Annotated in this window: 108 protein-coding genes and 1 tRNA gene (1 of these 109 cut by a window edge); 79 read left to right on the forward strand and 30 right to left on the reverse strand. The window is 41.1% G+C overall.

Annotation, left to right across the window (positions count from 1 at the left end; all coding sequences use genetic code 11):
- The first annotated feature begins 296 nt into the window (after positions 1-296).
- The 3 genes from miaA (at position 297) to spoVK (ending at position 2,712) form a co-directional block, all read left to right on the forward strand.
- Positions 297-1,253, forward strand: coding sequence for a tRNA (adenosine(37)-N6)-dimethylallyltransferase MiaA (miaA, locus tag ACZ43M_RS10480; protein ID WP_464507343.1), 957 nt, complete (start codon positions 297-299; stop codon positions 1,251-1,253).
- A gap of 27 nt (positions 1,254-1,280) precedes the next feature.
- A complete protein-coding gene (hfq, locus tag ACZ43M_RS10485; protein ID WP_464507344.1) occupies positions 1,281-1,511 on the forward strand; it encodes an RNA chaperone Hfq in 231 nt (76 codons plus the stop codon).
- A gap of 250 nt (positions 1,512-1,761) precedes the next feature.
- The gene (spoVK, locus tag ACZ43M_RS10490; RefSeq protein WP_464507345.1) at positions 1,762-2,712 is read left to right on the forward strand and encodes a stage V sporulation protein K; all 951 of its coding nucleotides are present in this window, start codon (positions 1,762-1,764) and stop codon (positions 2,710-2,712) included.
- 32 nt (positions 2,713-2,744) lie between these two features.
- Here spoVK and ACZ43M_RS10495 read toward each other — a convergent pair whose 3' ends face one another.
- The gene (locus tag ACZ43M_RS10495) at positions 2,745-3,350 is read right to left on the reverse strand and encodes a trimeric intracellular cation channel family protein (RefSeq protein WP_464507346.1); all 606 of its coding nucleotides are present in this window, start codon (positions 3,348-3,350) and stop codon (positions 2,745-2,747) included.
- 159 nt (positions 3,351-3,509) lie between these two features.
- Here ACZ43M_RS10495 and hflX point away from each other — a divergent pair, with 159 nt between their 5' ends.
- The 4 genes from hflX to glnA all read left to right on the forward strand — a co-directional run bounded on the left by hflX (position 3,510) and on the right by glnA (position 7,958).
- Complete coding sequence (gene hflX / locus ACZ43M_RS10500; RefSeq protein WP_464507347.1) at positions 3,510-4,769, forward strand: GTPase HflX; 1,260 nt, start codon at positions 3,510-3,512, stop codon at positions 4,767-4,769.
- A gap of 13 nt (positions 4,770-4,782) precedes the next feature.
- Positions 4,783-6,054 (forward strand): methionine gamma-lyase family protein, encoded by a 1,272-nt coding sequence (locus tag ACZ43M_RS10505; RefSeq protein WP_464507348.1) that lies wholly within the window; start codon positions 4,783-4,785, stop codon positions 6,052-6,054.
- A gap of 145 nt (positions 6,055-6,199) precedes the next feature.
- Positions 6,200-6,601: a MerR family transcriptional regulator gene (locus ACZ43M_RS10510; protein WP_464507349.1), complete on the forward strand. Its 402-nt coding sequence runs from the start codon at positions 6,200-6,202 to the stop codon at positions 6,599-6,601.
- Between the two features lie 22 nt (positions 6,602-6,623).
- Entirely contained in the window at positions 6,624-7,958 is a 1,335-nt protein-coding gene (glnA, locus tag ACZ43M_RS10515) for a type I glutamate--ammonia ligase (RefSeq protein ID WP_464507350.1), read from the forward strand.
- A 415-nt stretch (positions 7,959-8,373) separates the two neighbouring features.
- On the opposite strand, the gene lexA is transcribed toward glnA, so the two are convergent.
- Complete coding sequence (lexA, locus tag ACZ43M_RS10520) at positions 8,374-8,997, reverse strand: transcriptional repressor LexA (protein WP_464507351.1); 624 nt, start codon at positions 8,995-8,997, stop codon at positions 8,374-8,376.
- 155 nt (positions 8,998-9,152) lie between these two features.
- Between lexA and yneA the strand changes: the two genes are divergently transcribed.
- The 8 genes from yneA (at position 9,153) to ACZ43M_RS10560 (ending at position 17,293) form a co-directional block, all read left to right on the forward strand.
- Complete coding sequence (yneA, locus tag ACZ43M_RS10525; RefSeq protein WP_464507352.1) at positions 9,153-9,476, forward strand: cell division suppressor protein YneA; 324 nt, start codon at positions 9,153-9,155, stop codon at positions 9,474-9,476.
- Positions 9,477-9,478: 2 nt separating this feature from the next.
- Entirely contained in the window at positions 9,479-10,126 is a 648-nt protein-coding gene (locus ACZ43M_RS10530; protein ID WP_464507353.1) for a YneB family resolvase-like protein, read from the forward strand.
- Positions 10,127-10,230: 104 nt separating this feature from the next.
- Entirely contained in the window at positions 10,231-10,461 is a 231-nt protein-coding gene (locus ACZ43M_RS10535; protein WP_464507354.1) for a DUF896 domain-containing protein, read from the forward strand.
- Positions 10,462-10,641: 180 nt separating this feature from the next.
- Positions 10,642-12,648, forward strand: a complete 2,007-nt coding sequence (gene tkt, locus ACZ43M_RS10540) for a transketolase (RefSeq protein WP_464507355.1) — start codon at positions 10,642-10,644, stop codon at positions 12,646-12,648.
- A 219-nt stretch (positions 12,649-12,867) separates the two neighbouring features.
- Positions 12,868-13,308, forward strand: a complete 441-nt coding sequence (gene sirA / locus ACZ43M_RS10545) for a sporulation inhibitor of replication protein SirA (RefSeq protein WP_464507356.1) — start codon at positions 12,868-12,870, stop codon at positions 13,306-13,308.
- A 77-nt stretch (positions 13,309-13,385) separates the two neighbouring features.
- Positions 13,386-13,598, forward strand: coding sequence for a YneF family protein (locus ACZ43M_RS10550; RefSeq protein ID WP_464507357.1), 213 nt, complete (start codon positions 13,386-13,388; stop codon positions 13,596-13,598).
- Positions 13,599-13,758: 160 nt separating this feature from the next.
- Positions 13,759-15,510, forward strand: coding sequence for an ABC transporter transmembrane domain-containing protein (locus ACZ43M_RS10555; protein ID WP_464507358.1), 1,752 nt, complete (start codon positions 13,759-13,761; stop codon positions 15,508-15,510).
- A 1-nt stretch (position 15,511) separates the two neighbouring features.
- Positions 15,512-17,293: an ABC transporter ATP-binding protein gene (locus tag ACZ43M_RS10560; RefSeq protein ID WP_464507359.1), complete on the forward strand. Its 1,782-nt coding sequence runs from the start codon at positions 15,512-15,514 to the stop codon at positions 17,291-17,293.
- A 39-nt stretch (positions 17,294-17,332) separates the two neighbouring features.
- Here the strand turns inward: ACZ43M_RS10560 and ACZ43M_RS10565 are convergent, their stop codons facing one another.
- On the reverse strand, positions 17,333-17,500 hold the full coding sequence (locus ACZ43M_RS10565) for a Spo0E family sporulation regulatory protein-aspartic acid phosphatase (RefSeq protein WP_464507360.1): 168 nt from the start codon (positions 17,498-17,500) through the stop codon (positions 17,333-17,335).
- 276 nt (positions 17,501-17,776) lie between these two features.
- Here ACZ43M_RS10565 and ACZ43M_RS10570 point away from each other — a divergent pair, with 276 nt between their 5' ends.
- Positions 17,777-18,484, forward strand: coding sequence for a cytochrome c biogenesis CcdA family protein (locus ACZ43M_RS10570; RefSeq protein ID WP_464507361.1), 708 nt, complete (start codon positions 17,777-17,779; stop codon positions 18,482-18,484).
- 165 nt (positions 18,485-18,649) lie between these two features.
- Positions 18,650-19,114 carry a CcdC family protein gene (locus ACZ43M_RS10575; RefSeq protein ID WP_464507362.1) on the forward strand — a complete coding sequence of 155 codons (465 nt, stop codon included), beginning with the start codon at positions 18,650-18,652 and terminating at the stop codon, positions 19,112-19,114.
- Positions 19,115-19,334: 220 nt separating this feature from the next.
- On the opposite strand, the gene ACZ43M_RS10580 is transcribed toward ACZ43M_RS10575, so the two are convergent.
- Entirely contained in the window at positions 19,335-19,766 is a 432-nt protein-coding gene (locus ACZ43M_RS10580) for a DUF2621 domain-containing protein (RefSeq protein WP_464507363.1), read from the reverse strand.
- A 138-nt stretch (positions 19,767-19,904) separates the two neighbouring features.
- A tRNA-Sec gene (locus ACZ43M_RS10585) sits at positions 19,905-20,001 on the reverse strand.
- A gap of 298 nt (positions 20,002-20,299) precedes the next feature.
- On the opposite strand from ACZ43M_RS10585, the gene ACZ43M_RS10590 reads away from it, so the two are divergent.
- Complete coding sequence (locus ACZ43M_RS10590; RefSeq protein ID WP_464507364.1) at positions 20,300-20,776, forward strand: CarD family transcriptional regulator; 477 nt, start codon at positions 20,300-20,302, stop codon at positions 20,774-20,776.
- Between the two features lie 350 nt (positions 20,777-21,126).
- Positions 21,127-21,327, forward strand: a complete 201-nt coding sequence (locus ACZ43M_RS10595; RefSeq protein ID WP_464507365.1) for a cold-shock protein — start codon at positions 21,127-21,129, stop codon at positions 21,325-21,327.
- A gap of 168 nt (positions 21,328-21,495) precedes the next feature.
- Here the strand turns inward: ACZ43M_RS10595 and katG are convergent, their stop codons facing one another.
- The gene (gene katG / locus ACZ43M_RS10600; RefSeq protein ID WP_464507366.1) at positions 21,496-23,712 is read right to left on the reverse strand and encodes a catalase/peroxidase HPI; all 2,217 of its coding nucleotides are present in this window, start codon (positions 23,710-23,712) and stop codon (positions 21,496-21,498) included.
- Between the two features lie 1,146 nt (positions 23,713-24,858).
- Here katG and ACZ43M_RS10605 point away from each other — a divergent pair.
- The 8 genes from ACZ43M_RS10605 to ACZ43M_RS10640 all read left to right on the forward strand — a co-directional run bounded on the left by ACZ43M_RS10605 (position 24,859) and on the right by ACZ43M_RS10640 (position 37,438).
- Complete coding sequence (locus ACZ43M_RS10605) at positions 24,859-25,626, forward strand: SDR family oxidoreductase (RefSeq protein WP_464507367.1); 768 nt, start codon at positions 24,859-24,861, stop codon at positions 25,624-25,626.
- A gap of 181 nt (positions 25,627-25,807) precedes the next feature.
- The gene (locus ACZ43M_RS10610) at positions 25,808-26,932 is read left to right on the forward strand and encodes an NADH:flavin oxidoreductase (protein WP_464507368.1); all 1,125 of its coding nucleotides are present in this window, start codon (positions 25,808-25,810) and stop codon (positions 26,930-26,932) included.
- Positions 26,933-27,249: 317 nt separating this feature from the next.
- Positions 27,250-27,417 (forward strand): hypothetical protein, encoded by a 168-nt coding sequence (locus ACZ43M_RS10615; RefSeq protein WP_464507369.1) that lies wholly within the window; start codon positions 27,250-27,252, stop codon positions 27,415-27,417.
- A 539-nt stretch (positions 27,418-27,956) separates the two neighbouring features.
- Positions 27,957-29,402, forward strand: a complete 1,446-nt coding sequence (locus ACZ43M_RS10620; protein WP_464507370.1) for a DEAD/DEAH box helicase — start codon at positions 27,957-27,959, stop codon at positions 29,400-29,402.
- Positions 29,403-29,672: 270 nt separating this feature from the next.
- Positions 29,673-30,746, forward strand: a complete 1,074-nt coding sequence (locus ACZ43M_RS10625; protein ID WP_464507371.1) for a Wadjet anti-phage system protein JetD domain-containing protein — start codon at positions 29,673-29,675, stop codon at positions 30,744-30,746.
- Positions 30,737-32,251 (forward strand): hypothetical protein, encoded by a 1,515-nt coding sequence (locus ACZ43M_RS10630; protein ID WP_464507372.1) that lies wholly within the window; start codon positions 30,737-30,739, stop codon positions 32,249-32,251. Before ACZ43M_RS10625 ends, ACZ43M_RS10630 begins: the two co-directional genes overlap by 10 nt.
- Positions 32,248-32,994: a DUF6063 family protein gene (locus ACZ43M_RS10635; protein ID WP_464507373.1), complete on the forward strand. Its 747-nt coding sequence runs from the start codon at positions 32,248-32,250 to the stop codon at positions 32,992-32,994. Before ACZ43M_RS10630 ends, ACZ43M_RS10635 begins: the two co-directional genes overlap by 4 nt.
- On the forward strand, positions 32,972-37,438 hold the full coding sequence (locus ACZ43M_RS10640) for a coiled-coil domain-containing protein (protein WP_464507374.1): 4,467 nt from the start codon (positions 32,972-32,974) through the stop codon (positions 37,436-37,438). Before ACZ43M_RS10635 ends, ACZ43M_RS10640 begins: the two co-directional genes overlap by 23 nt.
- Positions 37,439-37,726: 288 nt before the next feature.
- Here the strand turns inward: ACZ43M_RS10640 and ACZ43M_RS10645 are convergent, their stop codons facing one another.
- Both ACZ43M_RS10645 and ACZ43M_RS10650 read right to left on the reverse strand, forming a co-directional pair.
- Complete coding sequence (locus ACZ43M_RS10645) at positions 37,727-38,389, reverse strand: DNA-binding response regulator (RefSeq protein ID WP_464507375.1); 663 nt, start codon at positions 38,387-38,389, stop codon at positions 37,727-37,729.
- A 470-nt stretch (positions 38,390-38,859) separates the two neighbouring features.
- Positions 38,860-39,813: a helix-turn-helix transcriptional regulator gene (locus ACZ43M_RS10650; RefSeq protein ID WP_464507376.1), complete on the reverse strand. Its 954-nt coding sequence runs from the start codon at positions 39,811-39,813 to the stop codon at positions 38,860-38,862.
- A gap of 117 nt (positions 39,814-39,930) precedes the next feature.
- On the opposite strand from ACZ43M_RS10650, the gene ACZ43M_RS10655 reads away from it, so the two are divergent.
- From ACZ43M_RS10655 to ACZ43M_RS10680, 6 genes are all read left to right on the forward strand, one after another.
- Positions 39,931-40,410, forward strand: coding sequence for a GyrI-like domain-containing protein (locus tag ACZ43M_RS10655; protein ID WP_464507377.1), 480 nt, complete (start codon positions 39,931-39,933; stop codon positions 40,408-40,410).
- A gap of 12 nt (positions 40,411-40,422) precedes the next feature.
- Entirely contained in the window at positions 40,423-40,887 is a 465-nt protein-coding gene (locus ACZ43M_RS10660) for a phage tail protein (protein WP_464507378.1), read from the forward strand.
- A 274-nt stretch (positions 40,888-41,161) separates the two neighbouring features.
- On the forward strand, positions 41,162-42,598 hold the full coding sequence (locus ACZ43M_RS10665; protein ID WP_464503290.1) for an IS6 family transposase: 1,437 nt from the start codon (positions 41,162-41,164) through the stop codon (positions 42,596-42,598).
- 876 nt (positions 42,599-43,474) lie between these two features.
- Positions 43,475-44,578 carry an AI-2E family transporter gene (locus ACZ43M_RS10670; protein ID WP_464507379.1) on the forward strand — a complete coding sequence of 368 codons (1,104 nt, stop codon included), beginning with the start codon at positions 43,475-43,477 and terminating at the stop codon, positions 44,576-44,578.
- A 215-nt stretch (positions 44,579-44,793) separates the two neighbouring features.
- Positions 44,794-45,795 carry an aldo/keto reductase gene (locus tag ACZ43M_RS10675; RefSeq protein ID WP_464507380.1) on the forward strand — a complete coding sequence of 334 codons (1,002 nt, stop codon included), beginning with the start codon at positions 44,794-44,796 and terminating at the stop codon, positions 45,793-45,795.
- Positions 45,796-45,914: 119 nt separating this feature from the next.
- A complete protein-coding gene (locus ACZ43M_RS10680; RefSeq protein WP_464507381.1) occupies positions 45,915-46,829 on the forward strand; it encodes a VOC family protein in 915 nt (304 codons plus the stop codon).
- Between the two features lie 70 nt (positions 46,830-46,899).
- On the opposite strand, the gene ACZ43M_RS10685 is transcribed toward ACZ43M_RS10680, so the two are convergent.
- Positions 46,900-47,202, reverse strand: coding sequence for a hypothetical protein (locus ACZ43M_RS10685; RefSeq protein ID WP_464507382.1), 303 nt, complete (start codon positions 47,200-47,202; stop codon positions 46,900-46,902).
- A gap of 325 nt (positions 47,203-47,527) precedes the next feature.
- Between ACZ43M_RS10685 and ACZ43M_RS10690 the strand changes: the two genes are divergently transcribed.
- The 5 genes from ACZ43M_RS10690 (at position 47,528) to ACZ43M_RS10710 (ending at position 53,818) form a co-directional block, all read left to right on the forward strand.
- On the forward strand, positions 47,528-47,812 hold the full coding sequence (locus ACZ43M_RS10690; RefSeq protein WP_464507383.1) for a heterocycloanthracin/sonorensin family bacteriocin: 285 nt from the start codon (positions 47,528-47,530) through the stop codon (positions 47,810-47,812).
- A gap of 107 nt (positions 47,813-47,919) precedes the next feature.
- Positions 47,920-48,222 (forward strand): heterocycloanthracin/sonorensin family bacteriocin, encoded by a 303-nt coding sequence (locus ACZ43M_RS10695; RefSeq protein WP_464507384.1) that lies wholly within the window; start codon positions 47,920-47,922, stop codon positions 48,220-48,222.
- Positions 48,223-48,379: 157 nt separating this feature from the next.
- Entirely contained in the window at positions 48,380-50,299 is a 1,920-nt protein-coding gene (locus tag ACZ43M_RS10700; RefSeq protein ID WP_464507385.1) for a putative thiazole-containing bacteriocin maturation protein, read from the forward strand.
- Entirely contained in the window at positions 50,296-52,236 is a 1,941-nt protein-coding gene (locus ACZ43M_RS10705) for a TOMM precursor leader peptide-binding protein (protein WP_464507387.1), read from the forward strand. Before ACZ43M_RS10700 ends, ACZ43M_RS10705 begins: the two co-directional genes overlap by 4 nt.
- A gap of 13 nt (positions 52,237-52,249) precedes the next feature.
- On the forward strand, positions 52,250-53,818 hold the full coding sequence (locus tag ACZ43M_RS10710; protein ID WP_464507388.1) for a SagB family peptide dehydrogenase: 1,569 nt from the start codon (positions 52,250-52,252) through the stop codon (positions 53,816-53,818).
- Positions 53,819-53,917: 99 nt separating this feature from the next.
- On the opposite strand, the gene ACZ43M_RS10715 is transcribed toward ACZ43M_RS10710, so the two are convergent.
- Positions 53,918-54,205, reverse strand: a complete 288-nt coding sequence (locus ACZ43M_RS10715) for a DUF4257 domain-containing protein (protein ID WP_464507389.1) — start codon at positions 54,203-54,205, stop codon at positions 53,918-53,920.
- Between the two features lie 287 nt (positions 54,206-54,492).
- Here ACZ43M_RS10715 and ACZ43M_RS10720 point away from each other — a divergent pair, with 287 nt between their 5' ends.
- Both ACZ43M_RS10720 and ACZ43M_RS10725 read left to right on the forward strand, forming a co-directional pair.
- Positions 54,493-55,260 carry a L,D-transpeptidase family protein gene (locus ACZ43M_RS10720; protein ID WP_464507390.1) on the forward strand — a complete coding sequence of 256 codons (768 nt, stop codon included), beginning with the start codon at positions 54,493-54,495 and terminating at the stop codon, positions 55,258-55,260.
- A 264-nt stretch (positions 55,261-55,524) separates the two neighbouring features.
- Positions 55,525-57,168: a M1 family metallopeptidase gene (locus ACZ43M_RS10725; RefSeq protein WP_464507391.1), complete on the forward strand. Its 1,644-nt coding sequence runs from the start codon at positions 55,525-55,527 to the stop codon at positions 57,166-57,168.
- An 87-nt stretch (positions 57,169-57,255) separates the two neighbouring features.
- Here ACZ43M_RS10725 and ACZ43M_RS10730 read toward each other — a convergent pair whose 3' ends face one another.
- On the reverse strand, positions 57,256-57,951 hold the full coding sequence (locus ACZ43M_RS10730) for a hypothetical protein (protein WP_464507392.1): 696 nt from the start codon (positions 57,949-57,951) through the stop codon (positions 57,256-57,258).
- Between the two features lie 205 nt (positions 57,952-58,156).
- Here ACZ43M_RS10730 and ACZ43M_RS10735 point away from each other — a divergent pair, with 205 nt between their 5' ends.
- The 6 genes from ACZ43M_RS10735 (at position 58,157) to ACZ43M_RS10760 (ending at position 63,253) form a co-directional block, all read left to right on the forward strand.
- Complete coding sequence (locus ACZ43M_RS10735) at positions 58,157-58,954, forward strand: DUF2935 domain-containing protein (protein ID WP_464507393.1); 798 nt, start codon at positions 58,157-58,159, stop codon at positions 58,952-58,954.
- A 156-nt stretch (positions 58,955-59,110) separates the two neighbouring features.
- A complete protein-coding gene (locus ACZ43M_RS10740) occupies positions 59,111-59,827 on the forward strand; it encodes a metallophosphoesterase family protein (RefSeq protein ID WP_464507395.1) in 717 nt (238 codons plus the stop codon).
- Between the two features lie 16 nt (positions 59,828-59,843).
- Positions 59,844-60,806 (forward strand): NAD(P)H-dependent flavin oxidoreductase, encoded by a 963-nt coding sequence (locus tag ACZ43M_RS10745; protein WP_464507396.1) that lies wholly within the window; start codon positions 59,844-59,846, stop codon positions 60,804-60,806.
- A gap of 118 nt (positions 60,807-60,924) precedes the next feature.
- Positions 60,925-61,281: a hypothetical protein gene (locus ACZ43M_RS10750; RefSeq protein ID WP_464507397.1), complete on the forward strand. Its 357-nt coding sequence runs from the start codon at positions 60,925-60,927 to the stop codon at positions 61,279-61,281.
- 67 nt (positions 61,282-61,348) lie between these two features.
- On the forward strand, positions 61,349-62,233 hold the full coding sequence (locus tag ACZ43M_RS10755) for an ROK family protein (RefSeq protein ID WP_464507398.1): 885 nt from the start codon (positions 61,349-61,351) through the stop codon (positions 62,231-62,233).
- 771 nt (positions 62,234-63,004) lie between these two features.
- Positions 63,005-63,253, forward strand: a complete 249-nt coding sequence (locus tag ACZ43M_RS10760; protein ID WP_464507399.1) for a hypothetical protein — start codon at positions 63,005-63,007, stop codon at positions 63,251-63,253.
- A gap of 83 nt (positions 63,254-63,336) precedes the next feature.
- Here the strand turns inward: ACZ43M_RS10760 and ACZ43M_RS10765 are convergent, their stop codons facing one another.
- On the reverse strand, positions 63,337-64,602 hold the full coding sequence (locus ACZ43M_RS10765) for an erythromycin esterase family protein (RefSeq protein WP_464507400.1): 1,266 nt from the start codon (positions 64,600-64,602) through the stop codon (positions 63,337-63,339).
- Between the two features lie 124 nt (positions 64,603-64,726).
- On the opposite strand from ACZ43M_RS10765, the gene ACZ43M_RS10770 reads away from it, so the two are divergent.
- Genes ACZ43M_RS10770 through ACZ43M_RS10785 form a run of 4 tightly spaced genes read left to right on the forward strand, consistent with a single transcriptional unit; the run spans position 64,727 to position 68,437 of the window.
- On the forward strand, positions 64,727-64,981 hold the full coding sequence (locus ACZ43M_RS10770; RefSeq protein WP_464507401.1) for a transcriptional regulator SplA domain-containing protein: 255 nt from the start codon (positions 64,727-64,729) through the stop codon (positions 64,979-64,981).
- On the forward strand, positions 64,974-66,002 hold the full coding sequence (splB, locus tag ACZ43M_RS10775; protein WP_464507402.1) for a spore photoproduct lyase: 1,029 nt from the start codon (positions 64,974-64,976) through the stop codon (positions 66,000-66,002). Before ACZ43M_RS10770 ends, splB begins: the two co-directional genes overlap by 8 nt.
- A gap of 12 nt (positions 66,003-66,014) precedes the next feature.
- Positions 66,015-66,968 (forward strand): UV DNA damage repair endonuclease UvsE, encoded by a 954-nt coding sequence (gene uvsE, locus ACZ43M_RS10780; RefSeq protein WP_464508004.1) that lies wholly within the window; start codon positions 66,015-66,017, stop codon positions 66,966-66,968.
- Positions 66,969-67,006: 38 nt separating this feature from the next.
- Entirely contained in the window at positions 67,007-68,437 is a 1,431-nt protein-coding gene (locus ACZ43M_RS10785; RefSeq protein ID WP_464507403.1) for a 6-phospho-beta-glucosidase, read from the forward strand.
- Between the two features lie 43 nt (positions 68,438-68,480).
- On the opposite strand, the gene ACZ43M_RS10790 is transcribed toward ACZ43M_RS10785, so the two are convergent.
- From ACZ43M_RS10790 to ACZ43M_RS10810, 5 genes are all read right to left on the reverse strand, one after another.
- Positions 68,481-68,780, reverse strand: a complete 300-nt coding sequence (locus ACZ43M_RS10790; RefSeq protein WP_464507404.1) for a hypothetical protein — start codon at positions 68,778-68,780, stop codon at positions 68,481-68,483.
- Between the two features lie 25 nt (positions 68,781-68,805).
- Positions 68,806-70,065, reverse strand: a complete 1,260-nt coding sequence (locus ACZ43M_RS10795) for a cation:proton antiporter (protein WP_464507405.1) — start codon at positions 70,063-70,065, stop codon at positions 68,806-68,808.
- Positions 70,066-70,071: 6 nt separating this feature from the next.
- On the reverse strand, positions 70,072-70,572 hold the full coding sequence (locus ACZ43M_RS10800) for a cation:proton antiporter regulatory subunit (RefSeq protein WP_464507406.1): 501 nt from the start codon (positions 70,570-70,572) through the stop codon (positions 70,072-70,074).
- 28 nt (positions 70,573-70,600) lie between these two features.
- On the reverse strand, positions 70,601-71,158 hold the full coding sequence (locus tag ACZ43M_RS10805) for a tyrosine-type recombinase/integrase (protein WP_464507407.1): 558 nt from the start codon (positions 71,156-71,158) through the stop codon (positions 70,601-70,603).
- Positions 71,159-71,291: 133 nt separating this feature from the next.
- Positions 71,292-72,137 carry a chemotaxis protein gene (locus tag ACZ43M_RS10810; protein WP_464507408.1) on the reverse strand — a complete coding sequence of 282 codons (846 nt, stop codon included), beginning with the start codon at positions 72,135-72,137 and terminating at the stop codon, positions 71,292-71,294.
- Positions 72,138-72,401: 264 nt separating this feature from the next.
- On the opposite strand from ACZ43M_RS10810, the gene ACZ43M_RS10815 reads away from it, so the two are divergent.
- Entirely contained in the window at positions 72,402-73,031 is a 630-nt protein-coding gene (locus tag ACZ43M_RS10815) for a TerC family protein (protein WP_464507409.1), read from the forward strand.
- Between the two features lie 112 nt (positions 73,032-73,143).
- On the opposite strand, the gene ACZ43M_RS10820 is transcribed toward ACZ43M_RS10815, so the two are convergent.
- Entirely contained in the window at positions 73,144-73,656 is a 513-nt protein-coding gene (locus ACZ43M_RS10820; protein WP_464507410.1) for a DUF3231 family protein, read from the reverse strand.
- Between the two features lie 171 nt (positions 73,657-73,827).
- Here ACZ43M_RS10820 and ACZ43M_RS10825 point away from each other — a divergent pair, with 171 nt between their 5' ends.
- The 5 genes from ACZ43M_RS10825 (at position 73,828) to ACZ43M_RS10845 (ending at position 79,380) form a co-directional block, all read left to right on the forward strand.
- Positions 73,828-74,544: a (Fe-S)-binding protein gene (locus ACZ43M_RS10825; protein ID WP_464507411.1), complete on the forward strand. Its 717-nt coding sequence runs from the start codon at positions 73,828-73,830 to the stop codon at positions 74,542-74,544.
- A 38-nt stretch (positions 74,545-74,582) separates the two neighbouring features.
- Positions 74,583-76,007 carry a LutB/LldF family L-lactate oxidation iron-sulfur protein gene (locus ACZ43M_RS10830; protein WP_464507412.1) on the forward strand — a complete coding sequence of 475 codons (1,425 nt, stop codon included), beginning with the start codon at positions 74,583-74,585 and terminating at the stop codon, positions 76,005-76,007.
- Position 76,008: 1 nt separating this feature from the next.
- On the forward strand, positions 76,009-76,728 hold the full coding sequence (locus tag ACZ43M_RS10835; protein ID WP_464507413.1) for a LutC/YkgG family protein: 720 nt from the start codon (positions 76,009-76,011) through the stop codon (positions 76,726-76,728).
- Between the two features lie 309 nt (positions 76,729-77,037).
- On the forward strand, positions 77,038-78,246 hold the full coding sequence (locus ACZ43M_RS10840) for an MFS transporter (protein ID WP_464507414.1): 1,209 nt from the start codon (positions 77,038-77,040) through the stop codon (positions 78,244-78,246).
- 657 nt (positions 78,247-78,903) lie between these two features.
- Positions 78,904-79,380, forward strand: a complete 477-nt coding sequence (locus ACZ43M_RS10845; RefSeq protein ID WP_464507415.1) for a hypothetical protein — start codon at positions 78,904-78,906, stop codon at positions 79,378-79,380.
- A 649-nt stretch (positions 79,381-80,029) separates the two neighbouring features.
- Here ACZ43M_RS10845 and ACZ43M_RS10850 read toward each other — a convergent pair.
- The gene (locus ACZ43M_RS10850; RefSeq protein WP_464507416.1) at positions 80,030-80,305 is read right to left on the reverse strand and encodes a YqhV family protein; all 276 of its coding nucleotides are present in this window, start codon (positions 80,303-80,305) and stop codon (positions 80,030-80,032) included.
- Positions 80,306-80,501: 196 nt separating this feature from the next.
- Between ACZ43M_RS10850 and ACZ43M_RS10855 the strand changes: the two genes are divergently transcribed.
- The 4 genes from ACZ43M_RS10855 to ACZ43M_RS10870 are packed head-to-tail and all read left to right on the forward strand — an operon-like array spanning position 80,502 to position 84,547.
- Positions 80,502-82,064, forward strand: a complete 1,563-nt coding sequence (locus ACZ43M_RS10855; protein WP_464507417.1) for a spore germination protein — start codon at positions 80,502-80,504, stop codon at positions 82,062-82,064.
- Positions 82,061-83,215 (forward strand): Ger(x)C family spore germination protein, encoded by a 1,155-nt coding sequence (locus tag ACZ43M_RS10860; protein ID WP_464507418.1) that lies wholly within the window; start codon positions 82,061-82,063, stop codon positions 83,213-83,215. The genes ACZ43M_RS10855 and ACZ43M_RS10860 overlap by 4 nt, the downstream gene beginning before the upstream one ends.
- A gap of 4 nt (positions 83,216-83,219) precedes the next feature.
- Positions 83,220-83,444 (forward strand): hypothetical protein, encoded by a 225-nt coding sequence (locus tag ACZ43M_RS10865; protein ID WP_464507419.1) that lies wholly within the window; start codon positions 83,220-83,222, stop codon positions 83,442-83,444.
- Entirely contained in the window at positions 83,441-84,547 is a 1,107-nt protein-coding gene (locus ACZ43M_RS10870; protein ID WP_464507420.1) for a GerAB/ArcD/ProY family transporter, read from the forward strand. Before ACZ43M_RS10865 ends, ACZ43M_RS10870 begins: the two co-directional genes overlap by 4 nt.
- 63 nt (positions 84,548-84,610) lie before the next feature.
- Here ACZ43M_RS10870 and ACZ43M_RS10875 read toward each other — a convergent pair whose 3' ends face one another.
- The 3 genes from ACZ43M_RS10875 to ACZ43M_RS10885 form a co-directional block, all read right to left on the reverse strand.
- Positions 84,611-85,375 (reverse strand): sulfite exporter TauE/SafE family protein, encoded by a 765-nt coding sequence (locus ACZ43M_RS10875; protein ID WP_464507421.1) that lies wholly within the window; start codon positions 85,373-85,375, stop codon positions 84,611-84,613.
- 116 nt (positions 85,376-85,491) lie between these two features.
- A complete protein-coding gene (locus tag ACZ43M_RS10880; protein ID WP_464507422.1) occupies positions 85,492-85,776 on the reverse strand; it encodes a hypothetical protein in 285 nt (94 codons plus the stop codon).
- Positions 85,777-85,790: 14 nt separating this feature from the next.
- Entirely contained in the window at positions 85,791-87,041 is a 1,251-nt protein-coding gene (locus ACZ43M_RS10885) for an MFS transporter (protein WP_464507423.1), read from the reverse strand.
- Positions 87,042-87,203: 162 nt separating this feature from the next.
- Between ACZ43M_RS10885 and ACZ43M_RS10890 the strand changes: the two genes are divergently transcribed.
- Genes ACZ43M_RS10890 through cysC (ACZ43M_RS10910) form a run of 5 tightly spaced genes read left to right on the forward strand, consistent with a single transcriptional unit; the run spans position 87,204 to position 90,984 of the window.
- Entirely contained in the window at positions 87,204-87,971 is a 768-nt protein-coding gene (locus ACZ43M_RS10890; protein ID WP_464507424.1) for a phosphosulfolactate synthase, read from the forward strand.
- Positions 87,956-88,513 (forward strand): histidine phosphatase family protein, encoded by a 558-nt coding sequence (locus ACZ43M_RS10895; protein ID WP_464507425.1) that lies wholly within the window; start codon positions 87,956-87,958, stop codon positions 88,511-88,513. The genes ACZ43M_RS10890 and ACZ43M_RS10895 overlap by 16 nt, the downstream gene beginning before the upstream one ends.
- A complete protein-coding gene (locus ACZ43M_RS10900) occupies positions 88,491-89,201 on the forward strand; it encodes a phosphoadenylyl-sulfate reductase (RefSeq protein WP_464507426.1) in 711 nt (236 codons plus the stop codon). Before ACZ43M_RS10895 ends, ACZ43M_RS10900 begins: the two co-directional genes overlap by 23 nt.
- A 27-nt stretch (positions 89,202-89,228) precedes the next feature.
- The gene (gene sat, locus ACZ43M_RS10905; RefSeq protein WP_464507427.1) at positions 89,229-90,398 is read left to right on the forward strand and encodes a sulfate adenylyltransferase; all 1,170 of its coding nucleotides are present in this window, start codon (positions 89,229-89,231) and stop codon (positions 90,396-90,398) included.
- Positions 90,385-90,984: an adenylyl-sulfate kinase gene (cysC, locus tag ACZ43M_RS10910; RefSeq protein ID WP_464507428.1), complete on the forward strand. Its 600-nt coding sequence runs from the start codon at positions 90,385-90,387 to the stop codon at positions 90,982-90,984. Before sat (ACZ43M_RS10905) ends, cysC (ACZ43M_RS10910) begins: the two co-directional genes overlap by 14 nt.
- Before the next feature lie 12 nt (positions 90,985-90,996).
- Here cysC (ACZ43M_RS10910) and ACZ43M_RS10915 read toward each other — a convergent pair whose 3' ends face one another.
- Positions 90,997-91,551: a YitT family protein gene (locus tag ACZ43M_RS10915; RefSeq protein WP_464507429.1), complete on the reverse strand. Its 555-nt coding sequence runs from the start codon at positions 91,549-91,551 to the stop codon at positions 90,997-90,999.
- Between the two features lie 424 nt (positions 91,552-91,975).
- Between ACZ43M_RS10915 and ACZ43M_RS10920 the strand changes: the two genes are divergently transcribed.
- Both ACZ43M_RS10920 and htpG read left to right on the forward strand, forming a co-directional pair.
- Positions 91,976-93,445, forward strand: coding sequence for a PAS domain S-box protein (locus ACZ43M_RS10920; protein ID WP_464507430.1), 1,470 nt, complete (start codon positions 91,976-91,978; stop codon positions 93,443-93,445).
- 170 nt (positions 93,446-93,615) lie between these two features.
- Positions 93,616-95,496, forward strand: coding sequence for a molecular chaperone HtpG (htpG, locus tag ACZ43M_RS10925; RefSeq protein ID WP_464507431.1), 1,881 nt, complete (start codon positions 93,616-93,618; stop codon positions 95,494-95,496).
- 143 nt (positions 95,497-95,639) lie between these two features.
- On the opposite strand, the gene ACZ43M_RS10930 is transcribed toward htpG, so the two are convergent.
- Complete coding sequence (locus tag ACZ43M_RS10930; protein WP_464507432.1) at positions 95,640-96,497, reverse strand: MBL fold metallo-hydrolase; 858 nt, start codon at positions 96,495-96,497, stop codon at positions 95,640-95,642.
- A gap of 155 nt (positions 96,498-96,652) precedes the next feature.
- Here ACZ43M_RS10930 and ACZ43M_RS10935 point away from each other — a divergent pair, with 155 nt between their 5' ends.
- Positions 96,653-98,260 carry an ABC1 kinase family protein gene (locus tag ACZ43M_RS10935; RefSeq protein WP_464507433.1) on the forward strand — a complete coding sequence of 536 codons (1,608 nt, stop codon included), beginning with the start codon at positions 96,653-96,655 and terminating at the stop codon, positions 98,258-98,260.
- Between the two features lie 20 nt (positions 98,261-98,280).
- On the opposite strand, the gene ACZ43M_RS10940 is transcribed toward ACZ43M_RS10935, so the two are convergent.
- The gene (locus tag ACZ43M_RS10940) at positions 98,281-99,150 is read right to left on the reverse strand and encodes a cation diffusion facilitator family transporter (RefSeq protein ID WP_464507434.1); all 870 of its coding nucleotides are present in this window, start codon (positions 99,148-99,150) and stop codon (positions 98,281-98,283) included.
- A gap of 278 nt (positions 99,151-99,428) precedes the next feature.
- On the opposite strand from ACZ43M_RS10940, the gene ACZ43M_RS10945 reads away from it, so the two are divergent.
- From ACZ43M_RS10945 to ACZ43M_RS10980, 8 genes are all read left to right on the forward strand, one after another.
- The gene (locus ACZ43M_RS10945) at positions 99,429-99,551 is read left to right on the forward strand and encodes a YezD family protein (protein ID WP_464508005.1); all 123 of its coding nucleotides are present in this window, start codon (positions 99,429-99,431) and stop codon (positions 99,549-99,551) included.
- An 83-nt stretch (positions 99,552-99,634) separates the two neighbouring features.
- Positions 99,635-100,357 carry a phosphoadenylyl-sulfate reductase gene (locus ACZ43M_RS10950; RefSeq protein ID WP_464507435.1) on the forward strand — a complete coding sequence of 241 codons (723 nt, stop codon included), beginning with the start codon at positions 99,635-99,637 and terminating at the stop codon, positions 100,355-100,357.
- 12 nt (positions 100,358-100,369) lie between these two features.
- Positions 100,370-101,446, forward strand: a complete 1,077-nt coding sequence (locus ACZ43M_RS10955; protein WP_464507436.1) for an anion permease — start codon at positions 100,370-100,372, stop codon at positions 101,444-101,446.
- A 1-nt stretch (position 101,447) separates the two neighbouring features.
- Positions 101,448-102,596 carry a sulfate adenylyltransferase gene (sat, locus tag ACZ43M_RS10960; RefSeq protein WP_464507437.1) on the forward strand — a complete coding sequence of 383 codons (1,149 nt, stop codon included), beginning with the start codon at positions 101,448-101,450 and terminating at the stop codon, positions 102,594-102,596.
- Between the two features lie 11 nt (positions 102,597-102,607).
- Positions 102,608-103,207 carry an adenylyl-sulfate kinase gene (gene cysC / locus ACZ43M_RS10965; RefSeq protein ID WP_464507438.1) on the forward strand — a complete coding sequence of 200 codons (600 nt, stop codon included), beginning with the start codon at positions 102,608-102,610 and terminating at the stop codon, positions 103,205-103,207.
- Positions 103,208-103,237: 30 nt separating this feature from the next.
- Positions 103,238-103,963, forward strand: a complete 726-nt coding sequence (locus ACZ43M_RS10970) for a sirohydrochlorin chelatase (RefSeq protein ID WP_464507439.1) — start codon at positions 103,238-103,240, stop codon at positions 103,961-103,963.
- 142 nt (positions 103,964-104,105) lie between these two features.
- Positions 104,106-104,948: an aldo/keto reductase gene (locus ACZ43M_RS10975; protein WP_464507440.1), complete on the forward strand. Its 843-nt coding sequence runs from the start codon at positions 104,106-104,108 to the stop codon at positions 104,946-104,948.
- A 151-nt stretch (positions 104,949-105,099) separates the two neighbouring features.
- On the forward strand, positions 105,100-105,984 hold the full coding sequence (locus ACZ43M_RS10980) for a YitT family protein (protein WP_464507441.1): 885 nt from the start codon (positions 105,100-105,102) through the stop codon (positions 105,982-105,984).
- Positions 105,985-106,031: 47 nt separating this feature from the next.
- Here the strand turns inward: ACZ43M_RS10980 and ACZ43M_RS10985 are convergent, their stop codons facing one another.
- Together ACZ43M_RS10985 and ACZ43M_RS10990 are read right to left on the reverse strand one after the other, a co-directional pair.
- Positions 106,032-106,487, reverse strand: a complete 456-nt coding sequence (locus ACZ43M_RS10985; protein ID WP_464507442.1) for a CBS domain-containing protein — start codon at positions 106,485-106,487, stop codon at positions 106,032-106,034.
- A 132-nt stretch (positions 106,488-106,619) separates the two neighbouring features.
- Entirely contained in the window at positions 106,620-108,956 is a 2,337-nt protein-coding gene (locus ACZ43M_RS10990) for a cytochrome P450 (protein ID WP_464507443.1), read from the reverse strand.
- 392 nt (positions 108,957-109,348) lie between these two features.
- On the opposite strand from ACZ43M_RS10990, the gene aspA reads away from it, so the two are divergent.
- Positions 109,349-110,776, forward strand: coding sequence for an aspartate ammonia-lyase (gene aspA, locus ACZ43M_RS10995; RefSeq protein WP_464507444.1), 1,428 nt, complete (start codon positions 109,349-109,351; stop codon positions 110,774-110,776).
- A 38-nt stretch (positions 110,777-110,814) separates the two neighbouring features.
- Here aspA and ACZ43M_RS11000 read toward each other — a convergent pair whose 3' ends face one another.
- The 3 genes from ACZ43M_RS11000 to ACZ43M_RS11010 all read right to left on the reverse strand — a co-directional run bounded on the left by ACZ43M_RS11000 (position 110,815) and on the right by ACZ43M_RS11010 (position 113,603).
- Complete coding sequence (locus tag ACZ43M_RS11000) at positions 110,815-111,720, reverse strand: 4Fe-4S binding protein (RefSeq protein ID WP_464507445.1); 906 nt, start codon at positions 111,718-111,720, stop codon at positions 110,815-110,817.
- A 152-nt stretch (positions 111,721-111,872) separates the two neighbouring features.
- Positions 111,873-113,045 (reverse strand): polysaccharide deacetylase family protein, encoded by a 1,173-nt coding sequence (locus ACZ43M_RS11005; RefSeq protein ID WP_464507446.1) that lies wholly within the window; start codon positions 113,043-113,045, stop codon positions 111,873-111,875.
- Positions 113,046-113,261: 216 nt separating this feature from the next.
- Complete coding sequence (locus tag ACZ43M_RS11010; RefSeq protein WP_464507447.1) at positions 113,262-113,603, reverse strand: hypothetical protein; 342 nt, start codon at positions 113,601-113,603, stop codon at positions 113,262-113,264.
- A 255-nt stretch (positions 113,604-113,858) separates the two neighbouring features.
- On the opposite strand from ACZ43M_RS11010, the gene ACZ43M_RS11015 reads away from it, so the two are divergent.
- Complete coding sequence (locus ACZ43M_RS11015) at positions 113,859-114,848, forward strand: VanW family protein (protein ID WP_464507448.1); 990 nt, start codon at positions 113,859-113,861, stop codon at positions 114,846-114,848.
- 491 nt (positions 114,849-115,339) lie between these two features.
- Positions 115,340-115,343 carry the beginning of an amino acid permease gene (locus ACZ43M_RS11020; protein WP_464507449.1) on the forward strand. 1,439 nt of this gene lie beyond the right edge of the window, so 4 of the gene's 1,443 nt are visible here — the first part of the coding sequence; the start codon lies at positions 115,340-115,342; its stop codon lies beyond the right edge, outside the window.

The following is a 115,343-nucleotide window of genomic DNA, read 5'->3' on the forward strand; positions in this document are numbered from 1 at the left end:
CCTAGTTTCATTAATTTCGTCAATCTACAACAAATTACGAGTTGTATTTACAAAATAATCTACGTATAAGCCTAACATGATTACGGGGGTAGAAAGCGCTTTGTAAATGAACCGTTAATGATTTGTAATGTAGGGAGAATAAACTTCTTATATTTGAAATATATTTAATGCGCATATAAAAGATATTTTTTGACTATACTTATTTGATGTTCAACTGCTTTTTATTTTTGTGTTACGATAAAGATGTGAAGGGTAAGATTTTTCACAGGAAAAAGCGACAAGGCAGTGTGAAAAGATTGGATGCAAAACAAAAATTACTAGTAATCATCGGACCAACCGCAGTCGGGAAAACGAAACTGAGCATTGAAATGGCCAAAATATTCAACGGTGAAATCATCAGCGGAGATTCGATGCAGATTTATCGGGAAATGGATATTGGAACGGCGAAAATCACGAAGGATGAAATGGATGGGATTCCCCATTATTTAATTGATATCAAGGAACCAGATGAAAATTTTTCCGTGGCTGAATTTCAGTTGCTGGTTCGTGATAAAATAACGGAGATTGCCCAAAAAGGAAAACTTCCCATCATTGTGGGCGGGACTGGACTTTATATTCAATCTGTCATTTATGATTATCAATTTTCCGATGTACCTGGTGACGAAGCGCTTCGAAATAAATTGGAACAACGGCTGAAGGAAATTGGCAATGAAGCATTGTACAAAGAACTCCAGGAAATTGATCCGGACAGTGCCGAACAAATCCATCCCAATAATAGCCGCAGAGTCATACGTGCCCTTGAAATCTATTACCTTACGGGAAGAACCCGTCAGGAGTACCAAAATACACAGCAGCCAGACCTCTTGTACGATACAGCCCTAATTGGATTGACCATGGACCGGGAGCTATTGTACGAGCGAATCAATGCACGGGTTGATATAATGGTAAGAGAGGGCCTTTTAGATGAGGTAAAAAGCTTACATAATCGTGGGCTGCGCGAGTGCCAATCAATTCAGGCTATCGGATATAAGGAGATCTATCAATATCTGGATGGTGATATTCCGTTTGAACAGGCGATTGAGACCTTGAAGCAAAATTCCCGGCGCTATGCAAAGAGACAATTAACTTGGTTTCGCAACAAAATGGATGTAAAATGGTTTGATGTAACAGATGTGAATAATATTTCACAAAAAATAAAGGAAATTTCACAATATGTTGAAGGAAAGCTTGGAGTAAAATCGAATACATATTAGTAGAGATAAAAGAGGAGGATATTTACCATGAAAACGTCGATTAACATTCAGGATCAATTTTTAAACCAGTGCCGGAAAGATAACACCCACGTAACGGTATTCCTACTGAACGGATTCCAATTAAGAGGCCAAATTAAAGGCTTTGATAATTTTACCGTTTTATTTGAATCAGAGGGGAAACAGCAATTAGTTTATAAGCATGCCATTTCCACTTTTGCGCCGTTAAAATACGTCCAGCTTGACCTGGAAAATCAATAAATCGACAAACACGAGCCCATCCATATAGGGCTCTTTTTTATTTGCTAAGCTTCGCATACATAAATTCAACTATACCACATCAACTTTTCTAACGGACTTGCCAATCGGCAAGTTTTCATTTTATCCGGAAATCTTTTTTAATGAAATTCCGAGGCCGTGAATACATATAAAATGAAGCCTTATGCTTTTCTTGAAAAGGTTGTCATATTCCCAAAAATCGACCCGGCTGCAAAAATGAGAGGTGAAAGCTTTGGATCAACATAATCGCATGAAAAGCAACGGTCAAATTAGGGTTGTTCTCAACTCCCAGAAGAGAAAGAACGTAACAAAAGAGTTACCGGACTTCCAGGTTGCTCCAAAGGTTATTCCCCCTGAGCATTCGGCTTTAAAGGAAATTGAAGACGAGCTCGGGGCTTTGGTTGGTATGGAGGAAATGAAACGAAATATTAAAGAAATATATGCTTGGATTTATGTGAATAAAAAACGTGAGGAAATGGGATTAAAGGCAAAAAAGCAGGCACTCCACATGATGTTTAAAGGAAATCCTGGAACCGGAAAAACCACGGTAGCTAGGCTGATCGGTAAGCTGTTCCATAAAATGAACGTCCTTTCCAAAGGCCACCTTATTGAAGCGGAACGTGCAGACCTCGTCGGTGAATATATCGGCCATACCGCACAGAAAACGAGGGATTTAATTAAGAAGGCACAGGGCGGTATCTTGTTCATAGATGAAGCCTATTCACTAGGCCGCGGCGGGGAAAAGGATTTTGGCAAGGAGGCCATCGACACGCTTGTCAAACACATGGAGGATAAGCAGCATGAGTTTATTTTAATCCTTGCAGGTTATTCTCGTGAAATGGAATATTTTTTATCACTAAATCCTGGATTGCATTCCCGATTTCCGTTGGTGATTGATTTTCCTGATTACGACATTCATCAATTAATGGAAATAGGCGCAAGAATGTTGAAAGAGCGGGAGTATAGTTGGAGCCATGAGGCCGAAAAGAAAATCAGGGACCATTTAATTTGGGTGAAGTCGGTACTAAGCCCGAACAGTTTCTCCAATGGTCGTTATGTACGGAACATTATCGAAAAATCAATTCGTGCCCAAGCGATGCGGCTGCTCATGCTTAACAATTATGACAGGCATGATTTAATGACGATTCGCAGTAATGACTTAGTGTTTGAAGAAGATAATTAAAAAATCGGCGGGTCGCTATAGACCGCCGATTTTTAGTGTGTTCCCAGTCCTCGTGAAGGGAGTTTCCAATGAAATGTATAGGACAGGACACGGAGCAGAGTTATAAGGATGAATAAAGTATAGAGCTGCCAAGAATGGGTAGCAATTTTTAGTCCAATAATGACCCCGGCTAAGATAGCCCAAACCCCATATATTTCCGAACGCAGCACAATTGGCTTCCTACCTGCCAATAAATCACGAATAATTCCGCCTCCGCTTCCGGTTAACACAGCCGCCACGATCACAGCACTTAGCGGATGATTCATGTTTGCTGCATACATGGCTCCTTGAATCGCAAATGCAGACAACCCAATGGCGTCAGTGAAGTTTCCCCATTTTTGCCAGTGCTTTAACAGATTCCCAGGAAATAAGAAAACCGCTGTTATAGCAAGTAGTGCGATTTGAAAAAATAATCCTTGTTCCCAAATAGCTGAAACCGGGACGCCTATCAACAAATTCCGAAATGCCCCGCCGCCAAATGCGGTGACAATCCCCAATATATAAACCCCTAAAATATCATATTCCTCTTCCATGGCAACAATGGCACCGCTGACTGCGAAGGCAATTGTGCCAATCATGCTAAGTACTTCCCATGTCATTTTGCTTTCTGTTTCTCCCCGATGTTTATTTTTCTAATACAACATAAAATTTTATCACTGTACAGGGAAAATACAATAAATATTTAATGGGAAAATTAGAGTATCGGAAAGTTTTTTGTTAAGATGAGAAATAGAATATTCCGAAGGGAAGGATGACTTTTGGAACAAAAGGAAACAAAGGAAAAAGTAGTGCTGGTCGGCTGTCAAACCGATGATGATGATTTGCGGTTTCAATACTCGATGGAAGAGCTCGAATCGCTGACGGAAACGGCCCAGGGAGAAGTGCTGGCTTCGCTGGTTCAGAAACGTGACCGACTGCACCCGGCAACCTATATCGGCAAAGGGAAGGTCGAGGAATTACAAGCGCTAGTCGAGGAACTAGAAGCAGACTTAGTTATCTTTAATGATGAACTGTCTCCGAGTCAAAAACGAAATCTTTCTTCTGAAATAGATGCAGCGATCATTGATCGCACGCAGCTCATTTTGGATATATTTGCCCAACGTGCCCGATCGAAAGAAGGGAAGCTGCAGGTTGAACTTGCTCAGCTGCAATACATATTGCCCCGCCTTGCCGGTCAGGGAACAGCCTTATCAAGACTGGGTGCTGGTATTGGAACAAGGGGACCAGGTGAAACGAAGCTGGAATCCGACCGCCGTCATATCCGCCGACGAATTGATGATATTAAAAGCCAGCTTTCTGTGATCGTGCAGCACCGTGACCGTTACCGTGAACGTCGGAAGAAAAACAAGACGTTCCAAGTGGCAATTGTCGGCTATACGAACGCTGGGAAATCGACCTTGTTCAATCGATTATCCGAGGCGGATTCATATGAAGAAAACCAATTGTTTGCCACGCTTGATCCGATGACCCGGAAATTGATACTGCCGAGCGGCTTTTTGGCGCTTATTACCGATACAGTTGGTTTTATTCAAGATTTGCCTACAGCGTTAATCGCTGCGTTTAGGTCAACGCTTGAAGAGGTAAAGGAAGCAGATTTGCTTCTCCACATTGTCGATATGTCCAATCCGGATTATTTTCAACATGAAAAAACGGTTAATAAACTTCTTGAGGACCTGGATGTGAAAGATATCCCGCAACTAACCGTTTATAATAAACGGGACATCAAGCACCAGGATTTTGTGCCAACTGCGGATACACCAACGGTCTTCATCAGCGCGTTTGACGAAGGGGACAGACTGGCGTTAAAGTTGAAAATTGAACAAGTTGTGATGGGAAGGATGAAGTCGTATGAAGTCCTGGTTCCGTCCACGGAAGGAAAACTGCTTTCCCAGTTAAAAAATGGCACGATTTTAAGAGAACTGGTTTTTGATGAGGAAACTCAGAGCTATAGCTGCAAAGGCTATTCGCTGGAGGACCATCAAATCACCGGACAATTACAGAAATATAATGTGAGATAGGAGAACACCAAAGATGTTTCAACAGCTAAAAAATGGGGAAAAACTTCAGCCGATTATCAGAGAAGTAGAAGGGCAAATAACTGAAGTTCATAAACAAATTGATGAAAAAATTGAAACTAACCAATTTCGAGTGCTGCAAAGCTATCAAAAGCACCGGGTCAGCGATTCGCATTTTATTCCGTCAACAGGCTACGGGTACGATGATATCGGGAGAGATACGCTGGAAGCGGTGTATGCGGACGTTTTCGGCGGTGAGGCAGGCCTTGTCCGCCCGCAAATTATTTCCGGTACTCATGCTATTTCCATCGCTTTATTCGGTGTGCTCCGCCCTGGGGATGAACTGCTTTACATCACCGGCAAACCGTATGATACGCTGGAAGAAATCGTTGGCATTCGCGGCAATGGAGTTGGTTCCTTAAAGGAATTTGGAATTTCCTATGATAGTGTGTCGTTGACGAGCGATGGCGGGATTGACTGGGATGCTGTCGCAAAGAAAATCAAGCCAAACACAAAGATGATCGGGATTCAGCGCTCTAAAGGTTACGCGGTCCGACCTTCCTTTACAGTTGCCCAAATTGGCGAAATGATCAGCTTTGTTAAAGAAATCAAGCCCGATGTTGTTGTGTTTGTTGATAACTGCTATGGAGAATTTGTCGAAGAACTGGAGCCGTGCCATGTCGGTGCCGATTTAATGGCTGGTTCGCTAATTAAAAATCCAGGGGGCGGCCTCGTCAAAACCGGCGGGTACATCGTTGGTAAGAAAAACTGGGTTGAGGCCTGCTCCTACCGGATGACCTCTCCAGGAATTGGCGCAGAGGCGGGTGCCTCTTTGTACAGCCTTCAGGAAATGTACCAAGGTTTTTTCTTAGCACCGCATGTAGTGGGTCAAGCGTTAAAGGGGGCTGTTTTTACCGCCGCCATGCTTGAGAAAATTGGGATGAACTCATCACCAAAATGGGATGCCAAGCGGACAGATTTAATTCAATCAGTCCAATTTGATGACCGCGATAAAATGGTGGCTTTTTGCCAAGCTATTCAATTTGCCTCACCGATTAACTCTTATGTTACGCCTCACCCCAGTTACATGCCGGGTTATGAGGATGATGTTATCATGGCCGCAGGAACCTTTATTCAAGGTGCAAGTATTGAACTGACTGCTGATGGCCCAATTCGGCCGCCGTATGTGGCATATGTTCAGGGCGGCTTAACGTATGCCCATGTCAAAATGGCGGTCTGTCTCGCAGTAGACCATTTAGCAGAAAAAGGACTAATTCAATTAAATTAGGCAAAAACTACCGAAGAGCAGTGTAAAAGGCTGTTCTTTTTTCTTGTTTGAAAAACCATGTTAGATTTTCTAACATGTGATTGACATATTATCTAACGCGAAATATAATAACATTATAGATTAGCAAGAGGGAGGGAGAAATTAGGTGAGCGGAAAAGAAATTCGCCGTTCCATGCCACTGTTTCCAATCGGAACTGTCATGCAGTTAACTGAATTAACGGCCAGACAAATCCGTTATTATGAAGAACACCAATTGATTTCTCCAGCAAGAACCGAAGGAAACAGACGCCTATTTAGTCTTAATGATATTGATAGGCTATTGGAAATTAAGGACTTAATTGATCAAGGGATCAATATGGCTGGCATTAAACAGTTATTCTTGGTCAAAGAACAGATTGATACACAACAAAGTCAGCAAGAAGAAAAAGTGAAGCGGGAGTTAACCAACGAAGAGCTTAGAAAACTCCTTCGCAACGAGTTGATGCACTCCGGTAGAATGAACCGGCCATCATTGCGTCAAGGCGACCTATCACGCTTTTTCCATTAAATAATATTGGGGGAATAGTAAAATGGCAAAGTTTACACGTGAAGACATTCAAAGAATGGCAAAAGAAGAAAATGTAAAATTTATCCGTTTGCAGTTTACGGACATCCTTGGAACAATCAAAAACGTTGAAATTCCTGTAAGCCAATTAGAAAAAGCTTTGGATAACAAAATGATGTTTGATGGTTCCTCGATCGAAGGGTTCGTACGTATTGAAGAGTCAGATATGTACCTGTATCCTGATTTAAACACATGGGTTGTGTTCCCTTGGACAGCAGAAAAAGGAAAGGTTGCCCGTTTAATCTGTGATATTTATAATCCGGATGGAGCTCCATTTGCCGGAGATCCACGCAACAACTTAAAGCGTGTTCTGGAGGAAATGAAAGAGCTTGGCTTTACAGATTTCAACCTAGGGCCTGAGCCGGAATTCTTCTTATTTAAGTTAGATCAAAATGGCGAGCCAACACTTGAGTTGAATGACCAAGGCGGATACTTTGACTTGGCACCGACAGACCTTGGGGAAAACTGCCGCCGCGACATCGTGCTTGAACTGGAAGAGATGGGCTTTGAGATTGAAGCATCCCACCATGAGGTTGCGCCAGGACAGCACGAAATTGACTTTAAATACGCAGATGCTTTAACAGCATGTGATCAAATTCAAACATTTAAGCTAGTTGTAAAAACAATCGCTCGCAAGCACGGCTTGCACGCAACGTTCATGCCAAAGCCATTATTTGGTGTTAACGGTTCAGGAATGCACTGCAACCTTTCATTATTTAAAGATGGGGAAAATGCATTCTTTGACCCAACTGGGGACTTGCAAATGAGCGAAATTTCACGTCATTTTATTGCTGGAGTTCTAAAACACGCTCCTAACTTTACAGCTGTAACCAATCCGACTGTAAACTCATACAAACGTTTGGTTCCTGGTTATGAAGCACCATGTTATGTGGCGTGGTCAGCACAAAACCGTTCACCGCTAATCCGTATCCCTGCTTCTCGCGGATTAAGCACACGTATCGAAGTAAGAAGCGTTGACCCAGCAGCCAACCCATACTTGGCAATGGCTGTCCTACTGAAAGCAGGGCTTGACGGAATTAAAAATAAGTTAACGCCTCCAGCGCCAGTAGACCGCAACATCTATATCATGAGCAAAGAAGAAAGATTGGAAGAAGGTATTATTGATCTTCCTGCAACATTGGCACAAGCGCTTGACCAATTAAAAGCTGACGAAGTTATCGTTTCCGGCCTGGGAGAGCACATTTTCGAACACTTCTTGGAAGCGAAAGAGATCGAATGGGATATGTTTAGAACGGTAGTGCATCCTTGGGAACGCGAACAGTATATGAGCATCTATTAATTAATAAGATGAGACTGAATTAAGTCTGATCCGTCCTCTAATGGAGGACTGGATCAGACTTTTTTTGTATTATGGGGTTGCAAAAGCGGTGCCCCACGCACAATAAAGACTTCATAGGACCCGTAAATAAGGAGAGCCTCTTACTGTTCAGCTTTCATAAGCCAAATTGAAGATGCATTAGGATAAAGTGTCGACAATAGGGGGGAGATTGGCAACATAACAGCTAGCAAAAAAAGATAAAGTGTCGTCAATAAGGGGGATTGGCAACAAAACTACAAGCTATCAAATAAAGCTCTTATTCCCCGTAAGTTTGGAAAATGACATAAAATTGCCAGCACGAAATGAAATAAAAAAGCCCAATCCCCCTAAGGGAATTGGACCTCAATTACAAACCATATATATCTAACTCTACAAATTAATGAATCTGTCGATATACTCCAACCACTTTACCCAAAATAGAAACATTCTTTAAGATAATCGGTTCCATCGTCGAGTTCTCAGGCTGCAAACGAATATAATCTTTTTCCTTAAAGAATCGCTTACAAGTAGCCTCATCTTCTTCCGTCATCGCCACCACGATATCACCGTTATTTGCGGACGGCTGCTGTTTAACAATCACATAGTCCCCGTCTAGAATGCCCGCTTCGATCATACTTTCACCCATAATCTCCAGCATGAACACTTGTTCACCAGAGGGGACGAGCCTTTCAGGAAGTGGGAAGTATTCCTCCACATTTTCAATGGCGGTAATTGGTATACCAGCGGTAACCTTTCCGACAACCGGCACATTCACCACCATGTTTCGTGGAATGTGTGATGCTTCATCTGCATCCAGAATTTCAATCGCCCGTGGCTTAGTCGGATCCCGTCTAATTAAGCCTTTGCTTTCCAATCGTGCCAGATGACCGTGAACAGTAGAGCTTGAGGCTAGTCCAACAGCTTCGCCAATTTCCCGAACGGATGGTGGATATCCTTTGGTTTTTACTTCGCCCTTAATAAAATCGAGGATATCCTGCTGCCGCTTTGATATTTTCACCATGATAAAATGCACCTCGCCTGGTTAATGTTGTCTTTATTATAACATGTTCGCCTATTATATACAAACATAAGTTCGAATTAGTGTTGACAACAAACAAACGTTCGGATTATAATCAAATTAAATAAACGAACATACATTCCTAAGAGGTGTAAAAAATGAAAAAATTATGGAACCAATACTCTTATGCTATTATTTTACTAATTTTAAGCTGCTCTATTGCAGTCGTGATATCCTTCCAGGACCATACAAGTATCGAAGAGGAATACATAAAGGTAACAGTGACAAAAGGGGATTCTCTTTGGAGTTTAGCTGACCAATACTCTGCCGTTCATTCGTTATCCAACAAGGAATTTGTGAATTGGGTAAAAAAACATAATCAAAATATGGATGGAAGAATTTATCCGGGTGAACAAATTGTCATTCCTGTCAGCAAGGATGATCCGTCATTAACTCAATTTGCAAGTGCGCCGGGTGAGTAATGATGAAAGCTATCATTTACTGCCGGGTCAGTACAAATAAGGAAACACAGGAAACCTCATTAAAACGTCAGGAAGAAGAACTTACTCAGCTTGCCGCACGTCATCAATTTGAAATTGACTCGATAATAATAGAACAATCAAGCGGTTATGATTACGAGCGGGATGGAATCTTAGAACTATTGGACCGAATCAAAGACGAACAAGTGCATGCGGTTTTAATCCAGGATGAAACCCGGCTTGGTAGAGGTAATGCCAAAATTGCCATTCTGCACTGTATCTTAAAAGAAGGCATTAAGCTATACAGCATTTCTCATAATGGAGAATTACAGCTTTCAGAATCGGATTCGATGGTGTTGAAGATAGTCAGCATGGTAGAGGAATACCAGCGGAAACTTCATAATGTCAAAATCAAACGCGGCATGAAGCGGGCGATCAAGCAAGGATATAAGCCTGAAAAAAATTTAAAAAATCTCGGCGAACACTCAGGTAGAGAAAAAATTGAGGTGCCAATACAAGAAATCTACAAATTAAGAAAAAATGGGTTAACATTTGCAGAAATTGCTGCTACGTTACGAGGATTTGGTTATAGTATTTCTAAAGCGACTGTCCATAGACGGTATCAGGAATACATAGATACGATAGAAGAATAGGTATTGCGAGGAGCAGCACACAAGACCTTTTGCCTTGCCATATGGTCCTTTTTCTAGTAAAATCAGTTGCTATGTAGGCAGATCGTTTGAAAGGAATGTGCGCAATGCTATCAAAAGAAAAAATGGCCAGAATCAATGAATTGGCCAAAAAAGCAAAAGCGACTGGATTAACAGAAACAGAGGCAAAAGAACAAAGTAGTTTAAGAAGCGAGTATTTAGCTGTGTTTCGTTCACAAATGCTCGACACTTTAACAAATACTAAAATCATTGACCCATTAGGAAATGATGTTACTCCAAAAAAAATTAAAGATAGAAAAAAACATAAACTTCACTAACCATCAGGAATACAGCTAATTGTATTCCTTTTTCTACATATATAATGGCTCACTGTGTCAAAATAAGTAAAAAAGTGCATTTTAAATCTAATTCAGAGGTAAATTGTTGAATAAATGGCCATTGAAATATAATATTAATGGTGTGTTTATTATCCTAGAGATCAAGAAAGGATGTAATTGATGTTTAATTCTATTGATGAATTATCAGTAACAACGATTCGTACGCTTTCAATCGATGCAATCGAGAAGGCAAATTCAGGACATCCAGGCATGCCGATGGGGGCAGCCCCAATGACCTATACATTATGGACAAGGTACATGAACCATAATCCGAAAAATCCACATTGGTTTAACCGTGACCGCTTCGTTCTATCTGCAGGACATGGGTCGGCACTTTTATACAGCATGCTCCATTTATCCGGCTATAATCTATCAATGGATGACCTAAAACAATTCCGCCAATGGGGAAGTAAGACGCCAGGACATCCAGAGTATGGACATACAGAAGGGGTAGAAGCTACTACCGGACCACTTGGTCAAGGGATTGCAATGGCTGTTGGTATGGCAATGGCAGAGCGTCATCTTGCAAGCGTCTATAATAAGGATAATTATGAACTTGTCAATCATTTTACATACAGTATTTGTGGCGACGGTGACTTGATGGAGGGTGTTTCTGCCGAGGCAGCATCTCTTGCCGGACACTTGAAATTAGGTAGATTAGTGGTTCTTTATGATTCCAACGATATTTCACTTGATGGTGATTTGAATAAGTCATTCTCGGAAAGTGTAAAAAATCGCTTTGAATCTTATGGGTGGCAATATCTTCGTGTCGAAGATGGCAACAATTTTGAGGAAATTGCAAAGGCACTTGAAGAATCCAGAAGCGACCTTGAAAGACCAACCATGATTGAAGTAAGAACAACAATCGGGTATGGTTCACCAAACCGTGCCGGAACATCTGGCGTTCACGGGGCACCGCTTGGAGCGGATGAACTAAAGCTTACGAAAGAAGCTTATAAATGGACATTTGAAGAAGATTTCCATGTACCAGACGAAGTATATGAAAACTTCAAGAATCTGATCGTTGAAAATGGGGCGAAGAAGGAAAAGGAATGGAATGACCTGTTTGCCCAGTATAAAAATGAATATCCTGAATTGGCCGAACAGCTCCAGTTAGCTTTAAGTAATGAGCTTCCAGAAGGCTGGGATAAGGACGTTCCTGTTTACAGCGAAGGAAAGGGGCTAGCTACCCGTGCTTCTTCTGGTGAAGCGTTAAACGGAATTGCGAAAAATCTGCCGTTCTTTGTCGGGGGCTCTGCTGACCTTGCTGGTTCCAATAAAACGATGATTAAAGGCACTAAGGATTATATGCCTGGAAGCTATGAAGGGCGCAACTTCTGGTTTGGTGTTCGTGAGTTTGCGATGGGCGCTGCGATGAATGGTATGGCTCTGCACGGTGGGTTAAAAGTATTTGGCGGTACATTCTTTGTATTCTCTGATTACTTGCGTCCAGCCATCCGTCTTGCTGCCTTAATGGGCTTACCTGTAACCTACGTCTTTACACATGACAGTATTGCTGTTGGAGAAGATGGCCCAACACACGAGCCGATTGAACAACTTGCCGCACTACGGGCAATGCCAGGTCTTTCGCTTATTCGTCCGGCTGATGGCAATGAAACAGCTGCAGCCTGGAAGCTGGCAGTTGAGTCGACCAATAAACCGACTGCACTCGTGTTAACTCGTCAGGATTTGCCGACATTAAAAGGTACTGAAGAAAATGCCTATGATGGTGTATCAAAAGGTGCATATGTTGTTTCCCCTGCTGATAAAGAAACACCTGACGCTCTGCTTTTAGCTGCCGGTTCTGAGGTAAGCCTAGCGGTCGAAGCGCAAAAAACTCTTGCTGGAGATGGAATTCACGTATCTGTTATCAGCATGCCGTCTTGGGATCGCTTTGAACAACAGTCTCAGGAATACAAAGATTCAGTTCTTCCGAAAAGCGTGAAGAAACGCCTTGGCATTGAAGTTGGCGCATCCTTCGGCTGGCATAAATACACTGGGGATGAAGGCGATGTTTTGGCCATTGATAAATTTGGCGCATCTGCACCTGGTGAAAAGATTATGGAAGAATACGGCTTCAGTGTAAATAACGTCGTTGCCCGCGTAAAGGCACTATTACAAAAATAATTATTACAGTGAGAGAATGGACTACGGTCCGTTCTCTCTTTTTTTTACAAAAATATGAACAATGAAAAAATATGCAGGAAATCGTATAAACTCTGTCGAATTACTTAGGGATATAGCAAATCGACAAAATTAGTGAAAGTTTTTGCCGCGGTAAGACAAATGTTTCCGGTCTCTTTTTTTATAATGGATAAAAGGGATGTCTGTGAAGGAGAGGTCTAAGTGAGAAAATATCAGCTTTATTTAATAGAAGATGAATTTGCTACCCATTACTTCGGACGAGAGCGCGTGTTTTTTCAACTCTTCAAGGAATATCAACAAGCAAAAGGGGAACTTGAATTTATTATAGAGCGGCAAATTGCCTTTATTACAAAGAAGTTAGAAGTATTAAAGATCCATCAGCTGATTCAAAAGCAGCTTGGAAAGACAAAGGGATTTAAAGCTGACCATGGTGCATATACAATCCAATTAAGTGGGAAATTAAGTATAGCAAAATTAGAAGTGTATCAGGATTTAATCACAGTCGAGGCAGAAGGAAGCTATGAAGCGGAAACGGCTTTTTTCGAGGTTTTGAGAAAATCCGAAGCATCCTTTCTAGCCATCGACTTGGAACATGAACGTTTCGGCTGGTTAAAGCCAATTAAAGAAAGAAAATTTGTTTAAATAAAACGAGATATTGTCTTATCCCGTTTTATTTAGTAAACTGTAGTATGGTAGACAACATGAAGGAGGAAATTTGAATGTGGGGTTATATTCTAGTTGGTATACTGGCACTTGCAGCTGGTATAGCGCTAGGATTTTTCATCGCTCGTAGATATATGATGAGCTACTTAAAGAAAAATCCGCCAATTAATGAGCAAATGCTGAAAACAATGATGATGCAGATGGGTCAAAAGCCATCGCAGAAGAAAATTAACCAAATGATGAACGCGATGAATAAGCAATCAAAATAAGTTGGTACAAGCACTCATGTCCAAATGGGTGCTTTTTTCTGTCTATAGCTGTCTTAATCTTTATTATTTTAGAAATATTTGATAAAATAAATACCTCGGTAAGCGAAATAATAGAGAGAGAAATGGTTTTAGGAAGTCTAATGATGTCGGGGGAAAGAGTATGAAAGTATTTTTACATTTGGGTTGGTTTTTTAAACAGGAGAAAAAAGCGTATATATCAGGCGTTTTTCTATTATTATTGGTCGCCTTGCTACAGGTGCTGCCGCCAAAGATCATCGGAATTATTGCCGACCATATTAATGATGGAACGATGACAAAGGGCCTATTGTTACAATGGGTCTTAGTGCTGATAGGTATTGGGGTCGGCATGTATGGCCTTCGATATTATTGGAGAATTATGATTTTTGGCTCAGCCGTGAAATTAAGTAAAATACTACGAAACCGGCTTTATCATCATTTTACCAATATGTCTCCGTCGTTTTATCAAAAAAACCGGATAGGCGACCTTATGGCCCATGCCACGAATGATTTGGCTGCCATCCAACAAACGGCAGGGGCCGGAGTGCTTACCCTTGTTGATTCATTATCAACCGGAGGCTTTGTCATCATTGCGATGGCCTTTACGATTAGTTGGAAACTGACGTTAATCTGTCTGATCCCCATGCCATTTATGGCAATGTTGACCAGTTGGTTTGGGACGATGCTGCATAAAAGCTTTTACAAGGCACAGGAGGCGTTCTCCTCCTTAAATGATAAAACCCAGGAGAGCATCATGGGGATTAAGGTAATAAAAACCTTTGGCCAGGAGCAGGAGGACATTGAGGACTTTCGCAAGCAGTCGCAGGATGTGGTCCATAAAAATATTATTGTGGCCAAAATCGATTCACTCTATGACCCTACCATATCTATTATTGTAGGAATCTCATATTTCTTGGCGATTGTGTTTGGGGCAAAGTATGTTCTTGCAGGTGAACTGACAATCGGTGAATTAATTGCGTTTACCACCTATTTGGGCTTGCTAATTTGGCCAATGCTGGCATTTGGCTGGCTGTTCAATATCGTCGAGCGCGGCCGGGCTTCTTATGACCGTGTGGCCGCCTTGCTGCGAGAAAAGGTTGAAATCAGAGACCGTGAAGATGCGCTCGATTTAGTCCCTAACGGTGATTTGGACTATAAAATTGCAGACTTCACGTACCCTGGGGAAACACGGCCGATTCTACAGGATGTTTATTTTTCACTTAAACGCGGTGAAACCTTGGGAATTGTCGGTAAGACAGGAGCAGGAAAAACAACACTATTGAAACTGTTGATTCGCGAGTTTGAAGGTGAACACGGGGAGATCAGCTTCGGTGGAAACAAACTTCAAAATTACAAGCTTGAAAAATTGCGCGAGGCCATCGGCTACGTGCCGCAGGACCATTTTCTATTTTCAGCTACCGTTGCAGAGAACATCGCTTTTACGAATCCGTTTGCAACACATGAGGAGATTGAACATGCTGCTAAATTGGCCAATATTCATGAAGACATCCTTCAATTTACAGATGGCTATCAAACCGTCGTGGGCGAGCGCGGGGTTTCCTTATCAGGCGGTCAAAAACAACGAATTTCTATTGCCCGTGCACTATTGATGAATCCCGAAGTTTTGATTCTTGATGATTCCCTTTCAGCAGTTGATGCGAAAACCGAGGAAGCGATTCTTTCTTCATTAAGGAAAAATCGGGAAGGGAAAACCACCATCATTACCTCGCACCGGCTCAGTGCGATTCAGCATGCCAATCTAATCATCGTTCTTGAGGGAGGCCGCATTATCGAAAGAGGCACCCATGAAGAATTGATGAATGGTGAGGGATGGTATAAGGAAATGTATTTGCGCCAGCAGCTAGAAGAGTTGGTTGAGCTGGGGGGACAATAAAATGGATGAAAAAATAGAGCTATCAGGACGCGAACAAAGAAAGGTATTATTCCGTTTGCTTTCCTATACAAAACCACATAAAAAAATGATTGGATGGGCCTTTTTGCTGTTGGTATTAACGACAGTAGGGGATATTGTCCTGCCGTTACTAGTAAAAATCTTTCTCGACGATTATTTAACACCAGGCAACCTTGAATTCAAGCCGCTGCTAATACTTGGTAGTACCTACATGGGAATCCAAATTGTCAAAGGCATCCTGTTGTTTTTTCAATTGGTGAAATTCCAGGAAATTGCCTTATATATCATCCAGCAGCTACGGATTGACGTTTTTTCAAAAGTACAGGCGCTTGGCTTGAAATATTTTGATAAAACGCCAGCAGGCAGTATCGTTTCGAGGGTGACGAATGATACCGAAGCGATTAAAGATATGTTCGTAACGGTCATTTCAACGTTTATTCAGAGTGGATTCCTGCTGTCGGGCATTTTTATTGCCATGTTTATACTAAACGTGAAACTGGCGTTGTTCTGCGTAATTATTATACCAATTTTGATTTTTGTAATGGCATTATATCGAAAATTAAGCGCGCGCTATTATTTGGATATGAGGGAAAGACTGAGCCAGTTGAATGCCAAGTTAAGCGAATCACTACAGGGGATGGCCATTATCCAGGTATTCCGTCAAGAAAAGCGCCTGCGACAAGAATTTGGCAGTATCAATGACAAACACTATCAGGCAGGAATGAAGAATATTAAAATTGATGGACTGCTGTTAAGACCCGCCATCGATTTGATTTACATTTTTGCTCTGATTATTGTATTGAGCTATTTTGGCATTACGTCGTTTGAGACTTCTGTGAAAATTGGTGTCATCTATGCGTTTATCAACTATTTGGACCGCTTCTTTGAACCGGTTAACCAAATGATGATGCGGCTTTCGCTATTCCAGCAGGCCATTGTTGCCGGGTCTAGGGTATTTAGGCTGCTTGACGAAGAGGAACTGTCACCTAGCCAACAGGAACAACAAACCCAGACGATCCAACAAGGGAAAATTGAATTTAATAATGTAAGTTTTTCTTATGATGGTAAGCGCGATGTGTTAAAAAATATCTCGTTCACAGCTAATCCGGGTGAAACGGTCGCACTGGTTGGCCATACCGGCAGCGGTAAAAGTTCTATTATTAATCTGATGATGCGGTTCTACGAATTTGAACGAGGTGAAATCCTGATTGACGGGGAATCAATCCGCAACTATTCAAAGCATGACCTAAGGGACAAATTAGGGCTTGTTTTACAAGACCCATTCCTGTTCTTTGGAACTGTCAAGGATAATATCAGATTGCACGATAATTCGATGAGTGATGAACAAATCGAAGAAGCGGCAAAATTCGTGCAGGGGAATACGTTTATCGATAAGCTAGAAGATGGCTATAACCATCGAGTAGTGGAGCGGGGTTCTACTTTTTCAAGCGGTCAGCGGCAATTGATTGCCTTTGCAAGGACGATCGCCGCCAATCCAAAGGTTTTGGTGCTTGATGAAGCGACGGCCAATATTGATACAGAAACCGAAGAAGCGATTCAGACCGCACTTGCCAAGATGAGAAAAGGGCGGACAACCATCGCGATTGCCCACCGGCTGTCGACGATTCAGGATGCGGATTTAATTCTGGTGCTGCACCAAGGGGAAATTGTCGAGCGCGGGACGCATCAGGAACTGTTGGCACATGGCGGACTCTACCATAAAATGTACCTGCTGCAAAACGGGTTGATAGAAGCGATTAATTAATAGAAAAAGCCTGGGTACTTACCCAGGCTTTTTCCTATATCACGAGGAAACTTTTGTTAAAAAGATTCGATTATATTCATTTAGTAGGTGATCCAGTTCTTGGCTGTAACGAATAACGACGGTGGAGGTCAAGCCGTTGGCACTTGCTGCTTTAATCAATTCAGCACGCTTTTTTTCAATAAGAGTAACTAAATCCTGTTTGATCACGGCCGCTGTCCTTTCTGGAAAACTCCTAAACTTTGGAAAAAATAAGAGAATTAAAGACTACTAAATTTGCACTGTTTTACTAGTATACCCTAACTTGTAAATTATTTCAAAGGTATATGTCAATAAATACCCATTTTAAGAATTTTTTTATAATTAGAAAATTCCACACATTTTTGGAAAAATGAACAGCGACACAAAATGTTCATGTTAATCATTATCAATTAGGGAAAAGATTTGTTAGAATGAAAGGGTATCAACTACTGTGGGAGTGTTAATATGTCTGATGTAAATATATTTATGGCGTTTGGAGCAGGTTTTTTAAGCTTTATTTCGCCTTGCTGCTTGCCGTTATATCCCGCCTTTTTATCATACATAACCGGAATGTCAGTCGGGGAGCTAAAAGGTGAAAATGCGATGCTTCAAAGACGCAGCATGCTGCATACTTTATTTTTCCTGATCGGTTTTTCCGTCATCTTTATCGCTATTGGCTTTGGAACGACCTTTGTCGGCAGCTTTTTCAGAGAATACAAAGATTTAATCCGTCAGCTTGGGGCCATTTTTATTGTGTTCTTCGGCTTAATGATTGTCGGCATCTTGAAACCTGAATTTTTAATGAAGGATCGAAAAATTGAATTTAAAAATCGCCCGTCAGGCTATATTGGCTCAAGTTTAATCGGGATGGCCTTTGCGGCCGGCTGGACACCGTGTACCGGGCCGATTCTTGGCTTCGTTATTTCACTGGTAGCAACCAATCCAGGTTCAGGTGTTATGTACATGATTGCCTATTCACTAGGATTTGCGATTCCGTTCTTCATCTTATCGTTCTTTGTCGGCCGGATGAATTGGATTAAGAAACACAGTGTCAAAATCATGAAAATTGGCGGCTACATTATGATTATTATGGGTATCGTGTTATTCTTTGACTGGATGACTAAGATCATTCAGATTTTATCACCGTTATTTGGCGGATTTCAAGGCTTCTAAAAACCATATTGGAATAATCCATATGGTTTTTCCTTTTTTTTGTCTTTGTTACACGTGGTTTTCAATATTGGCAGCAGAAATACAGTGAAAAATAATAACTATTTTTAATGTTTTGAGCTATAATGTTTAGTGAAATTATTTATATAAAAGGAAGAAGGACTTCAATTGAATTACGTGGTGATTTCTTCAATTGGCGCTGTATTTATGGGTTTTTTCGCTTTGTTCGTGCGAATGAAGGCTGCTAAGAAACCAACAAATGTGAAAAAAATAATTATGCCGCCGGTGTTCATGTCGACTGGAGCATTCATGTATCTGGTACCGCAATTCAGATTGACGCCGTTGGAAATTGTTGAGGCCGTCGTGGTGGGCATGTTATTTTCCATTTTATTAATTAAAACCTCAAAATTCGAGATCCGAGATCATGATATTTATTTAAAAAGGTCCAAAGCGTTTGTTTTTATCTTAGTTGGATTATTAGTTTTCCGGCTTGCATTGAAGTCAATCTTGAGTGCAAGTATTGATATTGGCCAACTGAGCGGGATGTTCTTCTTACTGGCTTTCAGCATGATTGTGCCATGGCGTGTGGCTATGTACCGTTCCTATAAAAAGCTTCAACGGGAACTTCAATAAAAACTGACTCTTTCAAGGGTCAGTTTTTTTGTATGAATTTTCGCGAGCGCGGATATATCAAGAATATCGCGGATATAATTATTTTTTCGCGGATATATGCACAACAATCGCAGATATATTGAAGAATAGCGCGGATATATTAAATAATGTAAGAAAAAAGTAGTTAATATTCCCCGAAAAGTCCCCAAAAAGAAAAAAACCGTCTTGATCATGACGGTTTTTAGAATAAATGCTCATACGGTGCAACATCAATACTGTTTTCAAACAACTTTTTTCGTAAAAATTTATGATCTCGTTTCGGTGTTGCCTGGATATACCCGCGAATCACCAAATCCTCGGTGATTCTTGGAACTTTTTCCTTAATTGCTAGTTCGCCAATCTTACCGGCAATCTTGTGACGGGCTACATCGCGGAATAAATCAGGAACAGGGCTCACCAAGTCCTCTAACAGAGCCTTTTCATCCGGCCCCCATAAATGGCGCGATTCGTTAACGTAATATTCTTCCCAATCCATAACGGATTTGCCATCTTCTTTTGGCATCTTTTTCAAAAACTTACGGAACATAAAAAAGCCGCCAATCGCCATCATAACCACTAAAAAAACAACCCAAAACAGGATGAACCATAAAAACCAGCCATGAAGCTCAGACATACCAATTCACCTACAAAAACGTTTATTCAGTTTATTATAGTCTGTTTTTTGGCCAACTGACAAGTAATCACGATAGTAGAAGGGGAAGGAATCAAAAAAAACGCACAATCACTGTGCGTTTTGAAGTATGTATTCTTTTGGCGGGACCGCCTGGGAATCGAACCCAGCAGACCTGGCACGCAGGTCTCGTGCAGTTTTGAAGACTGAGGAGGACACCAGTACCCCACTCGGCCCCGTAAATAGGATTAACACTTGTAACACTATATTACTATGGATAATAGTAATAATCAATAAATCGACTTTAATTGTCATTTTTTCGACATGATTTCTGCTAAACCACATTAGAGGCAAAAAAAGAATATATTCGGGAAAAACAACCTATCTAGCAGGATTTCCCAACTGCAAAAAAACTATGATTTTTCACGAAAAATATCTTGACTCTAATAAATAAACTGTGGTAAAATAAAAAAATTTGATAAAAATCAAGTTATATGATATACTTAAAAAGGTTCAAAATTCGGAGGTGTTGTAGTTTGTTTCAAATTGGTGATTTCATTATTTATCCAATGCAGGGAGCAGGGGTTATTGAGGCTATAGAAGAAAAGGAAGTCTTAGGTAAGAAACAACAGTATTATGTTATAAACCTGGCAAGCAGCAAAATGCAAGTCATGATTCCTATCGGAATGGAAAAGAAATCGGGGATTCGCTTAGCTGCTGATAAACCTACGCTTCGAAAAGTATTGAATATTTTCTATAATGGGCAAACCGATACTAGTCTTTCCATGAAAGAAAGATACAAAATTAACTTCGAGAAATTTAGAACAGGTAATATTATAGACGGAGCGGAAGTAGTGCGGGATTTAATGCGCATTAATAAAAATAAGCCTCTTAACCAAAATGAAAAGCATCTGCTAGAGAATGCACGGAAGATTTTTATTAGTGAATTAAGTTTTATTAATGGTATTACTGTAAATCAGGCAAATGATTTGTTAAGCCAACAAGTCGTTTAAGTCCATATTATGGTCAGCGGTTATTGTCCAAAGTTCTGACCAGCTTTTCCTTTTTTTAAAATGATTCAACATCATTTTTTTTTATGTCTCCACATCTTAAAAAATTGTTTAAGCCTCGTTTTTATCATTCTGATTTAATAAGGTGTTTTTTATAGAAACTGCGGATATGAATAAGTTCCCTAAAAAAATAGTAGTGTTTCCTTGTAATTTGTTTCAAATAATGTTATCTTTATAAAGAATTATTTTTGTTCAGTGTTAAGATTAGTAAAAGATTAACTTTCGTCTTAATGATCACTGAGATCAAGGATAGTATTACAATGTGTGTAAGTACACACTAGGAGGCAACAAACATGGAAAATGGTAAAGTAAAATGGTTTAATGCAGAAAAAGGTTTCGGATTCATCGAGCGTGAAGGTGGAGAAGACGTATTCGTTCACTTCTCAGCTATCCAAGGCGAAGGTTTCAAAACTCTTGAAGAAGGTCAATCTGTGACTTTTGACGTTGAGCAAGGTCAACGTGGAGCACAAGCTGCTAACGTTCGTAAAGCTTAATAACAGATAATATAAGACATACTCTTGCATAAGAGTATGTCTTTTTTATTTTCCCCATATATTTAATAAAATAAAAAACCCCACTCAGTTATGAGCAGGGAAAATAAAACGGTAAATCAAATGGTATAGAAAGTATAACATAGAAAACTAAAAACACCTAACCTATACTTACTTCCCTGTTAATTGGGCTTTCTTCTGTTCAACTGCCTTAAGGTCAAAGCGGTCGGCATTCATTACCTTAACCCAGGCAGCGATAAAGTCACGGACAAACTTCTCTTTGTTATCATCCTGAGCATATACTTCTGCAATGGAACGGAGGACGGAGTTTGAACCAAATACGAGGTCTACTCGAGTCGCTGTACGCACTACTTCACCAGTTTGGCGGTCGCGTCCTTCATAGACAACTCCATCTACAGGCTTCCAAGCCACTCCCATATCAAGCAAGTTCACAAAGAAGTCGTTTCTGAGTTTACCTACAGAATCGGTGAATACGCCGTGTGCAGTGCCGCCATAGTTTGTACCCAGAACACGCATACCGCCAATAAGAACGGTCATTTCCGGTGCTGTAAGGTTTAATAGTTGTGCTTTATCAATTAGCAGCTCTTCCGGACTTACACTGAACTGCTGCTTTTGATAATTTCGGAAACCATCAGCGACAGGCTCCAGCACTTCAAAGCTTTCTGCATCTGTTTGTTCTTGGGTTGCATCACCGCGTCCAGGAGCAAACGGAACCTTTACATCAAAGCCTGCATCTTGGGCTGCTTTTTCAATTGCAGCACTACCGCCTAGTACAATCAAATCGGCCAAGCTGACTTCTTTTTCGAAATCCTTCTGAATCCCTTCCAGTACTTGAAGAACTTGTGCCAGTTGTTCAGGTTGATTCACTTCCCAATCCTTTTGTGGTGCAAGACGGATTCGGGCACCATTGGCACCGCCGCGATGGTCTGATCCGCGATAGGTACTGGCAGAAGCCCATGCAGTGGTTACTAGCTTGCTAACTGTTAATCCTGAGTCTAAGATTTTCGCTTTAAGCTCGGCAATATCAGCATCTGTTAAATCATAATTTCCAGCTGGTACAGGATCCTGCCAGATGAAATCTTCTTCCGGAACTTCCGGACCGAGATATCTTGCTTTAGGACCCATATCACGGTGTAACAGCTTGAACCAGGCGCGGGCAAATACATCGGCAAACTCTTCTGGATTCTCATAAAAACGACGAGCAATTTTCTCGTATATTGGATCATGACGCAAGGCCATGTCAGCAGTGGTCATCATCGTTGGCACTTTAATCGATGGATCTTCCACATCTGGGGCAAGATGCTCCTCAGCAGGGTCGACAATAAGCCACTGCCATGCTCCTGCAGGACTCTTTGTCAGCCACCATTCATAACCAAACAATAGCTCAAAATAGCCATTATCCCACTGTGTTGGGTTAGCGGTCCATGCACCTTCAATACCGCTACTGATTGTGTCACGGCCTTTACCGGAGCCGTATGAGTTTATCCAGCCTAAGCCTTGTGCTTCAATAGGAGCAGCTTCTGGCTCTCTGCCAACGTGAGAAGCATCACCTGCACCGTGTGCCTTACCAAAAGTATGGCCGCCGGCAATGAGCGCAACCGTTTCTTCGTCGTTCATTCCCATTCGTGCAAAGGTTTCACGAATGTCGCGACCCGAGGCTATCGGATCCGGCTTACCGTTTGGACCTTCAGGATTAACATAGATAAGTCCCATTTGAACAGCAGCGAGAGGATTTTCAAGGTTACGATCGCCAGTATAACGATTATCACCGAGCCATTCTGTTTCATTACCCCAATAGATGTCTTCTTCTGGATGCCAAATGTCTGCACGTCCTGCTCCAAAACCGATTGTCGGGCCACCCATATCTTCTATGGCAACATTACCTGCTAGTACAAGCAAGTCGGCCCACGAAATCTTGTTACCATACTTTTGCTTAATTGGCCAAAGAAGTCGTCGGGCTTTATCCAAGCTTGCATTGTCAGGCCAGCTGTTAAGTGGAGCAAAGCGCTGGTTGCCCGTTCCGCCGCCGCCACGGCCATCGCCGGAACGATATGTACCGGCAGCGTGCCATGACATCCGGATAAAGAAAGGACCATAATGGCCATAGTCAGCAGGCCACCAATCTTGACTGGTTGTCATGAGTTCACGAAGATCCTGCTTAAGTGCAGCGTAGTCTAACTTTTTAAATTCCTCTGTATAATCAAAGTCTTCTCCCATTGGGTTCGATTTTTTGTCATGTTGACGAAGAATATTCAAATTTAACGCGTTGGGCCACCAGTCCCGATTTGTTGTACCACTAGATTTGACACTAGTTGCACCGCCGTGAAACGGGCATCCCTCGATGTTGCCATTGTGTTTAGCATCCATATTTTTTCATCTCTCCTTTTATGTAAATTTATAAATATATATAATTATGTATCTAGTTTTAAAAACTATGACACATTAATTATAATAATTATTAAATGCTATTTATAATAATTATTATATAGTCATTATAATAAATTATTAACTATAAAAAGTCTAGAATAATGAGAATAAAAATTTTTACAAGGTACAAGAAGAAATATCATGTTGTTGAAATGGAGTATTAAAGTTTCATAGGTGTGTAGTGAGTAATGTCTTAGAAGAATGATTGGCAGAGATAATGGAAATGGATAAAAAGGTTTTAGGGAATTTCCCTATATTACCATTATAAAGAAACAGCTTGTTATAAGGCAAGTTATATGGATTTGTATTGCTGGAAAAAGAGCTGGAACTTAATCCCGTAATGCAGATGATGCATAGGAAGAAGCACCGCCTTTTTTTTGTTTCCTTTTGAAATTTTTCGTTGGACATGAATATTCTATAGTACGATTCATGTAAATTTTTTCGAAAGGATGATTCTGTTGGCAAAAAAAGCAAACAACAACAAAAAGAAGAGCAATACTGCATCTAAGAGTGGAAATAACAAAAATAATAATTCAAAAACAAATCAAAAGAATAAGAAAAAATGAATGAAAAGTGCGTCGATTCATCAGATCCCTTAGAGCATTAAAAAAGGAGGTTTCCTTTATTTAATGCTGTGAAAGGGGCTTTTTTTGTAGAAGGGACGGCTTTTTACAACTAAAAGAAGTGATATTAAAAGCGATGAAGATTGCTTGTGCCAATAACAAATGAAGACTGAACTATGTTGTCGGGATTCTTAGAAATTGGGAAAATGAATCTTTACTGACGGTGGAGGATATTGATTTGTATGATGAGTATCAAAAGTCTGTAGGTAAAACTCGGCCCTCAACACAATCGTTATCCGGCGGAAGAGCGATACCAGCTGGATTTATACTTGACCTTACGGCAGGTGAAGAATCGGAGCGGAGCAAAAACGAGCTTTAGGTACAATGCGATGTATTGAAAAGGGGTTAATGTTCACGAAATCTAAATGATTATCATTTGCCAGCAGCCTATGTACAGCGAAAAAAGTCATATAATGGAGTTAATAGTTACTCGATTTTTCATGGAAATGGAGTTGGCAAAAGCATGAAGCATGTTGTCATTACGGGGAGTACAAGAGGAATTGGTTATGGACTGGCTAGAGAATTTTTACGGGCAGGCTGCAGGGTCATGATAAATGGACAATTACAGAAAAGTGTTGATACTGCATTGCAAAGTCTAAGAGAAATGTATCCTGATATTGTAGAAGGGTTTGCTGTAGCAGTACATAAACGGGAAGAAATGGAGCAATTGTGGAATTACGCTGAAGAACATTTTGGCACGATCGATATTTGGATCAATAATGCTGGCATTGATCAAGAGCGGAGGTACTTCTGGGAACTAGACGAAGAGGCCTATGATAAAGTTATTCATACTAACCTAAAAGGTGTTATGAATGGCTGTCATGTTGCTTTCAATCACATGTTAAAACAAGGCTACGGCCAAATCTTTAACATGGAGGGCTTCGGCAGCAATGGGATGATGCGCGAAAAGATGACTTTGTATGGAACATCTAAAAGTGCCGTCAGCTATTTTACCCGCTCACTGGCAATTGAAGCCAAGCAGACAAATATAAAAATGGGCACGCTTAGTCCCGGAATGGTAGCAACTGATTTTTTACGGAAATCCCTTGATGAACAGAACCGGAAAATTTTCAATATCCTGGGTGATAAGGTTGAACCGGTAACGAAATTCCTTGCGGAGAAAGTCCTTGAGAATCAAAACAATAATGCAAAGATTCAATGGCTGACCAAACCGAAAGTCATGTGGCGATTTGCTAGGTCGATATTTAGTAAGCGGGATATTTTTAATTAAACATTGATGGGTTAGATGTAAGGTGTGGTCATACTCTAGTAACATTAATTAAATTAATTTATATCGGATGAAATAGGATATTAGTAAAAACATAGGACTTATCAGTTTATATTCCTATAGTAGAATTATAAAATAAAGGGAGCACGATGATAAAACGAATGAATGGAAGGAAGTGCTCACCTTGGATCAAAAGTTCGCAGGTCATACTTTGTTACAATCTGTACCATTTGGAAATGAAATGTTGGCCAGCCGGTTAGTGATGGCTCCAATGACTAGAATGTTTTCTCCAGAAGGTATCCCGGGAGAAAATGTTGCACAATATTACCGTAAACGTGCAGAGAATGGGATTGGGCTCATTATAACTGAAGGGACGGCGATAGATCACCCAGCAGCAGTCATGAGCCCCGATATTCCCCGTTTTTATGGTGAGGAAGCTTTAAATGGCTGGGCAAATGTAGTGAATGAAGTTCACGAAGCAGGTGGCAAAATCATTCCACAATTATGGCATGTAGGCGCTGCCCGAAAAGCAGGCAGTGAACCAAATATTGACGCACCTCCTGTCAGTCCGTCTGGATTTACTTTAAGAGGCCAGAGAAATGAGAAAATAAAGGCTTTAACGAAAGAAGAAGTTGCTGAAATGATTGAGGCCTACGCCGAAGCAGCAGCAAATGCGAAGCGCATCGGCTTTGACGGAATTGAGTTGCATGGTGCACACGGATACTTAATTGATCAATTTTTTTGGGAACTAACAAACAAACGTGAGGATGAGTATGGCGGGGAGTTAGGAGAGCGGACCAAATTTGCAGCAGATATTGTTCGCGCCTGCCGGAAAGCAGTCGGGCCTGATTTTCCAATAGTCTTCCGTTATTCACAATGGAAAGGAACCGATTATCAAGCTAAATTAGCTAACAACTCTCATGAGCTTGAAGGATTGCTCACCCCATTGGCTGAGGCTGGTGTAGATATTTTCCACTGCTCTACAAGACGGATATGGGAACCTGAATTTAAAGAAGAAGATCCATCGTTAACCTTAGCCGGCTGGACAAAACGAATTACCGGCAAGCCAACGATTGCGGTCGGTTCTGTCGGAATTAACCGCGCTTATTTAAGCAATCAGGATAATGATCAAGTCACAATTGAAGATAATCTCAAAATTGTGGATGAAAAAATCATAGCAGGCGAATTTGACTATGTAGCAGTTGGCCGTGCCATATTAGCTGATCCAGAATGGGCAGTAAAACTCAAAAATGGTCATCTTAATAGAGTAGTGCATTATACGAAGGAATCCGAGCAATACCTGATTTAATTACAGGAATCTTTGATATAAATAGTTTCTCTCCTTGAATAGTGTAGATGATTTTGACAACTTTTCTTATTAATCAGCACCTTCCAAACTAAATGGCATGGTGCTGTTCCTTTTACAGAAAACCATACTTATGATACGGACCTCCGTAGGGTATTTATTTAATGCTATTAAACTATGTTTCCAATTTCTCCAAATTTATTTATATTTTAAGAAATAGTTGTAAAAGATTACCAATTATTGTAGTGTATTTATATATTCATCATATACCTTTTATAATAAGGCTTTTTTGGCAATCCTTACTATATGGAGGTGATACGATGAACAAGGAGGATGAAAACGATATGACTACGCCACCTCCGGCTATCGAAAATGATCAGGGGCTTTCGTTTGAAGAAAAACTAAAACAGCTCACAACGCCAATTCAAACAATTGGAATTGGTGAAAATTCAGACCAAATCTGCCGCGAAGTTAGAGGAAAAGAATAATGACTATTCAATACCTTGAAGATTATTGCATCGCCGGAAAAGATTGTTCTAGAGATGCTTTTTTATTGATACAAATTACCTAATCGCCTTTGTAAACCAGCCGAGCTCTTGCACTAATGGATAGTCTTGATCCAAATCTTAAGGGTATTATTGAACATATTATCGGTGGCCCCATAAATTTTGATGCAATCCATAGTACGAAATAGGCTGTAAAGTTCACAAAAGCAAGAAGTATATACCATTACGTAGTAATGGTAAATTGAATTTTAAACTATTATCTGCTTCATTACCAACCGCACGGTGAACTTTTCACTGGTGCGTTTTTTTGTTTATTCTGTCTACGCATATTGGTTCATTTACAGTCCGCTTTTCTTTCAAGAAAACTTCATTTACCATCGCCCAATGTACGCAGTAATATTCACTGTTCGTTTTTGTCTGTATTTCAAGTATAATGACTAGTATTCAGATTATGTATATGAAAATTCTTCGAGAGAAATCCTATAGATAAGCCGGATAATACAAAAAAACGAGGTTAATACATGAGTGAAACTAGATTTGAGGATTATCAGTTAAGCGATGAAATAAGAAGAGCTTTAGAGGTATTAAAATACGAAGCTCCGACAGAGGTTCAGCGTAAAGTCATTCCATTAGCATTGGCAAATCAAGATCTTGTCGTAAAATCTCAAACAGGCAGCGGCAAGACTGCGTCCTTTGGAATTCCGATATGCGAAATGATCCAATGGGAAGAAAAACTGCCACAGGTATTAATTCTTACACCAACCAGAGAACTCGCTGTTCAAGTCCGCGACGACATTACGAATATTGGAAGGTTTAAACGGATTAAAGCCATGGCAGTTTACGGAAAAGAACCTTTTACCAAACAAAAAGAAGAATTGAAACAAAAAACCCATGTAGTTGTTGGTACCCCAGGACGAGTTATCGATCATATTGAAAGAGGGACCCTGATTCTCGATAAAATAAAGTATCTCATTATAGATGAAGCCGATGAAATGCTTAATATGGGTTTTATTGATGAAGTCGAAGCCATTATCAATGAACTCCCTTTAAACAGAGTAACAATGGTATTTTCGGCAACATTACCAAAGGATGTTGAAAATCTCTGCCATAAGTATATGGAAAATCCGATTAATGTCGAGATTGAGGCTGCTGGGATCACAACAGAAACAATAGAACATCGTCTAATTGAAGTGAAGGAAGATGAAAAAATTTCACTCCTGAAAGACGTTACCGTCGTTGAAAATCCAGACAGCTGCCTTATATTTTGCCGGACAAAAGAACACGTTGATATGGTCTATTCCGAATTGGAAGAAGCCAATTATTCTTGTGAAAGACTCCATGGCGGATTAGAACAACAAGATCGGTTTGCTGTAATGGATGGTTTCAAAATGGGGAATTTCCGTTATTTAGTTGCCACCGACGTAGCAGCCCGAGGGATTGATATTGATAATGTGACACTTGTGATCAACTTTGATGTTCCAATGGAAAAAGAGAGTTATGTCCACCGGACAGGCCGAACCGGTCGTGCAGGAAACGAAGGAAAAGCGATTACGTTTGCGACACCTTATGAAGGGAAATTCGTTAAAGCGATTGAACGGTATATTGGCTTTGAGATTCCAATCATGGATGCACCTAAGCCACACGAAGTTGCTGATAAAAAAGCTGCTTTCGAAGAAAAAATCAGCGGCCGACGAGTCGTAAGAAATAATAAAACAGCCAGAATTAACCAAGATATCATGAAACTTTATTTTAGCGGTGGAAAAAAGAAGAAGCTACGAGCGGTAGATTTTGTTGGAACGATTGCGAAAATACCCGGAGTAACCGCCGATGATATTGGAATTATTACGATCCAGGACCAAATGTCCTATGTTGACATTCTGAACGGAAAAGGCTCTCTCGTTTTACAAGCGATGGAGAATACAACCATAAAAGGGAAGAAGCTAAAAGTTAGTAAAGCCCTAAAATAAATATACCTGAATTCTAGTGCCTGCCCCCCGACGATTTAAAGCGTTACTACGCCGGGGGGCAGGCATCATTTTTTGGCTGCATTTGCCGTCTATTATTATGTTAAGAAAATTTAAATTTACCAACCATCACGCAACTAGTTTATAATTAAAGGATGTCCATAAAAGGTAATAGGAGTCTTCTCAAATGCCACAGGGGACGGTTCTCCTGGTCGAAAAAGAACCACTAGAACCGTCCCCATGGCACCTATGACTCCAAGAAGATGTAAGTAGGTGAGTACAATCGATATTATTGAAACACGGGTAAGGGGTTTTATTGCAGATATTCAGCACCCTAAGCAAAGAAAGAAGATTAATAGTAACGATTTAGAATATCAGTTGCGCAAGCTAATGGATGATTATTTTGAAATGGATGGTTATTCGTTGTTTTATTCCGCAATCCAAACATTGCAGGGTGAAGGGCAGTTAAGCCCGATTCAAAATAACCAATACAATGGGAAAATACCATCACTTGCCTTATATTATTGGGTCAATAAAAAAGTTCAGGCCGATAAATGGGATCGTCTTGAGATGATGAAATTAAGTAACCAGTTTGATTTTTCCTATTATGAACGTCACCCCGAATGGCAGACGCAGGACGAATGGCAGCGAATCCAGAATGTCTATACTTTCCTTAAGTCCAGCCAGAAACGGGATATCGTGTCATTGGAAGAAAGAAGCCTCGAGCTCTTTGGCCATGAAAAGTTCTTGATTGATAGTGATAGCTTTCCTGATGGAAAAGGCTTTTTGACCAGGATTGGACTATCAGAAGACCAACTTAAAGTGGTAAACTACGGGGAGCCTTTTGTATTTTGGTTGAAACAAGGGAAAGAAATGAAAGATATTCAGAGAGTACTAATCGTCGAAAATCTATCATTCTTTCATACTTCTATTAAATTATTGGAAGATAATCAGCTCGATTATGAGCCGGAACTGATTATTTATGGGGAAGGCACGAAAATTGAACGGAGCTTTTCCTTTTTCTTTCGAATGTTTCCGCCAAAGCCTTATCTTTTCTACTACGCAGGAGATCTTGATGCAGCAGGTTACGGAATCCTCATTCGGCTCATCGAAAAATATCCAGAATGCAGTATTCAGCCTGCCTTGAAAATTTATCGGAAAATGCTCCAATGTCTAGACCAAAAAAATGACCAGAAACTGGGTCAAACCCAAAACCTCCAATACCGAGATATATTTTTTCAATGGTTTACAGATGAGGAGCAGGCACTATTAGGGCAATTATGGCAGGAAAATAAGCGAATCCCTCAAGAAGTCTTAACCGTTGAAACTTGGAGGCGATGGATGTGAACGAATCATGGGAAGGGTTTGCCCAGCGGATGCAACGATTAAATCCACTGTTTGAACTTGGCAGGGGAATGGACGTAGGCGAGCTCAAGCCACATATCCAAAGTATTCTCATGCAAGTGCTGCTTACGATCTTTTATCGGGAATTAAATGATGATGATCATCGAAGCAAATTAGATATCAAGTATATGGTGGAAGATTCTATTAAACAAATGAAGCTGTTGGCAGACGAAAAGCAAATTGAACGGATTACAAGCGGGCTTTTATATCAGGGAAAAGAAGAGTACAGCAAACCGTTTGAAGCCTTATATTACGATGAAATTAGGCAATCATGGGAAACCCAGGTCTTCCGTTATGTCACGATGGATGAAATTTATACGAATTTAGAGTTGGGCGGATCGATTGTTTATAAACTTACCGATGTCTCTCAGGAAATGATTTTTATGAGCAGGGAAATGGCGGAGGAATTCTCGATCACGATCGAACAGCTCTACAGTATGCAGCTCATAAAAAACGGTAATTTTCGGAAAGCTACCCGAAACCTCGATCACCTCATTTCACGGGTAAACCGCTTAATGGCTAAGGAGTTCACCTTCCAAAAGGAAATGATTAACAATCCCAAAATCTTGCTGATGGAAGCAGAATGGCAACGAGCCGACAATCGTGTTGAAATTGAAAAGCAATTTGAAGAAGAGAAAAATCACTTCCGGACGATTACGAAGATGATCGAAAAAACGAAACGAATCAATGAGGAGGATGAATCGATTCAAAAAGAATTAATGCTTCTCCAAGAAAAGATTGGCCATACAAGGCAGTTGCATGACCGTTTTGCCAAGCTGGTCATTCAAAATATTTCTTATGAGATGAAATTAAAAGCGGAAAATCCTTCCTTGTTTTGGGAAACCAGCCTGGTTTCATTTCGGGAACATTTTTATGAAAATTGGTTCATGAAGGAAGGGTTCAAACGTTTCGAGACAATCGAAACAGTCCTGTCTCCGTTATTTTCACCGAAGAATGATTTTATTTTGCCGCTTGATTGGATTTGGGGTGAGCAAGAATTTGATGAACAACAACTAAAGGATGCCGTAATCGAAGAAGAAGCGGAAGAAAGCATGATGCGTCCGCGGCTGACGAACTGGGATTCGGTTGTCAAGGCTTGGAGTTATGTTTTTCAGCATTTACAAACATACGGAGAGTTTTCATTGGCAGATTTATCCACGCTGCCATTAGAAGTGCAGGATTTATGGTTTGAAGAATCGGAGAGTATTGATTTATGGATGATGTTTGATAAAAAGCCGCTAAAGGTTCAAGTGCTGCACCGGAAAGTAGAAACATTAAGTGACGAGCGGGAAATTCTTCTTTTTAAATTAATGCAGGAATATCCACAATTTCAAATGTTTGAAGGCTTAAAACTGTATACAATGTTTGATCATCGAGCAGAGCCTCATCATTGGTATCAAATGAAAATTACCCCGTTTAAGATATGTGTAATGGAGGAAAAAAGATGAATGCAGAGTCAATCAAAAAAGCATCAGCTGTCTATTTTACTCTATTAAAAGATAAAGTAATTGACGAAAATAGCGAATATTTCCAAACGTATTTTGAGCCGGAAGTAAGACAGACTGTACTTTTAATGGCAGATGAATCAGGTACATATATAATTGAATCGCCTAAACGGATTCACTTAGTTGTCCAGCCCACCGGCTCTGTCTTTGCGACGAATTTTACCCATTTGAAGGACAAGCATAAGCAAATCGAAACGAAAAAGCACTTCCATCTGGTCAGTATTGTGATCATGGCATTTTTGGCTGCCATTGACAGCAACCAGGCCGCCAAAATTCGAACGAAGCGGGAAGGGATTAGCTATTATGCCATAGAGCGTCTTGTCAACGATCTCATCATGAATTGGGATAGCATTCTGAAAGTGAAGCCTGACTTCGGAGAAGAGGAAAGAATTGACATGAAGGAAGTCGTGACAACATGGAAATACATGGAGGTTGACACCGACGATTATGGGGCGAAAAAAGGCAATCGACGAACGAGAATTGGTTTAATTGCAAGCAGTATGCGTTTATTAGAGACAGAGGGACTGATCATCATTCTTGACCGTGATGATATTCCAAAAGCACTTCCCAAACAAGAGCTTTTTGAGCGAATTGAATACCTGTATCACGATTATGATCGGTATGAATTATTGAAAAAATTAATGACGATGGAGGAGGGGGAACATGCCGAAAATCTATCGAATTAGAATTGTTGGCCTTAAGTATGATGGTATGCAAAAGCAATACAAAGATACCACCTTTAATTTTCATAATGAAGAGACATCCACTAATGGTCTGATTGCGATGATGAATGGGGGCGGGAAAGGTGTATTCCTGCAAACCATCTTTCAGCTGCTTAAACCTGGAACCTCATGGGGAAAACAGAACAATCGTTATTATCAGCAGTTCTTTTTCAATAATAAAGAGCAATTTATTCCCTATACCTTTCATGTTCTCATTCAATGGGAATTGGACGGTTCCGACCGCCGCCATCTGGTCACGGGGGGGATGTTCTCCGCCGAACAGCGGATTTCAATGAGTGAAGAAAGTGGAAATGACAGCAAAACGTTGGAACAGGAAGCGAAGATTCTCCCGAATATTACCTTTTATACAAGGGAATTTGAGCGGAAGGAAGAGGCCTCACTTGAGCATATTCCACTTTTTGAAAATGATGAAGCTGCTGAAATTGAAGGCTTGAAAGACTATTTAAAATGGAATGGCTATGACGTTTACAAAGATACAAAGAAGCACTATCGCATTCTTGATACATACGGAATTAACCGTAAAGACTGGGATATTATGAAAGAGATTAACAAGGATGAAGGCGGCGTTGGGAAATATTTTGAGGGAGCGGAAGATGATCATTCCCTGTTCCAAAAACGAATCATCCCAACTGTTAGTCAAGTCTTGCACCGGACTGAACATCAAAAGAATGATCTTGTCGAGATTTTCAAGAGTCAGGCAAGTATCGCAAAGGATTTACCTGTGCTGTTAAAAAGAGAACAAGCACATAAGGAATTTTTAGAAGATATTCTCCCTTTTGAAGAGAACCTGGCAAAAGGAGTCGAGCATAAAGAAATTGTTACCGGCAGTGTAAAGGTAGGCAGGCAATTGCTTGGTGCGCTCCAGCATCTAAAGCAGACAGAAGAGGAAACGCTGCTTAATTTAGCGGAAGACTTTGAAAAATTAAAACTGCGGCAAGCAGATTTGCGCTATCAACAAGACAATTTAGAGTTTGCAAAAGCGCACAGAGAGGTACTAGATTGGGAGAAGAGTTTGGTAGAAGAACGAAATAAGCATGCTTCCTTACAAGAAATTGTCAAGGAAAAACAGGAACGAAAAGAACAGCTAGCCTTTCAACTGCTATTGAAAGAGTGGAATGAGAACGAACAAAGTATTCGCTCTCTTTCCCAGCAGATTGCGACATTAGAACAAAATAGCGGATTAGAGCAAGTGAATCAAAGAATGGATGAAATCAAAACAGAAGCTAGTAAACAATGGGAACGGTCTTATCTAGCCATCCAAGGAGCAGTTAAGCAGTATTTGGGGTATCAAAAGTTCTTAACGAAAACAGGAAATGACCTCACGCACCAGGATAAACAAAAGATTAGAGAGATTGCCCAGCTAAGTTCCGAAATTGATTTTCTTTATACGCAAATTCATACATTTGAGTCGGAGGAAGAAAACCTGATTAAGGAATTTGGCGACCGCCTGACCTATGGTTTAAGGGACTTTATCGAGTTTCTTTTTAAACAAATTGAAGATAAAAAGGCTAGGGTAGAAGAGCTTCAGGCAAAAGAAAAAGAATCCAGTGAAATGCTAAATATGTTAGCCACAGCACATGGGACACTTGCCCAAGCGATTCAGTTTTCAGAAGAAAAATGTGAAGAGTTAAAGGCCGCAAACGAAGAACAAAAGCAAAAAGAAACAAAACTACTAGATCGGCTGCATGGGTTATTGGATGATGTCTCTGCACCGTTAACACATGCGCTTCTTTCGAAATACGCCCTGCAGATTGAAGAAATTCTAGGCAATAATCGTGAACAGGGTGAACAAATTAAAAAAGATTTATGGGAAATACAACTTGATCATTCCTTAAATGATGAGCACTTTTGGATTCCCAATAAAGATGTGAAAGAATTAAAGGAATGGATTGACGAAAAGACCGGCATTGATGTGTTTTATGGAACCCAGTTTCTCCAATCTTTAAGTAAAGAGGAACTTGTAAATTATCTATTAAACTATCCACTCCTTCCATATGGATTAATCGTCAGCGGGCAGCAATGGCAAAAGATTAATCAGCAGGTTTTGTCAGGAAGAATGTTTAAAAGTCCGGTTCCAATTTTCTTGCGCGAGGAAATGAACAGCGATCATAACCAGCCATCCTTCGTCATTATTAACGGGACAGAGCAAGAGCTATTAACGGATAAAAATCATTTTACCAACTGGAAAATTAGTATTGCTAAACAAATAGAAGATAAGAAAGAAACGCTTTTTGAACTTGAAAAAACAGAAACATCCTTACGTCGAATTTTAAAAGAAATCGATGTATTCCTATCACGCGAGCTTGCTGTTGATATCGAGCGAGCTTTCAATCAAGAACAGACCTCCCTGCTTTCGAAGAGGGCTCAATTACAGGAAAACACTACACAACAGCATAAACAAAAAGAATTACAGCTTGAGCTAAAAGAAAAGCTGGAGACAACCAAGGTAAAAATCGAAAAGCTGACTAGAGATGTAGAAAAAATAGAAGCATATGAACGTGAAAAACTTGTTCATCAAGAAAATAAAGTGGTAAAAGCAGAGAAAGAGAAACAAAAGGAAACGTTCATTTTAAGGCAGCAAGAAATTGCCAAAGATCACCAAACTATTCTGGACCTGCAGAACAAGTGGCATCAAACGTATTTAGAATGGAAGGTTACAACCGAACAAAATATAAGAGAGATCGCCCTCTTTATTGAAACAGCCGTTTTTCCTGGAGATGAAAAAACAGAAGCTTGTGAAGAAGTCCCTCGTTTATCAGCGCATTTATTAGAGGAGATCAATGTCAGCATTGAAGAGCTAAAGCAGCTTCAAAAATCAAAGGAAGAACAGGCTCGAGAATTACTGGTTATTCAAGCCAAAAAAGAAACAGAACAAAAGCAGCAAAAGAAATTAGAGAAAAAACTCGATACCCAAAATACGGAATGGAAAGAAGTTCCCGAACCCAATGAGCCTCTAAGTATATTAGAAAACCTGTTGCAAACGGCACAGAAGGAAGCAAAAACGGCAGATAAAGAAGAACGGGAACAAGGTACTGCTGTAACCGTCGCAGAAACGTCACTGAAACATGCGACTGAACTGCGTGACAAAGCGGCCAAGAAAATAGCTAAGCATGAACAACAGCCTGAAACATGGGAAGAGTTGGACTTAGATATTAAGGCCATTGAGATTAAAGACCAAATGAAACAAACACTAGAGGACGTAAAACAGGTTGAAAAACTTCAAAAAGAAACAGAAGCGAACATTGCTGGGTACGAAGGGGATTTATTAACCTTATCCGTGATCCTGAAGGAAGAAGCGGCTGCATTTACAGATTCTGATTTAGAAAAAGTAAAGGGTCAAGGCAAAGCCTGTATCTTATCCTGGTGTGAAGAACATCAGGCGATTCAGGAGGAAGGTAAGGAGAAACATGCAAAAATCGAACAATCGCTGCGAAATTTAAAGCTGACTATTGAAGGCAAAGATTGGGAGATTCGCTTTAAAAATGAGGTATTAACAACTTTAGACCATATGGATACGAGGCATTATTCGCATATTCAAAGCGTCGTTAAAAATATGAAGCGTTTCTCACAAAGTGGTCTGGAACAATTAGAGCGTGACAAAGAAAGAGCAGAAAAGGCGCAAAACTTTTGGGCAAGCCGTGCCAGCATGAAGGTCATGAGCATTTCAGAGGGTATTCGGTCGATGATTGCAAAAATGAAGCTGAAAAATGAACGAGGGGCTTTCCCGCTTGTCCAGCTTAAAGAAGACATCTTACCGAAAAAACCCGAAGATATCGAGCCGCTGCTGAAGCAGCATTTTGTAGCCGCGATCAACAAAATTACTAAACAATTTGATACGATTGATGCTAATAATCAAGTCGTAGACCAAGAAATCAAACAACTCATCAGTGATGAGCAAATTTTGTTTGTATCACTGCGAAATCGCTATCCGGAGCTGCTCGTCTATAATATGCGAACGGATAATGCCTTTATGTACGGAAAACCACAACGAGAGCATTATTCAACCTGGCAGACCATTAATCAAGGTTCAAGAACGAAATCAGATGGCAGCGGCGGACAAAAGCTGTCGGCCCGAATGGTGATGATGATGATGTTATTGTCTGTTAAAAACGAATCAGACCAAAGCTGGGTTCCTTTAGTTTGTGATAATCCATTCGGACAAGCTGCGTCAGCACATGTCCTTGACCCGATTTTCTCAGTCGCCGAGAAACTGAAATTCCAGTTCATCGTCGTGACTCCGCCCGAATTGGTGAAAACAGAAATCAGTCAGAGATTTGCAGCCTATTATAAATTGGACTTCATACGCGAAAAAGGAAAAGAGATTGTGTCGGACACCATTGTTCCAGCCTATAGAATTTACCAGGGTGCTGAAGCAGCACAGATGTGAATTGTCTAATAAAAACAGCACCTTCCCATTTAGTGAGGATGGTGCTGTTTCTATTTATAGGTCCTTTATATAAGAAGTGAGTAACCAATGAAAGTAATAGACGGAGCTTTTCCGGTTAAATTCAGAATGAAGCTCGTTTCGGGGAAAATAAGGGGAGGATTTCCGACTAAGTAAAGCAAAATCCCCGATTTTTACATTTTTTGAGCCAATAGGCGGAATCCCTCCGTCTATATAAGCCATTTTAAATAAAAATAATTAATTAAGCGGAAATTCTCCGACTATTATTTATTAAATTGGATTCTTAACCTGATCCCCCAACCGATAAAAGCGGACCCTCATGACCCCAGATGCGGGAATCAACATCTTTTTATCAACTAGTTTTGAAAGTACCTTTTTAACCGTCTTGTCACTTAAGTTCAAATACTTCTCTACTTCCATAGGGGATATGGCTTCTCCTTTACGAATCACTAGCCGAAGCACTTCCTTTTCGAGAAAGGACAGAGATGTCCTATCTAGTTCATCACCCAGCCATCTGCCAATCACTTGCTGCACAATCTGTTGACATCGACGAGGCTTTTCGTTCACTTGGTCAAAAGAAAATCGAATCACGGTCCATCCGTCAATTACCAATTGGTTTTGACGTTCCAGGTTGTCTGAAAATTGCCATCTGCTTATGTTCTTTAAGTGTGGGCCATACCCGTCAACCTCAAGGCAAATTCGGATGGCGGGACGAATATAAGCGAAATCCAAATACCTTTTGCCATCCTTGAAATCATCGACTTCATACTCTGGATGAAGATACTTGAAATTGTAAAATAAAGGCCACCACACTTGCTTCAAAAACAACATTTCAGCCTGGTTATGACCTTCTTGTAAGCGCCGCAACCGTTCACCGGTTCTAGCCTGCAAGTGAGTATTCATAAAGACCTGGTATTCCTCTTCAAACCCCATAGCATCCCTACTCCTATCTAATGGTCATTTCTTTTACAGCCAATATATCAAAAAGATGTACTTCTAGTGAGTTTCGTAATAATCATCCTCAAATACAGAACATCAATAACACGGGCATTTAATATGCATATGAAATCGATGCCACGAATGAGCCAACTCTATTAATTATTCATTTGAATTTCGGGCAGATTTTAAAATTAATGAGTGTTAGGCGAGTAAAAATAAGAGGTTTAAGGTGACTACAAATAAACAATTGCGGAGCAGCTAAGATAAAAGATTACTTAAAGAAAAACATGAGGATAGTACTATTTTTAGTTTAATAGATACCCTAAGTTTGTCAAATAATATCATTCTATTTTCGTTAAAACATCTAGCTCCCCAGCCATAAGGAGAGGCTTCTTTGCTAAAAACCCATTTAACTTTGGTAAGGGGTTACGTACCGCACCTAAATAAGTTTTAACTGGCACCTTTTATGGGCAAAATAGGAATAATCTTTCTCGCAAACCTTCTAAGACTTCTTCCGGCATTTCCTTAACCACGATATCCCCACCTAAGAACAACAGCCAATTCGTTATTTCGGTCACTTCTTCTGAATGATGTACATTGATAAAAGTCTTCAGGACGGCTGTGGTCTGGTATGGATTCGTATAGGAAATCGAAACGTTTAAAGGATGGTATTTTTTGAATTGGGCGATTGCCTTAGGACCAAGTTCAAGGACAAGATTGATTTCTTCTTGCTGTTTACATAGTTTTTCCAGTATCATTTTCTCAGTAAGTCTTTGTTTCGTAGAGTATGGTTCGACATTGGTGAGATTGTCGACAGGGAAAATGAGTATTTTCTCTTCCTTTAAGTCAAATCCTTCAATCAGCCAAAAGCTTTTTTCACGATACAGGTGTAAGAGATAAATCGGGTGAATTTTATCTTCCTCAATAGTAATCAATAAATAACGATCCAACAGCAGGAGTTGGATTAGTTTTTCTAACATTGGATGGGGAAGGTCCGATAGATCAAGCAGGTTGGGATTATGGGGATTGGTCCCTTCAAAAAGCAAGATTTGATTTAACAGAACAAGGTCATCTTGCTGGTTTTCGGAGATAAGGCCAAGCAATTTTTCAGCCAAAGACTGTCGACTTTTTAAATAGGGGAGTTGCTGATTTCTTGTGGCCATAAAGGCTATGAAAAGTGCTTTGATTTCATTATCTGTAAATCGAACAGTGGGCAGGACCGAATTGTTCATGACAAAATAACCCCCATCCCTGCCAACTTCAGCGACAAGCGGCATCCCCATGGCTTCGATTTCCCTGATATCCCGAATAGCAGTTGAACGAGAGATGTTAAATTCTTGCATGAGTTCAGAAATAGTAAAGTGGGCACGGTTGTTGATATACCGCATAATGGTATTAATTCGTTCAACTTTTTTCATTGGGCTGCGCACCTCTAAAACAGTATCATTTTTTGACATGATTTAAGGCTATTATATACTCATCAAGTGGAAAGACAAATCATTTTGATAAATTTTAAAAAAAGGAAGGTTTTGAATATGACTAATAATACTCTTGAGGAAAAAGACAGCTTTACCGTGTTAGGGTTTGGTACGGAACTTAAAAGCCATTACACTGATTATGCCGGCATAACCAAGGAAAAGTCAGACTTTTGGCAGGCTGTCAAACAAGATGGAAGGCTTGATACGTTAAAATCAGTTGCTGCAAATGACTACATTTTTGCCGTGAACGAAGCGGTGAATAACAAGATGATGCACTATGCTGGCGTTATGACAGAGACATCGCTGCCAGAGGCAACCAGAATGATTCAATTTCCTAAAGGAGAATACCTAGTTGTTAAAGGGGAAGGGAAAACATCTGAAGAGTTGAGCAATATGCTTACTGGCATTGCTTTTGGTCAAGTCCTGCCGGAAGCAAAGGATTTTGCCTATGTCGGCGGGCCAAATACAACGGTTGAAATGGGTCAGCGAAACGGTCTAGTATTTGGTGAAATGTGGATTCCGGTTGTCAGGAAATAAGGAGGGTTTGACATGTCTTATATCGTTGATTTTAAAAATGTATCTACGGTTGGTTTAGAGTCTTCACCTGTAGCAGAGGCGCTTGCTGGTTTACGTGCAAATGAAGCCCGTTATTTTATGAATAAATACAAGCATGAATTTACGGTTGTCCCCGCTAGCGAGTCCTGCGAGGTCCTTGATTATGTGAATACAATTTTGAAAGAACGTGATATTGAGTTTGCTGCAAAACCTTTAGAAACATCGCTTTTTCAAGTGGAAAATATTAAATGGGCCTACGTCTTTTATGAGGATGGTCTTAGTGTTAATGTCTTGTATACGATTGATGGACCTAAACCGAAGCGGGCTGTTGGTTTTAAGCTTTCTGAGGGAATGGAGGTACCAAAGGAGTTAGAAGGAAAGTTTAAGTTTGCCAAGCAGAAATCTAAACTGGCCGGGACGATTCGGGGTTCGTTTTTTGTCATTAAAGGGGAATATTAAAGTATAAGCCGTTCTCTCTCGATGTACCTGCAAGGGAGTATTAAAGCAATGTATTTCACTTTTGAAATCACATTGCTTTTTATTATTTTTACTGTAATGCAATTTCATAAAATACCCCCCTTTAAATAAGACGTATTGTAAAAACTTTTATAAGAAATAGGCTATAAAATACCTAGATAGAGGGCTTTATAAGCAAAAAAATTGCCACCCCCTGAAATCTAAGGATAATTGAGGTTACCACACACCCAACAACCTAGATTAAGGAAGTGACAAGTTGTACCCTCAAATTATAACCTATTTATTAACTTTTATTAAGTACCAAGAACAAATAATTCGAACATTACTTACCCTTCTTATTGGGAAGGGGATGTTTGAAAAGCCTGAGGAAAAACCTGTAAATAAACCTTATCGTAAACTCCAGGTGGATGATCTTCCGATTATCGAAACCATTCAGAAACTTGATTACCGAAGCCTCCTAACCGAATACCTGGAGAAGAACGGTAAACAACTAAAACCTGTTCAAAGGCGTTCGAATACAAAGGCATGTGTGCCCAAGTCAATGAAATGTCCGCAGTGTGGTGCTCCAGCGGATTATCTTTATGCCAATAATGGAGGCAAAGGACAGTTTCAATGTAAGGTGTGTGCCTGTCTTTTCAATGATAAAAATCGCTATTCGAAGGAGGCTATTTTGAAGTGTCCTCATTGTTCTAGGACCCTTGAGAAAGTCAAAGAGCGAAAAGACTTTGACGTGTACAAGTGTAAAAATAATGACTGTTCCTACTACCAGCAGAAACTGAATGGCATGTCTGCGAAAGAGAAGAAACAGTTTAAAAAGGATCCACAAGCCTTTAAATTAAGATATATCTTCCGGCAGTTCCACATTGATTTTCAGCCATTGTCAAAGGCTTCTCCTAAGAAACCAAAGGTTGACTTGGCCAGGCTTTATGTGTCGCCACATACATTGGGGCTTATTTTAACCTATCACGTTAACTATGGCCTTTCGGCCCGGAAGACAGCTGCACTCATGAAAGATATCCATGGTGTTTCTATATCGCATCAAAGCATTTTAAATTACGAGAACGCAGTTGCATTAATCCTTAAACCTTACGTAGACCACTATCCCTACGAGCTTTCTGATCAGTTCTGTGGGGACGAAACCTATATTAGGGTTCAAGGTCGTTGGCATTACTTGTTCTTCTTCTTTGATGCGGTAAAAAAGATCATTCTGTCTTATCCAGTGTCAGCAAATCGAGATACAGCGACAGCAATCCGTGCCATTGATGATGTCCTAATGAAATTTAAAGAGATTCCGGAAGATCTTACATTTGTGGTGGACGGCAATCCGATATATCTCTTAGCCCAACACTTTTACGCCCAGCATGATATTCACTTTGACATTACTCAGGTCATTGGGCTTACCAATGAAGATCCTGTATCAAAGGAGTATAGGCCTCTCAAACAAGTGATTGAAAGACTCAATCGCACATTTAAGGGCAATTATCGCTCAACACACGGGTTTGGGTCCGAACATGGGTCTGTTTCGTTTGTGACGCTTTTTGTGGCTTACTTTAACTTTTTACGGCCTCACTCAGCGTTAGAAGGTAATGTGCCAGTGGTTAATCCAGAGCTCTTACTGCGACCGAATATGCCTGCACGCTGGACTAAATTAATAGGTTTAGCTCAAGATTGGATCATTGAACAAACAGTCTAACTTTTTGTTTAGCAGAGCCCTTGAACCCACTAGCAACCGGCGAAGCGAACTCTTGACAAACCGAACTTGCCAATGGTTTAAAATGGAAATACCAAGGGCTATTTGGCATGCCTTCTTTTTGTCCCCGTCGCCCTTGATAAAGGAATCTCAAACCATTGGCGTGTTTGTCAAGAGCGGTTGCGGGGCCGACGCACCCAATATGTGGAAAGGAGCCTAACCCCTTAAGGAGTTTTCATAGAACTTTTGACACTACCAAATAAGAAATAAACGGAGATTTTTCCGTTAATTGCAGAATGGAACCTGTTTAGAGGCAAATAAGGGGAGGTTTTCCGATTATGCAAAGAAAAATCCACCATTTTTACGGTTTTTGATTCAATAGGCGGAATCTCTCCGTCTAAATATGCTATTTTTTATTATATTTACTAATTAAGCGGAATTTTTCCTCCTATTTATCCGAACCCTGGTTTCTAACAATCGAAGGTCAATAATAATCTACCAGTTCCTTTTTGATAGAAAGATAGTCAGGAATTCCCTTATTTTAATCATGTCTTTTATGGTATCTTTTTAAAAAGATATTCATAAAAAAGTTGGTGTAAAGTTTTGAGTAAAAAGTAACAAAAACGTAAAGCGAAGAAAAAGGAACAAGGGGGAAGTTTCTCGATAAAGTTCATGATAGGGGTCTTTCAAACATTGGGAATTATGGTTTTCCTGTCTATGTTTGGCTATTTATTAAAGCTTCGAATTGGTGGGGAAGAGTAGAGTTCCCAACCCCTTATCAAAAAAAATACAAAAAGGAAACTGAAAACTAACCTGTAAATTATTCAAACTCTTATGGTATACTTTTACCAAAATATGCTGAAGCAAGAGGTACATATCGTGTCAAAATCGAAAACACAATTCTGGTTGATTCAAATTTTGCTTATTTTAACGATTATTTTCGTGTCATCAAAGATTACATTTTTGTTTAGGCCGATTGGAATCTTTTTCTCAACGATTTTCTTTCCAATCCTGATTACCGGCTTTCTGTTCTTTCTGTTAAATCCGTTGGTCAATTTTCTTGAGCGAAAAAAACTCCCAAGAATAATTGCGATACTGATCATTTATATTGGGGTTGCTGGCCTGCTTGTGCTGGCAATTAGCAGTCTCGTTCCAGCTGTTTCAAAACAGGCAGCTGATTTGGCTGAAAATCTGCCGGTATTTGCCGATAAGACGATTGATTTCTTTAATGACACTGTCAAGTCATCAGAGTTTAAAAACTTTAGGGATGAACAGGCTGAAATTTTTGAAAATGTGCAGAAACGATTAATGGAGTTTGCCAACATACTTCCTATCACATTGACAAACGGGATTTTGGGGATATTTGGTGTGGTCACCAATTTGGCGATTATTCTTGTCACTGTACCATTCTTACTATTTTATATGTTTAAAGATGGCCATAAATTTCCGCATGCCGTTTCAAAGTTCTTTCCGAATAGCTACAGAGATGAGGGCCTGAAAATTTTGAAGGAAACAGGGGAGACCTTGTCTGCATACATACAGGGACAGGTTATGGTTGCCCTGGCTGTCGGAACCTTGTCATTCATTGGCTATTTAATTATTGATTTGCCTTATCCGTTAATCTTAGCGCTCATTGTGGCTTTCACCAATATTATTCCCTATGTGGGACCGATCATTGGCGGTGCACCGGCTGTGATTGTTGGGCTGTTTGATTCACCAACGAAAGCCTTGTTGGTCATCGTCGTCATTCTGGTTGCACAACAAATTGAAGGGAACCTGCTGTCCCCGATGATCTTGGGCAAGTCATTGGATATACATGCGGCAACCATCATTATTATCCTGTTGGCTGCAGGCAATTTGGCCGGCGTACTTGGAATGGTGTTGGCTGTTCCAACCTATGCCGTTTCAAAGGTGATTGTTTTAAACACAGTCCGCTTCTTACGAGCGAGGAAAGCGGCGAATACGATAAAAGATGGGGCCTGAGTCTTAAGTTAGCTTTTCCCTTTTGAGATACCCGGGCAAATACAAATAACTATTATAGCAGAGCAATTCGTCTAAGAATTAGCTCTGCTATTTTTGTTGATAAAGAGAAATTTTTTTTGCGTGAGAGAATTAGGCAATCATTTGAGCTGATTGGACATGGTTTTTCACTGAATCTTTTATAAAATAATAATAGTCCCAAATTAGGAGGAAACATAATGAGGTATGTCAAATTAGGAAAAACAGGATTGGATGTTTCAAGAATTTGCCTTGGTACCATGGGCATTGGTGATGCTAATCGTTGGGTTCACCCCTGGGTACTAGGCGAAGAGAGCAGCCGCCCAGTGATCAAGCGTGCGCTTGAGTTAGGCATTAATTTCTTTGATACAGCAAATGTTTATAGTGACGGAACAAGCGAAGAAATTCTTGGCCGTGCCTTGAAGGACTATGGTAACAGGGATGAAATTGTTCTTGCCACAAAGGTATATTTTCCAATGGGCAGCAATATGAACAGCAAAGGTCCGAACTCTATGGGACTTTCTCGTAAAAATATCATGACTGAGATTGATAATAGTCTAAGACGTCTAGGTACCGATTATGTTGATCTTTATCAAATTCACCGGTGGGATTATAATACACCGATTGAAGAAACCATGGAAGCGCTGCATGAACTTGTTAAAGCTGGTAAAGTGAGATATATCGGAGCTTCCGCTATGTATGCTTGGCAATTTTTAAAAGCAAACCATGCAGCGGAGAAAAACGGTTGGACCAAGTTTGTGAGCATGCAAAACCATATGAATCTTATCTACCGTGAGGATGAACGCGAAATGCTGCCGCTATGCAGTGACCAAGGGATTGGTGTCATTCCATATAGCCCGCTTGCGTCAGGCAGATTAACGCGTGATAAATCAGAAACCACCCACCGTTCTGAAACAGACTTAACACAAAAATCAAAATATGATGCGATGGCAGAAGCCGACCAAATCATTATCGATCGCGTTGCGGAGCTTGCCCAGAAACATCAGGTAACCCGTTCTCAGATTGCTTTAGCTTGGCTGCTTCAAAAAGAACCTGTAACAGCCCCGATTGTTGGTGCCACAAAAGTAAGTCATCTTGATGATGCGGTAGAAGCACTATCAGTTATCTTAACAGCTGAGGAAGTAACATACCTTGAAGAACCGTATGTTCCGCATCAGGTTGTTGGTGCATTAAAAAGTTAATTTTGATTTCAAAACAGCCAGAATCATCTGGCTGTTTTTTTCGTAATTAAGCAGCCTAGCTGGAAATAGATTCCACTCTTGTGTTATATAAATTACTAGATAGTAAAGGAGGAATCACGATGGCCAATCTGAATCAACTAATCGTTCCGCATTTATGGTACGACAAAGAAGCTAAAGAAGCAGCACAGTTCTACGTTAGCATATTCCCAGACTCGAAAATGTCAAATGTAACTACTATTCACGACACACCGTCAGGCGACTCCAATATCGTCTCGTTTGAGCTATGGGGGCAGAATTTCATGGCAATCAGCGCAGGACCTCACTTCAAAATCAATCCGTCAATTTCGTTTATGGTTAATTTTGACCCGTCGCGAGAAAAAGACGCAAGCGAAAAAATAGATGAGGTATGGAACAAATTATCACAAGGCGGCGTAGCGTTGATGCCGCTTGGTAAGTACCCGTTTAGTGAAAAGTATGGCTGGGTACAGGACAAGTATGGTTTGTCGTGGCAGTTAATTTTAACTAATCCAGAAGGGGAAGAGCGGCCTGCCATCATTCCATCTCTTCTGTTTGTCGGTGATCAATGCGGTAACGCCGAAGAGGCGATTACTTTTTATTTATCTGTTTTTAAGAATGCAAAGCAGGGGCAGATCGCCCGCTACCCTAAGGGAATGGAACCTGACAAAGAAGGAACCATCATGTTCGCTGATTTCATGCTGGAAAATCAGTGGTTTACCGCCATGGATAGCGCCCATGAGCATCATTTTGGTTTTAACGAGGCCATTTCGTTTATGGTGTATTGCGATACACAAGAGGAGATTGATACCTACTGGGAAAAGCTATCTGCTGTTCCGGAAGCTGAGCAGTGCGGCTGGCTAAAAGATCAGTTTGGTGTCTCATGGCAGATTGTGCCACGTAAGATGGACGAGATGATGAGCAAGGGAACACCTGAGCAGCTTGGGCGCGTAACGAAAGCCTTTCTCAAAATGAAGAAATTTGATCTTGAGGAATTACAGAAAGCATACAGGGGTTAATCATAATCATTCAAATAAACAGCACCATTCATATTAAATGGAATGGTGCTGTTTTTGTAACCTTTTCGCTTCAAACAGATTTTCTAATGGAATATTCCATATGCCAGTCAGGTATTGGTGGTCGATTGGTATAGTTCTGACCTTGTAATCTTTCTTGAAAAACAATCTCATGATTTTTGAGCACAGCAATTTCGGCAATCACAGGAGGGTAGGGACTAAATCTAATGTGTTTTTTTAGCTTCACCATAACCTTCTCAAAATCCATTTCGGCACAAAGTTCGAACCACTTCTTTACTGTCTCGTCCTTGAAGATGCAATTGGAATAAACGTGTTCAATGAGTACCAATAGTTTGACTACCTCTCCCTTGGTCATGCATTTCCTCCTGTAACCCAAGTTTCCCTTCCTAAATCAGCGAATCTGGATTCTTTTTGCGATTTTGCCGTTTTTCATCTCCACTAGTCTTGTCCTAATAACCTCCTTGCAATACAACGCATTGCTATTTTTCCGTTCAGTTTTTTCGTATGATGGTCATTGCCTTTTTAGACTTCAACCTAAAATAGGCTCCTTCTTTAGTAACAGTGACCTATTAAAAATCATAATTTGTTGATGAGAGTATACATCATTACAGTAATCTGTAAATTACTTTTCAACTCTCTACTCGTAATTCATTCTGAATATATACAAAGGGGAGGTAAAAATGCAGAATTTTCAAAATGAACTACAAGGGTTGGCACTCGATCCTTATCAAACTGGGCAGTTAGTATCAATGGACATCCAAAACCAGGATCCGCGCCTGTTTGGTATGCGCTGTGGCGGCTTCCATCGATGCGGCGGCTTTGGTTTTCGTTGCGGTGGCTTTGGCTTCCGTTGTGGCGGCTGTTTCGGTTGTGGTGGCTGTTTCGGTTGCGGCGGCTGTTTCGGTTTCGGTTTCGGTGGATTGGGTTGTTTTGGCTGCTTCGGCATTGGTTTTGGTTTTATTTAATTGGTATGGCTTTTCAGGATTTCTAACGTTTAATTCCACGAATCTTATAAAATTTTTCAACTCTCTACTCAGGATTCATTCTGAATAAATACAAAGGGGGGGAAGAGATGCAGAATTTTCAGAGTGAGCTGCAAGGGCTGGCAATCGATCCATATCAAGCTGGTCAATTAGTTTCAATGAATCCACAGATACAAGATCCGCGGCTGCATGGCGGAATGCGCTGTGGCGGAATGCGTTGTGGTGGTTTCCGTTGCGGCGGCTTTCATCGCTGTGGCGGCTTCCATCGCTGTGGCGGTTTTGGCTGCGTTGGTTTTAGCTGTTTTGGCATTGGCATTGGTTTTGGTGGCTGTGGTGGCTGTTATGGCGGCTATTATAACTGCTATAACTGTGTCGGCGTGGTTGTTGTTTAATCCTTGTTTTGACTGCAGGAAAGTTTTTTGAATAAAAAGTGCCCCGGCTGGATCTGCTCAAGGGGCACTTCTTTATTGGATTAATCATATTGGACAAAAAATCGTACATAAACTGATAGTGAGCAAGTAGTAACGAAAAGGATTAGGAGGAGCCAAAATGGCAGAACTTAACTCGTCCTCACGCCTAAAGGTCAAAAGGGATACTTTTTTTATCCCAGATCAAAAGGGGGGTGTCTATTTTAGAAATAACACAAGCTCATTTCAAATGGAAGGCAAAACGATCTATCCGTGGATTGAAAAATTGCTACCTCTGTTCAATGGGGAACAAACTATGGGCACTTTGACTCAAGGGTTAACGCCACCGTACCGTGACAGGGTATATGAGATCGGAGAAACGCTTTGCCAGAATGGGTTTGTTCGTGATGTCAGTAAAGATTTGCCTCATCAATTAAATCCTCAGGTTCTTGAAAAATTTGCTTCGCAAATAGAACTCATCGAGAATTTTGTAGAATCAGGCGGTTATCGATTTCAAGAATACCGGCAGACGAAGGTTTTAGCTGTTGGCTCTGGGCCCTTGATAGTATCGCTGGTTGGCGCGTTACTAGACTCCGGACTCCCCAAAATAAATGTTATGGTAACAGACACTATACCAACCAATAAGCGGCGTCTGAGTGAACTGGTGGAGAATGCGAGAAAAATAGACTCCGAGGTGGAAATGGTGGAAGTCGCCTATCATAATGGTGCGGGGGTTAATTTTTGGAAAGAAACTGTTCAGCATTATGATTGGATTCTGTATGTTACTCAGGATGGAAATATAAATGAAGTAAGGATAATTAATCAGGTTTGTAAAGAGGAAAAAAAAGCATTTATCCCGGCCATCTTTTTAGATAAGGTTGGCCTTTCCGGTCCGGTAACACATCCAGAATCTGAGGGTTGCTTCGAGTCTGCATGGCGCAGAATCCATCAATCATTACTAAAAACAGAAGAGAAACCTCAGGGGTTTTCTTCCACTTCGGGAGCACTTTTGGCAAATGTCTCTGTATTTGAGTTTTTCAAAAAGACTACCGGAATTGCCGTTTCCGATCAAAGTAATCAAATTTACCTGCTTAATCATGAAACGATGGAAGGAGACTGGCTTTCATATATTACCCATCCATTCGTTACCTCGAAAAGTAAGCCGGAATTGGTTGAAGATCTAGAAGCAAGACTACAACAGGAATTAGAAAGGGAAGAACAAGAGGGTTGGTTATTGGAGTATTTTAGTCGATTAACTTCAAAAGAAATCGGTATTTTTCATACCTGGGAGGAACGAAATTTGCCACAGCTTCCTCTTTCCCAGTGCTATGTCCAGGCCGTTAACCCAGTGTCTGCGGGACCAGCTGAACTGCTGCCGGAGGTTATTTGTTCGGGTATGACCCATGAAGAAGCAAGAAGAAATGCCGGCCTGAACGGGATTGAAATGTATGTTTCCAAACTAATAGATTCGAAGGAACTTGGCTCAAAGGGATTTATTGGCATCGGTTCAGGGGATACAGTAGCAGAGGCAGTTTGCCGGGGACTGCAAGCCTGCCTGGATGAAGAATTTAAAAATAGAAAGGGGGATCATACGGTATTTCGTCTGCCACTGGGAGCTATAGAGGATAAAAGATGCCGATTTTATTTAAATGCCCTGACTACGTTGAAAGGTTCACCGGCCATTGGCTTAAAGGAGGACGTGTTGGGTTTCCCTGTGGTATGGGTAAGGTCAAATGGCAGATGGTACATGAGGGCAGGTTTAAATACCACTTTGGCACTCAGAAATACATTGCAGCAAGCCCTTATGGATGCTCAAAACAAAATAACTTCAAGAACGAGACAAGAGACGGAGCCTGTGTTATATCTGGAAAAAACGGACACTAAACTTGAAATCCCTGCTTGTGAGGAAACGAATCAATCGGAGCTACTACAAGCTTCTATACAGGTTTTGAATCGTAACAACAAACAATTATTCGTCTATGATTTGTCAATAGAGCCCTTTTTAAAACAAGGGCTGGCAGGGGTTTATGGTGTGCAGTTACGGGAGGGGGCGCCTCAATGACTGCGTGTATCCTGATTGACGGAGATGGATTATTAGCAGATTATGTTTACGCCCACTTGTCAGCCAACTATCTTGTAAGACGCCAAAGCATGTTGGAGGAGATTCCAAAGGATGTAGACTTTGCGCTTGTGCTTGACGATGCATGGAATCCATCCATTCATCATAAGGCGGAAGTGCGATTCAGGCCTGCTGGTATTCCATGGCTTAGAGGTTTCGTTTCGTTTGGTGAAGGAATCATTGGTCCATTCATTCGGCACGATAAACCAGGGTGTTCTCTCTGTGCTGATAAACGGCGCTTGATAGCTGGACCCGATCGCCTGGAAATGTGGAATCTTCAAGCGAGAATGGGAACGGAAGCAAGTGTGCCTCGTGATGCATGGGCTTCCCGAACGGGGTTCTCTCAAATGGCCTTGCTAATAGTTAATGAAGTGCAGAAGGTTCTTCAAGGGGAACCGTCCTCCTTGGAGGAAAAGATGATCATTACCAACCTGAGAACGTTAACCACCTCCAGACACTTTTTCCTGCCTGATCCATTGTGCCCAATTTGCAGCCCAATACCGGAAGATACAGCAGAGTTAGCACAAATTAACTTAAAATCTAGTCCTAAATTAACCGGTACCGGTTATCGAAGCCGCTCGTTGGAAGATTTGAAAACCGTGTTGGCTGCAGACTATCTGGATGATAAAACTGGGATTATGAATGGAAAGATGGCAGATTTCAGGCTCCCGTTTGCCGATGTTTTGGTTAACATGCCGTTGTTTGGTGCTGATGAGGGAGTAGCCGGGCGTACTAATTCTTATGAGGTGAGTGAGCTGACGGCTATTTTGGAGGGGCTGGAGCGAAATTGCGGAATCGAGCCTCAGGGAAAAAAGAAGAAGGTCCATGATAGTTATAACAATGTAAAACATAACGCATTAAATCCGGCTAGAGTAGGCTTGCATGACCCGGAACAGTATGCAAAGCTTCATTTTCCGTTTAAACCGTTTCATCCAGATAAACCTATGAATTGGGTGTGGGGCTATTCGTTTTTACAACAGCGTCCTATCTTGGTTCCTGAGCTGCTTGCCTATTATAGTTTGGGCCAAGGGGAGGGCTTTGTTTATGAAACCTCCAACGGGTGTGCAATAGGAGGAAGCATGGAGGAAGCTATTTTCCATGGCATTATGGAGGTTGTTGAGCGGGATTCCTTCTTGTTAACGTGGTATGCACAGCTGCCGCTTCCTCGTCTTGACCCTCTTTCTGCCAATGATAAAGAACTAGAGCTGATGGTCGAGCGGTTGCGTGAGGTGGCCGGATATGACGTTTATTTTTACAATGCGACGATGGAAAATGGGATACCAAGCGTTTTTGCTGTGGCAAAAAACAGAGGATCAAAGGGGGTAAATCTTATTTGCGCGGGAGGTGCAAGTCCTGATCCTATTAAAGCTGTAAAAAGCTCGATTTTCGAGTTGGCGGGAATGATGGTTAGGCATGACAAACTCTTGGAGGAAAATCGTCAAAAATATGAAGAAATGCTGAAAAACCCTTTTGCTGTCCGGAATATGGAGGACCATGGCCTGCTCTATGGTCTGAAGGAAGCAGAGGAACGGCTGAACTTTTTATTGGATAATCATCGTCCATTTCGAACGTTTGCTGATGAATTTAAACAATTTCCGGAAAGTGCAGACCTGAAGGATGATCTTCAGGATATTCTTCAACGGTTCAGCCAGTTGGACCTCGAGGTCATTGTGGTGGACCAAACGACACCAATAACCAAACGGAACGGATTATACTGTGTAAAGGTACTGATTCCTGGTATGCTCCCGATGACATTCGGACATCATTTGACCCGTGTCAAAGGACTGGAAAGGGTCCTTCACGTACCAGTGAAGCTTGGCTACACCAAACAGCTGTTAACGTACCAACAGCTCAATCCACATCCCCATCCGTTCCCATAATAGGAGGTTACATTTGAAATTGGAAACCTTTCTGCATAACCTTCACTTTGACACGGAAAAACTTTCTCCGCCCGATTGGGAAGTAGATTGGGCGGATGCGCCACTTCCCTATAAATTGTACGTGGGCTTACCTACAATTACCCTGAGCGGCGATACACCATTAACTTTGAGCAGACGAGAAGCTCATGCGGAACCTGGATTAGGGGAACTTAGTGATTACTTATGGTATGTATACGGTCAAACACAATATGCTCAATCTGCCTTCCTTCAGAATCCCGTGGATCCGTCCACTGTAAGCTATGTCCAGTTACTGCGAAGATTTGTACCATCTGGAGGGGCATTGTATCCCAATGAATTATATGTGTATTTAAAACTGGAGGACGTACCAACAGGAATCTACCATTATGATGCGGCTCATCACCGCCTCGATTTACTCCGAGAAGGAAATTACGATTCCTACTTGCGTCGAGGTCTTGGAAATGTTGATGTTTCCGATTGTTTCTGCACAGTGTTTGTCTCAACAGTCTTTTGGAAGAATTTCTATAAATATAATAACTTCTCCTATCGGCTCCAAGGTTTGGATGCCGGTGTAGTCATTGGGCAAGCCTTGGAAGTAGCCGATGTGATAGGCTTCTCTTCCCGGGTATGTTACCAATTTCTTGATCGTTCGATTAATCATTTGCTAGGGCTTTCAGAACAAGACGAAAGTGTTTATGCTGTTATTCCTTTATCCATTTACCCGTCTATCCAATGTAATGAAAAAGAACATGTTTCTGCTGCGGAATTGTCGAGGGAAGTGCCATTGTTAAAGACAGAAACCTATAACCGTTCAAAGAGGGTCCTTGATTACCCGCTGCTTAAACAGATGAATGAAGCATCCATGCTAGAAAGTACAGAGTCATTCGTAAAAACGAAAAAAAATGATCGTATGAAAAAGTCCTTTGCTGCGGAATTTATTATGCTGCCATTTACGGAGTCCTTATCCTACGATCTTGCATCTGTTTGCAGAGAGAGACATTCTCCTGATATTGATTTTATAATGGGGAAAGTCAGACTGGAAGCTATCTCCACTTTGTTAAAAGAGACGTTCTCCTTTTCGTATCAAAATGACCTTGACTCTGCACAGGAGAATGACAATCCTCGGTTATCCTTACATGGCTTTTTTTATAACGTGGAGGGTGTCCCGAATGGTGCTTATGCCTATGAGAAAAGTGCCCACGCACTTTCAAGAATAACAAATGGGGATTTCCGTGAGGCTTTGCAAAATGGGTTAACTATGCCTAATGTCAATTTGTTTCAAGTTCCGCTCACCCTTCATATAGTTGGCGGCAAGGATCACCTTAAAGAGGAACTGGGCTATAGAGGATACCGAATTCAGCAGATGGAAACCGGTATCTTGCTGCAACGGCTGCTCTTGAAGTCGTGCGCTTTAGGCTTGGGTGGACACCCGCTATTAGGTTTTGATGTCAAGCAATGTGATGAACTTTACGAAGCTGAGCCGAAAAAAATAACGAGTCTCATCCAAATACCTGTGGGCCCCTATCGTCCTCGTGCCTGGTTAAAAGGAAGCTTGAATAGCTAGCTATGCTAGCTATGGTAGATGTTGCGTGCGGGACATAAGGTGGGAAGAGCCTGAGTTTTAAACTCAGGCTCCTTTTTTACCCATGAAATAGGATTCATCTTACTGATCATCATTGTTTTGCTTAATTAGCTTGTAGCTGGAAAGGGCGGCATCACCGGTTATTCCGGCAAGTAGCGAAAAGATGATTGTTTCTACATAGGAATTAGGGGCGGTATACAAAACCAGAAGAAGTGCGGCGATTGCACCCAGAAGCATTTCTTCCAAAAAACCAAGGTAAAGAAACTTTTTTGTTCGGCGAGGAATGACCATTTTGCCATGTTTCCGAACATGTCCGGCAATTCCAACGGTTCCACCAATAACAACAGAGAAAATCATGTCTACTAACACTGTTTCTCACTCTCCTTAAGCCTTCATTTTTTTGACCTAAGGTAAATCTTGGTGTATTACCATTATACTAAACTTGGAAACTCGTGATGATGGGTAAAATTGCATAATTATTAATGTTTTTGCTGGTTGTATTCAATTTTTTGAAAATTTTCCCAATATCTTTTGAACAAACGTACCGGCTCTTCTACCAAAAATATTATTTAATATTTTTAGGAAAAAGGTAGTACGTACATCCTCCTGCGACATATGATGTATGGATTGTCATTGAAAGTAATGGGGGGATCGAATTGCCAAGAAGATGGTTAACTTTTTTCGTGTTAGCCTTTCTGTTAGTGGCTAGTTTTTTTGTCAATGTACCGGATGGGTCTGCTGCTGCCAGCGGTAAATTAATTATCATCAATAAGACTAACAACTTGCTTGCCTACTATGACAATGGTCAGCTAATTAAACAGTTTAAAGTAGGTACTGGAAGGAGCAAATCTTTGACTCCTGAAGGGAAGTTTAAAATTGTAAACAAAATTGTAAATCGACCTTATTATAAAGGGAAAATACCTGGGGGAGACCCCCGAAATCCGCTTGGTAATCGGTGGCTGGGACTGAACGCTCGCGGAACCTGGGGGACCACTTATGCGATTCATGGAAACAACAACCCAAGTTCCATCGGCGGGTATGTAAGCAGCGGTTGTGTGCGGATGTACGATGAGGAAGTAGAGTGGCTGTTTGCTCAGGTTCCAATTAATACACCCGTTATTATTACCTCCTCGGCGAAATCATTTAATGCCATTGCTACAGCCAATGGTTTTAAAGTAACTGGAAATGACAGTGTGGCCGTTACCGGTCATGCCAACGGGGGAATACTGAAGAAAGGTAGCCGCGGTTCTGCAGTTAAGCAGCTGCAACAGAAGCTGACATCACTTGGCTATAATACCAAGGGGACGGATTCGATTTTCGGAATTAATACAGAAAACGCCCTTCGGAAATTTCAAGCAGATCATAAACTGAAACCAGACGGGATTGTCGGACCAGCGACGAAAAAAGCATTAGGAATAAAATAAAAAAGTTCGAGGTTTCTTTTTGCCTTTTTAAGAAAAAGTTAAGGAACTCCCTTCATAGAGGAAGAAACAGGATTATGATATCAAAAATACGCTTGGAATCATAAACTAAACATCCACAAAAGGTACCTGAGAGCTAATCTCGGGTTTCTTTGTTTTATGAAAGATACCCCGCTTCCATTATTGTAAAATAGCAATCTTAAGCTATTTTGTAAATTAATAGAAATTTAGTATAATGGAAAATGTCAGATTAAAAGGGGGATTTGGATGAACTTGATTTTTGTGATTATTTCATTAGCGGGTTTCTTGATTTTTCTTGGATGGACCGCTCTTGCTTCTACGAAAAATAGCAATAACACAAGGATACCAAAGGTTGGTTTAGGTATTTTTTTCATTCTGTTTCTGGGCTCATTAATTTTGCTAGAAGGCGCTGATAAAAATGTAACCGCTTTAAAAAAGGAACCGACTGTGGCCCAGCCGAAAACTGAGGAAAAGAAGCTGGCAGATACTCAGACTAAACCGGAAGAAAATAAGCCAACAGAGGAAAAACCGGTGGTCCAGGAAGAGAAACGCGTAGAAATTTTTAACGGACCTGGCAGCAAGACAAGAGGGCCGGCAGATCCGAAATATGTAATGGATGTAAAATATGATTCTGCTAATCATGTCGTATCAGGCACAATGAGTGTGGAATTTATCAATAATTTGGATGTCGATTTAAATAATTTATATTTCAATGTTTGGGGTAATGCCCAAGTTTTTTTAGCTAATTCGAAAAAGGATAGAAATGTGGAAATTGATCAAGTAAAGGTAAACGGCCAGCCAGTCAGTCATACACTGGACGGAACATCATTATATATACCTGATGTACCAATAAAGAAAACAGAGAAAGCTAAGGTTGAAATGAATTTTTCCGTAACCATCCCAGAAGGTGAGGACCGTTTCGGTTGGAGTAAAACGACGACCTCGCTAGGAAACTGGTTCCCGATTCTTGCCGTTTATGATGAGGAGGGCTGGAACGTGGACCCGTATTTCCCATCGGGTGAGTCCTTTTATTCACTATCAGGCGAATTCGATGTTACCTTTACTACTGAAAAAGAGCAAGTTATCGCTGCTACTGGTACAGAGGTCGGGGAACCAACTCTAAATGGCACTCTAGCGACACATCGTTATAAAGCAGAAAATGTCCGCGACTTTGCTATGGAATTGGATCCAAATTATAAAATCAAACAGGCAAAAGCCGGGGATGTAAATATTAATGTGTACTATAAAGAGGAACATGCTAAGTTTGTTGATACCATGATAAATGCCGGTACAAAAAGTATTTCGTTATTCAGTGAGAAATTTGGACAATATCCATGGCCGGAACTTGATATTTGCGCAATGGAAGGCTGGTTTGGGGGCATGGAATATCCACAGTTGGTGATGATTACGATTGCACCGCAAATCCAAGTGGAAGGAGTGGCCTCCACGACTGCGCACGAGATTGGGCATCAATGGTTCTACGGTATCATCGGAAATAATGAATACGATGAACCGTGGCTGGATGAATCGTTTGCCAGCTTTTCGGCGATGTTACATGATGGATTGGAGAAGACACCATTTAATATTGACAACTCAAGATTAGGTGGAAATCATCTTTCTCACTCGATTGAAAAATTTAAGGAAATGGGTAAAGAGGGAGTCTTTAGTTACTATAATATGGCATACCGATACGGAGCCAAAACCGTAGATGACCTTCGCAAAGAACTTGGGGATGAACAATTTTACGCTTCCATGCACACCTATTTCAACGAAATGAAATTTGGCGTTTCCACTACTGCTGACTTCATTAGGATTATGGAAGAAAGCAGCAAACGGGATTTGGATAAATTTTTCGAAGAGCATCGCGTGTTTGTAGCTGACCAACAATAAGCTTAATCCAGGAAAACTGCCGATCACCCGAAATCGGCAGTTTTTTAACTATAAAACCGTTCGGTATTGCCTTTGCAGGTAATATCTTTATTCTTGATGGTAGGAAATATAGACTTTGTTAATATTCTTATCAGTTTTTCTTACCTGGTCGGCAATTTTTTGCTCTAAAACAGTTGTCGCTTCTTTAAAGTCGGAGCCGTTTGTCCAGTTATTCTGATGTACGTCAGTATCTGTGTTATCAGTTGTGTTTCCGGTGATCCGATTAGTTCCGGCATCTGTATGATTTCCGTTTCTTCCACCAGTACCGTCATTATTGTTGTAAAGGCTGGTGTTTGTCCCTGCGCCGCCATTGGATGGATTTATTCCTAAATTAGCAGTACCGTCATTAGTTTCTCTTCCAGTACCAGTAATATCAGGAGACGGGTTATTTTCGTAACTCCTGTCTCTGTCCCTGTTTCCGTTTCTAGTGCCTGTTAAGTCTCCATCTGTATTTTGTTGGCCTCTGTTCAGACTGACAGTCACCCAGGCAACATTATTAGAAATCACTACATGCGCCTGATCTACCTCTCGTAAACGTTCAACATTTCTGATAGCGCGAGTTGTCCGTGTATCTTGATTCGAAACATTTCTCCTTGCCATATCATTGTTACTTATATTGTTGTTGATATTGTTCATCCCTACATTATTACTTGTATCGTTACCCGCATTTTGATTATCGGCATTACAGCCAGTTAAGCCAATGAGGGAAGAGGTTAATACCAAAGCTGCCCACCTTTTATGCAAGTTGATCATCTCCTTAAAAATTGGTCTTACAAATATATCGTGGCTCATTGGAGTAGAACTATTCAGGTACATTGATGACACAGTTTACCATTAGGAATGAGATGTTAATCTAAGCATCATGTATTAGGGATATATGTCATAAGTAGCAAAAAGCAGGAATAAAAATCAAAATAGCGTGATGATTTTTTAGCAGGAGGTACAAACTATGAATGATGCCTTTGAAAGGACAGCAAGGTTTGAACATCGTTTCTGGCTTCAAATATTAGGTGATCATTCGAGGTTTATTCATGAGGGGCTAGCACCTGTTCAACAGGCAGAAATTGAACAGGCTCAAACCTTTATTGGGGTATTCGATACACTTCTCGGACAGGCGAGTTCCGGTGACTCAATGCAATTGGCGGCTCGTGCACAACCAGAAGTCATTAAATTAAGGGAGTTTAAATTAGAACTAATTAGAAGACACCTCACCGGTAAAATCAAAATTCACCTCACACCTACCTTCCTTAATCACATGGTCAATGAATTGGAGGAATATGTTAGGATATTACAACATTTAAGAGGAGGTCAAATTCCTCCGTTTTATCATGAATTACATCATCACCAAGTTTGGTTATTGGATGCTGCTGGTCATTCTGAAGCAATCACCTCAAATATGGATGGTGTGGAAAAGAAATTAAAAGAAAAAAGCAAAGCATTTATGAAGAATTTTCAAGATTTTTACCTTAAAGCTGTTGAATTAGCAGGGTATTTAAGAACGAATCTGTCGACATTCCCGGCATTGAAAAAATTCAATACCGACACGCAGCTGGAGATAAAATTATTCCAAGTTTTTTTACAAGAGATAGAAGTATTAAGGTTAAGTAAGGAGGCATTGGGGACATTCGCCCCGTTAATGGCTGATCATATGTTTCGCGAGGAATGCTATTATTTGACGAAGCTGGCAGAATCGGCAAATCTAGAACCGCCAAACTGTAATCCAACTAAACCAAGACTTAAAGAATAGTAGTGTAATCGAACCCGAGAGAATATCACGGGTTCTTTTTTGAAAATAAAAGGAATTCTAACTATTATTGTTGAATATTAAATGAAGATTAGAAGATTCCTATCTTTTACCAGTACCATCCGCCACTTGCAAGATTGTTTTATAGCGAGGTGAAAAATGAAGCAAATTGCGATTTCGGATATTCATGGTTGCGCCAAGGAGCTTGACCAACTATTGCATAAAACAAAATCACAGCCAAATGAAGTCATTTTTTTAGGTGATTACGTTGACACCGGACCTGAAAGCATTGAGGTGTTAGATAGGGTAAAAGACTTGTGCAGTCAAGGAGCAACTGCTTTGCTTGGTAATCACGATGATTTATTTTTACGATGGCTGGAAGGAAAGGAAATACTCTATTATTACGGAAAGACCGGCGGTATTGCTACGATAAATAGCTGCCTGAACCGGCTTGGATTGGACAGGGTTGACTACTCTGAACTGCTGCATAATGAACAAAAAGAAACCGAAATAAGAAAATTGATTGTGGAACAATTTCAAGAGCAAATTTCCTTTCTGCGGTCATGCCCATTGTTCAAAAGGGATAAAGATTTCATTTTCGTCCATGCCGGAGTCAGTCCGAAGAAGGGGCTGGAAAAAACCACTAGAATGGAGTTCCTTCACCTTCGGGACGAATTTATTTATGAATACAACAGTCAAGAGACCGTCGTTTTCGGACATACACCAACGAGAAGAATCCATAGGAAAAATGATGTATATTTCGGTCCAAATCGTATCATTGGTATCGATGGCGGATGTGCCTTTGGTGGTCAATTGAACGCATTAATGATAAACGATGGTCACTTCAGCACAGATGCAGTTTTAAAAATCTTATAAATGGGAGAGAGAATTCATGTCAAACATTCCATCAATATTGCAAGGTTTACGTTTGCCCGTGATCGGGGCACCGCTTTTTATCATTAGTAATCCAAAATTGGTCATTGCCCAGTGTAAAGCAGGAATCGTTGGCTCCATGCCGGCACTTAATGCGAGACCCGCTTCAATGGTAGATGAATGGCTGGCGGAAATTACCGAGGAATTGGCATCTTACAACGCCAAGAATCCAGACCATCCAGCAGCACCATTTGCGATTAATCAAATTGTTCACAGGTCTAATGACAGGCTCGAGCATGACGTGGAAATGTGTATAAAATATAAGGTTCCAATGATTATTACGTCTCTAGGGGCACGGGAGGATGTAAATACCGCAATACATAGTTATGGCGGCATTGTAATGCACGACATCATCAATAACAAATTTGCTCACAAAGCGATTGAAAAGGGGGCAGATGGACTGATTGCCGTTGCTACTGGTGCCGGCGGTCATGCAGGTGTTAAGAGCCCCTTTGCCTTGATTCAGGAGATCCGTGAGTGGTTCCATGGCCCATTGGCGTTATCGGGATCTATTGCCACTGGAGGCGCTGTTCTGGCCGCTCAAGCCATGGGGGCTGATTTTGCCTATATCGGCTCGCCATTCATTGCAACGCACGAAGCCAATGCAGTAGAAGAATATAAGCAAACCATTGTCGAGTCAACCTCTGATGACATCGTTTATAGTAATCTGTTCACTGGTGTTCATGGAAACTATTTGGCTCCATCAATCAGAAAAGCAGGTTTAGACCCAGAAAGTCTACCTGAAAGTGACCCTTCGAAGATGAATTTTTCCGGAAGTGGGAAGGCAAAGGCGTGGAAGGATATTTGGGGCTGCGGCCAGGGAATTGGCGCTGTTCATGAAATCACTGGTGCAGGAGAGTTTGTTGACAAACTATATGGTGAATATGTTGCTGCCAGAGAGAGACTCAAATTGGTTCGATAATTTGTGGAGAAATAGAGACGAGATTGCCTGTGGTAGGCAGCCTCGTCTTTTTGTATTAGATACGTCAAATGAGACATACAATTTTCTTAGTAGAATTAGGTTCTGAGGGGATGGAGATATGAAGTTTGAAAGGCAAAAGGCGATTATGCTGGCTGAAAATATTAATGAGTTTATAAAATTTGTTCAGAAACAGTACGAAAATAAAAATAGCGGCAAGTTTCATCCAGATAAATTGTTTCAAGTAAAACTTCTTGTTGAGGAGTACAAATTTCATATTATTGCTGATGAACTGTTGAGAATCAATATGTTTGATTGGGATGGTAAATATACTCATTATTTAGTAGATTGGTTTATAAAAGGGCTTACCATCATTGAGGAGTACGTAAAAAATAACGATCATGATTTGTTCTTGCTGACTGCAAGACTCCACACATTAAGAAGCCTAAGTTTTTCATTCACTCGCCTAGAATTGTAATTCTTTTTCGAAAAAGCATGGTAGAATGAATTAAAGATATATAAATTTTCCAAATTCGGAGGCAGAAATGTATTTAGTAATTGACATCGGCGGGACGTTTGCAAAATATGCACTTATGGATGAAGCAGGGAATATTACCGAAAAAAATAAGAAGCCGGCACCGAGAACAAACTTGGCACACTTTGAAGAAATGCTTTTTTCAATTATTGAAGAACAGGATTTAACTACAATCGAGGGGATTGCGATCAGCTGTCCGGGAGTCATTGATATAGAGTCAGGCACCATTTATTATGGCGGCTCGTTTCCGTTTTTGCATGAAGTAAACTTGGTAAAAACCATCCAGGACAAATACGGGAAAAATGTATCGATTGAAAATGATGGCAAATGTGCCGCTATGGCAGAATTATGGCTGGGTAGTGTGAAAGGGAAAAAAGATGCCGTAGTATTAGTGCTTGGCAGCGGTGTAGGCGGAGGAATAATTCTAAATGGTAAGGTTCACAGAGGTGTGAATCTGTCTGCTGGTGAAGTAAGTTATGTCATGGATGGGTTCGACCCTATTACTAAAAGGGCAAGTTTTGTTGGATATGATTGCTCGGCAGTCAGAATGGTGCAGCGAATTGCCGCAGTGAAACAACTGGAGAACTTAAAAGATGGGGAAGCGGTATTCGAATTTATTAACCGCAATGACGAAGAAGCCATGGTCATATTCGACGAGTTCTGCCTAAACTTAGCAGTGCAAATCCTAAACCTGCAATACATACTGGATCCTGTATTGTTTGCGATTGGCGGTGGAATCAGCTCCCAGCACATCTTGCTGGAACGGCTGAATTGGGCGATACAAGAAATTAAGAAGAGTAATCCACACCATGCAGCATCTCCGAATTTGGTTTTATGCCAGTACCGGAATGATGCTAATCTTTATGGGGCGCTGTATCATTACTTGAATAAATAAGAATATAAAAATGTCCCTTAAATAGATGGGGACATTTTTTTGATTAATGGTTTTGGTTGTTTATTTGTTTGACTGGTTCATAATGGCGGTTGCTTTGAAGGGTTCATAACGCCCGAGGCTTTGATATTTTTATCGACGTGGTCACTATGATGGGTTCATAACGCCCGAGGCTTTGATATTTATATCGACGTGGTCACTATGAAGGGTTCATAACGCCCGAAGCTTCGAGATTTTCACCGGTACGGTCACTATGAAGAGTTCATAACGCCCGAAGCTTCGAAATTTTCATTGGTACGGTAACTATGAAGGGTTTATAACGCCCGAGGCTTCGATATTTTTATCGGGACGGTAACTATGAAGGCGTCATAACGCCTAAATCTACGAACTTTTCACAGGGACGGTAACTATGAAGGCGTCATAACGCCTAAATCTACGAACTTTTCACAGGGACGGTAACTATAAAGGGTTCATAACGCCCGAATCTACGAAATTTTCATTGGGACAGTAACTATGAAGGGATTATAACGCCCAAGGCTTCGATATTTTTACCTGCAAGGTAACTATGACCTCTTCATAACGCCCGTGACCTTGACATTTTACCAAAAGTGGTCACTATGAATGTTCCATAGTGACCAAAGCCTCGAAATTTACATAGTGAAGGGTAATAAAATTACTTCATAATTCCCGATGCATTTATTTTTCTCACCGGCACGGTCACTGTAAAAGTTCCATACATAAACTAGGGTATCAATTAGGTAAGGGTGTATCAAGTTGAGATGGATAAGACAAATGCAGCCAGAACCGATTATCGGGCAGGCATGGACAGGGAGACATGTCACTTTGCTTAACTGTACCATTGATAATCAATTTATCAAATTATATAAGAGCTATCATGCACCAACTGAACCGCCGCATCCCTATTGTGCGGAAACATTATCCCAACTGCTCAGTATTGGGTATAAGATTCATGCTGTAACGGCAATCTCACCCAACCAAATACAGTATGTATTGGTTTTGTAAAGAATCTCCAAGTCTACGTGCCCATCACCCAGTAATTCCAATCAAACCGGTCACGTAGATTCTGCCGTCTATTCATTCACCCCTTACACAAACACCCTCTCCACCTCCAACGGTTGCAGCGCATTCGTCGAATTAATAAAAATAAAAGCATCGTACCGCTGGGACATTACAGACGGGACATAATTCCCGTAGTGCTCATAACGAGGGTCATAAACCACCCCAATGGCCCGATTTCCATTCCGCCCTTTAAATAGCTTCCGATTTTCTTCATTAAAAATCAGGAGTTTATCAAAGGGCCCAGCTCGAAACATTAAATCTTCCCAACTGCCATCCGCGGCAGGGGGTACAACCATCCTCTCAAAATCCGCGCCCCAGGCATCCGCCGCGATTACTGTCCCATGATGAGTTCCAAACCCGACAATAAAAACTTTCTCCTCGCCTATTTGCTCCCTGATCAGTTGCCCGACATTCACAAGGCCCTCGTCGGCCATATCAGTCGCCCGAGCATCCCCAACATGGGTATTGTGCTCCCATATAATCCCCTTGGCGGCAGTGCCATAAAAGTCACTGATTTTTTTAATCACCTCAACCATATGGCGGTCGCGAATATTCCAGGACTCATTATCATTTAACACCATCGTGCGGTAATAGTTTTCGGCATTGGCTGTCACAATGGCATTGACTTCAAGGTTTAACTGACTTTCCTCTGAACTCACATATTTCTTCTTATTGTAAACAATATCCCTTAAAAGCTTAATAACCTCATCGCGACAGCCCTCTGAGTATAACGAAGCAGACACCCCATACATTTGCGGTTCACGGTTAAATGGCTCAAAACAGGCAAACGCTCTTTTTGCAGCCTCCAGATCCGGTGAGTTTATACTTTTCAAATATCCAAGTATCTCTTCCATTGACTCCCACAAGCTATATACGTCAACTCCATAAAAGCCGACCTTCTGATCAGAAGGAAGCGCCTGATTATAGGTCTTTAACCACTGTATTAAGTCAATTAATTCTTCATTGGCCCACATCCATGTAGGCCAGCGGTTAAACGACCGTAACACTTCCCTGGCATCAGAATAGTTAGAACTGTAACCTTTTATAAAGCGGTTCACTTCCTGGCAGGCAGGCCAGTCGCCTTCAACAGCTATAAAGGTGAACCCTTTTTCAACAATAAATTTTTTCGTGAGTTCGGCCCGAATCTTGTAATAGTCAGAGGTTCCGTGTGATGACTCCCCTAATAAAACATATTGCACTCCATTGATTTCCTCCAAAAGCGGTTGTAAATCGTCGATTCCTCTTATTGGCAAAGCGTTATTTTTAATATCTTGAATGACTTTTTTCTTCATGTGGCATCCCTCCATTTGCTCTTTTTAAAAGATATTATTTTCCTAAAAGCGTCATATTAACAAAGGATTAACAAACCGAGGTTAGGAGAAAACTAAGCAAAATGTGTAGGGAGATGACAAGACAATGAACCAAACCTTTCAACCGGGTCAAGTTGTCTATGTAATTATTCGAAATCCGCATGCTCAGGATGTCGCGAATGTTCAGGAGGCTGCCGTCGTTCAGGATCCTGATTCACCGGGGGACCTGGCGCTATTTGTGTATGAAACGTATTATCCTTTAAATGATGAGGTAGCCGTTTTTTCAAGTTTGACTGAGGCTGAAAATGCCTATCAAGAGGCATTTGGACACACAGAAATGGAGGATGATTATTATGGTTAAGCCGTTTATCCCACAGCTTGTCTATGTTGAACCCGCAGCCTTAGAGTATCCGCTTGGAAAAGAATTGGTGAATAAATTCACAGATATGGGGATTGAAGTTAGGGAGACTACCTCACATAACCAGATTCGCAATCTGCCTGGGGAAACCGATTTTCAAAAATATCGGATTGCCAAATCGACCCTGGTAGTAGGCATCAGGAAAACCCTGAAATTCGATACATCAAAACCTTCTGCGGAATACGCTATACCCTTCGTGACAGGGTGTATGGGACATTGCCATTATTGTTACCTGCAAACGACAATGGGAAGCAAACCGTATATTCGTACATACGTAAACATTGATGATATTTTCGAAGCTGCCGAAAAATATATGAAGGAACGAGCCCCAGAGCCTACAAGATTTGAAGCTTCGTGTACTTCAGACATTGTTGGGGTCGATCATTTAACACATACCTTAAAGAAAGCCATTGAGTTTTTTGGACAATCGGAGTATGGGAAACTCCGTTTTGTCACGAAATTCGCCCATGTTGACCATTTACTCGATGCCAAGCACAATGGCCGTACCCGATTTCGGTTTAGTATGAATGATGAATATATTATCAAAACGTTCGAACCAGGAACATCAAGAAGGGATGAAAGAATCGAGGCGGCAAAAAAGGTAGCGCAAGCGGAGTATCCCTTAGGCTTTATCATTGCCCCGATTTACTTGCATGATGGCTGGAAAGAAGGTTACAAGGAAATGTTTGAAAAATTGGAGGCTGAATTACCTGCTTACGCCAAAAAGGATTTAACCTTTGAGATGATTCAGCATCGGTTCACCAAACCAGCCAAACGGGTCATTGAAAAAAATTACCCCATGACTAAATTAGAACTCGATGAATCAAAACGGAAATATAAATGGGGAAAATATGGAATCGGCAAGTACGTATACACAAATGAGGAACAAGAGGATATTAAGGACACACTTGGGGGCTATATCCATACCTATTTTCCAGAGGCAAAAATCGAATACTTCACGTAAAGAGGATGCATGATGAAAATACGATTCGGCTATGTGGCAAATGCATTAGGTCTCTGGGATGCAAGTCCTTCAAAAACGTTAACTTTCACGCGGTACGCTAAACTAGAAAAACATGAACGAATGGATACTCTGAAAAGGGTAACGGCCGAAAATTTAAACCATACAAAAAGGATTCTCTATTACAATATTGCTCATGAAATCGAATTATATAGGTTCTCCAGCGGGCTCGTCCCATTAGCGACCCATCCGGAAGTGATGTGGGATTTTATCACCCCGTTTAAAAAGGAATGGAAGGAGCTTGGCCAAATTATCAAAAAATTTCAGATTCGGCCGAGCTTTCATCCGAATCAATTTACACTTTTTACGAGTCACCGTGATGAAGTGACTGTAAATGCCGTAAAGGATATGGAATACCATTATAAGATGCTCCAAGCCATGAATGGGCTGGAAAAGGGAGTCATCAATATTCATATCGGCGGCGCCTATGGGGATAAAGAAACCTCTTTAATTCGATTTCATCAAAATTTGAAAAAGCTGCCGGATGAAATAAAAAAACATATGAGCCTTGAAAATGACGATAAAACGTATAATGTGGAAGAAACCTTGCTTGCTTGCGAGGAGGAAAATGTTCCGATGGTTTTCGATTACCATCACTATATGGCAAATAAAGGGGAAGTAGCCCTGGAGCAGTATTTGCCAAGGATTTTTAACACCTGGGATCATCGGGGAATTGTTCCTAAGGTTCATATTTCCTCACCAAAGACAGATAAGGAATATCGATCTCATGCTGACAATGTTTCAATAGACTTTGTGCTCCCTTTTATTAAAATGGCCAAGGAGCTCAACCGCGATTTTGATATCATGATTGAGGCCAAACAAAAGAATCTCGCTATGAAGAGACTTGTGGAAGAAGTCGCCTCCATTCGTGGGGTAAAACGGATTACAAGCTCAGCAGTGGAATGGTAAACTTAGTTGTTGGAATTTTTTTATAGGAGGAAATGGTAATGGCTTTTTCAAAAGATTTTCTATGGGGCGGGGCTGTAGCCGCCCATCAAGTAGAAGGAGGATGGAATAAAGGCGGAAAAGGTCCGAGTGTTGCCGATGTGATGACAGCAGGGGCTCATGGTGTACCACGAGAAATTACGGATGGAGTAGTAGAAGGCAAATATTATCCCAATCATGTAGCGATTGATTTTTATGGTCATTATAAAGAAGATATCGCTTTATTTGCAGAAATGGGCTTTAAATGCTTCCGGACCAGCATCAATTGGACAAGGATTTTTCCAAAAGGTGATGAAACACAACCAAACGAAGAAGGTTTAAAATTTTATGATGACCTGTTTGATGAGTTGTTAAAGCATGGAATAGAACCAGTTATTACATTAAGCCATTTTGAAGTACCGTACCATTTGGCAAAGGAATATGGCGGCTGGCGCAATCGGAAATTAGTTGATTTCTTCGTCCGTTATTCTACTACGGTAATGGAGCGTTATAAGGACAAAGTGAAGTATTGGATGACGTTTAATGAAATCAATAACCAAATGAATACGGGAAATCCGATCTTTTTATGGACAAACTCTGGGGTTCGCTGTGAGGAAGGCGAGAATCCGGAGGAAGTGATGTACCAGTCTGCACACCACCAGCTTGTGGCCAGTGCCATGGTGGTAAAGGCTGGGCATGAGATTAATCCTGATTTTCAAATTGGCTGCATGATTGCATTTGTTCCAATCTATCCGTACTCCTGTAACCCGGAAGACATGATGCTGCAAGTGGAATCGATGCATGCCCGCTGGTTCTTTGGAGATATCCATTGTCGAGGCCACTATCCTACATACGCCTTAAAGGAATTTGAACGAAAAGGCTACAATATCAAAATGGAGCCAGGTGACGAGAAGATTTTGGCAGAAGGAACGGTGGACTACATAGGAATCAGCTATTATATGTCCGATGCGGTGAAAAGCGGCACAAATGAACAAGATGGAGAGAAGGTCGTTGGTTCCCATGCAAGTGTGAAAAATCCTTACGTAAAAGCATCGGATTGGGGCTGGCAAATTGACCCTGTTGGGTTGCGCTATTCTTTAAATCAATTGTACGAGCGCTATGAGCTGCCAATCTTTATCGTTGAAAATGGCTTTGGCGCCATTGATGTAAAGGAAGCAGATGGTACAGTCAATGATGATTATCGGATCGATTATTTGGGTGCCCATATTAAAGAAATGGAAAAGGCAATTGAACTCGATGGTGTCGAGGTCATGGGCTATACACCGTGGGGCTGTATTGACTGCGTATCCTTCACTACGGGGGAAATGAAAAAACGCTACGGCTTTATTTATGTGGACAGAGACAATGAAGGTAACGGAACGCTCGAAAGATCAAAAAAGAAATCGTTTGACTGGTATAAGCAGGTTATTGCATCGAACGGAGAAAACGTATAGAAATATCAAAAACCAGAGTGGGAATAATCCATTCTGGTTTTTATCATTTATAAAAATACTTTCTTAACATGAAGGTGCTGATACCAAGTGTCAGGGCGGAAAGAAATTTACTTGTAAGAAGTAAATAGCTGGTCGTTTGATGATCAAACGTGATGGTCGGTAATTTTATGAGCGTAATCACGATGAGAATGCCGAAAAAGAAAACGGAAAAAGCATGATTATAAGCCTGATTAATAATGATTAGGCTGCGTTCCTCTTTTTCCGTTGTTAAAATCATGACTAGATAAGCCATAACCAATAAAATGACATATGTTAACAATAATATTGCTAACTCGATGCCCATTGAAAAGAGCCTCCTTACATACGTATTAAACTCCAGGGCTACTTTGATCTTCGGCAGGGTTCTGAGGTATAGATTTCTTGCGATTTATTGTCTTGGTGTCCCATTTAAAAATCTTATTGAGAAATTTATATATATTTTTAGATTCCTTGGTTAATAGCGGCCCGATAATGGCCAGGATTAATACATAAACGGCTGTGAACGGTTTTAGGATTGGCATTAACCCGCCAGCAAGGCCGAGGTTAGCAACAATGATCGAAAACTCGCCTCTCGAAACGATTGTCAACCCGATATTGGAGGATGCTTTGTTAGATAATCCAGCTAATCTCCCGGAAATCATTCCAGCTACAAAGTTGCTAAGGATGGTAAGGACAACAGCCCCTAAAGCAAGCCACACAGCTCCGCCTAGGCTAAATGGATCAATACTTAAACCGAAACTGAAAAAGAATAATGCGCCAAAGAAGTCTCTAAAGGGTATGACCAAGTGTTCAATTCTTTCCCGGTGTTTTGTTTCGGATAACGCCAATCCTAACAATAGGGCACCGATGGCTTCAGCGACATGGAGTTTTTCGGAAAAACCTGCGACAAAAAACAGCGCGGCAAAAATCACGAGGATAAAGATTTCATTAGACTTAATATCTAATAGTTTGTTAACAATGGGTGTTCCTTTGCGGGCAATAACAAAAAAGATAAGCATGTATCCAAGCGATATTAACACGGAAATGATCGTGCCAAAAATGGTAGTGGAACCACCTAACAGCAGTCCTGACATAATCGAAAGGAATAACGCCAGAAAAATATCATCGAATAGGATGATTCCCAAAATTAATTCAGTTTCAGAATTGGCTGTCCGTCTTAAGTCGACGAGCACCTTGGCAACAATGGCAGATGAGGACACACTTACAAGTCCGGCAATAATTAACGTTTCCATAATCGGGAATCCTGTAAAGAACCCATAAATTAAACCTAACGTGAAGTTTAGTGCCACATAAATCGTTCCACCAACCACTATGGAACGGCCTGAACGAATTAATTTTCCTACCGAGAATTCAATTCCCAGGTAAAATAATAAAAACAGGACTCCTATTCGGCCAAAAAACTCGATAATTTCTGAGCTTTCAATAAAAGTGAGGTCAAAAATCCAAATTTGTGGGGCATGTGGACCAACTGCCATCCCCAAAAGGATGAGAAACGGGATAATGGAGAATTTCAGCTTTCCGGCCAAAAGGGCAGTGAGAGCAACAAGGACAAGTGCGGTACCGACTTCAAAAAGCAAGGTGTTTGTCATCTAGTATCACCCGTCCCTTCTTGAAAGAATTTCTTTTACAAACATTTTTACTTGATTGCGCTGTCCGGAGACGATCACAGTATCACCTTCTTCTAATAGAGTTTCAGGACCAGGGGTATGAATCTTTTTGTGGTTACGTTGCTTAAGAACGGCAATAATATTTACCTCATAGGACTGACGAATTTCCAGCTGTCCGATTGTTTGGTTCACTGCGGGGGCTTTAGGCTCAACCTTAAACCATTCAATCAATAATTCATCGAAGGCCATTTCAATAGTTTCCAATGCCTTTGGCGCATACGTCATTCCGCCGATTATCGCGGCAATCTGCCGTGCTTCTGTATCATCAAACGAGGTACTGGCTACGGCCTCCTCATAATCGTCCTGATCAAAATGATAAATGTCTCGTCTGCCGTCATCATGAATGATCACAACAATTTTGTCTTTGTTTTTGGTGATGGCTTCATATTTTTTCCCGATTCCAGGAAGTTCGATTTCACGAATATTCATTAACAATTCCTCCTCAAAAAGTATTTCATTAAAGATTCACATCAATTTCAGTTCTAATCTTTTCGTCCTTGGAGATTCCAAGGTATTTTAATGTTTCTGAAGGGGTTGAATGATTGAATTGTTTTTGCAGCAGGGATATGGCCACGCCTCGTTTATAAGCATGATAGCCAAAGGTTTTTCGCATGGAATTGGTACCAATTTTTCCTTTAATGCCAACAGCTTCTGCTGTTTGATGAATAATTCGATAGGCTTGCTGGCGTGTAATCGGTTTATCTGTTTTACCGGATTTGAATAAGTAATCTTCATCCCGTAATTGATTGGTTTGGACATAATGGTGAATGGCATTCTTCACCTTTTGGTTAAGATAGATTTCCTTGATTGCCCCGTGATAGAAATATCTATAAAAACTTTTTACTTTTTCATTTTCTAGAACATCACCAACCTTCACCTCCAGCATTTCAGTAATTTTTAATCCAGTGTTAATACCAAATACAAACAGAACATAATCCCGCTCCGAGTGTTCCTTTAAATATTTCTTGATTGCATTGATTTGCTTGATATCCCTAAGCGCTTCAACATATTCCATCTTATTTGCCCCTCAATATATGTTACTTAATAATATTGTATACTAGTATTATGTAACATGCAAAGATATTGTATGATTATTTAAAAAAAGAATGGGGATGGTTACAGAACCATCCCCATTTTGCCAAAAAGAATTAGCGATTATTCACTTGTCTCCATGTTGTAACCAACCCTTCAACAATTCCATTTATGACGTCCTTGTCCGTAAAATAACTAGTGTGACACAGTGGATTCCAGCTTGTTAATAAATTGCCAACGTTTACTTCCCGATCTTCGTTAACAGCGTTTTTATATACATCGTTAATGGTTTTTAACGGGTAGCCAAGAATATCATCTTTATCATAAAAGTTAATCCATTCACCGTTAACATTAGAGTAATACTTTTTTAGTTTAGGAGAGGGGATATTGAGCGGGCGATCAAAATTATGGTAGCGCAAACTCCACAATGGCAGGGCTGTTCCCAGAGTATAAAATAAGGTCAATGTATCTCCTCTTTCTAAAGGCGTAAGTTTACCAGTCTCTTCGATTTGTTTAGTTTGCAAATCATAGAAAAAATTGCTGGCCAGAACAGAGCCTAGACTATGAGAGATGATGCATAAAGGAGCGTGACTGCCAGCGCTTTTGGCCAGAGTGCTAAGGTTTTCGCTGATATTTTCATGAATTCGTTCATAATTATGCTTTGCTGATTCAACTGGTTGATAGGCTATGACATCACCTAAGTAATGAATGGAAAATTTGCGAAGTGCCTGATAATCCAAATTCGTATCGTGAACAATCTTTTGGTACAAATTTTCCTCACGTTCCTCCAACACCTTTGACCAATGAATTGGCTGAAATATTAGCTGGGACGAAGGGTCATCAACCAAACTACCAACCTTGCTGGCAAAATTTTTATTAAGTAACTGTATCATTCCCGCAGCGAAGTCTTTGTCTTGTCTGCCAATTCCATGAATTATCGCAACAGCCAGTTTTCTTACCATATTCTCCCCACCTTTTTAATATAAATAGGACCATTCATTCATTCAGGTTGCTTCTGGATGAAAGGGACTAAAGTTGCCCGGCTCACTATTAATATATAGGGAAGTGTGAAAAAAAGAATGGGTAGATTTTCATTGTTTTAACATATGAAAAGGCTGAAGGCGAAATTTCAGTCATTTTCATATCCAAAGAAACAAACAATACTATCTTAATGTTTCAAAGAATAGAATAGTAAAAAACTGTGGTGACTGAGGAGATTTATTTTAATGGAGGTCCAGATTTTAATTGATTTATTGCAAGTAATCTTCATCAATTTAATTATGAGTGTGGACAGTGCACTTATTATCGGTATTGTAATACGTGAACTTCCAATTACTAAAAGAAAGCATGTTTTGATATGGTCATTAATCGGAATTAGTTTGATTTACATATTTTTATCGGCACTGTCAATTTTAATTCAGATGATACCGTATGTTAAACTGGCAAGCGGTCTAGTTTTAGTTCTGATTGCAACAAAGTTAATTATCGATATAAATCACGTTCGAAATAAAGGCGAAAGTATTTTTCAAGCCGTCAAGTACATATTAATCGCTAATTTTTTTATTAGTTTGGATAATGCTTTGGTGATAAGCACGTTAACACAAGGAAAGTTCTTATTAGTGATCCTCGGAATAGTGATCAGTATTTCGATTGTGGTTTGGACTAGCACGTTTTTTTCGTCCTTAATTCTTCAATTTCCAAGTTTGATATATGGTGGAGCTGGAACCCTTATCTACCTATCTGCTTTGACGATCATGGAGGAGCTTCATGTTTATTACAATGTCTTTTTAAGTTTGATATTCACTCTTGGCATATTGACGTTAGGAGAGATAGTTAGAAAACGTAAACAAATATAGAGGTTAGGAAGTTGTGGAACAGTTCAGGAGGTCTTCTATTCGGAATTAAAAAGCTTGTAGATGTCTCTGGTTTACAGATTCAACTACAAGCTTTTTGGGGTTATATGAGATTCTAACAGTCACCATGTTTATTAAGATGCAATGGTGGAGGGATAAGCCAGCCTTTTTCCTTATTCAAACGAAGAACCTTAGCACCGAGTGCCGCTTTTTGGTTATGAAATTGGCCATACATCATGGCAACATCTTCTCTAATGGATTTGCCAATAATTCCGCTGCACGTAACCAGGCCAGCCGCTATATCAGCAGCGAGGGTTGCTGCAATCGCAGGATCAGGGATTCTTGCTCCAATTGGAATATCCTCAAGGCATGCTTCCGGTGGTTCCGGCTGTGCGGGAGGCAATCCAACGCCATTTTCTTTTAACAGTTCTTCGACTTGCTTCTTTTCCTGCTGTCCCAGCTCTATTGCCTCTCGTAACAATTTTTTTAAGTCTTCATCCCCAGCATGATTTAACATTGTTTGATAACCAGCGATCATGGCGTTTCCAGCTAAATCTGAAGCCCAGATATCAAAAACCTCGCCATAATGTAATGGCTCTTCTTTTGGGTTACCGCTCAAAATTCCCATTTTGAACCTCCTAAATGTATAAGATAGGTTATTCTTCATCAGTGCCTCCTTTCCGAAGCACAGAAATAGTTTAACCACTTCCTAAAATAGTATTTCCCTAATATAATTTTATTAAAGAGTTTCCCGAATTTTCGGGCTGCTTCATTTTCCAATAAGGGGATGACATACAAAATGAAAGTGAGTTTATTCGTGACCTGCCTTGTTGACATGTTCCAGAGCAACGTAGGGAAAGCCACTGTGGAGTTATTAGAGCGGCTTGGCTGTAAGGTTGAGTTTCCTGAATCACAAGTATGCTGCGGGCAGCCGGCATATAATAGCGGGTATACAAGTGAATCCAAAGAAGCGATGAAAATGATGATTGAAACGTTTGAAAAGGCGGAATATGTGGTAACCCCATCTGGTTCATGTGCTTTTATGTTTAAGGAATATCCTCATATCTTCAAAGGAGATCCTGTTTGGGAATCTAAGGCGAGAAATTTGGCGGAAAAAACCTATGAACTTACCCAATTTATTGTTGATGTCTTAAAAGTGGAAGACGTTGGGGCAACTTTTGAAGGCACAGTAACCTATCATACCTCCTGTCATATGACAAGGCTGCTCGGAGTAAAGGAAGCGCCAATAACACTCTTAAAAAATGTCAAAGGGTTGAGACTAACGGAATTACCGGGTAAAGAGCAATGCTGCGGGTTTGGCGGGACCTTCTCCGTAAAAATGGCCAAAATTTCGGAGCAGATGGTTGATGAAAAAGTCCACCATATCGAGGAAACAGAGGCTGATTATCTGATTGGTGCCGATGCAGGATGTCTAATGAATATTGGCGGTAGAATACAACGAAGAGGAAAGCCAATCAAGGTCCTGCATATAGCCGAGGTTTTGAATAGTCATTAATATTTTTTCAAAAAGAAAAGGAATGGAGGGAATAGAAAATGGCTATGAAAATTGGCAATGAGCAATTTAAGGAACGAGTCGATAAAGGGATACATGACGACTTTATGCGGGGGGCCGTATCCAGTGCTCAGGATGGTATGGGTGTTAAGCGGCGTGTAGCAGCAGATGAACTTGGAAACTGGGAGGACTGGCGCTCGCACGGAGAAGAGATTCGCCAGCATGTGCTTGAGAATTTAGATTACTATTTGGAGCAATTGAGTGATAATGTTGCCAAGCGGGGTGGGCATGTGTACTTTGCCCAAACAAAACAGGAAGCAAATGAATATATTCGCGGAGTCGTCAGGGAGAAAAATGCAAAAAAGATTGTCAAATCAAAATCGATGGTAACAGAAGAAATCAGCTTAAATGCTACTTTGGAACAAGACGGCTGTCAGGTGATTGAAACAGACCTTGGTGAATACATACTGCAAATAGATGATCATGATCCGCCATCCCATATTGTCGTACCGGCTCTTCATAAAAATAAAGAGCAAATTCGCGACGTATTTACTGAAAAACTTGGTTATACAAAAACATCAAAACCTGAAGAATTGGCTTGGCATGCCCGTGAGATGCTTCGCCAGGAGTATCTAACAGCGGACATTGGAATTACTGGGTGTAATTTTGCGGTTGCCGAGACTGGTTCGATTACCTTGGTTACGAATGAAGGAAACGCCGATTTAGTTACGGCTCTTCCAAAAACGCAGATAACGGTTATGGGCATGGAACGGATTGTACCGACATTTGAGGAAATGGAAGTCCTCGTTTCACTATTAACTAGAAGTGCTGTCGGACAAAAACTAACCAGCTATATTACGGTTTTAACAGGACCAAAAGAAGAACATGATGTGGACGGTCCTGAGGAATTCCATCTTGTGATAGTTGACAATGGCCGGTCCGATATTCTTGGCGGCGAATTCCAGTCCGTCCTGCAATGTATTCGCTGTGCGGCCTGCGTTAATGTTTGTCCGGTTTATCGCCATGTCGGCGGTCACTCATATGGTTCAATTTATTCCGGCCCAATCGGAGCAGTGCTTTCACCTTTGTTAGGCGGATATGACGAATTTAAAGAGTTGCCGTATGCCTCTACACTGTGCGGAGCCTGCACCGAAGTTTGTCCGGTGAAAATTCCGCTTCATAACCTGCTTCATAAACATCGGGAAAATATCGTTGAAAAAGAAGGAAAGGCACCAATATCGGAGAAATTGGCGATGAAGGCATTTGGGTTGGGTGCGGCATCTCCGCTCTTATATAAACTCGGTTCAAAAATTGCCCCCGCCGCGATGAATCCATTTACTGTCGGGGACAAGATTTCCAAAGGACCAGGACCTTTAAAGGCCTGGACAGAAATTCGCGAGTTTCCGGCACCAAACAAAGAGAGATTCAGAGACTGGTTTAACAACCGTGAGAAAGGGGGCGAGTGATTTGACTGGAACTATCCAAAATCGAGAAGCATTTTTAAGTGAAATTGCACGACAACTCGGGCGTCCGCGCAAGTCCACTCCAGTTGAAATGCCAACTTGGAAATTTCGCCCGCAGGATGAAGTTTTACAAGATGCCACAGTAGATGATTTGTTTGAAGTACTGCGAGAACAATGCAAAAAAATTCATACGACTCTTTATAAATCAGACCTGAAGGAATTGCCATCACTCCTTAACGAAGTCGTGTCTAGTTACGGCGGCGGTCCAATTGTTGCTTGGCGGGATGAGCGATTCGCACAATGGGGGCTTGAAGTCTTGATGAAAACAGAATGGCCGCAGGCAGGCATTGAGTACTATGAATGGGACAACAACAAAGGCCAAGAAAATATCGCAAAGGCAGAAAATGCTAATGTCGGCATTACAATTAGCGAAATAACCCTGGCTGAATCAGGCACAGTGGTGCTATTTAGTAATGAAAATAAAGGCAGAAGCGTGAGCTTTTTACCAGCATCCTATATTGCTCTCATTCCAAAAAGCTCACTTGTACCAAGAATCACACAGGCTGCCCAAAAAATGAGGGACCTCCATCAACAAACTGGTCATGTTGCCTCGTGCATTAATTTCATTACAGGACCAAGTAATTCCGCCGATATCGAATTAAATCTTGTTGTTGGTGTTCATGGTCCAGTAAAGGCATCTTATATCGTCATCAATGATCTTTAACTACTATTTGATTCCTAGGCAGATTTATGACTTGCTGATTAAATACACATTATTGTTGCTATTATGGAATCAAAATCAGTAAAAACGATTGTCAAGATGTGTCTGAAAGATTAACATCTGTAAGCTGCAATTTAAAGTAGACTCGGGGAAAACCTCCGAGTCTTTTTCATTAAGGAATTTAGAGGGGGCAGGTAAAGTACTATAAATATTTCAATACTCCGATATTTCGGGAATGAAAATAAAATTAAAGTGTGCTAGTATGGAGCTATTAAATTTGTATGTAGCCGTACGTCTTGGAGATGGAATGATATGTTAGTGTGGAAACGAAATTTATTGGTTCTTTGGATTGGTGTCTTTTTTACTTCGGCAAGTTTTTCAATGGTAATCCCATTTTTGCCGATATTCCTGCCGCAGATTGGTGTGCATGAACATATCGAAATGTGGTCCGGTTTATTATTTAGTGCAGCATTCTTTGCAGGAGCGGTAGCATCGCCGTTTTGGGGGAAGGTAGCCGATCGATATGGCCGGAAACCAATGATTATTCGGGCGGGTATCTTTCTATTTCTTATTTATACCTTAACCGCTTTTGTAACCAATCCCTATCAGTTGTTGGTATTAAGGATTTCACAAGGCCTGTTAACTGGATTTATACCTGGGGCGATCGCCTTGATTGGGACCAATACTCCAAATGATAAAGTAGGGTATGCGTTGTCGATGATATCAACGGCGTCCGCTTCAGGAGGAATTATCGGACCGCTGCTTGGTGGGATGGTTTCACATCTCGTCGGAAATCGCCCGGCATTTGCCAGTGCCGGAATTATCGTATTCATCTCAACGCTTCTGATTATATTCTTTGTTAAAGAGGAAAGCTTCACACCGAGCAAGGATCGTGGTTCAGTCATGGACGATTTGAAAATTGCCTGGATTAATAAGCCGTTTATGTTGGTTCTTCTGTTAACGATTGTCACTGCAGGGTCGGTCATGACGATTGAACCAGTTCTTCCTCTGTACATTGTGGAATTGGGCGGCTCCGCTGAGAAGGCTTCCTTAGTTGCCGGAGTTGTTTTCTCGCTCCCTGGAATTGCCAGTGCCATATTTGCTCCTTTCTGGGGTAAATGGGCCGACAAAGTCGGATTTCATCGGGTCTTGGTGATTGGTCTATTGGGTGGCGGGATTGGCACCTTGGCACAGATTATTTTTGGCAGCATTTGGGGATTTTCCATCATCCGCTTTATCTATGGCGCCTTTTTCTGTGCGGTTTTCCCATCATTAAATGGAATGGTTGTAAAATCGACTGCTGCCGATTTCCGCGGCAGGGCTTTCAGTTTAAACCAAACGGCTAACCAAATCGGCGGTATGGTCGGTCCGATGATTGGCGGATTTATCGGGGGTGTTTTTCCGGTACAAAGCGTTTTTGCGACAACCGGCATTTTGCTGCTAGGCGCGATGGGGCTGGCCTATTGGAAAGCCAACGCTTTTAATGGCATCATAAATAGAAAAGTTGCCACTGAAAAATAACAATCGGGTTAGAACCAATTTAAATCACGTCGCATAAATTAGCACTAAGAAGTCCACCAGAAAAAACCGTGGTCAGGGAACCACGGTTCAAGATTATTTAAATAATGACTGAGTAATCCATCCTCGTCTGCCAACAGGGTGGATTATTCTTTTTGACAAGGCATTTGGTCATCTCTCCATCCCATTTATGGTAATTGAATTGTCGGGCGCTGTGTCCGGTGGATAAGGGATCAGCCATTTCAGTAGTAGTAATCCCAGTGTAGCGGGAATAGCTTCATTGATATTTTTGGGTCGCCACAATATGAATCCGAGGGTAACCAAAAAGGTTAGAATGGTTATCCAAACGGTTAAATGAACCATAATAATCTCCTTTCATCTAGTTGTTACTTCTGGGTGAATACCTGTTATGGCATGGCCTCTCAAATGGTTGACTCCGCTGCTGTCCCCCCCTTCCATCTATCCCTCTTGTCAGGTTGTACAATATCTATATGAGTTTTAGATAAGACAGGCCCTAGGTTTGTACCCTTTTTTTGCTGAATTCCACTAGAGTCTAGAAGGCATGTCCAAGGGTAAATGACACGATTCTACTATATATGAACGGATGCCCGGTTTATTTTTGTGATAAAATAATGTGAAAAATAAAATTTGGAGGCTATTATGCTGACTTTTGAAGAAAAACTTGCAATCATTGAATCTTTTCCGGAACTTGAACGAGTAGACGTGTCACTCGGCAGGGTGAATTTCCAATTTAACGAAAGTGTTTATGAAAAGAAAAATGTTGTATATCATTTGCACCCGAACGGTAATGGATTTGTTTATGCAGGAAGGCTGTCAGGTTACGAGACAGATGGGAAGGGAATGGTCAACATCCGTGACTTTTCTGCTGATGAGTTAAAAAAGGTACTCCGGGAGTCTATTCTCAGCTTGTCCGCCGAAGAAATACCAGTCGAGGAAGCTGCGATTATTGGAGATAACCAAGAAGAGCGGTGGGTGAATGAAGAAAATGAGGTTCTCCTGCTAATTAACGAAGACGATATTTGGAATATATATTTTGGTTTAAACCTTGAGGAAACTTTTGATACATATGAGGAAGCGGAAGTGTTTCTAGTGGAGGAAGGATTTCGGCGAGGGTAATTCATATTGACGATTCAAATAAAGAAATGTTTAGTGATGCGGTCGCTAATTATGTTGATTGGCGACCGAGTTATGGGAAATAAGACTGGATTGTCGCCAATAAGGTTAATTGGCGACCGAGTCGGAGGAAAAAAGCTGAGATGGGTAGCTAATAAGGTTAATTGGCGACCGGGTCGGAGGAAAAAAGCTGAGATGGGTAGCTAATAAGGCTAATTGGCGACCGAGTCGGAGGAAAAAGGCTGAGATGGGTAGCCAATAAGGCTGATTGTCGACCGAGTCGGAGGAAAAAGGCTGAGATGGGTAGCCAATAAGGCTGATTGGCGACCAAGTCGGAGGAAAAAAGCTGAGATGGGTAGCCAATAAGGTTAATTGGCGACCGAGTCAGAGGAAAAAGGCTGAGATGGGTAGCCAATGAGGCTGATTGACTACCAAATCAGAGAAAAATTTGAAAATTTGTTCTCCAATAATAAGCTATGAGGTCAAATCTGAAACAAATCCGAAGCAAACTGTCTTCATGAAGGGCTCATGGGGACAAATGCGAAACAAATCCGAAGCAAAACCGAAGCAAACTGTCCTCATGCCAAGCTCATGAGGACAATCTTAAAACAAATCCCTGCGAAACTGTCCTCATACACTAGGAACCTTCCCTTTACCACTTCACCCCAATCAAAATACAGCTAACCCCAAGAAAGATCCATAAAATTTTTACTACTGATATATTTCCGCCTACGAGCCCAAGAACCCCGATTGTTGTTGTCAAAATCAAAATAACCGGCCCGACGAGTGCCAGTGAACTGTTTACAATGAGGGCCTTTTCGATGGAATTAAATTTTAACATTAAAAACGCGGCAAATATTTCGATGCTTCCGGAAAGTATTCTTAATAAGGCCATCCCCAATACCACTTTTTCAATAAATATAAACATATGTACCCTCCGTAAAAATAGTTCTGTCACATTATATGATGGCTTCCCTAATGGCAGGACAAGATTTGCGAAAAGTTTTGAGAGTCTAACAAACTCCCTCCCAAAAGGCATAATTTTCTATTTGCGGGTTAAAGTAAAAAAAGGCATTTGTGGCAGGGATTCCTCAGATTAAAAAATAAAACTTGGGGTTTATGCAATGAAAAAATTTAAAAGAATCGGCTTTAAGGAAAAGCAAACAACAGTGAAAAGCGACGAAACGAATCAAGAAATACAGAGAGATGTAGAAGACAATATTAAGATTTTAGAGGAGTTGTTCAAAGACTGTTCTGACATTGTTTTCCGGCCGTTTCTTGCCGGAAAGACTAAAGCCTACTTATTGTTTGTGGATGGTTTCATTGATTCTTTATCAATTGAGATGCATGGCATCCGTCAATTAATTGAGGAATTGGAAAGCGAAAGAATTACCGCTGATATCATAAAAGAAAGAGTCGTTTCCATTAGTTCCGTAGACGAAACACCCAAATTGGATGAGGTTGTTAGTAACGTCCTGAAAGGAAATAGTGTTCTATTAGTCGATGGTGTTACCAAGGGTATTATCTTTGATGCAAAAGGCGGGAACCGCAGGGGAGTATCCGAGCCAACTACGGAATCGGTTATACGTGGACCGAGGGAGGGGTTTACCGAAACCCTACGTGCGAATACAGCCTTAGTCCGCCACAAAATCCGATCAAACCGATTGAAAATTTTATCCAAGGACATTGGCGAGGAAACCAAAACAGGGATTGCTATTCTGTATGTCGAAGGTTTAGCAGCACCTGAACTGGTCGATGAAGTGTTGTCGCGGCTTGATCGAATCAAAATTGACGGGATATTGGAAAGCGGCTACATTGAGGAGTTTATTGAGGACAGCCCGTGGAGTACGTTTCCGCAAGTGCAAAATACAGAACGGCCAGATACAGTAGCGGCTAATCTACTTGAAGGAAGAGTAGCGATTATCGTAGATGGGACTCCATTTGTGTTAATACTCCCGGCAACGTTTTGGCAGTTTTTCCAGTCAAGTGAAGATTATTACAGCCGTTTTCATATATACACATTTTTAAGGCTGCTCAGGGTGTTTTTTCTATTCATTGCTATGACGTTGCCAGGAATCTACGTGGCGGTTACTACGTATCATCAGGAGATGATCCCCACCTCTTTACTGTTTAGTATCGCAGCGAGCAGGGAGGCCATTCCGTTCCCGATGTTCGTTGAGGCTTTGATTATGGAAGTTTCATTTGAAGCATTACGGGAAGCGGGGGTACGACTGCCACAGGTAGTCGGGCAGGCCGTTGGGATATTGGGAGCACTCGTCATTGGTTCAGCTGCAGTTGAGGCTGGAATTGTATCGGCGCCTACGGTTATCGTCGTTTCCATTACAGGGATTGCTTCCTTCACCATTCCGCGCTACAACATGTCAATGTCAATCCGGATGCTTCGATTTCCGTTAATGATTTTGGGCGGAATGTTTGGGTTATTCGGTGTTGCGCTTGGAACCCTTGTTGTATTAACTCACCTTTGCAAATTGCGTTCCTTCGGTATACCTTACTTTTGGCCTCTCGCTCCTCTCTCATTTAAGTCATTAAAAGACGTTCTTGTAAGAGTGCCATGGTGGGCCATGGATCGGAGACCAAGTCAACTGGTTAAAGAAGATATAACAAGACAAGGGGATAACCTCATGCCATCACCTCCAAAAGTTGGAGAGGAAGGGGGTTCATCATGAGAAAATTACGTTTGCTGTTGATACTGCCTTGTGTCTCCGTTTTGTTAACTGGTTGTTGGGACCGTAAAGAAATAAACGATAATGCCTATGTGGTTGCATCAGGTGTTGATAAAGGAGAAAACAATACTTACCGATTTTCTGTTCAAATTCCCCTCCCGAGTTCCCTGGGGGGAGCCGGGTCTAGCGGAGGCGGCGGCGGAACAAGTGGAGATGGACCTGTTTTAATTACCCAAGGAACCGGTAAAAACATCCGGGAAGGGATGGAGGACATCCAAATTAGATTATCAAGACAGTTATTTTTTGCCCATCGCAGGGTCATCATTATCGGAGAGGATTTGGCGAAGGATGGAATTTCAGAGGTAGTTCGTGCTGTTTTCATGCAACCGCAGTCAAGATTGTCAACCTTTCTTGCGGTATCAAGAGGCGATGCAGTAAAACTGCTAGGGGCACAGCCTAGAATGGAACAATTTTCAGCGGAAGCCATCAGAGAAATGGCCAAGGCTAGTTCGAATCGGACAGTAATGGATGTTCTTCAGGATCTGCAACGGCCCGGAAAAGACCCACTCGTCCCCGTTATAACGACAACCGGCACACTTAAAAAAGATGAAAAGGGCAAGGAAGTGGTCATGAGACAATTTGGATTATTAAAAGATGATAAGCTTTCCTTTTTCACGAATGAAACGGAGACACAAGGGGTTCTTTGGCTTCTTGGAAAAATGAAAAAGAAAACCTTCACCTTTTCCACGATGAAAAATAAGGAAATTACTCTGCAAATTATTGATAATCAGGTCAAAACTGATTTTCACATTGATAAAGGAAAACCTGTGTTTGAATTAAAGGTCAGAGCAACCGGAACCATGCTTGAGAACGAGCCAAACTTAAGAATAGAAGATCCTAAGACCTATTATATGATTATTCGTAAAATGGAAGAGGAAATAACAACGAATATTAATCAAATTTTACAACATTCCCAATCGCAGGGCATCGATTTTTATGGTTTTGGCTGGTATTTATATAAAAACCGATACCAGAGGTGGGAAAAAGAGTGGAAGAATGATTGGGAAAAGATCCTGCCGGAATTAAAGGTAAAGGTTAACGTCGATGCTGATATTCAGAGAAGGATGAACTCAGGAAAGATCGAGAAGGGGTGACGAAATGTACCAAGGTCTAGCAGCTGTTTGGCTGTCACTTTTCATCTATCTATTCGTTGTATGGAAAGCCAAAATCGTCGAAAAAAAAGAGCGCAAATGGGTGTATCTATTAATTGCTGCGGCAATTGGCCTCTCCATCCTGACCGGACTCAATATTTCGCTTCACAGTGTCACATCCTTGATGAATAATACGTTTGGCAGACTTTCAAGAATGGTTGTGAATATATGACCCAAAGAATATCTAATCTACAGTTAATATTATTAGTGGCCAATTTTATATTCTCAGCTTTTGTCATCAGTCTGCCTCAAATCATTGTTCATGTTGGCGGCCAAAATGCTTGGCTCGTTCCGGTAATATTGTTTCCTGTTTTTTGGCTGATTGTCTATTTGCTGTTTGGGAAAAGAAAGAATTTAGAAAGTATTACGGATTTGTTTGCGATTGGAAAGAAAAGCAGGGGGGTGGAGAAAATCTTTATCCTCGTCTTCTTTTTCTTTGTGTTACTGGCCTTTTTAGGGGACCTGCGGGCCACGTTGGATTTTATTGCTTCCGTGTTATTGCCGAGTACACCATTGGATATATTAATGATTTTGTCCATTTTTATTATCGTTTACATCAGTATGGCCGGCTTAGAGGTCATATCAAGGATAAATGCACTTCACTTTTTTATTTTAATGGTGATCGTCCTATCATTGCCCTTGGATTTATTAAATGAGTGGCAGCCAGGAAATTTAAAACCGCTTCCCAGATTATCCAACGTATTAGATGTGATTAAGTCAGCATATTTTACATTTTCTTGGCTGGGTGAGATGGTTCTATTCCTGATTATCGTCGGCAGTGTGAATCCCCTTAAAGAAGCGAGAAAGGCTGTCATTAGCGGGACTGCACTAGGATTTCTGCTAGTTTTCATCATTCTATTCCTGCAAATCATGGTTTTAGGTACAAATATTGTGAAAGAAACAACGTATCCTACTTACATTCTAATCCAACAAATTAACATCACTGATTTTTTGGACAGACTCGATCTTGTTTTAGTGTCGGTATGGATACCTGCTATATTTGCAAAATTGGCTTACATGCTGTATGCCATTAATTATTGTCTTGGTTTTTTCTATAAATCCAATACCAATAAATTTTTGTTTCCCATCTCGATAATGTTGGGCTACCTGTCGCTGCTATTATTTAAAAATAGTATGGAGCATACTCATTTTTCTTTTTACTCATGGACTTCTCTCGGACTCGGATTGGAAGTTCTACTCATCCTTTTGTTTCTAATTGTTAGGAGAAGTGCACGCAAACGTGACGAGACTGAGAGGTCTGTTAACCCCTCTTGATTACTTACATTCATTTCCCAAATAAAAAACACGGTTTTATTTACCGTGTTTTTTAGCATGGTGCTAGATTAATTTTAACCCGCTAAACAAAATCATTAAGGCCATTACGGTTCTAAGCGGTTTTGCCGGTAATTTTGAAGATAAGGTACTGCCGAGCAGCACGCCGGGAATCGACCCTGTTAGCAAATTAATTGTTAATAAGTAATCGACATTGCCGATGCCTGCATGCATGACTCCGGCAGCAGTAACCAATAGAAAGGCATGAGCAATGTCTGTTCCTACCAGTTGAGAGGGGCTCATCCTGTAAAGATATAGCATCGCCAGGGCAAACAAAGAACCCGAACCGATCGATGTCATCCCGACGATAAAACCTAAAATGGCCCCGATGCTAATCGTTAATGTCCGTTTTTCCTTTAGGGACTTTAATTGCATTGGATTCCACTCAAGCTTTTTTTTCATAAACGTCCTCACCAGTGTAGCAATGGCTACCAAGATCAGCACATATCCCAAGGCATGCTTGATAATTTGCTCCTGATTATGAAAGAATGAATCAAATACATGGAGTATTCCTACAGCCAAAAGGGCACTAGGAATACTGCCGATTGCCAGGTATTTGACTAGCCCAAGATCAATGGTCTTTTGCCGCCAATGCTGGATTGAACCGAAAAGTTTGGTTATCGAGTTATAAAACAAGTCTGTTCCAACAGCAATAGAGGGACTGATGCCCAATAAAATTAAAATAGGTGTTAATAGCGCCGCTCCTCCGACTCCGGTCAACCCAACCATAAAACCAATGAATAGCCCCATGACAATGATACCAATGCTCATAGGCACACACTCCAATATCTTTAAACTACATTTCACCAATAAAATATGAAGTAGTTAAATGCCGTGTCAGCCCAATTTATTAAATAAAAAAGAAGGGACAGTTGTCCCTCCTAAAGTTATTTTTCCACTTCTTCCTCATTTAGCTTGATCTTTTTACAACCGACATATAAACAGGAGAAAACATCTACCCCTGGTTTTGCTTTAGCCATACCTTTTATATAAGGAGTGACCAGGTCTTTAAAATCGAGCCCAACACCTTCTTCTTCTAATATCCCATAAACATACAGCTTCTTTTCATCGAATAAGAAGGCTACGTTACCTACTGCTTTGTTGTCGGAATCCACGACATTTAATACCTGAAATTCGGGCGTAACCACTTCAGGTGAGAAGTAAATTTGCAAACGTTTCAGCTCCCTTACGTAAACTGCAATTTTTCAAATAGTGTATCAGTTTCTTTTTCCTTCGAAGGTTCTTTCTTGGCGACATGAATCAGGACCATACATAGTAGAGCGCAAAACAGGGTTAACCCGGCTGTTGTTAAGAACATTCCAGAACGGGACCAATCCATTAATTTACTAAAAAGCGGCGGACCGATGGCCACGCCCAGGAAGCGGACGGAACCGTACAAAGAGGTGACGAAACCTCTTCTGTCCGTTGGAACAGACCCTGTAATAAAACTGTTAATACACGGCAGGACAAGTCCTGTCCCGATACTGCTGACGACTAGTACCGAGAAAAACGGCACCAAGTTTTTAAAGAAAATCAACGATGCAAAAGATGTTGTCATTAGCAGCAAGCCCAAAATAATCAAGGATTTCATCAGTTTCATTTTTTTGCCGATTTTACTCCCCGTAATGTAAGAGGTCGTAGTCATAAATAATAGCGGAATCGCCAATATGGCTCCTTTTAAAACCCCGTCGATTTGATGATCTTTTTCGAGAATATCGGAAATGTAAAACAAAATCCCAAACAGGGTAAATAAACAGACAGCCCCGGTTAAATAGGCAGCAAACAGCCAGCGGCCTTCTGTTTTAAATACTGATACGAGCCCTTTTACATACTTGCCAACAGGAGGCGGTTCTTTTTTCGCTTTTTTTTCTTTGATAAAAAAGATGGTTAACAGAACCGAGAGGAGGCAAAAGATTGGAAAAGCAAAAAAGGCTGCATACCAGAACAATAGCGCCAGCAGCGAACCGATAATTGGGCTGATTACCTTACCAAACCCATTGGATGCTTCCACCAAGCCAAGTACCTTACTTTGTTCTCCACCTTTAAATAAATCACCAGTCAAGGCCATCGCAATGGGTGCTGTTCCTGCGGCACCAATCCCTTGTGCAATCCGTCCGGCAAGTATCCACGTATAGGAATTGTTAAACCAGGCCGCCGCCGCACCGGCTAAAAGACCGCCGCTCCCGTAAAGAATAAGCGCCGGAATAATCACGGCCTTTCGTGAAAAACGGTCCGAAAAATAGCCTAACACAGGTATCGAGATAGCCGCTGCAATGGAAAAAACGGAAATGACTAAACTAACTTGAAATTGGGAAATACCCAATTCCGATTTCATTTTCGGAAGGATCGGAATTAACATCGAGTTACCCAACACTAATATTAACGGGATTGAACCAATTGCAGTGATGGTCAACCCTTTATGTTTTGGCTTTGGCAACAGAGTGCACCCCTATCGTTAGAATAAGCTATTTTAGTGTTTGAAACGGGACTAAAGATTATTCAAGGCTAATGCCTAATTTCTGATGAATAGGCCTATAATCTACACATTCACCCATTTTTTGAATAATCTATCCTAGAAAAAAAAGGAGGAGCTCTGCCTATGGATTTTTTATCACTTCCAGTCCGGACACAGGGGAACCGCACTTATGGCTTGACCTCAATAGCGGATTTTGGAACGCCAATGGGTGAATTGCGAAATATTTTGGCCGATTACAGCCATATCATCGACATTGCCAAAATTGGTATTGGCTCTGCTTATGTAACACCGAACTTAAAGAAAAAAGTGGATCTTTATAAAGAGTTTCAAATTAAGCCATATTGCGGTGGCACATTATTTGAAAAATGTTATTACCAGAATAAAATCCCTGAATACATTGCTTATTTAAAAAATCTTGGGATTGAATGGGTCGAGGTTTCAAACGGCACACTTGATATTCCATTAGCACAGCGACTGGATTTAATCACCCAGTTAAAGAACGACTTTAATGTGATTGCTGAGGTTGGGTCAAAAGATACTGAAAAGGAAATGGATATATGTGAGTGGCGGGAAGAAATTATGAGGTTGCTTGAGGCAGGCTGCGAATATGTCATAACTGAAGGGCGTGATTCCGGAACGGCAGGAATTTATGAAAAATGCGGCTCTGTTAAATCTGACTTAATACGTGAATTGGTAACGGATTTGGACCAAAATAAAATTATTTTTGAAGCGCCGAGTGCAAAACATCAAATGTATTTTATCCGGGAACTAGGTCCTAATGTTAACCTTGGAAATGTCAAACTTGCGGATGTTTTACTGCTCGAAGCCCAGCGCTGCGGCTTAAGAAGTGAAACATTTTATTTGGAGGACCAAACATGCAAATTACCTTGATACGACATTTGCCAACCCAGTGGAACAAACAACGAAAGCTCCAGGGGCGGCGGGATATTGATATTTCCCCGATCACTGCAGAATTTAAGCAGGGCATCGAAGAAAATAAGTGCATATTAGATGACCTTGCCCCATTTGATGTAGTGCTGGCAAGCAGTCTAAAACGAACGCATCAAACCGCTGCTGCATACGGGTTTGAAGTTGAAACCGATGGGTTATTAGATGAATTGGATTTCGGTCGATTTGAAGGGCACCCCAAGGGGAAACTGGTTCAGGCATACGGAGAAGAATGGATTGATAACCCGCTGGACTTGGTTCTTGGTGAGAGCCTAGTCGATTTTGAAAATAGAATACGCTTATTTTTAAAAAAATATCGGCATTATCAGAACATTTTAGTGTTTGGACACGGTTCTTGGATTAGGGCGATAATTTCCTATGCGGAGCATGGTCACATTAACAGGATGAATAAAATGGTGTTGGAGAATAACTCCTGCGTCACATTGGAATGGGGGAGTGGGAATGACCGGAACCCTTTTGTATGATAACTGGGATGAACAAAAAGCAACTGCTATTATCGATGCTCAGAAGGACTATTTTGATGTTTTAAAGTGGGCATATCGCGAATACGGCGAGGAGATTGTCTATGCTTGCAGCTTTGGTGCTGAGGGAATTGTGTTAATTGATTTAATCTCAAAGGTAAACAAACAGGCCCAAATTATCTTCCTTGATACCGGACTTCATTTTGTCGAGACATATGAGTTAATTGAACAGGTAAAAACTCGCTATCCCACACTGCAGTTTAGAATGGTAAAACCGAAGCTTTCGTTAACAGAACAATTTGAGAAATATGGCAGTGAGCTTTGGAAGGAAAATCCCAACCTTTGCTGCCAGCTAAGAAAAGTTGACCCCCTAAAGGAAGCATTATCTGGTGTCAACGCCTGGATCTCAGGACTAAGACGCGAGCAATCCATCACTAGAAGCAACACTCAATACATCAATAAGGATGATAAATTTCATAATATCAAGATTTGCCCGCTGATTCATTGGACATGGGATGAAATTTTGACCTATATCGAATTGAACAGATTGCCCTATAACCCATTACATGACAAGGGTTATCCAAGTATCGGCTGTGCGCCATGTACGCTTCCTGTGAAGGATTCGGAAGATATGCGTGCAGGCAGATGGGCGGGGCTTTCAAAAACAGAATGCGGACTTCATCAACAATAGAGGAAAACAATTGGGGAGGGAAAACCGGTGAGTATAAGTATTCCCCATGGCGGGAAATTAATCAATCGAATCAATCTTAACCATTCTTTAAATTATTCACTTCAGTGCGTGGAACTGGATTTATTAGAATTAAGCGATTTGGAGTTAATTGCAAACGGTGCCTATAGCCCGCTGGAAGGCTTTATGGGAAGGGCTGATTATGACTCAGTTGTGCATAGGATGAGGCTGACATCCGAACTGCCATGGTCATTGCCAATAACCTTGGCAGTTCATGAGAACAAGGCAAAGGAAATATGTATTGGTGAAACTGTTAACCTTACTTATAACGGTAGGATTTATGGTGTAATGGAAATCACGGAAGTTTTTACCCCGGATAAAATGACAGAAGCACAGAACGTGTACAAAACCACGGATTTAGCCCATCCGGGTGTGAAAAAGCTCTTCCAACGTCCGGAAACCTACCTTGCCGGCCCGGTTACTTTGGTAGCCAGACCACAAAAGGGTCAGTTTGAAGAATATCATTTGGATCCTGTCGAGACCAGAGAGAAGTTCCATTCTTTTGGGTGGAAAACAGTAGTGGGCTTCCAAACCCGAAATCCTGTGCATCGAGCCCATGAATATATTCAAAAATCAGCATTAGAAACGGTAGATGGCTTATTTCTCAATCCTCTTGTAGGAGAAACAAAGGCTGATGATATTCCAGGCGAAATCCGGATGAAAAGCTATCAAGTACTGCTGGAGAATTATTATCCAAAAGACCGTGTGTTCCTATCGGTGTTTCCAGCAGCGATGCGTTATGCCGGACCTCGTGAAGCGATCTTCCATGCAATGGTTAGGAAAAACTTTGGCTGTACCCATTTTATCGTCGGAAGAGACCATGCCGGTGTCGGGAATTACTATGGCACATACGATGCACAGAAGATCTTCTCCCATTTTTCCGAGGAAGAGCTTGGTATTAAGCCGTTATTCTTCGAAAACAGCTTTTATTGTAAAAAATGCGAAAACATGGCTTCCGAAAAAACCTGCCCGCATGAACAGCAATTCCATGTGATTTTATCCGGAACAAAAGTAAGAGGGATGCTGAAAAACGGTGAACAGCCGCCAAAAGAATTTAGCCGTCCAGAGGTCGTACAAATTCTGATTCAGGGAATGCAGGAAGTCTATAACTTAGAAGGTGTAGGAAATGGGGAAAAGTAAGCATATCACGTGGCACCATGCAACGGTTACAAAAAATGACCGGCATGTTGTAAATGGCCATAAAAGCTGTGTCCTTTGGTTTACCGGGTTGTCAGGTTCGGGAAAATCCACTTTGGCAAACGCTGTGGATCATGCTTTGTTTCAACAAGGCTGCAAAAGCTATGTGTTGGATGGGGATAATATTCGCCACGGACTAAACAAGGATTTAAGTTTTGGGGTGGAGGACAGAAGGGAAAACATTCGCCGGATTGGCGAGGTGGCAAAACTGTTTGTGGACAGCGGCCAGATTGTTTCTTCCGCATTCATATCCCCGTTCCGGAGTGACCGGGAAATTGTCCGAAATCTGTTCCAGACCGGAGAGTTTATTGAAGTATTTCTGCACTGTCCCATCGGGGTTTGTGAGGACAGGGACCCAAAGGGATTATATAAAAAGGCGAGAACAGGGGAAATTCCTGAGTTTACCGGAATATCCTCACCATATGAAGTTCCAATCAGTCCGGAAATCACGATTGCAACAGATCAATTAAATATCCAACAGTGTGTGGAGAAGATAGTAACCTATTTAAAAATAATGGAGATCCTTTAAAGGGTCTCCTTCTTATCGTCTCCGCCAATTGGCCGAAAGAAATAGCAGTCTTTGGAATCTTAATGTATAAATAAAATCGATAATATTGGTGGAGAAAAATTGACAAATTACTGCGTATAACACGATTTTATAATCAATTACCGCTGCAGTTAACAGGAAAATCAGTAGGTTAATTCCCATCATAACTTTGCCCGGACTCCAATTTTTATAAGAAGCAATCATTAAGGCAGGGATGACCATGCCGCCGCTTGAAGCTCCGGCGCGGATCAACAACCCGACGCCAATACCAAAGAATATGCTTCCGCCAATCATATCAAACCACATATGAATATGGGAATGGGGAACTTTTGTCGTAATGATACTAACAACAGTAGAAGTGGTCGCTACAGAAAGTATCGTACGGAAGGTCCAGGTATAGCCAAAATATTTTAACGCAAAAAGCAGGAACACGATATTGGCCAGCCATAAGGAAAATCCGAGTGATAAACCAAACCAATGATTCATTAAAATGGCTAAACCTGCTGCCCCACCGGAGGGAATCGAATGGGGAAATAAAAATAGGGACATGGACATGCCTTGTAAGATGGCACCGAAAAACAAACAAGAATATATTAATAGCTTTCTATTCATCGCTGATCAAAAAAGTATCCACATTTCTCGCCCCCGGGACTAGCTTTCCTTGTCCATTTTATGAACAAATAAAAAAGAATATGTAAGATTATTTTGATAAAGCATTGTTTTTCTTGGACTCTCAAGGATTTTTCCCAACCTCCGAAAATATGTAAATATGATTATATATATTGAATAATAAAAGAATTACCATTAAAATTACCTTATGATATAGATAGAATAGAGTTAATTCTGCTTTGAGTCTGGTAAGTTTGAACTATGAATACAGTCGCCCTTTGAAACGAGCCGAATCGGAAGTAGAGAAAATGCACTATTTCTAATTTGGCTTCTTTAAGTATAAAGAAAGGAACTTTAAATCGTTATGCAAAGTTCTATCGTCAATATTAAAAAAGAAAAGCGGTTAATGTTGGAAATTTACATAAGGGAAAGTTTAAACAGCTACCACCCTTTATTCGCGTGTGATTCCGATGCGATTTATGCCATGGACCTGGATGGCCAGTTCCTGTCGCTAAATCCGGCATGTGAGCAGATATTTGGCTACGATTCAGAGCAATTTTCCAAGCTATCCTATATGAAAGTTGTAAAATTGGAGCATTTGGAACGGGCCATAACGATGTTCTACCAATCACTTGAGGGCAAGCTGCAAAATTTTGACTGCCAGATCGTTCATCAAAGCGGGGAACTGAAAGATTTAAACATAACCTATTATCCCATTGTCATTAAAGGGGAAATAGTCGGTCTATATGGCGTCGCCAAGGATATCACAGAAATAAAACAAAGAAGGAAAAAGGTCCTGGAAGATATTCAGCACCGGGAAAATATTTATCGGGATATCGTCGAACATTCTCCAGATGCTGTCGTTATCGCAAAAGGTGAGCAGATACTATTCGCAAACGATACAGCAGTGAAATTAATCGGAGCAGAGGATAAACAGGACATCATTGGTAAAAATGCATTTGATTTCTTGGATTCTGCCTATATTGATTTAATAAAAAAACGTGTCAAGGATGTAGAAAGCGGAGCAGCGGTAGAGTTTGTCGAGGTGGAGCTTGTCCGCAAGGATGGGACTAAAATAGAAGTGGAAATAAAAGCGATCCCTGCCATTTATCAAAATGAACCTGCCCGTCATATTATTATTCGAGATATTATGGAAAAGAAACGGACGCAAAAATTGCTGGTCCAATCTGAAAAGTTGTCCGTTGCCGGGCAGCTTGCCGCTGGAATTGCCCATGAAATCAGAAATCCTCTAACAGCTATTAAGGGCTTTATTCAATTAATGGAGGCAGACCATAAATACAATCCGGGTTATCTCGGTATTATTAGTTCCGAAGTGAACCGAATTGAATTAATTCTCAGTGAATTACTATTGCTTTCAAAGCCGCAGGCAATGAAATTTAATAAACGGGACATAACAAATATCCTTGAGCATGTGAAAGCATTAATCGATACCCAGGCCATCTTAAATAATATCGAAATGACAATTGAATATTTAACGGAGATCCCTGAGGTATATTGTGATGAAAACCAACTTAAACAGATGTTTATCAATTTCTTGAAAAATTCCGTTGAGGCGATGCCAAAAGGCGGAAGAATCACAATCGAGGTGCAAAAAATCAAGGGAGAGCAGCTAGAAATTTGCTTCATTGACCAAGGCTGCGGCATACCAAAGAAACATCTCGAAAGAATTGGCCAGCCCTTTTTTACAACGAAAGAAAATGGGACAGGGCTGGGACTCATGATTAGCATGCAAATTGTTGAGAACCATAAGGGAACTATTAAGATTTCGAGTGGGAAAACTGGAACAACGATCAGGGTAAGACTGCCAATATAATATCAGGGCGAATGGTTTAAGCACTGTTCGCTTTTTTTATTGACAATAAACGGAATAATATGATATTAAAATAGTGGGTTAGCACTCTTTGTGTGAGAGTGCTAATGGGTTGATTGACAGACTTTCGACCATTATGATGAATAGGTAAAAAATGGAAGGAGAGATACGGTATGGAAACAAAACAATTCAAGGCTGAATCGAAACGATTATTGGACATGATGATCCATTCGATTTATACGCATCGTGAAATCTTCCTGCGCGAGCTAATCTCTAATGCGAGCGATGCGATTGACAAAATTTATTACAAGGCGTTAAGTGATGATTCTTTAACCTTTGACAGTGACAATTACTACATAAAGGTGATCGCCGACAAGGCAAATCGCACACTGCGAATCTTGGATACCGGAATGGGGATGACCAAGGAAGAGTTGGAAAACAACCTTGGCACTATTGCCAAAAGCGGCTCACTGGCTTTCAAATCTGAAAATGAGTTGAAGGATGGTTATGACATTATTGGCCAATTTGGTGTTGGTTTTTATTCCGCCTTCATGGTTGCTGATGTCGTTACCGTGATCAGCAAGGCTCTAGGCAGCAATGAAGCCTATAAATGGGAATCAACCGGTGCAGAAGGCTACACCATTGCCCCGACGGAAAAAGATACTGTCGGCACCGAGATCATATTGAAAATCAAGGAAAATACTGAAGACGAAAACTATGATGAATTTCTTGAGGAATACCGCTTAAAAGCGATTATTAAGAAATACTCCGATTTCATCCGCTACCCAATTAAAATGGATGTTTCTGGGAGCAGGCTAAAAGATGGAAGCGAAACGGAATATGAAGAATACAAAGAAGAGCAGACCATTAATAGTATGGTGCCAATTTGGCGTAAAAATAAAAATGAACTGACTGATGATGACTATAATAATTTCTACTCAGAAAAACGCTACGGCTTCGATAAACCGCTGAAACATATTCATATCAGCGTGGATGGTGCCATCCGCTATAATGCAATTCTATACATCCCGGAAAATATTCCGTTCGACTATTACTCGGCTGAATATGAAAAGGGCCTCGAGCTTTATTCAAGCGGTGTGTTAATTATGAACAAGTGTGGGGACCTGCTGCCGGACTATTTCAGCTTTGTGAAAGGGATGGTCGACTCCGAGGATTTATCGCTTAACATTTCTCGTGAGTTGCTGCAGCACGACCGCCAATTAAAGCTGATTGCAAAAAATATCAACAAGAAAATTAAGAGTGAATTATTAAGCTTGTTGAAAAACGACCGGGAGAAATATGAGCAGTTTTATCAAGCCTTCGGCCGCCAGTTAAAATACGGAGTCTACAGTGATTACGGCTCACATAAAGAAGAATTGCAGGATTTGTTAATGTTCTATTCTTCCAAAGAGAAAAAGCTGGTAACATTAGATGAGTATATTTCGAGAATGCCAGAAGATCAAAAATACATTTTCTATGCGACCGGGGCTTCCAATGAGCGAATTGAAAAGCTGCCGCAGACGGAGCTGGTGGCGGATAAAGGCTACGAAATTCTTTATTTCACCGACGAGATTGACGAATTTGCTATCAGAATGCTAATGAATTACAAGGAGAAAGAATTCAAGTCTGTTTCCAGTGGTGACTTAGGATTTGATGCAGATGAGAAGGAGCAGGAAACAGCTTCCGAAGAGCAGGATAATAAGGAATTGTTCGCTTCTATGAAGGGTATTTTGGAAGGGAAAGTGAAGGATGTCCGCGTTTCTAAGCGGTTGAAATCACATCCAGTTTGTTTGGCCGCTGAGGGCGATGTTTCGATTGAAATGGAAAAAATCTTGAATGCCATGCCGAACAACCAAAACATTAAGGCTGAAAAGGTACTGGAAATCAACGTCAATCACGAGGTGTATGCCGCGTTGAAAGAGGCGTTCTCTTCCGATAAAGACAAGCTTGCGCTCTATACACATCTGTTGTATAACCAAGCCTTGTTAATTGAGGGTCTGCCGATAGAGGATCCGGTAGAGTTTACGAATAATATCTGCAAAATTATGGTTTGATGAATAAAGAAGGATTGCCGTGTTTAGGGCGCGGCAATCCTTTTTTGTGATTTGAACGAATATATCCGCGATTGGCCAAATTCCATCAAAAGACCCGAGATTTAACACCTGCCGTCTCGACTAGCCAAGTCCTATAAAAAAACTCACTGCAACCCGCCATCCACATACTTCCCGTAATCCGGAATTGCCAACGTATCAAACTCGTTAACCAGTCTCCGAAGTCCGTTAGATAACGTTTCCCCAGCTGCTGGGGCCCCATGTCCGGTCACTGCGACAGATGGATTCAAATCAGAAAGCTTTTTAACCGACTCCCATGCTGCCTGCCAATCAGTCGTCAAATACCGTGGAGGACCGTTGATTTCTTCCTCTTGTGTTACTACCTTATATAAAGCATCCTGTTTGACATTAACAAAGGCATCCCCGGCAATCAAAGCCCTGTCAGAATCTCTAAAAAAGGAAACATGTCCGGGTGCATGCCCCGGGGTATGAATCCAGCGAAAACCGTCCATAAAAGGAACACTGCCATCAGCCGGCAATTTTTCTACATGATCCCCAAGGTTAATCGGCTCATTCGGAAACATAGGTGATATCTTTGCGACCATGCCGCCTTCAACAGAAGCGTCCGGTTCCGGATAGCTCTGTTGACCTGTTAGAAATGGCAGCTCCATCTCATGCGCATACACCGGAACCTGCCAATGATTCACAAGCTCTATAATCGCCCCGACATGATCGAAATGTCCATGGGTCAAAATAATCGCTTTCGGCTTGCTGCCTGAGCCAAATCGCTCCTCCGCGACAGCAATAATGTCATCTGCACACTCAGGCATCCCGGCATCCACCAGAACATACTCGTTATTTTCTGGATTCCCGACAAAACATATATTAACGATTTGGATGGTATGAGAATAAATATCCGGCAACACTTGAATCCCGACTCCGCTGGCAATCGACGTGGCCGGAATAAATTTGTAATCACTTCCATATGACAACTCTTTATCCATTAAAGTCTAACCCCCTGACATAGTGTATCAAAAATAGCTTCTCACCGATGTGATGTAATATTCCTAATTACGTCCAAAAGGACAAAATATTTCCAGTTGTAACGGAAAAGTCTATAATAAAAATTGTAGCTGTTTAACCAAGGGGAGATTATCTAATGAAATATACTTATAAATCGCAACGGATGTGGAGGATATTGTCTTTTGCTCTGTCTGTTTTTCTAAGAGTATATTGGTATAAATTACTTAAAAAATCGGAGTCCGAGCGAGAAAAGCTTTGGGGCCGAATTGGACAAGAGTTTCGACAACTGCTATTTGATTTAGAGGGACTGTTAATAAAAGTGGGGCAATTTTTAAGCATCCGTGCAGATCTGTTGCCCAATAGTTTTATAGGTCAAATTCAGGACTTGGTGGACCAGGTGCCGCCTTCGCGGTGGGAAGAAATAAAAATGGTCATTGAAAAAGAGTGGGGAGGACCTATTGAATACTTCATGCAATGTATTGGCCCAAAGGCGGTTGCTTCGGCCTCAATTGGGGAGGTTTACCGCGGTAAACTAAAAGACGGAACTGAAGTGGCTGTTAAAGTTCAACGGCCGACCATAAAATCGATTATGGTGACTGATTTCCGGGCATTATCAATTATCATTTGGTTTGCCGACCATTTTGCGCCGGTACCAAAGGGATTCATTAATTTTAAAATGTTATTTCAAGAATTAAAAACGGTCATTGAAAGAGAGGTTGATTTCAAAAAGGAAATGGATACCGTCAACCATTTTCGGCATCGCTTCCAGTCTTTTCAGGGGCTTTCCATCCCAAAAACATTTCCAAATCTTTCAACCTCTCAAGTATTGGTAATGGAGTGGATAGAAGGGACCAGAATAACGGATGTAGAGTTTTTAGAACGCCATTCTATTAACCGAGAAGAGTTAGCTCAGCGGTTATTTCGGATTTTTATTCCCCAATGGATGGAGCCAGGAATCTTTCATGCAGACCCGCATGCCGGGAATTGCCTGGTGAAATCAGATGGAACCATCATTCTATTGGACTTTGGGATGGTTGGGGAAATTTCAAAAAAAGACGCATTGAATTTTCAGGAACTAATTCAGGCCATTTTAGCAAAAAATTATCGGATGATGGTTAAGGTCTTAATAGATTTGGGGTTCTTCCTGCCAAGTGCTAACCAAAAGGCAATATCACCACTCTTAAAAGAGGCATTTTCTTTTGATATCAGTCAGTTGAAGGAGATGGATCTGTTTCAGGTAAAAAAAGACCTGAATGAAATTATTAGATCGTTACCAATCCAGGTTCCTACCCGATTTATCTTCTTGGGGCGCTCGTTTGTGACGATTGACGGGATGTTAAAAAATATTAAGCCGGACCAAGAATTACTTGATGTGGCAAAACCTGCTTTCATCGATTGGCTTAATTCAAGCAAACAAAGCAAATGGAAACTGGTATTAAAATGGATTCATTCACAGCCGGTTTTTCAAATCTTTCATTCTATTACGGATTTACTAGAGGCACCGAATCGATACCTTGAGCAAAAACAAGCACTTATGAAAAAAGAACAATATTTTACTAAATACGAAAACCAAAAGAAGCAGTCTTTCTTAATGGGAGCGATTGGAATTGTTGGCTTTCTTGTCGGCTTCCATATTGGAGACGAGATGACTTGGAAGGTATCAGCAGGAATCATTGGGAGTTCGCTTCTAATTTATTTCATCAGCAATATCAATCAAAGAAAATGGTTAAAAGGCGGAGAATGAAAGATTCTCCGCTTTAGCTGTTAATTCGGTTCCACATGCACATGGACATCGAATACTTCATGTTTTTTAATTAGGGCATTTTCCACTTTTGTGGCAACATCGTGTGCTTCCCGAATATTTAAGGTCGAATTGACCAGAATGACGACATCTACAACGGCGCTGTTTCCATAATTCCTTGCTTTCAGGTCCTTAATGCCTTTGACCCCTGGAATTCCCTCAATCGTATTTTTAAACGAATACATCTCCCTTACATCAAATCCATCTGTCAAACTATGTGAAGCAGAACGGAAAATATCCCACGCTGTGTTACAAATTAGCAAACCTACAATGATCGCGGTAAGTGGGTCTAGCCAAGGGAGATTAAATTGGGCACCGATAATGCCAATCGCCGTCCCAATACTAACCCAGGCGTCGGATAGATTATCTTTAGCTGCTGCCATGACAGCCTGGCTGTTAATTTGTGCCGCAAGCTTTCGATTATGACGGTAGACGAAATACATCACGACTGCACAAACCAAGCCTGTAATGGCGGATATAGGGTCGGGAGATGCACTTTTCCCATTTATTATCGTGGTTATTGCTGTGTACAAAACTTCAAACCCAACGACTAACATGATAAAAGAAGAAACCATTGATGCGACACTTTCCGCTTTCCAATGTCCGTATGGGTGGTCTTTATCAGCTGGTTTTTGCGATAATCTTAAGCCGATTAACACAACAATTGAGGCAATGACGTCAGTGGTGTTATTTAGCCCATCCGCTTTTAATGCTTCAGAATTTGTCATAAACCCCACAGTGAGCTTAAGAGCGGATAAACAAAGGTATGCCAGTATACTAATAATGGCCCCTTGTTCGCCCTTTTTTAATTCCAAATACTTTTCTTGTTCCATAGGTTTTTCCCCCAACATCTAATACCTTTACTATCTTAGCAATCTACTACCTAGTGGGTCTAGAGCAACCTTTTTAGTCTATTATTAAAATTATTGTAGAAGTAAAAAAAGTTTCTATTGGGAAAAACTTATTGTCTATATTCTTATAGGATGAAAATTTGTAATTATTTATACAATGGTTATTGACAAATTCCTATCGGTATAATAGGATTAATTAACAATTTAGTTTTTCGAAAAGGGGGGCGAATCGGCTGAAAACTCCAGAAGACTGGCAAGAAATTGCTGATCATCTTAAGAGAATGCTTGAATCGATCAAATTCGGATCGATCACTCTCGTTGTCCAAGACGGTAAAGTCATACAAATTGAGAAAAATGAAAAGGTTCGTCTTAAAAAACTATAAAACTCGCTGACTAGACAAACTAGAGGCGGTCTCTCACCAGTAAAGGTGGAAGACTGCCTTTTTTTATAGGCGATAGGAGGTTAATGACATTGACAAATACGATAACATACCAAAATTGGCAGCAAATAACGGATAACTTTTCGTCCGGGGATGAGACAAAAGGAGCCCTTGCTGTGTTGGACTGGGCCTATAAACAATACGATGAAGGAAAGATTGTCTATGCCTCAAGCTTTGGGGCGGAGGCGATTGTGTTAATTGACCTGATTCGCCAAGTGAAACATGATGCCCATATTGTCTTCTTGGATACCGACCTGCACTTTCTAGAAACCTATGAAGTTATTAAAAAAGTCCAAAAGCGGTTTCCTTCCTTGCAAATCGAAATGAAGAAACCCGCCTTGACATTGGATGAACAAGCGGCCCAATACGGCTCAGCGTTATGGAAGCGTGACCCAAACCAATGCTGTCATATCAGAAAGGTCGTGCCGTTAAGGGAGACGTTGACGGCAAAGGAGGCATGGATTTCTGGTCTGCGGCGGGATCAATCGCCAACGCGTAAGGATACCCAATTCATCAACAAGGATGAAAAATTTAACAATATTAAAATATGCCCGCTCATTCATTGGTCCTGGGAGGAAGTTTGGCAATATATCAGGGAACATGACCTCCCATACAACGAATTGCATGATCGAAATTACCCGAGTATCGGCTGCTTCCCGTGTACCCAGGCGGTCGGAGCAGATGGGGACTCCCGTGCCGGACGCTGGAGCGGAAGCAGTAAGACAGAGTGCGGCTTGCATACTTCATAAGGAGGGGATTCCTTGATTACCGTCATCGCAATTACAATCGGTCTGTTCTTTGCTATTAATATCGGCGCCAGCGGGGCGGCGGCCTCGATGGGAATTTCCTATGGCGCCGGAGTGGTGAAGAAGCAACTGGCTTTATTTCTCTGTGGTATCGCTGTATTTCTCGGGGCGTGGTTAGGCGGCGGCGAGGTAGTAAAGACGATTGGCAGCGGCATTGTTCCAGAGAGCACCTTTTCAAATGCCATTGCATTAATCGTGTTAGCTTCGGCAGCCTTGTCCTTATTTCTGGCCAATATTTTTGGGATTCCATTGTCCACTAGTGAAGTGGCCGTCGGAGCTGTTGTCGGCGCTGGGATTGTTTATCAATCTGTGTTCGTCGGCAAGCTGTTATGGATTATGGTATTTTGGCTGCTTACACCATTTGCCGCCTTTATCATGGCGATTATTGCCACCTATCTTTTAAAAATCAAAGCTGTGCAATCAATATTGGTGCATCGCAAGGCTGCCTCAATCCTGGCCGTTTTGATCGTGGTGATGGGATTGTTTGAGGCCTTCTCAGCTGGGATGAACAATGTAGCTAACGCAGTAGGGCCGCTTGTCGCAGCCGCTTTAATGACAAAGGAAAGCGGTGTACTCTGGGGCGGGTTGGCTGTTGCAGCGGGTGCTTGTCTGCTGGGACACCGGGTGATTGAAACCAATGGAAAAAAAATCACCTCCTTACGTTTGGAAGAAGGCTGTGTTATCTCCGGAACAGGCGCAAGCATTGTTACGGCAGCATCGTTATTCGGTATTCCGGTGCCGCTCACGCAAATTACGACTTCTTCCATTATCGGGATCGGCTTTGCCAAACATGGCAAAGCGGTTCTGAAAAAGGATATTGTTGTTCAATTGCTTACGGTTTGGCTCGTTTCCCCTGTTTTATCAATGGTCCTATCATATACGATTATTCAACTGGTGATTGTTCAAAATTTTTACCCGATCATTGTGATGGCAGGCGTGCTAATCTCCGTATTTGGCGTCCTGAACCTCATGAAAAGAACAGCCGTCAATGAGACGAATTATACAAAAGAATTAATAAGAAAGGTTGATTAACATGTCATTTTTACCAAAACCACACGGAGGAGAGCTTGTTCAGGCTTTTGACCCTAATTACGATATTACTTCAATCAGTAAAGAAATTATCATTGATTCAGTCGCTTTAAGTGATTTGGAATTAATCGGGATTGGCTTGTTCAGTCCGTTAACCGGTTTTCTTGGACAGAAAGATTACGAATCTGTGGTGGGCACGATGCGCTTGGCCAATGGAGCTGTTTGGTCAATTCCGGTAACCCTGCCTGTTTCCTATGAAGCAGCCAATTCTTTGGTGGTCGGAGAGGAAGTCAAGCTCAGCCATAATAATGAAGTTTATGGTGTTCTCAAGGTTTCCGAATGGTACGAACCGGACCTTACAAGGGAAGCACTTGAGGTTTACAAAACGGATGAATTAGCGCACCCTGGTGTGAAACGTTTGTTTGAACGTGGACCTGTATATGTGGCAGGAGAGATTACATTAGTGAAAAAATTGGAAAAAGGCGTATTTGGCGATGTATGGTTTGAGCCAAAGGAAACAAGGGAACTTTTTGAAGCAAAAGGCTGGAAAACAGTGGTTGGTTTTCAAACGAGAAATCCGATTCATCGTGCCCATGAATACATTCAAAAAGCGGCGCTCGAAACAGTCGACGGTTTGTTTGTGAACCCATTAGTCGGCGAAACAAAATCGGATGATGTGCCTGCAGATGTCCGGTTAAAAAGCTACCGGGTACTCTTGGAAAACTACTATCCGAAAGACCGGGTCCAGCTTGGGGTCTATCCAGCAGCGATGCGTTATGCCGGACCAAGAGAGGCCATTTTCCATGCAATTGCCCGGAAAAACTTTGGCTGCACCCATTTTATTGTCGGCAGGGACCATGCCGGGGTGGGGAACTATTACGGGACCTATGATGCTCAGCATATTTTCAGCCATTTTACAGAAGAGGAACTAGGCATTAAGCCGCTGTTCTTTGAACACAGCTTTTATTGCAGTAAGTGCGATGGGATGGCTTCGGATAAAACCTGCCCGCATGGCAAAGAGGACCGGGTCATCCTTTCCGGAACTAAGGTGAGGGAGATGCTTCGTTCTGGTGTATTGCCGCCGTCGACCTTCAGCCGCAAAGAGGTTGTGGAAGTATTAATTGAAGGCATGAGAGAGAAAACTACTGTGTAAGGAGACTCAAGATGGGAAAAGCAACGAATATTACCTGGCATGATACAACGATTACGAAATCAGAGCGCAGGATTCAAAATGGACACGGAAGCTGTACACTTTGGTTTACCGGGTTATCCGGTTCCGGAAAATCAACGATTGCCAATGCTGTTTCACATGAATTGTACCGGCTGGGAATTAATGAATATGTGCTTGATGGGGATAATATCCGCCATGGCTTAAATAAGGACCTTGGTTTTTCGGACCATGACCGGACAGAGAACATTCGGAGGATAGGGGAAGTGGCGAAGCTGTTTGTTGACAGTGGTAAAATTGTGACAACAGCATTCATATCTCCGTTTCGCTCCGATCGCGATGGGGTACGCGCATTGTTCGAGGAAGGGGAGTTTATCGAAATCTTCGTTGACTGCCCGATTGCTGAGTGCGAACGCCGAGACCCAAAACAGCTCTATGCAAAAGCACGCCGCGGCGAAATCAAGGATTTCACGGGGATTGATTCCCCGTATGAAGCACCGGAAGGACCGGAATTAACGGTTCATTCTGACCAGGTTACTGTTGCCGAGGCGGTACAACAAGTGTTAAATTATTTGCGTGAACAAAATATCATTTAGATTAGGTAAAGCAAAAAGGGGGCAGCCGTTATGAAAGCGATTCTTTACATCGGCCATGGAACTCGTTCAAACCAAGGAGCAGAGGAAGCGAGGGCTTTTGTCCATCGGGTGATGGAGCGAATTCCTATTCCAATCCAGGAGCTTAGTTTTCTAGAATTGACGGAACCGTCGATTGCACAAGGTTTTAACAGGTGTGTCGAAAAAGGAGCAACGGAAATCACGGTCGTTCCCATCTTTTTGCTGGCTGCCGGTCATATTAAAAAGGATATACCGGAAGCGTTGGATGTACTAAAGAAACAGTATCCTGAAGTTACCGTTAAAATAAAGGACCCTTTTGGTGTCCAAGGGCTACTGCTGGATGGTCTTGCTGAACTCATTTTAAATACGGCGGGGGACCTTTCCCAAAGGGACTCAATTCTTATCGTCGGCAGGGGCAGCAGTGATCCAAGCATCCATAAAGCCTTCGCCGAGATTGGCGAAGGAATGAAGGAGCGTCTCGGGACATCACTTGTATCAGTATGTTATCTTGCAGCCGCACAGCCTAAGTTTGACGAGGGTTTGGAGTTGATGTCGCAACAAGCCAGCGGGAGGGTGATTGTGGTCCCGTATTTATTATTTTCCGGACTGCTGCTTTCCGAAATAAATCAAAAGGTAGGCCAGAGGCAAGCTCACGGCCAGCCAATCATTCATACCGGACAGCTCAGTAAGCATAAAGTGATTGAAAACCTAATTGTTAAACGGGCAACAGAGGCATAAACATGAAAAAACACTCATAGGGTGTTTTTTTGCTTGTTTAAGTGTATCTGAATGGAACATTTCTTTATTTTAATGTAGTATTTTCATTGGGCGAGTCAGGAATACTAGATTCGGTTATTCTATTTTTGAAAGGAGAAGCAAAATGCCAAAAAGTTTAACAGATAGTACAAAATTACATAACGGCGTGGAAATGCCATGGTTCGGCCTTGGGGTTTTTAAAGTAAAAGAAGGCTCCGAGGTTATTGATTCAGTTAAGGCCGCGCTTAAAAACGGCTATCGCAGCATTGATACAGCTGCAGTTTACCAAAATGAAGAAGGCGTTGGGCAAGGCATTAGGGAATCCGGGGTTCAAAGAGAAGAAATTTTCGTTACCTCAAAGGTTTGGAATTCTGACCAAGGTTATGAAACCACCCTTCAGGCTTATGAAACAAGCTTAAAGAAACTAGGGCTTGAATACTTGGACTTATACCTCATTCACTGGCCAGGAAAAGATAAATTTAAAGACACTTGGAGAGCACTTGAAAAACTGTACAAAGATGGACGAGTCCGGGCCATTGGTGTAAGCAACTTTCATATCCATCATTTGGAGGATTTGCTTAAAGATGCAGAAATCAAGCCAATGGTGAACCAAGTAGAGTATCATCCACACTTGGCACAAAGGGATTTACTGGCCTATTGCCAGCGGGAAGGGATTCAGCTTGAAGCATGGTCACCACTTAAGCAAGGGCAATTATTGAATGAACCAACCATTTCCGAAATAGCAGAAAAATACGGGAAGACAACTGCCCAAATTATTCTGCGCTGGGATTTGCAAAATAAAGTAGTAACGATTCCAAAATCCATTAAAGAACAGCGAATCATTGAAAATGCGGATGTATTTGATTTCGAGCTTACTTCTGAAGATATGGAAAGATTAAATGCTTTAAATAAAGATGAGCGTACAGGTCCAAATCCGGATGAGTTTATGGCTGGTTTTACTGAATAAATGGTACAGAGCGGACAGTCAATAAGGGCGGCTGTTCGCTATTTTAAATTAAAATAAAACATGAACTAAGGTTCACCTTTTTGAATGAAAATGATATAATAAAAATATCTTTTAAATTTGGACAACATATATATTGTAAAGGAGTGATTGGATGACAGACGTTGCCAATTCCGCTATTCAACACCGCAGACTACCTTTTACCCGGATTATTTTTAGAATTGTGGCTATTACCATCGGAGCAATCATGATGGCGACAGGACTGGAAATATTCCTAGTTCCCAACCACGTTATTGATGGGGGAATCACCGGTATTTCTATTATGCTATCGCATATTTCTGGTTGGAAACTGGGAATCTTTCTGTTCCTGCTAAACTTGCCGTTTGTTTACATGGGTTATAAACAGATGGGGAAAACCTTTGCTTTCTCCACTGTATACGGCATTATTGTTTTATCTATTTTTACTTCATTTTTTCACCCGATTCCACCATTTACCGAAGATATTCTTCTGGCCACCGTATTTGGCGGGATGATTTTAGGAATAGGGGTCGGTCTTGTTATTCGCAATGGCGGAGCTTTGGATGGAACGGAGATTCTGGCCATTGTCATCAATAAAAAAGTCCCGTTTTCTGTCGGACAAATTATTATGTTTATCAACCTGTTTATTTTAGGGGCAGCCGGATTCGTCTTTAGCTGGGACCGGGCCATGTACTCGCTGTTAGCTTATGTGATTGCCTCAAAGGCGATTGACACCGTTGTCGCGGGGCTGGAGGAATCCAAATCTGTCTGGATTATCAGTGATGATGCAGAAAAAATTGGTGATGCGGTAAATGCCCGACTTGGCCGGGGAGTAACTTATTTGAAAGGTATGGGTGCCTATACTGGAGATAATAAGAAGGTTATTTTCAGTGTCATTACCAGACTTGAGGAATCTAAATTGACCACGATTGTCGAAGAAATTGACCCGACGGCATTTCTGGCGATTGCGGATATTTCGGAAGTCCGCGGCGGCCGTTTCAAAAAGCGGGATATTCATTAAAGTTTATACACAAAAGGATCTGCACAAACAGATCCTTTTTTATTAGATTAAAGCAATGCCTTAAAGGAATTTCTTATCACGTCACCGCGGCTTATGATACCAACCAATACCCCGTTACGTTCAACCGGGACCTTTTTGATTTGCCGATTCCCCAAGATGGCCGCAATATCCTCGACGTTTTCATTCCAATCCACCTTATAAACGCGCTTCTTGGCAATTTCCATCACATTTAAATTTAATAAGCGTTTTTCCCGCTCTTCGAATTCCTCATGATCGCCTTTTATGACAAAAGTATAGTAGAAATTGTCTACGACTTTGTCTTTATGTTTACCGATATATCGCATGATGTCGCCATCACTGACAAAAGCCACAACCTCATTTCTGTCATTCACTACAGGCAGTCCGCTGATTCGGTACTTTATAAATTTTTCAATCACCGCGCTGACCAGGTCACTATCTTTCACTTTGTGAACTGGGCTAATCATCATCTCATGTGCTTGCATGTCTAAACTCTCCTTTGGTGACCCATTTAAAAAATGTTAGTAATATAATTATACTAAATTTTTTAAATAACAAAAAAGAACTGACCACAAAAGCTGCTATGAACAACTTAGAGATCAGTCTACTTTTGTTTTCTAATGGACTTTGACTGGTGATAACAGTCCAAGAAATTTCTCAAACGGAATTTGGCAGGCAGGGTACTTTTCTAGTAAATCAAGCATGGTGATTTTTTTTTCTATCACATTTGTTTGATATGCTTCTTCTTCTAAAAGGGCCTCGAGTTCCATTTTGTGAGGCGGACAAACTGTGTACTTTGCCAGCTCCTGCAGCTGCTCGCGGGTAACAGCTTCCTGAGCATTTAGTCTTAAGTTTAGTAAATCGTACATGTGAACTGAGAAGTCCTTTTTCAGTTCTGTTGCATTTTCATGGTGATCATCAAGGATAACTTGTGTGTTCTTGTCTAAACCAAATCGCCCGAGAACACGATCGACAACCTCAGTAGAGCTTTGTTGTTGTGTGGTTTCCTGGTTTTCTACAGTTTGCAGCCCAAAAGCATCGATAATATTTGGCCATAATTGCCCGTGCCATTCTTCAAATTGATGGTCAAAATCGCTGCTTGCATCACCCTGACCCTTTGGTGCTATTCTAATTGCACCGTTTTCGGCGAGTTTTTCGTCAATGAAATTCGGGACACTTTGGTAGGTGCTCGCCCAGTTTGTGTCCCCGCAGCCAAATACGGCATAACGAACGCCTTCTAGGGAAATGCCTTCAGCTTCCTTCAGCCATCTGACGAATTTTCGGGCATTTTTCGGCGGATTTCCGTTATAGGAGGAGGTAACAATTAATACGGCTCCATCTTTGGGTAATACGCCAACGTATCCATCGAGCGGGGCGATTTCACTCCTAAAACCTTTAAACCGGACGCTCGCTGCTAAATCCTTTGCAATTCCTTCCGCTGTCCCCATATTGGAACCGTAAAGAATAAGCAAGGGAGTATTGTTGCCGCCTGTGAATTCGACATTTTCAAGCTTACCCAAATCCAAGCTGGAAGTAGATTGGGTTTCTGCTAGCGAAGCAAAGGGATCCAAGATTTTTTTATCACGCAATTCTACTCTTATTGAAAAATTACCGGGTTTCAACGTCATTGTTTGTTTAATTTTCAATTGATAGTTACTATGATCGATCAGCTTGAAATTCTGCAGAATCATTCCGATTAACAATGTGGCTTCGTGCAAGGCGAACTGCATTCCAATGCATGCTCTCTGTCCATTTCCAAAAGGCTTATAGGCATTATGCGGTATTTTTTTAGGATCACTAAATCGCTCCGGACGGAACTCCTCTGCGTCTTCTCCCCATGCCTCTTTGTCGCGATGGAGCTGTGGCAGGAGAATGGCCACATTCTGCTTCTTGTTAATCTTGTATTTACCGCCAAGCACCATATCTTCTTTCGCATAAAGTGTAAATTGCGGTGCGGTCGGATATAAGCGCAATGCTTCATTTAGTATCATTTTAATATATTTAAGTTGAAGCACTTGTTTATAGGTTGGAATCGTGCTAGTTAGCACGGTATCGACTTCTTCATAGGCTTTTTTTAGAACCTCTGGATGTTTTAATAACAGGTAAAGAGTAAAGGAAAGTAATCCGCTTGTTGTTTCATGACCGGCAATCAGGAAAGTAATAATCTGAAATCTGATATTCTCATCGTCAAGCATTTCTCCTGTTTGCGGATCCTTGACACTCAGCATTCGGGCAAGCAGGTCTGTTTCTCCTTGGTCCCCGCGTTCTTTCCGCTCCGCAATTAATTTATCCACAAGAGCAAACATTTCTTGAACATTCTTTTCAAAATCCTGTCTTTTTTTCACCATCAATTTTTCTTGAATCGGCAGACGCGTTCCTTTATGCATCGCCTCGTCAAGGGCATTCACCATATTGACGATAAACGGATCATGAGATTCCTTATAGAAGCTGTTAAACCGATAATTAAAACCGCATAAGCCAATCGTATCGAGTGTCAGCCTGGTCATATTATCGGGTACATCAATGCTCTGATTAGGATTCAGGCGTGCCCATTTTTGCACCAACTGCAGGGCAATTTCTACCATCATCGAATGGTATCCCTTCATGGCCGATAGGCTGAATGCAGGCATCAGGATATTATGTGCTTTTTGCCAGTTAGGCTCATTGGTTTTACCTGTAAATAGTCCATCTCCAGCGAATGTACGCACCTGATGCAAACCGCCAAGAAGGCTCTTATCAAATTTAGGGTTATTCAAAACCTCAGCAGCCCATTTTTCCCCGGAGATAAAGACTGTAGAAAAACCGCCGAAGAACTCCATGCGAAAAATAGGTCCATACTTTTCAGCGATTTTCCATAGTGAAAGTGTTGGCGCTTCCTTGTCAAGCAAGGGCATATTGCCAAGGGGCCCATACGTTTTGGGCTGGGGGATTGCCACAGTTTCAGTAGTAGCCATTATAAATTTGAACCTACCTTTCCTTTTTTTATAATTTTAAAATAATATTTTACTAGATTATAACATTAACAAATTGGAAAGATAAAGACATATAAAATTAAAAATTCTGACAAATTTCTACAAACTTCTTGCGTTGATATAGTCGAAATCTCTTGAAAATCGCTAGAATTACTGAAAACGTTTTCATACTGGTGTTATAATATTACAGAAGGATGCTGGCTTGGGTTCATAACTACTATGTGCATTTTCAAGGTTGAATTATTATTTTAAAAGAATTATCCTATAGTTGTTTTGTATAAATAATGAATTAACAGTGGAAATAGGAGACAGTAGTTGGACGAACTGGTATGATTCAGTTGTAAGGGAATTCATCTTAATTAGAGGTGGGAGACATGTTGGTAGCGGACAAAACAAGAGTGGAGCAGGATTTTTTGGGAACCAAAGAGATACCGTTTGATGCCTATTACGGGATTCAAACCTTGAGAGCGGTTGAAAACTTCCCCATTACCGGCTATCGCGTTCATAAGGAATTAATTATTGCATTGGCAATGGTTAAGAAAGCGGCAGCTATTGCAAATATGAATACAAAGCGTTTATATAGCGGACTTGGTGAAAAAATGGTTCAGGCCGCAGATGAAATGATCACCGGAAAATGGCATGAACATTTTATCGTGGACCCTATCCAGGGTGGCGCCGGAACGTCAATGAACATGAATGCCAATGAGATCATTGCAAACCGGGCATTGGAATTGTTAGGACATCAAAAAGGTGAATATAAACATCTAAGCCCTAACAGTCATGTGAATATGTCACAATCGACCAATGACGTGTTTCCTACAGCAATTCATATTGCTTCTCTGAAATCGTTGGAGAAATTGTTGGTGACGATGGAAGAAATGGAGACCGTTTTCAAGGAAAAAGCGAAGCAGTTTGAAAAAGTTATAAAAATGGGGCGTACCCATCTTCAGGATGCTGTTCCAATTCGCCTTGGCCAGGAATTTGAAGCGTATTCACGGGTTCTCGCCCGGGATATCAAACGGATTAAGCAATCGAGGTCCCATTTGTATGAAGTGAATATGGGGGCAACTGCTGTTGGAACAGGACTGAATGCCGATCCAAACTATATTAAAGATGTGGTAAAACAATTGGCCCAAATCAGCGGCCTTCCTTTGGTGAATGCCGAACATTTAGTTGATGCCACTCAAAACACAGATGCGTATACGGAAGTTTCGGCAGCATTGAAAGTTTGTATGATGAATATGTCGAAAATCGCTAATGATATTCGCTTAATGGCTTCCGGTCCACGTGCAGGGTTAGGGGAGATTACACTGCCTGCGAGGCAGCCTGGATCTTCGATCATGCCAGGTAAAGTAAATCCGGTCATGCCGGAGATGATTAACCAAATCGCTTTCCAAGTGATTGGAAATGATCATACTATCTGTTTAGCCTCTGAAGCTGGCCAGTTGGAACTTAACGTTATGGAGCCGGTGCTAGTATTTAATTTGCTTCAGTCAATTAGTATCATGAATAACGGCTTCCGCTCATTTACCGATTATTGCTTAAAGGGAATCGAGGCAAATGAAGCGAGATTAAAAGAGTACGTGGAAAAAAGCGTCGGGATTATCACGGCCGTAAATCCACATCTGGGCTACGAAGTTGCGGCAAGAATAGCCCGGGAAGCAACGATAACTGGCAAATCTGTTCGCGAGTTATGTCTTAAATATGATGTGTTAAGCGAAGAAGAGCTTGATCTAATCCTTAATATTTACGAAATGACAAAGCCTGGTATTGCCGGTGCTTCCCTATTGGAAAGAGATTAAAACAAAAAGCGAACAGTTCAACTGTTCGCTTTTTTGCATTATAAATAATGATTCGCTTTCCGGCTATTACAAATAAAACAGCTTTCTTCTTCCTTCCATGACAAGAAAGAGTCACCGCAGGTTTTGCATTTACTTTTTCTAATAGGTATGCTCACTGTTCTGGCTTCGCAAACATTTGGTTCAATCTTTATACCATCATAGTGACAAACATCAACACAGAGTGAACAACCAGTACATTTTCCAGTGATTACATTAAGTTTTCCCTCTTGGATTGAAAAAACTTCTTCAGGGCAAAGCCGAAAGCATGCTTCACATAATGTGCATTTCTCTTGATTCAGTTCTATCGTAGTAAATGCCCAGTCGGGAAACAAATCACTCCGTCTGAATTCCCCATGATTCTGCCGCCATTTGACCGGTGTTATCGTGGCGGCCGCCAGTTTCTTGCTTTCAAAAGAGAGCTTATTGAAAAATTCCCTCCTTGAAAGTTTTGCCTGCTCCAGGTTTTTCGAGTCTTCCGTTTTACTTATTTCGAAAGGGGACTCTTTCATTTGGATTAGCAGGATATTCGTCTCCTTAACGATATTCAACAGTTGCTGGTTAGGTACTGTGATATATAAATTTCTTATTTCATGAGTATGCAGGCGTAATAATTCGTTTACCGTTGGCAATGGTCCATCATCCAAGATTAATATTTTGTTGATTATTTTTCTGGAAGGGGATCGCCCCTCAATTGCCTGAACGGGGCAAAGTGTGACGCAGCGGCCGCAAAGGTCACAGCTTTGATTATTCATGATTGGAATTCTGTTACTATAGGAAATAGCCTGTACCTCACAGCTATCTTTACAGAGTGTACAGGTACTGAAAGGGCTAAAGTTTCTCAAACAATGGTCTGCCGCCTTTACTTCATAGCTAAGGCCTTCCAGCCAATTCATCACTAACGACATTTTTTCACCTTCTTTGCATTCTCTCTTCATTTTAACTCGGTAAGAATAGGTAAATCATAAAGCTTTATAACAATTTCCTAACAATTTGGGCAAACAAAAAGCATGCACTACATGGAGCACGCCTTTTGTTTGGATTTGACTATAAATTAGAACTAATGAAGGAGTTCACTTAAGGGAACTATTTCATATCCCATCGCTTTCAGTTTGGGAATAACCTGATCCACCGCATCCGGTGTATTGATGCCGCCGATATGCATGAGAATAATGTCGCCATTGCTTGCCCCGGCTTCGATGCGGGAAATGAGTTCCTCCATTGTTGGCTGGCGCCAGTCAATACTATCTAGCGACCATTGGATGCTGTAGGGATAGCCGGCTTCACCAACGGTTTTCAATGCTGAAGCATTATAGGAGCCGTATGGAAATCGAAAATAGGGCTGAGGTGAAACTCCGGTTATATTCTTAATGATTTGCTCAGCCTTTAGAATATCCTGTTTAAAAGCAGTGGCTGTTGTCTTGACCGCGTCGGGGTGGGAATAGGAATGGTTGCCGATTTCGTGGCCATCAGCAACGATTCTCTTGGCATAGTCAGGAAACTTTTCAACCCACTTTCCAGTTAAGAAGAATGTAGATTTGATATTATGCTTTTTTAATACGTCTAAAATTTTGATCCCAACAGCATCGCTTCCAGCATCAAAGGTAAAGGCAATTTCCTTTTTTTGCTGGCTGCCGCTTGAAATAAGGATAGAAGAGGCAGTGGCTGGTGGTTTTTCCTCTTTAGGTGGTTCTTTTGGTGGTGCCGGCTCGGCATTTTTTCCATAAATTCTCAAGATTTGACCGACAATAATTGTATCTGTTTTCAGCCCATTCCATTGCTTGATTTTATCTACCGTTACTTGTGCTCTGCTGCTAATTGACCAAAGCGTATCTCCCTTAACAACCTTGTAATCTAATGACCCATTTTCAGGAACCGTAATTTTTTCAGGTTGGGCTGGCGCTGGCTTTTGCGGTTCAGGTTTTTCATCAGCTGGTTTCTCATCCACTGGCTTTTCTTCTTCTGGAGGCAGCTCCTCATTTGGCTTTTCGTCATTATTTCCGTCAGCGGGAGCAGGCGCTTCTGTCTTTGGCGGTTTACTAGAGAGTTCCTTGCTGATAACGGCTGTATCCTGGTTAAGATAGAATAGCATAAACACAACTGTGATCAGACTGAGCCCTGATAAAGTAAAGTAAATCCACTTCCCGCCCGTTTTTTTATAGTGGGACATAACACCTAAGACTAAAAATAACGCAAATACAGTAATGGTAAGTAAAATGAAGATTTCTGACATGATATTTCCCCCTTTTTACATAAACTAGGGAGCAAAAATCTTGGGATTGTATTGGAAAAATATTTTGGAATGGAAAAGTGTGATGTTGAAGGGATGAGTGAGGAGCGGATTTCTGCTTTTATTATACCATATGAGGATTTGGACCTATATGCCACGAAAACTTGAGATCAAAAAAATAAAATAAGCATGCAAGGGAGATTTGCACGCTTGTCACCATCACTTTTCACTTTTCTTATCATTGCTTTTTTTATCGCTAAGTGTTCGATATATTTGCGTATTCATGCTGCCTTCAACGATATTTTCGAGAAAAAACGGTCCGATGAGCTCAAGGTAACCTTCGTCGTCAAACATTTTTTTATTTTGCCATTCCATTTCTGCCAAACCGTCGTAGGTGGATAGGAGTGCGTATGTATGATCATTTCCGGAAATCGGTGTTAAAATCTCGACTTTATGATTAAAATTATCTTTCCTTAATTTTTTTATTTCTCTTAAATTTTCAATTGCCTCTTTAAATTTTTCCTGTTTTACAACGAACGTCTGGTACACAATAACAGACATTTCTGCACCCCCAAATATATTTAGCTGGTACCTATAATATGGACTTTTTTCCCTTCTTTATTCATTTTAAACGGGGTAAAATGGAATAGGAAAATACACTGGATGCTAAAAAAAATGGAAGATATTGATGTTTTTTGGGAACATGGCGTACGAAAATGGAATAGATTAGGAGATTCGTTGAAACTAATTCCTCACAACAACCGTCTATGTTTAAAAAGAGGCAATGGAATCTAGAAAACGGAGGAACAGTTGGGGATGTTAAAGCGTCGTAAGTTGTTGTTGCTATTGGTTGCTGGCAGTTTATTTGGAATGGTCGGATGTGCAAAGGAAACAGTGATGGAAAAAGAGGTTAAAGCAACTGAAACTCAGCAGAAAAAGGCAGATAAGACAATAGTAGCCGAAAAGAAAGCTGAGAAACCTGTTATTGTGAATATCATAGATCCAAATAATAAGACCATTATTAAATCGTTTACACCAAAGGATTATGGTTTCGGAAAAGATAACGATCAATATAAAGCACAACTTCACAAATGGGCGAAGGAATTGGCAAGAGGGACGAAGGATACACCTGGATATGATAAACGGATGATTCTTGATAAAATTGACGCCAATGGACAGGTAATTAAAGGGGCCCCACAAACTATCCTTGATGAATCAGAATTGACAGAAAAGCTATTCCAAGTATCAGCAAAGGGCGGCGATGTAGAGATCCCTCTCTACACGACAGCCAGTGGTTATAAGATGGAGGATGTTTCTAGTTTGGATGATGTGGTCGTTGCATCGTTTACGACACGTTTTAATGGTAATGTTGCCGGAAGATCAAAAAATATTCAATTATCCGCCGAAGCGCTAAATAACGTTATACTGGGTGACGGCGATTCATTTTCATTTAATAGTACAGTAGGACCGAGGACTGTAGAAGCTGGCTATCAACCAGCGCCAGAGATTATCAACGGGGAATTGGTTGATGGCATTGGGGGAGGCATTTGTCAGACGTCATCCACTTTATTTAATGCCATTGATCAGCTGCCGGTAAGCTATATCGAGCGGCACAATCATTCCCTTAACGTTGGCTACGTACCGGTAGGAAGAGATGCCACAGTTTCTTATGGAGGTTTGGATTTCAGATTTAAAAACACAACAGGGGTGCCGCTGATGTTAAAAGCTATTTATAAAAAAGGCGCGTTAACGTTTGAGATCAGGACCTCAAAAATGTATAAATCAATGATGAAAAAATCTGTATAAAGATTTAAACCCTTCATGCTTGCTTTTGCATGAAGGGTTTTTATTATATTCTGATAACCTGTTATCTGAATTGTTCCCAGTCGGTATAATGACCGCTGCCTTGGCAACCAGGACATTCAAAGGAATTAAAATAAGCAAATTCATTATAGGGATAAACCGTGTAGCCTCGTCCCTGACAATCTGGACACTTGCCTTGGTCTCTCATATTAGAGAGATGATTTTGATAACGAGTTTCTCTCCATTGATTAAAAGAGTTGAGCAGTCCCATTTTTTTCACCTCATTATTTAGGCTTTACAATTAGTATGGGGTAAAAATGGAATATTTATGCTTTGCCTTTTCCAATAATTTAGGAGGATACTGGTGCAGATTCATTCCATTCTTCAACTAATTACTATTATGTAATAATATTTTTATGAAAAATTGCCCCTTTTTGTGCAGGTTTAATAAAACAAAAATGAAAGCGCATCCTAAAAAAAAGGGGGGGAATTTAATGA

Source organism: Neobacillus sp. B24, assembly GCF_055381825.1.

Coding starts and splice junctions, on each gene's coding strand:
- hfq (WP_464507344.1), top strand. CDS start 1,281: ATGAAAACGTCGATTAACATTCAGGATCAATTTTTAAACCAGTGCCGG.
- ACZ43M_RS10495 (WP_464507346.1), bottom strand. CDS start 3,350: ATGACATGGGAAGTACTTAGCATGATTGGCACAATTGCCTTCGCAGTC.
- ACZ43M_RS10505 (WP_464507348.1), top strand. CDS start 4,783: ATGTTTCAACAGCTAAAAAATGGGGAAAAACTTCAGCCGATTATCAGA.
- glnA (WP_464507350.1), top strand. CDS start 6,624: ATGGCAAAGTTTACACGTGAAGACATTCAAAGAATGGCAAAAGAAGAA.
- lexA (WP_464507351.1), bottom strand. CDS start 8,997: ATGGTGAAAATATCAAAGCGGCAGCAGGATATCCTCGATTTTATTAAG.
- yneA (WP_464507352.1), top strand. CDS start 9,153: ATGAAAAAATTATGGAACCAATACTCTTATGCTATTATTTTACTAATT.
- ACZ43M_RS10530 (WP_464507353.1), top strand. CDS start 9,479: ATGAAAGCTATCATTTACTGCCGGGTCAGTACAAATAAGGAAACACAG.
- ACZ43M_RS10535 (WP_464507354.1), top strand. CDS start 10,231: ATGCTATCAAAAGAAAAAATGGCCAGAATCAATGAATTGGCCAAAAAA.
- tkt (WP_464507355.1), top strand. CDS start 10,642: ATGTTTAATTCTATTGATGAATTATCAGTAACAACGATTCGTACGCTT.
- ACZ43M_RS10550 (WP_464507357.1), top strand. CDS start 13,386: ATGTGGGGTTATATTCTAGTTGGTATACTGGCACTTGCAGCTGGTATA.
- ACZ43M_RS10555 (WP_464507358.1), top strand. CDS start 13,759: ATGAAAGTATTTTTACATTTGGGTTGGTTTTTTAAACAGGAGAAAAAA.
- ACZ43M_RS10560 (WP_464507359.1), top strand. CDS start 15,512: ATGGATGAAAAAATAGAGCTATCAGGACGCGAACAAAGAAAGGTATTA.
- ACZ43M_RS10570 (WP_464507361.1), top strand. CDS start 17,777: ATGTCTGATGTAAATATATTTATGGCGTTTGGAGCAGGTTTTTTAAGC.
- ACZ43M_RS10580 (WP_464507363.1), bottom strand. CDS start 19,766: ATGTCTGAGCTTCATGGCTGGTTTTTATGGTTCATCCTGTTTTGGGTT.
- ACZ43M_RS10595 (WP_464507365.1), top strand. CDS start 21,127: ATGGAAAATGGTAAAGTAAAATGGTTTAATGCAGAAAAAGGTTTCGGA.
- katG (WP_464507366.1), bottom strand. CDS start 23,712: ATGGATGCTAAACACAATGGCAACATCGAGGGATGCCCGTTTCACGGC.
- ACZ43M_RS10605 (WP_464507367.1), top strand. CDS start 24,859: ATGAAGCATGTTGTCATTACGGGGAGTACAAGAGGAATTGGTTATGGA.
- ACZ43M_RS10615 (WP_464507369.1), top strand. CDS start 27,250: ATGAACAAGGAGGATGAAAACGATATGACTACGCCACCTCCGGCTATC.
- ACZ43M_RS10620 (WP_464507370.1), top strand. CDS start 27,957: ATGAGTGAAACTAGATTTGAGGATTATCAGTTAAGCGATGAAATAAGA.
- ACZ43M_RS10630 (WP_464507372.1), top strand. CDS start 30,737: ATGGATGTGAACGAATCATGGGAAGGGTTTGCCCAGCGGATGCAACGA.
- ACZ43M_RS10635 (WP_464507373.1), top strand. CDS start 32,248: ATGAATGCAGAGTCAATCAAAAAAGCATCAGCTGTCTATTTTACTCTA.
- ACZ43M_RS10640 (WP_464507374.1), top strand. CDS start 32,972: ATGCCGAAAATCTATCGAATTAGAATTGTTGGCCTTAAGTATGATGGT.
- ACZ43M_RS10645 (WP_464507375.1), bottom strand. CDS start 38,389: ATGGGGTTTGAAGAGGAATACCAGGTCTTTATGAATACTCACTTGCAG.
- ACZ43M_RS10650 (WP_464507376.1), bottom strand. CDS start 39,813: ATGAAAAAAGTTGAACGAATTAATACCATTATGCGGTATATCAACAAC.
- ACZ43M_RS10655 (WP_464507377.1), top strand. CDS start 39,931: ATGACTAATAATACTCTTGAGGAAAAAGACAGCTTTACCGTGTTAGGG.
- ACZ43M_RS10660 (WP_464507378.1), top strand. CDS start 40,423: ATGTCTTATATCGTTGATTTTAAAAATGTATCTACGGTTGGTTTAGAG.
- ACZ43M_RS10675 (WP_464507380.1), top strand. CDS start 44,794: ATGAGGTATGTCAAATTAGGAAAAACAGGATTGGATGTTTCAAGAATT.
- ACZ43M_RS10680 (WP_464507381.1), top strand. CDS start 45,915: ATGGCCAATCTGAATCAACTAATCGTTCCGCATTTATGGTACGACAAA.
- ACZ43M_RS10685 (WP_464507382.1), bottom strand. CDS start 47,202: ATGACCAAGGGAGAGGTAGTCAAACTATTGGTACTCATTGAACACGTT.
- ACZ43M_RS10690 (WP_464507383.1), top strand. CDS start 47,528: ATGCAGAATTTTCAAAATGAACTACAAGGGTTGGCACTCGATCCTTAT.
- ACZ43M_RS10695 (WP_464507384.1), top strand. CDS start 47,920: ATGCAGAATTTTCAGAGTGAGCTGCAAGGGCTGGCAATCGATCCATAT.
- ACZ43M_RS10700 (WP_464507385.1), top strand. CDS start 48,380: ATGGCAGAACTTAACTCGTCCTCACGCCTAAAGGTCAAAAGGGATACT.
- ACZ43M_RS10705 (WP_464507387.1), top strand. CDS start 50,296: ATGACTGCGTGTATCCTGATTGACGGAGATGGATTATTAGCAGATTAT.
- ACZ43M_RS10725 (WP_464507391.1), top strand. CDS start 55,525: ATGAACTTGATTTTTGTGATTATTTCATTAGCGGGTTTCTTGATTTTT.
- ACZ43M_RS10735 (WP_464507393.1), top strand. CDS start 58,157: ATGAATGATGCCTTTGAAAGGACAGCAAGGTTTGAACATCGTTTCTGG.
- ACZ43M_RS10740 (WP_464507395.1), top strand. CDS start 59,111: ATGAAGCAAATTGCGATTTCGGATATTCATGGTTGCGCCAAGGAGCTT.
- ACZ43M_RS10745 (WP_464507396.1), top strand. CDS start 59,844: ATGTCAAACATTCCATCAATATTGCAAGGTTTACGTTTGCCCGTGATC.
- ACZ43M_RS10750 (WP_464507397.1), top strand. CDS start 60,925: ATGAAGTTTGAAAGGCAAAAGGCGATTATGCTGGCTGAAAATATTAAT.
- ACZ43M_RS10755 (WP_464507398.1), top strand. CDS start 61,349: ATGTATTTAGTAATTGACATCGGCGGGACGTTTGCAAAATATGCACTT.
- ACZ43M_RS10765 (WP_464507400.1), bottom strand. CDS start 64,602: ATGAAGAAAAAAGTCATTCAAGATATTAAAAATAACGCTTTGCCAATA.
- ACZ43M_RS10770 (WP_464507401.1), top strand. CDS start 64,727: ATGAACCAAACCTTTCAACCGGGTCAAGTTGTCTATGTAATTATTCGA.
- splB (WP_464507402.1), top strand. CDS start 64,974: ATGGTTAAGCCGTTTATCCCACAGCTTGTCTATGTTGAACCCGCAGCC.
- uvsE (WP_464508004.1), top strand. CDS start 66,015: ATGAAAATACGATTCGGCTATGTGGCAAATGCATTAGGTCTCTGGGAT.
- ACZ43M_RS10785 (WP_464507403.1), top strand. CDS start 67,007: ATGGCTTTTTCAAAAGATTTTCTATGGGGCGGGGCTGTAGCCGCCCAT.
- ACZ43M_RS10790 (WP_464507404.1), bottom strand. CDS start 68,780: ATGGGCATCGAGTTAGCAATATTATTGTTAACATATGTCATTTTATTG.
- ACZ43M_RS10795 (WP_464507405.1), bottom strand. CDS start 70,065: ATGACAAACACCTTGCTTTTTGAAGTCGGTACCGCACTTGTCCTTGTT.
- ACZ43M_RS10800 (WP_464507406.1), bottom strand. CDS start 70,572: ATGAATATTCGTGAAATCGAACTTCCTGGAATCGGGAAAAAATATGAA.
- ACZ43M_RS10805 (WP_464507407.1), bottom strand. CDS start 71,158: ATGGAATATGTTGAAGCGCTTAGGGATATCAAGCAAATCAATGCAATC.
- ACZ43M_RS10810 (WP_464507408.1), bottom strand. CDS start 72,137: ATGGTAAGAAAACTGGCTGTTGCGATAATTCATGGAATTGGCAGACAA.
- ACZ43M_RS10815 (WP_464507409.1), top strand. CDS start 72,402: ATGGAGGTCCAGATTTTAATTGATTTATTGCAAGTAATCTTCATCAAT.
- ACZ43M_RS10820 (WP_464507410.1), bottom strand. CDS start 73,656: ATGGGAATTTTGAGCGGTAACCCAAAAGAAGAGCCATTACATTATGGC.
- ACZ43M_RS10825 (WP_464507411.1), top strand. CDS start 73,828: ATGAAAGTGAGTTTATTCGTGACCTGCCTTGTTGACATGTTCCAGAGC.
- ACZ43M_RS10830 (WP_464507412.1), top strand. CDS start 74,583: ATGGCTATGAAAATTGGCAATGAGCAATTTAAGGAACGAGTCGATAAA.
- ACZ43M_RS10840 (WP_464507414.1), top strand. CDS start 77,038: ATGTTAGTGTGGAAACGAAATTTATTGGTTCTTTGGATTGGTGTCTTT.
- ACZ43M_RS10845 (WP_464507415.1), top strand. CDS start 78,904: ATGCTGACTTTTGAAGAAAAACTTGCAATCATTGAATCTTTTCCGGAA.
- ACZ43M_RS10850 (WP_464507416.1), bottom strand. CDS start 80,305: ATGTTTATATTTATTGAAAAAGTGGTATTGGGGATGGCCTTATTAAGA.
- ACZ43M_RS10855 (WP_464507417.1), top strand. CDS start 80,502: ATGAAAAAATTTAAAAGAATCGGCTTTAAGGAAAAGCAAACAACAGTG.
- ACZ43M_RS10860 (WP_464507418.1), top strand. CDS start 82,061: ATGAGAAAATTACGTTTGCTGTTGATACTGCCTTGTGTCTCCGTTTTG.
- ACZ43M_RS10865 (WP_464507419.1), top strand. CDS start 83,220: ATGTACCAAGGTCTAGCAGCTGTTTGGCTGTCACTTTTCATCTATCTA.
- ACZ43M_RS10870 (WP_464507420.1), top strand. CDS start 83,441: ATGACCCAAAGAATATCTAATCTACAGTTAATATTATTAGTGGCCAAT.
- ACZ43M_RS10875 (WP_464507421.1), bottom strand. CDS start 85,375: ATGAGCATTGGTATCATTGTCATGGGGCTATTCATTGGTTTTATGGTT.
- ACZ43M_RS10890 (WP_464507424.1), top strand. CDS start 87,204: ATGGATTTTTTATCACTTCCAGTCCGGACACAGGGGAACCGCACTTAT.
- ACZ43M_RS10895 (WP_464507425.1), top strand. CDS start 87,956: ATGCAAATTACCTTGATACGACATTTGCCAACCCAGTGGAACAAACAA.
- ACZ43M_RS10900 (WP_464507426.1), top strand. CDS start 88,491: ATGACCGGAACCCTTTTGTATGATAACTGGGATGAACAAAAAGCAACT.
- cysC (WP_464507428.1), top strand. CDS start 90,385: ATGGGGAAAAGTAAGCATATCACGTGGCACCATGCAACGGTTACAAAA.
- ACZ43M_RS10915 (WP_464507429.1), bottom strand. CDS start 91,551: ATGTCCCTATTTTTATTTCCCCATTCGATTCCCTCCGGTGGGGCAGCA.
- ACZ43M_RS10920 (WP_464507430.1), top strand. CDS start 91,976: ATGCAAAGTTCTATCGTCAATATTAAAAAAGAAAAGCGGTTAATGTTG.
- htpG (WP_464507431.1), top strand. CDS start 93,616: ATGGAAACAAAACAATTCAAGGCTGAATCGAAACGATTATTGGACATG.
- ACZ43M_RS10930 (WP_464507432.1), bottom strand. CDS start 96,497: ATGGATAAAGAGTTGTCATATGGAAGTGATTACAAATTTATTCCGGCC.
- ACZ43M_RS10935 (WP_464507433.1), top strand. CDS start 96,653: ATGAAATATACTTATAAATCGCAACGGATGTGGAGGATATTGTCTTTT.
- ACZ43M_RS10940 (WP_464507434.1), bottom strand. CDS start 99,150: ATGGAACAAGAAAAGTATTTGGAATTAAAAAAGGGCGAACAAGGGGCC.
- ACZ43M_RS10950 (WP_464507435.1), top strand. CDS start 99,635: ATGACATTGACAAATACGATAACATACCAAAATTGGCAGCAAATAACG.
- sat (WP_464507437.1), top strand. CDS start 101,448: ATGTCATTTTTACCAAAACCACACGGAGGAGAGCTTGTTCAGGCTTTT.
- cysC (WP_464507438.1), top strand. CDS start 102,608: ATGGGAAAAGCAACGAATATTACCTGGCATGATACAACGATTACGAAA.
- ACZ43M_RS10970 (WP_464507439.1), top strand. CDS start 103,238: ATGAAAGCGATTCTTTACATCGGCCATGGAACTCGTTCAAACCAAGGA.
- ACZ43M_RS10975 (WP_464507440.1), top strand. CDS start 104,106: ATGCCAAAAAGTTTAACAGATAGTACAAAATTACATAACGGCGTGGAA.
- ACZ43M_RS10980 (WP_464507441.1), top strand. CDS start 105,100: ATGACAGACGTTGCCAATTCCGCTATTCAACACCGCAGACTACCTTTT.
- ACZ43M_RS10985 (WP_464507442.1), bottom strand. CDS start 106,487: ATGCAAGCACATGAGATGATGATTAGCCCAGTTCACAAAGTGAAAGAT.
- ACZ43M_RS10990 (WP_464507443.1), bottom strand. CDS start 108,956: ATGGCTACTACTGAAACTGTGGCAATCCCCCAGCCCAAAACGTATGGG.
- aspA (WP_464507444.1), top strand. CDS start 109,349: ATGTTGGTAGCGGACAAAACAAGAGTGGAGCAGGATTTTTTGGGAACC.
- ACZ43M_RS11000 (WP_464507445.1), bottom strand. CDS start 111,720: ATGTCGTTAGTGATGAATTGGCTGGAAGGCCTTAGCTATGAAGTAAAG.
- ACZ43M_RS11005 (WP_464507446.1), bottom strand. CDS start 113,045: ATGTCAGAAATCTTCATTTTACTTACCATTACTGTATTTGCGTTATTT.
- ACZ43M_RS11010 (WP_464507447.1), bottom strand. CDS start 113,603: ATGTCTGTTATTGTGTACCAGACGTTCGTTGTAAAACAGGAAAAATTT.
- ACZ43M_RS11015 (WP_464507448.1), top strand. CDS start 113,859: ATGTTAAAGCGTCGTAAGTTGTTGTTGCTATTGGTTGCTGGCAGTTTA.